General features: G+C 70.7%; 106 protein-coding genes and 9 pseudogenes. 53 read left to right on the plus strand and 62 right to left on the minus strand.

What is annotated here, in order from left to right; translation table 11 throughout:
• Positions 1-95 precede the first annotated feature (95 nt).
• Both CG719_RS05750 and CG719_RS05755 read right to left on the minus strand, forming a co-directional pair.
• Complete coding sequence (locus CG719_RS05750; RefSeq protein WP_234375443.1) at positions 96-890, minus strand: alpha/beta fold hydrolase; 795 nt, start codon at positions 888-890, stop codon at positions 96-98.
• Between the two features lie 228 nt (positions 891-1118).
• Complete coding sequence (locus CG719_RS05755; protein WP_100567393.1) at positions 1119-1961, minus strand: alpha/beta fold hydrolase; 843 nt, start codon at positions 1959-1961, stop codon at positions 1119-1121.
• 538 nt (positions 1962-2499) lie between these two features.
• On the opposite strand from CG719_RS05755, the gene CG719_RS05760 reads away from it, so the two are divergent.
• The 3 genes from CG719_RS05760 to fumC are packed head-to-tail and all read left to right on the plus strand — an operon-like array spanning position 2500 to position 6498.
• The gene (locus CG719_RS05760; protein WP_100567394.1) at positions 2500-3363 is read left to right on the plus strand and encodes an SDR family oxidoreductase; all 864 of its coding nucleotides are present in this window, start codon (positions 2500-2502) and stop codon (positions 3361-3363) included.
• Positions 3364-3382: 19 nt separating this feature from the next.
• On the plus strand, positions 3383-5038 hold the full coding sequence (locus CG719_RS05765; RefSeq protein ID WP_100567395.1) for an NAD-dependent malic enzyme: 1656 nt from the start codon (positions 3383-3385) through the stop codon (positions 5036-5038).
• A gap of 29 nt (positions 5039-5067) precedes the next feature.
• Complete coding sequence (gene fumC / locus CG719_RS05770) at positions 5068-6498, plus strand: class II fumarate hydratase (protein WP_100567603.1); 1431 nt, start codon at positions 5068-5070, stop codon at positions 6496-6498.
• A 163-nt stretch (positions 6499-6661) separates the two neighbouring features.
• Here fumC and CG719_RS05775 read toward each other — a convergent pair whose 3' ends face one another.
• Positions 6662-8098 (minus strand): amidase, encoded by a 1437-nt coding sequence (locus tag CG719_RS05775; RefSeq protein WP_100567396.1) that lies wholly within the window; start codon positions 8096-8098, stop codon positions 6662-6664.
• A gap of 110 nt (positions 8099-8208) precedes the next feature.
• Between CG719_RS05775 and CG719_RS05780 the strand changes: the two genes are divergently transcribed.
• The 3 genes from CG719_RS05780 (at position 8209) to CG719_RS05790 (ending at position 11561) form a co-directional block, all read left to right on the plus strand.
• Positions 8209-9057, plus strand: a complete 849-nt coding sequence (locus tag CG719_RS05780; RefSeq protein WP_199836528.1) for a helix-turn-helix domain-containing protein — start codon at positions 8209-8211, stop codon at positions 9055-9057.
• 105 nt (positions 9058-9162) lie between these two features.
• Positions 9163-9921: a class I SAM-dependent methyltransferase gene (locus CG719_RS05785; RefSeq protein WP_234375445.1), complete on the plus strand. Its 759-nt coding sequence runs from the start codon at positions 9163-9165 to the stop codon at positions 9919-9921.
• A 218-nt stretch (positions 9922-10139) separates the two neighbouring features.
• A complete protein-coding gene (locus CG719_RS05790) occupies positions 10140-11561 on the plus strand; it encodes a DEAD/DEAH box helicase (RefSeq protein WP_100567399.1) in 1422 nt (473 codons plus the stop codon).
• 32 nt (positions 11562-11593) lie between these two features.
• Here the strand turns inward: CG719_RS05790 and CG719_RS05795 are convergent, their stop codons facing one another.
• The 3 genes and pseudogenes from CG719_RS05795 to CG719_RS36220 form a co-directional block, all read right to left on the minus strand.
• Positions 11594-12835 carry a L,D-transpeptidase gene (locus tag CG719_RS05795; RefSeq protein WP_100567604.1) on the minus strand — a complete coding sequence of 414 codons (1242 nt, stop codon included), beginning with the start codon at positions 12833-12835 and terminating at the stop codon, positions 11594-11596.
• Between the two features lie 404 nt (positions 12836-13239).
• A pseudogene (locus tag CG719_RS05805) lies at positions 13240-13926 on the minus strand (ADP-ribosylglycohydrolase family protein); the annotation flags it as partial.
• The gene (locus CG719_RS36220; RefSeq protein WP_234375446.1) at positions 13869-14312 is read right to left on the minus strand and encodes a hypothetical protein; all 444 of its coding nucleotides are present in this window, start codon (positions 14310-14312) and stop codon (positions 13869-13871) included. The gene CG719_RS36220 and the pseudogene CG719_RS05805, both read right to left, overlap by 58 nt.
• Positions 14313-14572: 260 nt before the next feature.
• Between CG719_RS36220 and CG719_RS05810 the strand changes: the two genes are divergently transcribed.
• Positions 14573-14863 (plus strand): hypothetical protein, encoded by a 291-nt coding sequence (locus CG719_RS05810; RefSeq protein ID WP_234375447.1) that lies wholly within the window; start codon positions 14573-14575, stop codon positions 14861-14863.
• 27 nt (positions 14864-14890) lie between these two features.
• Here the strand turns inward: CG719_RS05810 and CG719_RS36225 are convergent.
• Positions 14891-15028: pseudogene (locus CG719_RS36225) on the minus strand (IS481 family transposase); the annotation flags it as partial.
• Positions 14995-15241, minus strand: a pseudogene (locus CG719_RS05815) (hypothetical protein); the annotation flags it as partial. The pseudogenes CG719_RS05815 and CG719_RS36225, both read right to left, overlap by 34 nt.
• Between CG719_RS05815 and CG719_RS35745 the strand changes: the two are divergent.
• The gene (locus CG719_RS35745) at positions 15231-15515 is read left to right on the plus strand and encodes a hypothetical protein (protein ID WP_199836550.1); all 285 of its coding nucleotides are present in this window, start codon (positions 15231-15233) and stop codon (positions 15513-15515) included. The pseudogene CG719_RS05815 and the gene CG719_RS35745 overlap by 11 nt on opposite strands.
• Before the next feature lie 297 nt (positions 15516-15812).
• Here the strand turns inward: CG719_RS35745 and CG719_RS36230 are convergent, their stop codons facing one another.
• The gene (locus CG719_RS36230; RefSeq protein ID WP_100567403.1) at positions 15813-16106 is read right to left on the minus strand and encodes a hypothetical protein; all 294 of its coding nucleotides are present in this window, start codon (positions 16104-16106) and stop codon (positions 15813-15815) included.
• 201 nt (positions 16107-16307) lie between these two features.
• On the opposite strand from CG719_RS36230, the gene CG719_RS05830 reads away from it, so the two are divergent.
• The 5 genes from CG719_RS05830 (at position 16308) to CG719_RS37070 (ending at position 20875) form a co-directional block, all read left to right on the plus strand.
• Entirely contained in the window at positions 16308-16862 is a 555-nt protein-coding gene (locus CG719_RS05830; RefSeq protein ID WP_100567404.1) for a SigE family RNA polymerase sigma factor, read from the plus strand.
• Positions 16855-17451 (plus strand): hypothetical protein, encoded by a 597-nt coding sequence (locus CG719_RS05835; RefSeq protein ID WP_100567405.1) that lies wholly within the window; start codon positions 16855-16857, stop codon positions 17449-17451. The genes CG719_RS05830 and CG719_RS05835 overlap by 8 nt, the downstream gene beginning before the upstream one ends.
• 264 nt (positions 17452-17715) lie before the next feature.
• On the plus strand, positions 17716-18165 hold the full coding sequence (locus CG719_RS05840) for a hypothetical protein (protein WP_234375448.1): 450 nt from the start codon (positions 17716-17718) through the stop codon (positions 18163-18165).
• 1412 nt (positions 18166-19577) lie between these two features.
• Positions 19578-20555 (plus strand): hypothetical protein, encoded by a 978-nt coding sequence (locus CG719_RS35310; RefSeq protein WP_159024825.1) that lies wholly within the window; start codon positions 19578-19580, stop codon positions 20553-20555.
• A gap of 185 nt (positions 20556-20740) precedes the next feature.
• Entirely contained in the window at positions 20741-20875 is a 135-nt protein-coding gene (locus tag CG719_RS37070) for a hypothetical protein (protein WP_267895324.1), read from the plus strand.
• A gap of 243 nt (positions 20876-21118) precedes the next feature.
• On the opposite strand, the pseudogene CG719_RS37320 reads toward CG719_RS37070, so the two are convergent.
• Both CG719_RS37320 and CG719_RS05860 read right to left on the minus strand, forming a co-directional pair.
• Positions 21119-21298, minus strand: a pseudogene (locus CG719_RS37320) (IS630 family transposase); the annotation flags it as partial.
• Between the two features lie 18 nt (positions 21299-21316).
• On the minus strand, positions 21317-22306 hold the full coding sequence (locus CG719_RS05860) for a quinone oxidoreductase family protein (protein WP_100567409.1): 990 nt from the start codon (positions 22304-22306) through the stop codon (positions 21317-21319).
• Between the two features lie 93 nt (positions 22307-22399).
• Here CG719_RS05860 and CG719_RS05865 point away from each other — a divergent pair, with 93 nt between their 5' ends.
• Together CG719_RS05865 and CG719_RS37505 are read left to right on the plus strand one after the other, a co-directional pair.
• Complete coding sequence (locus CG719_RS05865) at positions 22400-23065, plus strand: TetR family transcriptional regulator (RefSeq protein WP_234375449.1); 666 nt, start codon at positions 22400-22402, stop codon at positions 23063-23065.
• A 343-nt stretch (positions 23066-23408) separates the two neighbouring features.
• Positions 23409-23541, plus strand: a pseudogene (locus tag CG719_RS37505) (IS982 family transposase); the annotation flags it as partial.
• Between the two features lie 23 nt (positions 23542-23564).
• Here the strand turns inward: CG719_RS37505 and CG719_RS36235 are convergent.
• The 3 genes and pseudogenes from CG719_RS36235 to CG719_RS35320 all read right to left on the minus strand — a co-directional run.
• Positions 23565-23781, minus strand: a pseudogene (locus CG719_RS36235) (NAD-dependent dehydratase); the annotation flags it as partial.
• A gap of 473 nt (positions 23782-24254) precedes the next feature.
• Positions 24255-25010, minus strand: a pseudogene (locus CG719_RS05880) (ISAs1 family transposase); the annotation flags it as partial.
• Between the two features lie 69 nt (positions 25011-25079).
• On the minus strand, positions 25080-25361 hold the full coding sequence (locus CG719_RS35320; RefSeq protein WP_159024827.1) for a hypothetical protein: 282 nt from the start codon (positions 25359-25361) through the stop codon (positions 25080-25082).
• A gap of 172 nt (positions 25362-25533) precedes the next feature.
• Between CG719_RS35320 and CG719_RS05890 the strand changes: the two genes are divergently transcribed.
• Positions 25534-26142 carry a hypothetical protein gene (locus tag CG719_RS05890; protein ID WP_100567412.1) on the plus strand — a complete coding sequence of 203 codons (609 nt, stop codon included), beginning with the start codon at positions 25534-25536 and terminating at the stop codon, positions 26140-26142.
• Between the two features lie 974 nt (positions 26143-27116).
• On the opposite strand, the gene CG719_RS37075 is transcribed toward CG719_RS05890, so the two are convergent.
• On the minus strand, positions 27117-27443 hold the full coding sequence (locus CG719_RS37075) for a hydantoinase B/oxoprolinase family protein (RefSeq protein WP_267895326.1): 327 nt from the start codon (positions 27441-27443) through the stop codon (positions 27117-27119).
• A gap of 182 nt (positions 27444-27625) precedes the next feature.
• On the opposite strand from CG719_RS37075, the gene CG719_RS05905 reads away from it, so the two are divergent.
• From CG719_RS05905 to CG719_RS05920, 4 genes are all read left to right on the plus strand, one after another.
• Entirely contained in the window at positions 27626-28204 is a 579-nt protein-coding gene (locus CG719_RS05905; protein WP_100567414.1) for a DUF5994 family protein, read from the plus strand.
• Between the two features lie 7 nt (positions 28205-28211).
• Entirely contained in the window at positions 28212-28421 is a 210-nt protein-coding gene (locus tag CG719_RS05910; protein WP_100567415.1) for a hypothetical protein, read from the plus strand.
• A 143-nt stretch (positions 28422-28564) separates the two neighbouring features.
• Positions 28565-28837, plus strand: coding sequence for a hypothetical protein (locus tag CG719_RS05915; protein ID WP_100567416.1), 273 nt, complete (start codon positions 28565-28567; stop codon positions 28835-28837).
• Positions 28834-29178 carry a DUF5994 family protein gene (locus CG719_RS05920; RefSeq protein ID WP_267895334.1) on the plus strand — a complete coding sequence of 115 codons (345 nt, stop codon included), beginning with the start codon at positions 28834-28836 and terminating at the stop codon, positions 29176-29178. The genes CG719_RS05915 and CG719_RS05920 overlap by 4 nt, the downstream gene beginning before the upstream one ends.
• 64 nt (positions 29179-29242) lie before the next feature.
• Here the strand turns inward: CG719_RS05920 and CG719_RS05925 are convergent, their stop codons facing one another.
• From CG719_RS05925 to CG719_RS05930, 3 genes are all read right to left on the minus strand, one after another.
• Positions 29243-30511, minus strand: coding sequence for an ATP-binding protein (locus CG719_RS05925; protein ID WP_100567417.1), 1269 nt, complete (start codon positions 30509-30511; stop codon positions 29243-29245).
• A gap of 79 nt (positions 30512-30590) precedes the next feature.
• The gene (locus tag CG719_RS35325; RefSeq protein ID WP_159024828.1) at positions 30591-30749 is read right to left on the minus strand and encodes a hypothetical protein; all 159 of its coding nucleotides are present in this window, start codon (positions 30747-30749) and stop codon (positions 30591-30593) included.
• Positions 30750-30922: 173 nt separating this feature from the next.
• Complete coding sequence (locus CG719_RS05930) at positions 30923-33160, minus strand: APC family permease (protein WP_199836529.1); 2238 nt, start codon at positions 33158-33160, stop codon at positions 30923-30925.
• Between the two features lie 683 nt (positions 33161-33843).
• On the opposite strand from CG719_RS05930, the gene CG719_RS05935 reads away from it, so the two are divergent.
• Positions 33844-34071 (plus strand): hypothetical protein, encoded by a 228-nt coding sequence (locus tag CG719_RS05935; RefSeq protein ID WP_100567418.1) that lies wholly within the window; start codon positions 33844-33846, stop codon positions 34069-34071.
• Positions 34068-35303, plus strand: coding sequence for an SPFH domain-containing protein (locus CG719_RS05940; protein WP_234375451.1), 1236 nt, complete (start codon positions 34068-34070; stop codon positions 35301-35303). The genes CG719_RS05935 and CG719_RS05940 overlap by 4 nt, the downstream gene beginning before the upstream one ends.
• Positions 35304-35963: 660 nt before the next feature.
• Here CG719_RS05940 and CG719_RS05945 read toward each other — a convergent pair.
• The 7 genes and pseudogenes from CG719_RS05945 to CG719_RS05965 form a co-directional block, all read right to left on the minus strand.
• A pseudogene (locus CG719_RS05945) lies at positions 35964-36512 on the minus strand (GNAT family N-acetyltransferase); the annotation flags it as partial.
• A gap of 123 nt (positions 36513-36635) precedes the next feature.
• Positions 36636-36791 carry a DUF6131 family protein gene (locus CG719_RS35755; protein WP_199836530.1) on the minus strand — a complete coding sequence of 52 codons (156 nt, stop codon included), beginning with the start codon at positions 36789-36791 and terminating at the stop codon, positions 36636-36638.
• 88 nt (positions 36792-36879) lie between these two features.
• Positions 36880-37488 carry an alkaline shock response membrane anchor protein AmaP gene (locus CG719_RS05950; RefSeq protein WP_100567420.1) on the minus strand — a complete coding sequence of 203 codons (609 nt, stop codon included), beginning with the start codon at positions 37486-37488 and terminating at the stop codon, positions 36880-36882.
• 28 nt (positions 37489-37516) lie between these two features.
• Positions 37517-38164: a DUF6286 domain-containing protein gene (locus CG719_RS05955; protein WP_234375453.1), complete on the minus strand. Its 648-nt coding sequence runs from the start codon at positions 38162-38164 to the stop codon at positions 37517-37519.
• Positions 38165-38275: 111 nt separating this feature from the next.
• Positions 38276-38575: an Asp23/Gls24 family envelope stress response protein gene (locus tag CG719_RS05960; protein WP_234375454.1), complete on the minus strand. Its 300-nt coding sequence runs from the start codon at positions 38573-38575 to the stop codon at positions 38276-38278.
• 107 nt (positions 38576-38682) lie between these two features.
• Complete coding sequence (locus CG719_RS35760) at positions 38683-38850, minus strand: hypothetical protein (protein WP_199836531.1); 168 nt, start codon at positions 38848-38850, stop codon at positions 38683-38685.
• Positions 38851-38927: 77 nt separating this feature from the next.
• Positions 38928-39410 carry an Asp23/Gls24 family envelope stress response protein gene (locus CG719_RS05965; RefSeq protein ID WP_100567607.1) on the minus strand — a complete coding sequence of 161 codons (483 nt, stop codon included), beginning with the start codon at positions 39408-39410 and terminating at the stop codon, positions 38928-38930.
• Between the two features lie 155 nt (positions 39411-39565).
• On the opposite strand from CG719_RS05965, the gene CG719_RS05970 reads away from it, so the two are divergent.
• The 4 genes from CG719_RS05970 to CG719_RS05985 all read left to right on the plus strand — a co-directional run bounded on the left by CG719_RS05970 (position 39566) and on the right by CG719_RS05985 (position 41712).
• A complete protein-coding gene (locus CG719_RS05970) occupies positions 39566-40141 on the plus strand; it encodes an RNA polymerase sigma factor (RefSeq protein WP_199836532.1) in 576 nt (191 codons plus the stop codon).
• On the plus strand, positions 40132-40809 hold the full coding sequence (locus CG719_RS05975) for a hypothetical protein (protein WP_100567423.1): 678 nt from the start codon (positions 40132-40134) through the stop codon (positions 40807-40809). The genes CG719_RS05970 and CG719_RS05975 overlap by 10 nt, the downstream gene beginning before the upstream one ends.
• Positions 40809-41189 carry a hypothetical protein gene (locus CG719_RS05980; RefSeq protein ID WP_100567424.1) on the plus strand — a complete coding sequence of 127 codons (381 nt, stop codon included), beginning with the start codon at positions 40809-40811 and terminating at the stop codon, positions 41187-41189. Before CG719_RS05975 ends, CG719_RS05980 begins: the two co-directional genes overlap by 1 nt.
• Before the next feature lie 202 nt (positions 41190-41391).
• A complete protein-coding gene (locus CG719_RS05985) occupies positions 41392-41712 on the plus strand; it encodes a hypothetical protein (protein ID WP_100567425.1) in 321 nt (106 codons plus the stop codon).
• A 23-nt stretch (positions 41713-41735) separates the two neighbouring features.
• Here the strand turns inward: CG719_RS05985 and CG719_RS05990 are convergent, their stop codons facing one another.
• The 7 genes from CG719_RS05990 to xylB all read right to left on the minus strand — a co-directional run bounded on the left by CG719_RS05990 (position 41736) and on the right by xylB (position 50995).
• The gene (locus tag CG719_RS05990; protein WP_324838191.1) at positions 41736-42857 is read right to left on the minus strand and encodes an IS630 family transposase; all 1122 of its coding nucleotides are present in this window, start codon (positions 42855-42857) and stop codon (positions 41736-41738) included.
• A gap of 284 nt (positions 42858-43141) precedes the next feature.
• Positions 43142-43783: a transposase gene (locus tag CG719_RS05995; protein ID WP_234375455.1), complete on the minus strand. Its 642-nt coding sequence runs from the start codon at positions 43781-43783 to the stop codon at positions 43142-43144.
• Between the two features lie 297 nt (positions 43784-44080).
• Positions 44081-45604, minus strand: coding sequence for an acetaldehyde dehydrogenase ExaC (exaC, locus tag CG719_RS06005; protein ID WP_100567427.1), 1524 nt, complete (start codon positions 45602-45604; stop codon positions 44081-44083).
• Positions 45605-45750: 146 nt separating this feature from the next.
• Positions 45751-47043, minus strand: coding sequence for a GAF domain-containing protein (locus CG719_RS06010; RefSeq protein ID WP_234375456.1), 1293 nt, complete (start codon positions 47041-47043; stop codon positions 45751-45753).
• A 48-nt stretch (positions 47044-47091) separates the two neighbouring features.
• Positions 47092-47694, minus strand: coding sequence for an N-acetylmuramoyl-L-alanine amidase (locus tag CG719_RS06015; RefSeq protein WP_100567429.1), 603 nt, complete (start codon positions 47692-47694; stop codon positions 47092-47094).
• 547 nt (positions 47695-48241) lie between these two features.
• Entirely contained in the window at positions 48242-49450 is a 1209-nt protein-coding gene (locus CG719_RS06020) for an ROK family transcriptional regulator (RefSeq protein WP_100567430.1), read from the minus strand.
• A 99-nt stretch (positions 49451-49549) separates the two neighbouring features.
• A complete protein-coding gene (gene xylB / locus CG719_RS06025) occupies positions 49550-50995 on the minus strand; it encodes a xylulokinase (RefSeq protein WP_100567431.1) in 1446 nt (481 codons plus the stop codon).
• Positions 50996-51173: 178 nt separating this feature from the next.
• Between xylB and xylA the strand changes: the two genes are divergently transcribed.
• The gene (xylA, locus tag CG719_RS06030; protein WP_100567432.1) at positions 51174-52340 is read left to right on the plus strand and encodes a xylose isomerase; all 1167 of its coding nucleotides are present in this window, start codon (positions 51174-51176) and stop codon (positions 52338-52340) included.
• Positions 52341-52561: 221 nt separating this feature from the next.
• Complete coding sequence (locus CG719_RS06035) at positions 52562-52744, plus strand: hypothetical protein (protein WP_100567433.1); 183 nt, start codon at positions 52562-52564, stop codon at positions 52742-52744.
• A gap of 162 nt (positions 52745-52906) precedes the next feature.
• On the opposite strand, the gene CG719_RS06040 is transcribed toward CG719_RS06035, so the two are convergent.
• The 3 genes from CG719_RS06040 to CG719_RS06050 form a co-directional block, all read right to left on the minus strand.
• Positions 52907-53785: a hypothetical protein gene (locus tag CG719_RS06040; protein ID WP_100567434.1), complete on the minus strand. Its 879-nt coding sequence runs from the start codon at positions 53783-53785 to the stop codon at positions 52907-52909.
• Between the two features lie 134 nt (positions 53786-53919).
• The gene (locus tag CG719_RS06045; RefSeq protein WP_100567609.1) at positions 53920-54519 is read right to left on the minus strand and encodes a class I SAM-dependent methyltransferase; all 600 of its coding nucleotides are present in this window, start codon (positions 54517-54519) and stop codon (positions 53920-53922) included.
• 174 nt (positions 54520-54693) lie between these two features.
• On the minus strand, positions 54694-55122 hold the full coding sequence (locus CG719_RS06050) for a PPOX class F420-dependent oxidoreductase (protein ID WP_100567610.1): 429 nt from the start codon (positions 55120-55122) through the stop codon (positions 54694-54696).
• A gap of 95 nt (positions 55123-55217) precedes the next feature.
• On the opposite strand from CG719_RS06050, the gene CG719_RS06055 reads away from it, so the two are divergent.
• A complete protein-coding gene (locus tag CG719_RS06055) occupies positions 55218-55634 on the plus strand; it encodes a roadblock/LC7 domain-containing protein (protein WP_100567435.1) in 417 nt (138 codons plus the stop codon).
• A 125-nt stretch (positions 55635-55759) separates the two neighbouring features.
• Positions 55760-56791, plus strand: a complete 1032-nt coding sequence (locus tag CG719_RS06060) for a DUF6397 family protein (protein WP_100567436.1) — start codon at positions 55760-55762, stop codon at positions 56789-56791.
• A gap of 60 nt (positions 56792-56851) precedes the next feature.
• Here CG719_RS06060 and CG719_RS06065 read toward each other — a convergent pair whose 3' ends face one another.
• Positions 56852-57718, minus strand: coding sequence for an acyl-CoA thioesterase (locus CG719_RS06065; protein ID WP_100567437.1), 867 nt, complete (start codon positions 57716-57718; stop codon positions 56852-56854).
• Between the two features lie 40 nt (positions 57719-57758).
• Positions 57759-60272 (minus strand): DEAD/DEAH box helicase, encoded by a 2514-nt coding sequence (locus CG719_RS06070; RefSeq protein WP_199836533.1) that lies wholly within the window; start codon positions 60270-60272, stop codon positions 57759-57761.
• Positions 60273-60417: 145 nt separating this feature from the next.
• Between CG719_RS06070 and CG719_RS06075 the strand changes: the two genes are divergently transcribed.
• Positions 60418-61212: a metal-dependent hydrolase gene (locus CG719_RS06075; RefSeq protein ID WP_100567438.1), complete on the plus strand. Its 795-nt coding sequence runs from the start codon at positions 60418-60420 to the stop codon at positions 61210-61212.
• Between the two features lie 125 nt (positions 61213-61337).
• Here the strand turns inward: CG719_RS06075 and CG719_RS06080 are convergent, their stop codons facing one another.
• From CG719_RS06080 to CG719_RS06095, 4 genes are all read right to left on the minus strand, one after another.
• Positions 61338-61610 carry a type B 50S ribosomal protein L31 gene (locus CG719_RS06080; protein ID WP_100567439.1) on the minus strand — a complete coding sequence of 91 codons (273 nt, stop codon included), beginning with the start codon at positions 61608-61610 and terminating at the stop codon, positions 61338-61340.
• Positions 61611-61660: 50 nt separating this feature from the next.
• The gene (locus CG719_RS06085; RefSeq protein WP_100567440.1) at positions 61661-62131 is read right to left on the minus strand and encodes a DUF5709 domain-containing protein; all 471 of its coding nucleotides are present in this window, start codon (positions 62129-62131) and stop codon (positions 61661-61663) included.
• Between the two features lie 634 nt (positions 62132-62765).
• Positions 62766-64547 (minus strand): ABC transporter ATP-binding protein, encoded by a 1782-nt coding sequence (locus tag CG719_RS06090; RefSeq protein WP_100567441.1) that lies wholly within the window; start codon positions 64545-64547, stop codon positions 62766-62768.
• Complete coding sequence (locus CG719_RS06095; RefSeq protein WP_100567442.1) at positions 64544-66430, minus strand: ABC transporter transmembrane domain-containing protein; 1887 nt, start codon at positions 66428-66430, stop codon at positions 64544-64546. The genes CG719_RS06090 and CG719_RS06095 overlap by 4 nt, the downstream gene beginning before the upstream one ends.
• Positions 66431-66956: 526 nt before the next feature.
• Between CG719_RS06095 and CG719_RS06100 the strand changes: the two genes are divergently transcribed.
• Positions 66957-67511 (plus strand): L,D-transpeptidase family protein, encoded by a 555-nt coding sequence (locus CG719_RS06100; protein WP_376491772.1) that lies wholly within the window; start codon positions 66957-66959, stop codon positions 67509-67511.
• Between the two features lie 183 nt (positions 67512-67694).
• Here the strand turns inward: CG719_RS06100 and CG719_RS06105 are convergent, their stop codons facing one another.
• Positions 67695-68150 (minus strand): MarR family winged helix-turn-helix transcriptional regulator, encoded by a 456-nt coding sequence (locus CG719_RS06105; protein ID WP_100567444.1) that lies wholly within the window; start codon positions 68148-68150, stop codon positions 67695-67697.
• Between the two features lie 117 nt (positions 68151-68267).
• Here CG719_RS06105 and CG719_RS06110 point away from each other — a divergent pair, with 117 nt between their 5' ends.
• Together CG719_RS06110 and mltG are read left to right on the plus strand one after the other, a co-directional pair.
• On the plus strand, positions 68268-70088 hold the full coding sequence (locus CG719_RS06110) for an ABC transporter ATP-binding protein (protein WP_100567445.1): 1821 nt from the start codon (positions 68268-68270) through the stop codon (positions 70086-70088).
• Positions 70089-70131: 43 nt separating this feature from the next.
• On the plus strand, positions 70132-70977 hold the full coding sequence (gene mltG, locus CG719_RS06115; protein WP_100567446.1) for an endolytic transglycosylase MltG: 846 nt from the start codon (positions 70132-70134) through the stop codon (positions 70975-70977).
• Positions 70978-71028: 51 nt separating this feature from the next.
• Here mltG and CG719_RS06120 read toward each other — a convergent pair whose 3' ends face one another.
• Entirely contained in the window at positions 71029-72108 is a 1080-nt protein-coding gene (locus tag CG719_RS06120) for an NAD(P)-binding domain-containing protein (protein ID WP_100567447.1), read from the minus strand.
• 60 nt (positions 72109-72168) lie between these two features.
• On the opposite strand from CG719_RS06120, the gene CG719_RS06125 reads away from it, so the two are divergent.
• Positions 72169-72591, plus strand: coding sequence for a secondary thiamine-phosphate synthase enzyme YjbQ (locus tag CG719_RS06125; protein ID WP_100567612.1), 423 nt, complete (start codon positions 72169-72171; stop codon positions 72589-72591).
• 645 nt (positions 72592-73236) lie between these two features.
• Here the strand turns inward: CG719_RS06125 and CG719_RS06140 are convergent.
• Positions 73237-73677 carry a GtrA family protein gene (locus CG719_RS06140; RefSeq protein WP_234375457.1) on the minus strand — a complete coding sequence of 147 codons (441 nt, stop codon included), beginning with the start codon at positions 73675-73677 and terminating at the stop codon, positions 73237-73239.
• Between the two features lie 449 nt (positions 73678-74126).
• Between CG719_RS06140 and CG719_RS06145 the strand changes: the two genes are divergently transcribed.
• From CG719_RS06145 to CG719_RS37325, 4 genes are all read left to right on the plus strand, one after another.
• Positions 74127-75320, plus strand: coding sequence for a molybdopterin-dependent oxidoreductase (locus CG719_RS06145; protein ID WP_442802710.1), 1194 nt, complete (start codon positions 74127-74129; stop codon positions 75318-75320).
• A gap of 2 nt (positions 75321-75322) precedes the next feature.
• Positions 75323-75826: a hypothetical protein gene (locus CG719_RS06150; RefSeq protein WP_100567450.1), complete on the plus strand. Its 504-nt coding sequence runs from the start codon at positions 75323-75325 to the stop codon at positions 75824-75826.
• A 778-nt stretch (positions 75827-76604) separates the two neighbouring features.
• Positions 76605-76997, plus strand: a complete 393-nt coding sequence (locus tag CG719_RS06160) for a YbhB/YbcL family Raf kinase inhibitor-like protein (RefSeq protein WP_159024829.1) — start codon at positions 76605-76607, stop codon at positions 76995-76997.
• A 195-nt stretch (positions 76998-77192) separates the two neighbouring features.
• Positions 77193-77804 carry a hypothetical protein gene (locus tag CG719_RS37325; RefSeq protein ID WP_234375478.1) on the plus strand — a complete coding sequence of 204 codons (612 nt, stop codon included), beginning with the start codon at positions 77193-77195 and terminating at the stop codon, positions 77802-77804.
• Here the strand turns inward: CG719_RS37325 and CG719_RS35330 are convergent.
• The gene (locus CG719_RS35330; protein WP_159024830.1) at positions 77794-78297 is read right to left on the minus strand and encodes a hypothetical protein; all 504 of its coding nucleotides are present in this window, start codon (positions 78295-78297) and stop codon (positions 77794-77796) included. The two genes, CG719_RS37325 and CG719_RS35330, sit on opposite strands and share 11 nt — an antisense overlap.
• 147 nt (positions 78298-78444) lie before the next feature.
• Here CG719_RS35330 and CG719_RS06180 point away from each other — a divergent pair, with 147 nt between their 5' ends.
• Positions 78445-79497 (plus strand): NAD-dependent epimerase/dehydratase family protein, encoded by a 1053-nt coding sequence (locus tag CG719_RS06180; protein WP_100567452.1) that lies wholly within the window; start codon positions 78445-78447, stop codon positions 79495-79497.
• Between the two features lie 13 nt (positions 79498-79510).
• On the opposite strand, the pseudogene CG719_RS06185 reads toward CG719_RS06180, so the two are convergent.
• Positions 79511-79723: pseudogene (locus CG719_RS06185) on the minus strand (response regulator transcription factor); the annotation flags it as partial.
• A 113-nt stretch (positions 79724-79836) separates the two neighbouring features.
• Here CG719_RS06185 and CG719_RS06190 point away from each other — a divergent pair.
• The 4 genes from CG719_RS06190 (at position 79837) to CG719_RS06205 (ending at position 83550) form a co-directional block, all read left to right on the plus strand.
• Entirely contained in the window at positions 79837-80565 is a 729-nt protein-coding gene (locus tag CG719_RS06190; RefSeq protein ID WP_199836534.1) for a glycosyltransferase family 2 protein, read from the plus strand.
• Positions 80562-81218 carry a TIGR04282 family arsenosugar biosynthesis glycosyltransferase gene (locus CG719_RS06195; RefSeq protein WP_100567454.1) on the plus strand — a complete coding sequence of 219 codons (657 nt, stop codon included), beginning with the start codon at positions 80562-80564 and terminating at the stop codon, positions 81216-81218. Before CG719_RS06190 ends, CG719_RS06195 begins: the two co-directional genes overlap by 4 nt.
• Positions 81215-82087, plus strand: a complete 873-nt coding sequence (locus CG719_RS06200) for a class I SAM-dependent methyltransferase (RefSeq protein WP_100567455.1) — start codon at positions 81215-81217, stop codon at positions 82085-82087. The genes CG719_RS06195 and CG719_RS06200 overlap by 4 nt, the downstream gene beginning before the upstream one ends.
• 62 nt (positions 82088-82149) lie before the next feature.
• Positions 82150-83550, plus strand: coding sequence for a glycosyltransferase 87 family protein (locus CG719_RS06205; protein WP_234375458.1), 1401 nt, complete (start codon positions 82150-82152; stop codon positions 83548-83550).
• A 310-nt stretch (positions 83551-83860) separates the two neighbouring features.
• Here the strand turns inward: CG719_RS06205 and CG719_RS06210 are convergent, their stop codons facing one another.
• From CG719_RS06210 to CG719_RS06245, 8 genes are all read right to left on the minus strand, one after another.
• On the minus strand, positions 83861-85105 hold the full coding sequence (locus CG719_RS06210) for an SWIM zinc finger family protein (RefSeq protein ID WP_100567457.1): 1245 nt from the start codon (positions 85103-85105) through the stop codon (positions 83861-83863).
• Positions 85102-87900 carry a DEAD/DEAH box helicase gene (locus CG719_RS06215; protein WP_100567614.1) on the minus strand — a complete coding sequence of 933 codons (2799 nt, stop codon included), beginning with the start codon at positions 87898-87900 and terminating at the stop codon, positions 85102-85104. The genes CG719_RS06210 and CG719_RS06215 overlap by 4 nt, the downstream gene beginning before the upstream one ends.
• Positions 87901-88062: 162 nt before the next feature.
• Positions 88063-90306: a plasmid pRiA4b ORF-3 family protein gene (locus CG719_RS06220; RefSeq protein WP_159024831.1), complete on the minus strand. Its 2244-nt coding sequence runs from the start codon at positions 90304-90306 to the stop codon at positions 88063-88065.
• A gap of 292 nt (positions 90307-90598) precedes the next feature.
• Positions 90599-92524, minus strand: a complete 1926-nt coding sequence (locus tag CG719_RS06225; protein WP_159024832.1) for a tetratricopeptide repeat protein — start codon at positions 92522-92524, stop codon at positions 90599-90601.
• A gap of 362 nt (positions 92525-92886) precedes the next feature.
• A complete protein-coding gene (locus CG719_RS06230; RefSeq protein WP_100567460.1) occupies positions 92887-93519 on the minus strand; it encodes a hypothetical protein in 633 nt (210 codons plus the stop codon).
• A 163-nt stretch (positions 93520-93682) separates the two neighbouring features.
• Entirely contained in the window at positions 93683-94405 is a 723-nt protein-coding gene (locus CG719_RS06235) for a hypothetical protein (RefSeq protein WP_100567461.1), read from the minus strand.
• A 153-nt stretch (positions 94406-94558) separates the two neighbouring features.
• Positions 94559-95302 (minus strand): class I SAM-dependent DNA methyltransferase, encoded by a 744-nt coding sequence (locus CG719_RS06240; protein ID WP_100567462.1) that lies wholly within the window; start codon positions 95300-95302, stop codon positions 94559-94561.
• 86 nt (positions 95303-95388) lie between these two features.
• Positions 95389-95784 (minus strand): DUF5997 family protein, encoded by a 396-nt coding sequence (locus CG719_RS06245; RefSeq protein ID WP_100567463.1) that lies wholly within the window; start codon positions 95782-95784, stop codon positions 95389-95391.
• Between the two features lie 58 nt (positions 95785-95842).
• Between CG719_RS06245 and CG719_RS06250 the strand changes: the two genes are divergently transcribed.
• Positions 95843-96736, plus strand: a complete 894-nt coding sequence (locus CG719_RS06250) for a LysR substrate-binding domain-containing protein (protein WP_100567464.1) — start codon at positions 95843-95845, stop codon at positions 96734-96736.
• Positions 96737-96841: 105 nt separating this feature from the next.
• Here the strand turns inward: CG719_RS06250 and CG719_RS06255 are convergent, their stop codons facing one another.
• Positions 96842-97318, minus strand: a complete 477-nt coding sequence (locus CG719_RS06255) for an Lrp/AsnC family transcriptional regulator (protein ID WP_100567465.1) — start codon at positions 97316-97318, stop codon at positions 96842-96844.
• Positions 97319-97603: 285 nt separating this feature from the next.
• Here CG719_RS06255 and CG719_RS06260 point away from each other — a divergent pair, with 285 nt between their 5' ends.
• Both CG719_RS06260 and CG719_RS06265 read left to right on the plus strand, forming a co-directional pair.
• Positions 97604-99109, plus strand: coding sequence for an FUSC family protein (locus CG719_RS06260; RefSeq protein WP_100567466.1), 1506 nt, complete (start codon positions 97604-97606; stop codon positions 99107-99109).
• A 116-nt stretch (positions 99110-99225) separates the two neighbouring features.
• A complete protein-coding gene (locus tag CG719_RS06265; RefSeq protein WP_100567615.1) occupies positions 99226-100260 on the plus strand; it encodes a lactonase family protein in 1035 nt (344 codons plus the stop codon).
• 216 nt (positions 100261-100476) lie between these two features.
• Here CG719_RS06265 and CG719_RS06270 read toward each other — a convergent pair whose 3' ends face one another.
• Positions 100477-101400, minus strand: coding sequence for a sirohydrochlorin chelatase (locus CG719_RS06270; protein WP_100567467.1), 924 nt, complete (start codon positions 101398-101400; stop codon positions 100477-100479).
• Positions 101401-101584: 184 nt separating this feature from the next.
• On the minus strand, positions 101585-102571 hold the full coding sequence (locus tag CG719_RS06275; protein ID WP_100567468.1) for an N-acetylglucosamine kinase: 987 nt from the start codon (positions 102569-102571) through the stop codon (positions 101585-101587).
• 157 nt (positions 102572-102728) lie between these two features.
• Here CG719_RS06275 and CG719_RS06280 point away from each other — a divergent pair, with 157 nt between their 5' ends.
• The 4 genes from CG719_RS06280 (at position 102729) to CG719_RS06295 (ending at position 105837) form a co-directional block, all read left to right on the plus strand.
• Positions 102729-103406 carry a uracil-DNA glycosylase gene (locus CG719_RS06280; RefSeq protein WP_100567469.1) on the plus strand — a complete coding sequence of 226 codons (678 nt, stop codon included), beginning with the start codon at positions 102729-102731 and terminating at the stop codon, positions 103404-103406.
• Positions 103407-103577: 171 nt separating this feature from the next.
• Positions 103578-104087 (plus strand): DinB family protein, encoded by a 510-nt coding sequence (locus tag CG719_RS06285; RefSeq protein ID WP_100567470.1) that lies wholly within the window; start codon positions 103578-103580, stop codon positions 104085-104087.
• Between the two features lie 86 nt (positions 104088-104173).
• Positions 104174-105088: an IS982 family transposase gene (locus tag CG719_RS06290; RefSeq protein WP_100567471.1), complete on the plus strand. Its 915-nt coding sequence runs from the start codon at positions 104174-104176 to the stop codon at positions 105086-105088.
• A 200-nt stretch (positions 105089-105288) separates the two neighbouring features.
• Complete coding sequence (locus CG719_RS06295) at positions 105289-105837, plus strand: GNAT family N-acetyltransferase (protein ID WP_100567472.1); 549 nt, start codon at positions 105289-105291, stop codon at positions 105835-105837.
• Between the two features lie 95 nt (positions 105838-105932).
• Here CG719_RS06295 and CG719_RS06300 read toward each other — a convergent pair whose 3' ends face one another.
• Positions 105933-106379, minus strand: a complete 447-nt coding sequence (locus CG719_RS06300; protein ID WP_100567473.1) for a DUF1648 domain-containing protein — start codon at positions 106377-106379, stop codon at positions 105933-105935.
• 96 nt (positions 106380-106475) lie between these two features.
• Positions 106476-107561, minus strand: coding sequence for a WD40/YVTN/BNR-like repeat-containing protein (locus CG719_RS06305; RefSeq protein ID WP_100567616.1), 1086 nt, complete (start codon positions 107559-107561; stop codon positions 106476-106478).
• Between the two features lie 284 nt (positions 107562-107845).
• Between CG719_RS06305 and CG719_RS06310 the strand changes: the two genes are divergently transcribed.
• Positions 107846-108433, plus strand: a complete 588-nt coding sequence (locus tag CG719_RS06310) for an Rv1733c family protein (protein WP_100567474.1) — start codon at positions 107846-107848, stop codon at positions 108431-108433.
• Between the two features lie 213 nt (positions 108434-108646).
• On the opposite strand, the gene CG719_RS06315 is transcribed toward CG719_RS06310, so the two are convergent.
• Positions 108647-110419 (minus strand): acyl-CoA dehydrogenase family protein, encoded by a 1773-nt coding sequence (locus tag CG719_RS06315; RefSeq protein WP_100567475.1) that lies wholly within the window; start codon positions 110417-110419, stop codon positions 108647-108649.
• A 73-nt stretch (positions 110420-110492) separates the two neighbouring features.
• On the opposite strand from CG719_RS06315, the gene CG719_RS06320 reads away from it, so the two are divergent.
• A complete protein-coding gene (locus CG719_RS06320; protein WP_100567476.1) occupies positions 110493-111242 on the plus strand; it encodes a PaaX family transcriptional regulator C-terminal domain-containing protein in 750 nt (249 codons plus the stop codon).
• Positions 111243-111328: 86 nt separating this feature from the next.
• On the opposite strand, the gene CG719_RS06325 is transcribed toward CG719_RS06320, so the two are convergent.
• Positions 111329-112132, minus strand: coding sequence for a pectate lyase (locus CG719_RS06325; protein WP_100567477.1), 804 nt, complete (start codon positions 112130-112132; stop codon positions 111329-111331).
• 80 nt (positions 112133-112212) lie between these two features.
• Positions 112213-113187: a pectate lyase family protein gene (locus CG719_RS06330; protein WP_100567478.1), complete on the minus strand. Its 975-nt coding sequence runs from the start codon at positions 113185-113187 to the stop codon at positions 112213-112215.
• Positions 113188-113214: the final 27 nt, after the last annotated feature.

Below are 113214 nucleotides of genomic sequence, written 5' to 3' on the forward strand. Positions count from 1 at the left end.
GAGGCCGTCATGGTGGAACGCGGAGAGAGCCGGCGAGCAGCTCGTCGGTGACGGCGAAGCCGCCAGCGGCCGGCTGCTCGGCGGCTGCGTCGATGTCAGGAGCCGCCCGCAGCCGCGGTGGCGCCCTGGAGGATCAGGTCGGCCACGGCGTCAGGGCGGGCGATGAGGGACACGTGGCAGGAGTCGATCTCCTGCGTGTGGGAGTGGGCCCGTTTGGCCTCGAAGCGCTCCTGCTGGGGGCTGACGGTCATGTCCTGCCGTCCCACCAGGGCCCAGGACGGAATCTCCTTCCAGGCCGCCACCTTGGCGGTCTCGGAGAACGCGGTCGTGGCCGCCGGGCGCTGCGTGACACCCAGCAGGTTCGCCTGGCTCTCCGGCAGGCAGTTGGCGAAGACCGAGTGGACCTTGTCCCGCTTGAGGTACAGGTCGGTGCCGCTGGCGCCGGCCTTCCGATACGGCACGGAGATCGTGGCGGTGCCCAGGGCGCTGGGGAAGCGGGCGGACAGCGACATACCGCTCTCACCGACGTCGGGCATCAGGGCGTTGATGTAGATCAGGGATTTCACCTGGGGGTTTCCCGCTGCGGCCGTACTGATGACGGCACCGCCGTAGGAGTGACCGGCCAGGACGATCGGGCCTTTGATCGTCTTCAGGAAGGAGGCGATGTACGCGGAATCGCTGTACAGGCCGCGCAGCGGGTTCGCCGGGGCCATCACGGTGTAACCGCGGCGCTGCAGCCGCTCGATCACCCCGTTCCAGCTGGAGCTGTCCGCGAAGGCGCCGTGGATCAGGACGACGGTCGGCTTGTCGGCGTTCGCACCGCCGTTCGCTGCCATCGGGACTGTGGTCAGCGCGGACACGGCGGTGACCGCGCACCCTGCCGTCGCCACGTGCAGCGCTCTGCTTCGGAGCAGTGAGCCGCGTATCGCCGGCACTCTCATGTTGACCTCGCTCTCGATAGGGGCCTACGGCATCTCAGCGTTCACGCGGTAGACCGAACGGGCCAGGCGATGGCATCCAAACGGGGGACTTCGGCGCGGTATTGGAGTGACGTCCCGTTGTTTCGGAGCCGTGGCTGCAACCGCAACCCGCGGCTGTGCGAGGTCGTGCCTGTGCGTCTACTGGTGGCCGGCGCCGCGGGCCGCGCTGAGGATGAGATCGGTGACGGCTTGGGGGTGGGAGATCAGGGACACGTGTGAGGAATCGATCTCCACCGTCTTGCGTGCGTGTGCGCGCTTGGCCTCGTACCGCTCGAGGCTGGGGTTGATGGCCCGGTCCTGTCTGCCGATGAGCACGTAGACGGGCTTGTCACGCCAGGCCGCTTCGGTGAGCTTGTCCGTGAAGGCCGACAGTGCGATCGGGCGCTGTGTCGAGGCCATGACGGACGCCTGCTGCTGGGAGAGGTCCTGGGCGAAGGTGGCGTGGAGTTTGGCGGGCTGGATGTACACGTCTGTGCCCGTGGTGCCGTCGCCGTTGCGGAACGGGACCTGCTTGAAGGCCTTGCTGATCGGGGCTGCCGGGAACTTGCCGGAGAGGCCGGCGAAGGACTCTCCCTTGTCCGGCATGATCGCGTTGACGTACACGAGTGCCTTGACGTTGTCGACGCCGGCGGCCGCCTGTGAGATCACTTCGCCGGCATAGGAGTGTCCGACGAGGACGATTGGCCCTTTGACGGTCTTCAGGAGGCTGTTCAGGTATGTCGAGTCCTGGGGTATGCCGCGCAGCGTGTTGGGCGGGGCGATGACCTGGTAGCCGTCCTGCTGCAGGCGCTGCGCCACCGCGTTCCAGCTGGACCCGTCGGCGAATGCTCCGTGTACCAGCACCACGGTTGGCTTCTGGCCCGTCGGGGCCCCGCCGAGATCGTGTGCGGAGCCGGTCGGCATCACGGTCAGGGCGGAGAGGACCGCGACGCCAAGGGCCAGTCTGCCCTTGCCCGATGTCAGGATTCCGGAGACGGTCATGTGCTTCCACTTCCTCGGCGTGCAAGGTGCGTGTGGCCTGTTCGGAGACTGAGAACGGTGAGGATCGTGCGGAAGGCGTCGGCCATCGCCGCGATTGCCGTGTGAGGTCGGCGACGCGAACCGGGAGGGGGTCTCCGACGCGGAAGTCGCGATGGTCCCCTTTCCGCCGTATGCCGCGGATCAACATCTTCGCGTGTCTCTGCTTGTCGCGCATCCGACGCCGTGCTGGATGATTCGGAATCGGCAAGCGGCGCCCGCCTCGTGTATCGATTTTCCGGGCTGGAATGCGAGTCCGGCCAGGTCGTGGTCGGATCGCGGGTCGGCGGAGTGTGTGGCACCGTGGCATCGAGAGCGGAGCGCAGTCTCCAGGTGGCTCGACTTCAGCGGCCAGTCTGCTGCCGCGAAGGGAACTTATTTCCGCAAAGGCGGCTTTCTGTGGCGTGCCTCGGCCGACTACCCGTGAAATGAATCTGGCGCTCCGGGTTCGATGGTTGGAAAGTTCGATGGTTGGAAAGAAGGGATCGAAGGGAAGATCCACATGGCGAATCGTGAGCTGAAGAAGGTGCTCATCACCGGAGCAGGTACCGGCTTCGGTCATGAAGCCGCCATGCGCTTGGCCGAAAAGGGCTTCGACGTGATTGCCGCGGTTGAGATCTATGCCCAGGTGCAGACGATGAAGCGGCAAGCGGCTGAGCGAGGGTTGAGCCTGCAGGTCGAGAAGCTTGATGTCACCAACGACGGCGATCGTCGCAAGGCTCTCAACTGGGGTGTGGAGATCCTGGTGAACAACGCAGGAGTCGGAGAAGGCGGCTCCACGGTCGACATTCCCGCATCGAACATCCGGCACCAGTTCGAGGTCAACGTCACCGGCCCGCTGCTCCTCACTCAGGGGATCGCCAAGCAGATGGTCGAGCGCGGCGCCGGCAGAATCGTCTGGGTCTCGTCTCGAGAGGGCCTGAACGTCAACCCGTTCACCGGCATCTACTCCGCTTCCAAGCATGCGGTCGAGGCGATCGCCGAAACCATGGCCTACGAGTTGCAGGAGCACAACGTCGAGGTCGCGACGGTCAACCCGGGGCCGTTCCTGACCGGCTTCAACGACCGCATGTTCCAGACCTGGGAGAGCTGGGAGGACGACCCCTCGCAGCGGCTCTTCGACTACTCCAGGCTCGCCTTCCCCCGAGCGCAGTTCGATCCTGAAGCGGTCTATGCGACGTTGACCGCTGTCGCTGCCGGCGAGGTCGACCGTTTTCGCAATCTGGAGCCCGCGTCGATGATCGAAGAGACCAAGCACCTCCAGCAGGTCCCCTGGGAGCGCAAGGTCACGGATGGGCTCGGGACGCGGCATCAGGCCATTCAGCACTCCTACGAGATGCAGCCCGAGACTCTCGTCTCGACCTGATCCCCTTGAGGGAGCATCCATGCCTGTCAAACCGACTGTCCTGCAGGACCGTTACCGAAACCGCGGCACCGCTTACACACTGGAGGAGCGGGCCAGGCTCGGGATCACCGGGCGGCTGCCGGCGGCCGTCGAGACCCTCGAGGACCAGGCCGACCGGGCCTACGGACAGCTCATGCAGAAATCGTCCGATCTGCAAAAGTACATCTACCTCAATGAGATTCACGACCGGAACCAGATCCTGTACTTCAAACTGCTGGCCGACCACCTCGACGAGCTGCTGCCTGTCGTGTACGACCCGACCGTGGGTGACGCGATCCAGCAATGGTCCGTGGACTACCGCGACTCACGCGCGGTGTACCTGTCGATCGACCGTCCCCAGGACGTGAAAGCCTCATTCGAGTCGCTCGCCCTTAGTGCGGACGACGTCGACCTGATCGTTGTCTCGGATGCTCAGGAGATTTTGGGAATCGGGGACTGGGGCGTCAACGGGACGGACATTTCCATCGGAAAGCTCGCTGTTTACACGGCCGCAGCCGGAATCGATCCGAACCGGGTCATCGCGGTGAACCTCGATGTCGGGACAGACAACGAGCAGTTGCTCAACAGCCCGCCCTACCTGGGCAATCGGCATACACGGGTGACGGGTGAGCGGTACGACGACTTCATCGCCCTCTATCTCCGGACCGTGTCCGAGTTGTTCCCGAACGCGCTGCTGCACTTCGAGGACTTCGGGCCGTCGAACGCCCGGCGGATCCTGGTGGAGAACGCGGACAAATACCGGATCTTCAATGACGACATGCAGGGCACCGGGGCGATCGTCATGGCGTCGGTGTTCTCTGCCCTGAAGGTCACCGGGAAGCGCTGGACCGAGCAGCGACTGGTGGTCTTCGGCGCGGGAACCGCCGGTACCGGCATGGCCGACCAGATCCACGCGGCGATGGTGCGTGACGGTGCCACACCCGCACAGGCCAAGAGCGACATCTGGCTCATCGACGTCCACGGCCTCGTGACCGACGACATGGCCGGTCTGCCTGACTATCAGCAGGCGTACGCAAGGCCGAAGTCCGAGGTGAGCGCGTGGGCGGACGGTGAGATCGACCTGTCGACCACCATCAAGCATGTCGAACCCACCATCCTCATCGGCACGTCGACCGTCCACAACGCCTTCACCGAGGACATCGTGCGCGCGCTGGCCGGGGGAGTGGACCGCCCGATCCTCCTGCCGCTGTCCAATCCGACGAGTCGCATCGAGGTCATGCCTTCCGACGCGATGATCTGGTCGGAGGGCAGAGCACTGATGGCCGTCGGCATTCCGGTCGGACCGGTGGAGTACAGCGGCGTCTCGTACGAGATCGGACAGGCCAACAACGCGCTCCTCTACCCCGGACTCGGCCTCGGCACGATCGTTTCGGGTGCCCGGCACGTGACGGACGGCATGCTGCTCGCCGCTGCCGAAGCCGTGGCCGGCCAGGTCGATGTGTCCCGGCCGGGGGCCTCGCTCCTGCCGCCGGTCGCGAACCTGAGGGCGTCCTCGGCCACAGTCGCCGTCTCCGTCGCCCGCGCCGCGGCACGGGACGGTGTCGCGACGAAGACGCACGAAAACCTCGTTCAAGCGGTGCAGGACGCGATGTGGCAGCCGGTCTATCCCATGAGCGATGCGGAGCACGCGAAGTGAGCCGGGGCGGCGAACAGTCGGTCCCCGAGATGCGGGAAGTGCCGATCGGGATCCAGGCCGACGGACAGCGCGAAGAGTTCGACAGCATGGGCACGGTCGAGGTGCCGGCAGACCGCTACTGGGGAGCGCAGACACAACGGTCGCTGATCCACTTCTCCATCGGTGGCGACCGGATGCCCAAGGAGGTCTACCACGCCTACGGCTACGTGAAGAAGGCGGCAGCGCTTGTGAACGCCGCCGCCGACCGGCTGCCCGACTGGAAGAAACAGGCCATCGTGCGGGCCGCGGAGGAAGTCATCGAGGGGGAGCTCGACGAGCACTTTCCCCTCTTCGTCTGGCAGACGGGCTCGGGCACCCAGAGCAACATGAACGTCAACGAAGTCATCTCCAACCGTGCGTCGCAGTTGCTCGGCGGCACGCTCGGGAGCCAGAAGCCGGTGGGCCCGAACGACGACGTCAACATGGGGCAGTCCAGCAACGACAGCTTCCCGTCCGCGATGCACATCGCCGCGGTGCAGGAAATCGATGACCGTCTCCTCCCTCAGGCCCGAGACCTTGCCGCGGTCCTTGAGGCGAAGGCCGGGGAGTGGAACACGGTCGTGAAGATCGGCCGCACGCACCTCGAAGACGCCGTGCCACTGACCGTGGGACAGGAGTGGTCGGGCTACGGCGCCCAAGTGCGCGCCTGCATCGATGAGGTCGAGCACAGCCGCAAGGGGCTACTCGAACTGGCCCTGGGCGGTACCGCCGTCGGAACAGGGCTGAACGCGCCGAAGAACTTCAGCCGTGACGTCGCGGCGCGGATCGCCGAACTGACCGGCAAGCCGTTCGTCACCGCCGAGAACAAGTTCATGGCGCAGGGGTCACTGGACCCCATGGTGCGCGCACACGGAGCACTGCGTGGACTGGCCGTTGCCGTGATGAAGATCGCCAACGACATGCGATGGCTGGCATCAGGCCCCCGCACAGGCTTCGCCGAGCTACTGCTTCCCCAGAACGAACCGGGCTCCTCGATCATGCCCGGCAAAGTCAACCCGACCCAGTGCGAAGCCATCGTCATGATCGCGATCCAGGTGCTCGGCAACGACTCCGCGGTGGCGTTCGCCGGAAGTCAGGGCAACTTCGAACTGAACGCGATGCGCCCGTTGATCATCAACAACTTCCTGCACTCCGCGCGCATCCTTGCCGACGGGATGGAGAAGTTCCGGACGTTCTCCGTCGATGGCACCGAGCTGAACCGAGCGAAAATCGCGCAATACGTGAACGAGAGCCTCATGCTGGTCACTGCGCTGAGCCCCGTCATCGGCTACCAGAACGCTGCACACATCGCCGAGTCCGCGCTCGCCAACAGTCAGACCCTGAAAGAGGCCGCCCTGGCAAGCGGCCACGTCGACGAAAAAACGTTCGACGCCGTTGTCGATCCACTCTCCATGGTCGGTGACGGCGTATCAGGTGCCTGACCTGCGACCGCGGACACAGTACAGCCGCAGGCCCGGCTCGTGCCGGCGATGGGACTCGGACGGACGGGCGGGACCGGCAACTCCGTCGGCCTTCGACGGGCGACGGAGCTGCCTTTGCCGTCCGCCCTGCAGCACGGCAAGGGGCGGCTGCGGTCTCATTCGGTCAGCTGAGGGGCGGGTGGCGATCGTTCCACAGGAGTGCCTGTTCGAGCAGATGGCCCACCTGGAGCAGGAGGTCCTCCCGCCAGGGTGCGGCGACGATCTGGACGCCGACGGGGAGTCCGGTGGCGAGGTCGTGGTGGACGGGCAGGGAGATCGCCGGTTGGCCGGTCACGTTGAACAGCGAGGTGAACACCCCCATCGGGTAGCTGTTCCGCAGGGCCCCCGGCGGATCGTCCTCCGTGCCCGCCCGCCAGGCGCCGATCGGTGGCGGGAGGCAAGCCATCGTGGGCGTGATCAGGAGGTCGAAGCCGGCGATGAAGCCTTCTACGACGCGCCGCGACAACTGCTGAGTCTTCGTCACCGCTTCCGCGTAGGCCCAGGAGTCGGTCGATCGTGCCGCGTCACGCAGGGCGCGGTTGTGGGGCTCGATACGGTGCGGATCCGGGAGCGGGATCCCCGCGCCGCCTACGTTCCACAGCGTCGTGAACGCCCCGACGAACTCGTCCGTCGAGGGCAGCGGAAGGCGGGCGTCGACGATGCGGTGGCCGGCCGATTCGAGTGTGCGCAGCGTGAGGTCCACGGCCGCCGTGCAGGCCGGGTCCACGTCGATGCCCGCGACGGGGGAGTCGGTGAGCACCCCGATGCGCAGTCCGGCCCGCGCGTCCGCCGCCGTCGCGGCGGCGAAGGACTCGCGCGGGGTGGGGGGCGACCACCATGCGGCCGGGTCGTGGCGCACGAGCACGTCGAGGGCGGCCGCGGTGTCCGCGACCGAGCGGGTGATCACGCCGCTGGTGGCAAGGCCCTCCCCGGCGACGGTCGCACGGGCGACCAGACCGCGGGTGGGTTTCAGGCCGACAAGGCCGTTGCACGAGGCCGGGATGCGTATCGAACCGCCGCCGTCCTCGGCGTGCGCGATGGGCGCCATCCCGGCAGCGACGGCGGCGCCCGCACCGCTGGAAGAGCCGCCCGGCGTGCGGTCCGGGTCCCACGGGTTGCGCGAGATGCCCAGGGCCTCGCTCTCGGTGAAGGGCAGCGCCCCGAACTCGGAGGTGGTGGTCTTGCCGAGCAGCACGAACCCCGCGTCCACGAACCGCCGCACGACCGGGTCCGACGCCGCGGCCGGTGTCCGGTCGGCACCGGCGGAGCCGTACGTGGTGGGCCAACCCGCCACATCGAGGAGGTCCTTGACCGGCAGTGGGACGCCGTGGAACGGCGGGAGATCGTCGGGCGAGGCGGCCCGTGCCACCACGTCCGCCGCATCGGCCGCGGCTTTGCGGACGTCGTCGTCGGCCCGGTGGCAGAAGGCGTTCAGCCGGGGGTCGAGCTCGTCCATCCGGCGCAGGTAGCAGTCGGCCACCTCGACCGGGCTCACCTCCTTGCGGCGGACGGCCGCGGCGAGTTCGACGGCCGTGGTGAAGGGGTCGATCGGAGAGGTCATCTCCAGCGGTCCTTTCGGGTCCGGGGCACTGGCCTGGATCGGCAGTGTCGTCGCGGCCACGGGCAGGGGTCTTGGACGAATGTCGCGAAGCCTGTGCGTACTCTGGCCGTATGCGGTCCGCTGAGTCGGCTCCCGGCGCTGCGGCGGTGTGGGACATCGCCACCCCGACGCGGCCCGTTCTGCTGCCAGGAGTCAGCATGGCCGGCTTCCGCGCCCGTACCGCAGACCCCGTCGATCTAAGCGTGGTGCCCTACCCGGCCGTCACGGTGGCGGTCGACCTGGGCGGCGGTCCGCTCGCCGTCGAAGACGGCGGCGGGCGGCACGAGGGGAGCGTCGTCGTCGGGCTCGCGCCCAGCGGCGTGCACGGCCGCGGCCGCGGGATCGAGTGCATGCAACTGCGGCTGTCGCCGCTGGTGGCCCATGCCGCACTGGGCGGCTCCGCGGAGTTGGACGGCACGGTCGTCCCGCTGCGCGACCTGTGGGGTCGTGAGGCCGAGCGCACCCAGGAGCGGTTGCGTCTCGCGGGGTCGTGGCCGGAGCGGTTCGCGATCGCCGAGGCCACGCTGGCCCGACGGGTCGAGGCGGGGCCACGGGTCGACCCGGAGGTCGCGTTCGCCTGGGGGCAGCTCGTGGCGCACCGAGGAGGGGTTCGGGTCGAGCGGCTGGCAGCCGAGGCCGGATGGAGCCGTAAACGGTTGTGGTCCCGATTCCGGTCCCAGATCGGCCTCAACCCGAAGCGCGCCGCGCAACTCGTCCGTTTCGACGATGCCGCCCACCGTCTCGCCACGGGATGCAGCGCCGCGCAGGTGGCCGCGGAGGCCGGCTACGCGGACCAGTCGCACCTCCATCGGGATGTCAGGGCCTTCGCCGGGGTGACGCCCACGGCCGTCGCCGCTGCGCCCTGGCTCGCGGTCGACGGAACGGCGTGGGCCGCCCCCGCGTACCTCACCAAGGCGTGACGCGGCACCAGTGTCCAGGGAGTTGCGGCACCGGACGCCGTCGACGACCGCGAAGGGGAACATTTCTTCAAGACGTGGGACGCCCGTGCCAGTGACACTGCGGCCATGAAAACCACGGCGAGCAGCATGTTCAGGAACGCGAAAGACGACAGACTGGCCCGGCCTCCGCGCCCCCGGTACGGCGTGGACGCCCCGTCCTTCCCCGCGTTGCTCGGCGCTGCGGGGACGGCCTGCTGCCTGGCCTCCGGGCGGTGGCGGCGAGGACGGACCGCCACGGCGACCGCGGGTGCGGTGCTGCTCGCCGGCACCGGCGTCTATCTGCACACCACGCTGCGCGGCAAGGTGGGCATCTGGGAGCGCGAATTGGATCGCGCCGGCCTGAAGGGCGACGAGCTCCTGCTGGACCTCGGCTGCGGTCGTGGCACGGTGCTGATCGCGGCGGCCGGGCGGCTGCCCGACGGACGCGCCGTCGGCGCGGACCTCTGGTCCGGAACGGACCAGAGCGGCAACCGTCCCGAGACCACCCTCGCGAACGCCGCCGCGGCCGGAGTGGCGGACCGGGTGGACGTGCACACGGCCGACATGACCGCGCTTCCCTTCGCGGACGACTCCTTCGACGTGGTGACCAGCGCGCTGGCGATCCACAATATTTCGTCGTCCGAAGGCCAGCGCCGCGCGCTGGACGAGGCCATGCGGGTGCTGCGTCCGGGCGGGCAACTATTCATCGCCGACTTCTGGTTCGCGGCCCGGAAGTACGCCGCACACCTCGGCCGGGGCAGCACTCTGCGCCCACTGGGGCCGGGCTACTGGTACGGAGGACCCTGGCTCGCCGTCACGCTGCTGCGCGCTGTGAAGGAGCGCTGAAGCGTCTCGCAGACGGCCGTCACTCCGTCCGCACAGGCAGGTCCGGCTGTCGTTCCTCGGCCGGGCGGCGCGACCACGGGAGACGCGGGCGGCGTTCGACGTGCTAACGTTGCGCGTTTGCAGTGTCGCTGTGCCGGTGCTCCGTTCGGTGTCTCCGGCTGGTGGCCGCGTCCCTGCCGCGCCTTCCTCGGTACGGTCCCTTCGGAGGAAGGCTCTCTGTGAGCGAATCAGCACGTGCCGATGTCCGGCAGCAGGACGATGTGTCCGAGGCGGAGGGCGCCACTTCGGCAGTGCCCACGGCGGCGTCCTTCGCGCAGCTGGGATTGCCGGCCGAGATTCTGCGGGCGCTCGATGAGCACGGTGTGACTGTGCCCTTCCCCATCCAGGCGGCGGCGCTGCCGAACGCGCTCGCGGGACGGGACGTCCTGGGCCGGGGCCGCACAGGATCCGGCAAGACGCTCGCCTTCGGCCTGGGGATGCTCGCCCGGACGGCCGGGCGGCGCGCGCAGCCGAAAGAGCCGCTGGCGCTGGTACTGGTGCCCACCAGGGAGCTGGCGCAGCAGGTCGGTGAGGAGCTCACCCCGTACGCCGAGGCGCTGCGGCTGCGGCTCGCGACCGTGGTGGGCGGAGTGTCCATCGGACGGCAGGCCGCCGAGCTGCGGGACGGCGCCGAGGTCGTCGTCGCCACGCCCGGCCGGCTGCACGACCTCATCGAGCGCAAGGGCTGCCGACTGGGACGGGTGCGTATCGCGATCCTGGACGAGGCCGACCAGATGTGTGACATGGGGTTCCTGCCGCAGGTCACCGAGATCCTGGACCAGGTGCGTCCCGACGGGCAGCGGATGCTGTTCTCCGCCACCCTCGACCGCGACGTCGACCAGTTGGTGCAGCACTACCTGCGGAACCCCGCCGTCCACTCCGTGGACCCTTCGTCCAGCGCGGTCTCCGCGATCGAGCACCACGTCCTCATCGTGCACGGCCCGGACCGGTACGCCGTGACCACGGAGATCGCCGCCCGGGACGGCCGCGTCCTGCTGTTCCTGGACACCAAGCACGGCGTCGACCAGATCACGAGGCATCTGCGGGCCAACGGCGTGGCCGCCGCCGCCCTGCACAGCGGGAAGTCCCAGCCGCAGCGCACCCGGACCCTGGCCCAGTTCAAGAACGGGCAGGTCACCGCGCTGGTGGCGACGAACGTCGCCGCACGCGGCCTGCACGTCGACGACCTCGACCTCGTGGTCAACGTCGACCCGGCCACCGACCCGAAGGACTATCTGCACCGCGCGGGCCGCACGGCCCGGGCCGGCCGCTCCGGCACCGTCGTGACACTCGTCCTGTCAGGACAGCGCCGCGAGACGAGCCAGGTCATGGCGGACGCCGACGTCGCCCCCAAGGTCACCAAAGTGCGGTCCGGGGAGGCGGAGCTGAGCCGGATCACCGGCGCCAAGGCCCCCTCCGGAAAGCCTCTCGACGGCGGGCCGGCCGTACCGGGCCCCAAGAACCACAACGCCCCGTTCCGCGGCCTGGGCAGCACCAAGGACGCGACGGGCGGTTCCGGCGGCAGGCCGTCCCGCAAGAGCAGCGAGGCCCGCAAGCTCGCGGAGGCCCGGAAGGCGGCCCGGGTGCGGCGCGGCGGCTGAGACCGAGAGGTCGAGGTGTGGTCGAGGTGGCGTCAGCTGGTCGTGCTGCCCGCGACCCACTGGCTCCACGGCATGTTCCAGTCGCCGAGGCCGTTGTCCGGGGCCAGCACGCTCGTGTCATCGGAGTTCTTGACGATCACGACGTCACCGATCATCGAGTTGTCGAAGAACCACGCGGCCGGCTGCTCGCCGTCGCTGCCGCCCTTGACGTCCTTGAGGCCCACGCAGCCGTGACTGGTGTTGACCTTGCCGAAGATCGAGTCGGCACCCCAGTAGTTGCCGTGGATGAAGGTGCCCGAGGCCGACAGGCGCATGGCGTGCGGTACGTCCGCGATGTCGTACGCCGGCTTGCCGTCCTTCTTCGTGAGGCCGACGGTCGCACCGTTCATGCGGATCTGCTTGAACTTCTCTGAGATGACCATCTGACCGTTGTACGTCGGGTGATCGGGGCTGCCGGACGAGATCGGGATGGTCCTGATCGTCTTGCCGTCCCGTACGACGGTCATCTGCTTCGTCCTGGCGTCCACGGTGCTGATCTGGCTCCGGCCGATCTTGAATGTGATCGTCTTCTGGACGCCGTGGTGTTTGAGCTTGACGGTGACGGTGGAGCCGGGCTTCCAGTAGTTCCTGGGGCGGAAGTCCAGACGGTCGTTGTTGAACCAGTGACCGACGACTTGCTGGCCGCTGCTGGAGCTGACCTGGATCTTCGACTGTACGGCGGCCTTGTTGCTGATCGCCTTGTCGAAGTTGACTGACACCGGCATGCCCACGCCGACGGTCGAGCCGTCCTCGGGAGAGAGATGCCCGATGAAGCCGTTGGCCGGGGAGACCGTGGTGATCGTGGCGTTTCCGGTGGTGGAGCGCCCCTTGGCGTCCTCGGCATCTGCGGCGACCTGATACTTGGTGGCCCGCTCCAGCCTGCCGTTCGGCGTCCAGGACGTGCCGTCCGCGGACAGGGTGCCCGGGATCTCGGCGCCGGTCGCGACGGAGGTCATGGTGACCTTGGTGAGCTTGCCATCGCTGACGGTGACCTTGACGGGGTCGCTGATCCCGACGCGGTGGGCACCCTGTGCAGGCGTGATCTTCACTCGGGCTTCGGAAGCATCCTGGGCGACCGCCTGATCCTCCCGCGTCTGCGATTTCGGGTGATCCCCGGCGGCGTTGCCGCTGGTGGCAGCGTTACTGGTACCGCCGAGGGCCGTGAGTGCGAGCACGCCGCCGAGTACGCCGGCCGTGGCGACCTGTCCGGTGCGTCGTTTACGTGCGGTGATCAAGCGCTTCTCCCATGTCACTGTTCTTCGAATCCCTGGAGCTGGTTGTCCGAGGAGTGCAACTAGCTTTACAACTACATATGCGCATTCATCCGTCCCGAAATGGGCAAATTGTGGCGAAGGCCACGCGTCGTCGAGCGCGTCGCCGAGGCCCTGCTCGACGTTGAGCACGACGGGTCCTGGTACGAGGGCTGGGGCGAGCGGCCACCCAACGGGGCGACAGCACTGGACACGGCGCGGCGTCCCCCCGTCTCCGGCCGGTGGGGCACGGGGGTCGCCGTCGCGACGGGTGGCTGCTGAGTGTTCATGGAACGTGACTTCGAGCCCGAGTGCCTGGGGTTCGTCGCGGACGAGGTGGCCGCAGGAGGGGCAGGGGTGGCTGTCGGCCACCGTGGCGGTGCGGTGTTTCAGGACTGGCGTCCCTGTAGCCAATCGGGCAGGGTCTCTGTGCGGTGGCGCCAGGGGGCGGGGATGCCTTCGGTGCCGACGCGGGAGGCGACGATGCCGCCGACGATCGCGCAGGTGGTGTCGACGTCTCCACCGGCCGAGGCAGTGGCCCACAGGGCAGCCGCGTAATCGGTCAGGTTCCGGGCGGCGCACCAGAGGGTGAAGGGGACCGTGTCGACGGCGCTGACCTGGCGTCCGTTGCCGAGGCTATGGGCGGCGAGTTCGACGTAAGGCTGCTCCAGGAGCGTACGGGCCTCGACGATGCCGTTGCGTACCCGGCCGGCCGGGACAAGGTCCAAGACGGTGGCGAGCAGGTCCGTGCCGGTCACGGGTTCGGTGCGGCGGTACGCGGCGCGGCTGGCGGCGACGGCGACCGCGACGGCCCCGGCGACGGCCTCGGGGTGGGTGTGGGTCACCTCGGCGGACATGGCGGCCTGCCGGGCCGCGCGTTCCGGGTCGCCTGGGAAGCGGGCGCCGAGCGGGGCGACGCGCATCGCCGCCCCGTTGCCCCAGGAGCCCTGCCCGTCGAACAGTCCGGCCGCGAGTTCGCGCCAGTTGCCGCCCTGGCGGACCAGGCGCAGCAGGCGGTTCATCGCGGGACCGTAGCCGCGGTCGAAGTCGTGCCGTTCGGCGAAGGAACGGGCGAGTTCCCCGACCGGAGGAGCTGTGGCGCGGTCTTCCAACGCAGTACGGCATGCCACCCGGACTCGCGCTCCTGCAGGGTTTCCTGGGCGCGGTCCTGGGCCCAGGACTCGACCCACGCGTGGCAGCGGTCGACGGCGATCAGCCAGACCTCGTACTCGTCGCTGGTCGCGCCCAGCACGCTCTCGCCGTCCAGCGACATGGCGGCGAACTCAGGCCGCCCGCGGCGCCGGCCGAGCACCCCGGCCAGGTCCCACTGCTCGGCAAGGCCTACACGCGTCCAGTGACCGCACCAGTGGGACCGGCAGCCGTGCTCGACGACGTTGATCAGGAGCTCATCGTTGTCGTCGATCACGCCGTGTTCGACGACCAGGCGATGCCACTGACCCACGCGAGCGGCGTACTGGCGAGACGCCTGATCGCGCCCTGCCCACACCGGCCTGAACAGGGACCGAAACCACCCCACCAGCACGCTTTGAAGCCTCATCGACAGGCATCCGCCGGCAGCGCGACAATGCCCCGACACCGCACCTCTGCTGAGGGACAGCTTCACGGGGCGCCTGGGCTGAGCCGGCGCGCCGCGAACGCCCCGCTGACGCAGGTGAGTTGCCGATTTCATGGACGTGCCCCCGACTGTTTATGATCTTGGTCATGACTGTGCAGAACCTTGACAAAAACCCTTCCCGTAAGCAGAGACTTCAGGAGAGGCAGCGCCGTCAGCTGGCGGTGGTCGACACCGTGGACAAGGCCGAGGCCAAGGTCCGCAAGGCAGAGGTCGAACTGGCCGTGGCGGTTACTGAGGCAGTGCAGGTCTTCGGCGACGAAGAGTCCGCGTCCGAGGGACTCGACATGCCGGTCGAAACCATCCGGCGCTTCCTTGGCATGGGACGGGACGAAGCGGCCAGGGGCGACAACGTCGCCGAGGTCGATAACGCTTCCTGAGCCCGGCGTTCGTGGCGAGCCATGGTGCGAGACCGGTGTCGACGAGTCGGTGTACGGCTGGTGCCGGTTGACCCACTTCGACGCCGTTGCCCGGGAAATCCCCATCTCTTCGGCTACATGCGCGACCGGACGAGTACGATCTCGTTGAACCGGTGGATCACGTCCCGGACGGTGTCCTCGTCGGCCTGCACCAACTGGGTGGCGACCACCGGCACCCGGTTCCCGCCGCCCGAGGCCAGCAGCATCATCGCGCGCTGGCACCGAACCCAACTGGTCTGCCCCGGGCGCACGATGTGCTGCAGCCGCTGACCCCTCCCGGTCGGTCAACCTCCGCACACGGACGAGTGGTTCACCTGAGGTCCGCCCGTTGTTCGGCACCGACAACAACTCGGCGGCCAAGCCTTCCGAACGGGGCATGCGGATCGGCTGCCAGCAGTACAACTTCCGTTTCCTCGCCTACCGCATGGCCCTGGGCCTGGACGATGTGATCCGCGGCGGCGACACCGCGCTGCTACGGCTCGGGGAACCGGCCTCGCCTGTTCCCGAGTCTGTCTCCGCCCTGCTGCTGGAGCACATCGCGAACCGCGACAACATGAACAATGCCACCAACCCGGCATCCGGTCGGCTCTTCCCCAGCCGTCGGACGGGGTAGCCGTTCCGCCCGGACCACCTGTCCGCGCTCCTGAGCGAGACGGGTCCCGGCCGCACCCACCGCGGCGCCGCCCTCCGGCAGCAACTCCTCAAGTTGCCTGCGCCCGTCGTCGCGGATGCTCTTTGCCTATCACGACAACACCACCACCCGGCTTCTCAAGGAGACTGGCGGGACATGGAGCCGATACCCCCCCCGGTGACCACAACACCGTGACCGAGAGAGATGGACAAGGGACTCGGCCTCACCCTGCCAGTGTCTGTGCCATGCCCACACTCACCCCGCCGGACGGCGCCCGAGTCAGATCCCGGGTCCGTAACCAGGGTCCGGATGCTGGCGAGGGGTCCACCACTCGGTGAGCCCCCATATCCCGAGCGTGAGTGCGGCCACAGCTGAGAGCACCGCAGCCCAGGGACGGTGCACCCATCGCGTGGTCAGCGCCCAAGCGAAGAGTGGGACCAGAGCGCCGCCGAGCACGATGAGCGGCAGATCGACGAAGAGCACACTCAGATCACGGGCATGGCCCTCGAAGCCTCCGTCGATACTGAACGCGGCCCGCGATGCCCAGACAACCAGCGCGGTCGTCGCGCCCAGGGCGGCGAGGAGGCATCCGGCGCCAGTTGGTTACGCGAGCTCACCAGTCGCGCGATTGAGGGAACTGGCGATGCTGGATGGCTGTACCGGCTGGGGTGGATCAGGCAGGGTCGTGCATCGAGTTGTCTGTCTGGCCGTCGTCCAGGATCACGGGGAAACTCCATTGGAGCCGCGCAGCCACCGTTCAGCGTGAGAAGGGGTATGCGACCACCACCACAGAATGTGCCGGGGCGCGGTGTGGACGAGCGTGATTTTGACGCCTTCTACACCGCGAGCGTCGGTCGGCTCGTCGGCCAGTTGTACGCGATGACAGGTGACCTGGCTGAGTCTCAGGACGTGGTGCAGGAGGCCTTCGCCCGGGCCTGGGAACGCTGGGCCGAGTTGGACCTGAACGGTGCCCCCGAAGCGTGGGTGCGCACGGTGGCCTGGCGGCTGGCGGTCAGCCGGTGGCGGCGGGCGCGCACCGCGCTGGCCTTCGCCCGGCGGCAGGGTCCGCCCGCCGCCGTACCGCCGCCGGAACCACACCACGTGCTGCTGGTCCAGGCACTGCGGCGGATCCCCGAGGCGCAGCGGCGGGCCGTGGTGCTGCATCATCTGTGTGATCTGCCGGTGGAGCAGGTGGCTGCCGAGACCGGTTGCCCCGTCGGCACGGTCAAGGCGCACCTGAGCCGCGGACGGGCGGCGCTGGCACGTCTGCTGGCCGATACGGACCTAGAGCTGCGGACGACCCGGCTGCCGGAGGTGAGGCATGGCTGACAGGACGGAACTGGAGCGGTGTCTGGAGCGAAACCTGGCCGGGCTCGCCGAGTCGGGCCGGCAGCAGGTGATGCCGCTTGCCGCGCACCGGGTGCGGGCCCGTGGTGAGCAGCGTATGCGCCGCCGACGGGCGGCTGTGGCGTTCGGCGGCGCGCTGCTGGCCGCCGCTGTGGTGGTGGGCGGTCTGTCGCTGTTCCGAGCCGCCCGGGTGCCGGAGCCGGCCGCGATCGCCCCGGCGCCGACCGTTTCAGGCTTCGTGCCGCCGTCGCCCGCACACGGCGAGGAGTACGCCAGTGAACTGGGCTACGTGTACGGCGCGGTGGCGCAGGGCGACATGGTGCGGGTCACCGTCGAGCAGCTCCGTACCGTCAGGGGGACCGCGGTGCCCACGGGTGTGGTGCACACGCTGACCCTGCCGCGGTGGACGCTGGTGGAAGCACGGCGGCTCTCCGGCGGGTCCCCTGCGGATATGCAGTTGGACCAGTTGGTGAGCCGACTGGCTGCCGGGCCGCGGTGGGTGTTCGCGATCGACTACAACAGCGAGGGCCGGGTGGAGTCCTTGCGGGAGGCCGACCGGCCCGCCGAGTGAGGCCGTCGCCGCATTCGCGGCATCGAGGTGCAACCCAGAGCCGGGCCAGGGCGTAGAGCTCATGTATCCCGACTGCATCTGATCCGATGGGACCTTGCCATGCTCACTTCTCGCCGCCGAACCGGCGCCCTTCCCCTGACCGCTCTCGCCTTGACCGCTCTTGCCCTGACCGCGTGCACCGGCAAGGCAGGCGAAGGGCAGGCGGAGGTTCCTGCCCCGGCAACATCGGTGACGGCTTCAGCGTCGGCGTCCGGACACGCCGCCGTGCCGACCCCGCTCACCACGAAGGTCCCGGCTACTGCGACGACCCCACCCACCGCGACAACCGCGCCCGGCGACGACACCGCCCCGGCCGGCACGACACGCTGGGCCGGTACCAAGCAGTTCATGCAGATACGCGAGGGCTGGATCAGCGGCGGACGGACCTACCTGTCAGTGCGGACGGCCCGGAAGGTGGCCGTCACAGACCCGCACGAGGCGTGGCTGATCATCCCCGGTGAAGGGCCCTACACCACGGTGCTCATGGCCACGGACGCCCGGGTGCTGCTATCGGTCCCGCTGGGCGACAACTCCGCCCCCTACCCCTACTCCCAGACCGAGTTCGTCAACCGGCTGATGGCCGAGCCGAGCTCCTCCCGCTCGGGGCTGGGGTACGACCTCAGCTTCGACGGGAAGGGCCAGGTGACCAGATTGCAGTCGCTGTACACCTCCTGAGTGAGGCGGGGCGCCTGGCCGAGCCGCTGCCCGGGGGCATGTGCGGCGGCTGGCGGGGCCGGCCACGCGGTCACAGCTGGTGGCCTACGGCTGGCGCAAGGACATCACCGTCCATGAACTCCTGGATCCGCTGCCCGCCCTGGTCACCGCGGACCCGGCCCGGGGGCGGGCGCGGGTGGCGCGAATCCAGCCATTGTGCGAACGCCTTGTCCTTCACACCGAGGGCAAGGAGACCAACGCTGCCCGCCCGCGGTGGTGGAACGTCCTGGCCGGGGCAGACCCCGCGGCCCTTGCCGATCTCGCAGCCACCGGCTTGCTCAGCGACTGCAACGGCCCGAACACCATCCTCCACGCGCGCCCGAGAAGACCTCTGGCGCGCGTGGAACGGCACCGCCGATCCGGTCGTGGCAACCGTGCTCCGCATCACCTTGGACACCCCGCTCCTCCAAGCCGACGCCGCACTTCTGGACCGGCTCGCCCGGACAATCGGCCCCTCCACGCCCGACGGCGTTCCACAACTGCTGCGCATCGCACTGAGCAGGGCCGACGAGCGGCAAGCGAACCGCGACTCCTCCAGCGACGGGACCAGGCTGGCCGACGCGCAGCTTGTCGCGGAACTCAACGCCGTCGCCGAACGCGTCGGCGCCCCGCAGCTCACGCGCCTGCCCGAACCATCGGTCACCGACGAGTCCCAGCCCCGCCGCAGCGCACCCATCCCCGCGCAGTCGGCCACGGCCCCGACCTCACCTGCCGACCCGTCGCCCGCGCCCTCCGAACCGGTCGGCCTGATCCGAGTACTCCGCGCATGGCACCTGAGCCCGTACGAGGCCGGCGCACCACAACACACCCTCGAACAGATGAGAGACCTCGTCGGCGACGGCCTGCTCAACCTCGCCACCCGAGGACAGACCGACGAGGCCGACCTGGGTACGCACCCGTGGACAAGGCGGATGGCTGAACTTCGGAGGCGAGACAGCCCTCGACGCCCTTCGTACGGCTGCGCAACTCGATCGCACCCTCACCCACCGCGTCATCACCGAAGAGGCCGAAGCAGCGGTGAGCGCCGGCCGGTACGGGACCCACGGCATCGCCCAGGCACTGATCTTCGCCTTCGCCCAGCAAGCCTTCGGCCTGCCCCCGAACGACTCCCTCGGCCTGGCCTTCGCCCTCTGGGACGAAGCCGCAACGGTCATCGAGAGCAGAGCACCACGCGTCCACGACAGCGAGGACCCCAGCACCCCTACCGCGCCCCCGACAACGACAACGGAACCCCCGTACCCGGCGATCTCGACCACGCCTTCGCGACCGCGGCACTGGCCGCAGTCGCACACGCGGACCGGGAAGGCGAACGCCGAGCGATGGTTGCGACGCGATCTCTGGCCACACTGCGCCCCGAAGCCACGGCACCTGCCATGGCCCTCGCACTGGAGCAACTCTCCGATCCGGCGTCCCTGATGTGGCTGCTGTGCCTCCTCCAGAAACAGGGGCCGCAAGCCCAACCTGTCGTGGACCACTGCCAGGACGTGCTCGAGGCACTGGCCCGAGGACCGCTGCTCACCGTCCGCGCCCTCGCCCGCCGGCTGCTCACCGATGCGGCCAGCGTGTCGATGGGAGCGTCGCACCCGGCCGGGCTGACCCCGGCGGGCCGCCTGTGGACCTCCGCCGCGCAGGGAGACAGCCCGAGAGACCCCGTCGTGACGGGGATGGGGGCAGAGGTGGCTGGCGCGCGGCTGAATGAAGCCGAGCAACTGCAGCCCGGGCTGATCCGAGCGGTCCTCGCCAGGGTTCGCCGCGAGGTTGACACTGAACACACCATCGAGAGGAACAAGGCCCAGTCCCGCGCCAACCTCAGCGCCGACGAGGGCGAGCTGCCGGACGCCTACCTCGCCATCGAGGAGACCATCGAAGAGGCGATTCAAACGGTGGCGTCGGGTAGCCGCGCGCACAGGCTCTCGCAGGGCCTGGGCCTGAGCGATCCGGCAGCTTGGGAGGACCAGCTGGCCACCGTACTGACAGACGGCCCCCGCATTCCGCTGGCCTTCGAAGAGGCACGCCGGCCACGCCCCGACCTTCCTCTGCCACCCGGCCCGGACGACCCGGCCAGCCAGGACACTCCGCTGATCGGAACAACCGCCGAGACCATCTCCACACGGCCACTGACGCAAGCCGCCGCCCTCACCGGACAAGACCCTCCCGGGCTGGCACATCCTCGCTTCCGCGGAGGAACGCAAGTTCCTGTCACCGCACACCCGGACGACCGGCCTGACCGTCGTGAGCTTCTCAGGCCCGGAAGTGACGGATTACGGGAACCAGGACAGCGGCGCCACCCCCTTCTCGGACGGAGACATCGAGGAGTGGACCCGACCGCCGGGGCAGCACCCCGCCGCTGATGCCCCGCCGGGGATCCCGCTCCTCGGCCTCGACCGCGCCATGACCGCCGCCGCAGACGCCGACCAAGGCCTGGGGTCTGCCCGGCTTCGCACTGACACCCGCCACGTGGCTGCCTGCCGCGCTGCGCCTGACACCCGGAGCCCTGCTGACACTGGAGGACGACCGCGGTCCGGCCCTGCGGCTCATGTGCTGGCGCACCGAGTACGAGCGGAGCGCCTACCGCCTGCCGTGGCCGCGGACGACCGGCTGCGCCGTCGTGATCCGCCCCGACCTGCTGGACATCCTGGCCGAGCGGGGATCCGCACCGATCGTCACCTGAGATGTCGTCATGCGGCTGGAAGCGGACTGAAGAAGAGCAGACGGGACACCGTGGTCGGAAGGAACGGCACCCGGTACCAGGCAACGAGTACGACCCGTCCGACGCCAGGGCCCGCACACGACATGTGCGGGCCCTGGCGTCGGGTGTGCTTGGGATCAGGCGGCGGGCTCTGCCTCGGCGGGTTTGGGCGCGAGGGGTCGCAGCAGGGCCTGCGGAAGAAGAAGTAGAGGACCGGGACCACCGTAGAGGGCCCAGATCACGACAGAACTCCAGGAAGCTCGTCCGGTTCTTCCTCGGCTTGATGTGGCCGTAGAGCTTGTCTTTGCCCAGGTCGTAGGCGGCGAACAGGTGCCGGAGCCCGTGCGGGCGAGTGTAGGTCGCCCGTCGGCGGGGGCGGGGCTCGCGGTCGGGGTCCTTGTGACGGCGCTCAATGCCTACCAATTAGGTCGGCTCGGCTGGTGTCAAGGCGATGCGTCCGTTGAGGGAACGGCTTGTCATCCGCTCGTGGGCGGTGACCGCCTGACTGAACGGGAGCACGTCGACCTCGGTCCGGCCGAGTCCGGCGGCGACGACTTGGACGGCCGCTTCGAGTGCGGGCTTCACGGTGTCCGGGTGCGTGGGCAGGTAGGCGCCGGCGTTGAAGCCCATGACCGCGACGCTTTTGAACCAGAGCCGGCTGGTCTCGACCGAGTGGCCCCAGTCCCCACTCGCGTTGCCGGAGGCGATGAGCCGGCCGCCGGAGCGCATCACATCGAGTCTTCTGTCGCGCAGCTCTCCGCCGACGGGGTCGATGACGACGTCGAAGAGTTCCTCGCCGACCGCTGCCAGCTCGGCCGAGTCGATGATCTCGTCATACGGGAGCTTCGTGGCCGCGGCGGCCTGGAGCTTGCTTGCGCGGACCGTGCCGACCACCCGACCGGCCCCCAACTGCTTGGCCATGCCGGGAAACGCCGCGGAGAAGCCGCCGAGCGCCCCATGGATCAGGACGCTCTCGCCCTCGGCCAGTTGGGCCACGCGCGTCAGCGCGACGTGGGCCATCGCGGCATTCGGCACGACCGATACCGCGAGAGCGGGATCGATGTCGTAGCCCTCAAGGGACACGGCGAGAGCCGCACGTCCGATGAAGACGGAGGCGTAACCGCCGGTGCCGCCGTTGGACATCGAGACGACTCTCTCACCGACCGTGAATCCGGTGACCCCCTCGCCGAGAGCGCGCACCGTTCCGGTGACTTCGAGACCGGGGACGAAGGGCGGCTGCGGCATCCCCGGCTGGTCCTTGAAGCGGCCCTCGCGGAAGAACAGATCGATCAGGCCGACGGCGGCGTGGGTGACGTCGATGGCGATCTCGCCCGGGCCTGGCGTGGGATCGGGCAGCTCCACCACTTCGAGAACGCTCGGATCTCCGTACCGGATGGCTTGCACAGCCTTCATGGCGTTCCTCTCACAGACTTAGCGCACCTCGTGATGCGTTATGTTCCGACGGTAGCACGCGTAACGCAACACGCCATGCGTTACCGTTGTGGGGTGCGGGAGAGGGCGAGATCGACGGAGGACAAGGCGCAGCGTTCCAAGGACCTGCTCGACGCCGCGGAGGAGCTCGCGCTCGAACTCGGTGGAGTGCGGTTCGTGACCGTCGCGGGGGTGACCGAGCGCGCCGGCCTTCACCGCACCGGCGTGCGGCGCTACTACGCGAGCAAGGAAGAGCTGCTGCTGGAACTCGCGGAGCGCGGCTGGACCCGCTGGTGCGACACGATCAGCTCGCGACTCTCGGCACAGACCGGCCTCGGTCCGTCCGATGTGTCGAGCCTGCTGGCCGAGACGATCGCATCACTGCCCGTGTTCTGCGACCTCCTCACCCACGCCACGATGAGCCTGGAGGGTGACGTGGACATCGAGCGCGCCCGCCGCTACAAGACTCAGGCGTTCGCGGCGCACGACCGGATCGTCGAGGCGCTGGACCGCGCGAGCGTGATGTCGCACGGCCAGTTGCAGGCGCTGGTCGGCGCGACGCTCCCGCTGGCCGGCGGGCTCTGGCAGGCCGCCCATCCCACGCCGGTCCTCGCCGAGCTGTATGAGCAGGTTCCCGCATGGGGGCATCTCGCGCTCGATTTCCCGGCCCATCTCACACTGCTGCTGCGCGCGATGGCCGCAGGACTCATCGAGACGCTGCCCGTCTCCGAGACCGGCTGAGTGTGACAGCCGGACCTGCTGCCGGTTCCGATACGTTGAGGGAGTCGCGGCCTCCGTCGACTCTGGCGGACGGCTGACGGGACGTCGGGTGCACTGTCACGGGAAACCTGTGCGCTCATGACGAACCCGGCGAGCTTCACGGGGAACGGAACTCGTCCCCCTTCACCTGAACTTGACCTGTCCCCGCCACCGCCCGCTGACCCACGCCGCGCTCGCCAACGGCTGCGGAGACTGGCTCGTCTCACGTCACGGCGTGGCCCGCGCACTCGTGGCCGGTCAGCGCCCTGACCTCCGACCTGACCAGAACGAGCGAGATAAAGTAAACGTCCCGGGAAACATGACAAAACAGCAGGGTGGGCGGATCCTCGACGGTGTCGCGATCCGGGTCGCTCAGCGCATCTTCGCGGTGGTCGCAGCGATCAGGCACAACCCATTGGACCGGCACACCGGTCCCACGGTCGCTCATCGCCCACGACCGCTGGCAGACCGACGCTCGCGCCTATGCCCCGCGCATCCCGGCCCGCGCGAACTCCGTCATGCCTTCCTCGAAACCGACCTCCGGCTTCCAGCCCGGCCCGCAGCCGCGACGAGTCCGCGGTGATGTGCCGTACGTCCCCGAGCCGGTACTCGCCGGTGACGACCGGCTCGGGGCCGCCGTACGCGGCGGCCGGCGCCCGTGCCATCGCGCCGACGGTGTGCGGTTCGCCGCTGCCGGTGAGAAGGAGGCGACACCGGCGTACGGGGTGTCGCGTGGCGTCCTCGCCCACGAGACCGGGCAGGAGGCCGTCCCCGCACACGGGAAACCAACGCGGAACAGACGCATCTGACTACACCGAAGCCCTGAGTCCCCCTCCGCCCCAGGGCTTCGGCGTAGTTTGCTGTCGTCCGTTTTGATCATGTGAGGCCGAGAAGGGCAAGGGGCCGGGTTTGGTCTCGGGCTGCCCGTCGGAGGCCGGAGGCGATGTCGCGGGCGCCGGTCGGGCGGAGAGCTCCGATCGCGAGGTTTCTGCAGGTGGCCATCGCTCTGGGGGTGTTTCCGGTCCGCAGCTGGGAGGCGTCCTCGGCGAAGGTGACGTCCCTGACGTGGTGCAGGGCTTCGACGGTCCAGTGCCCTCGGATTCAGTCGGGCGAGCTGAACCGGGCCGGCCTGCTCGGCGGTGAGGCTGGTGACCGCGTAGACGGTCTTGAGGCTGATCTTCCCGGTCTTGCGGTGGACGCGGCGGCGGACGATCTGGACGGCCTGGCGGGCGCCGGGGAAGAGCGGGTTGTTGACCGTGCACACCTTCAGCCGGCGGATCTCCTGGCGGCCGTGACCGGTCGCACGGGTCCTGTCCTGCAGTGGGGTCTGCGTCCAGGGAAGGGACTTGAGCTGCCGACGGAGCTTCTTCGTGTTGCGCTTGGCGATCACGATGCAGTGGGCCTGCCGGTCGAGCAGGTGGACGGCGTGGTCATGCTGGGTGTGCATCGCGTCGCTGGTGACGACTGTGCCGGCCAGATCCGCGAGGGTGTCGAGCAGAGGCCGGAAGCGGGTGATCTCTTTGGTCTTCTCACCGACGTCCATCTGGGCCAGGACCAGTGCGTTCACGTGGTCGCAGGCGGCCAGGAGGTGGATCTTCCGTCCCTTCGCGCGGGCCGCACCCCGCAGCGACTTCCCGTCGACCGCGAGCCCTCGCAGCCCTTGTCCCCTGGTCTGCCGGTCCGCGAGCCAGGCTCCGACCGCCCGGTCCAGGGCGTCCGCGTCGATTGCCAGGAGCGTCACGAGAGGGTGCCGTACTCCCCGCGGATCCCGCGGGTCCGGGACCTGTGCGAGGCGTTCCAGCAGATCCGGAAGATCGCTCCCGGACACTTCCGGATGCGGTCTGAGCTGATCAAAGGCAGGGGAGATCAGAGATGATGCGTCGGCAGGCACGGGCAGTCCAAGGTCACAGAGCGTAGAGAACTCCATGATCGCGGACGTCCCTGCCTGCTGTGTACCGAGCCCCGCCCAACATGACGAGACGTCAGCAACCGGGCGTCAGCCGACTACGCCGAAGTCCTGAACGAAGAGGGTGCGGTAGTACGCGACTTCCGGTTCGCGCTCCATCCAGATGCTGCCGGTGGGGTCTCCGTTGTTGCGTTGTCGGACCATCCGGTTGATTTCCGCTGCGCTCTTCGAGATGCACGACGAATGGATCGCCTTACCTCGCCGCCAGCTCCCCGAAGGCGATATGGGTGATATCTGCCGTAAACTCTCTTTTGGTTCCTCCGTGCTACCCAACGCACCGAAATGCAACCGCCAGTTGATCCCCAACGCCATGACGAGGGACACTGCCTGGCGGATGCGTGTTCCCGACCGAGTGGCACTCGCTTCGGTATCCTCCCGTGCAGGTCATCAGGGGCCATTTACCCAAAGATTACTGGGCAGTTGACCTCAGGGTTTCGTGGTAGCGTCTTTGTTCCGAGGGACAGTGCAACCTGAAAGGGAAATCGTGAACACGGAGAAGATCGCCGCTCGCCGCCTCTCGCTGGAAGAGGTGACGAAGCTCGGCGTGAAGGACAGGCTCTTCGTTTCCGCCGACACGGCAGAACTCAAGCTTCCCGACTGCTATGTCCCTGCTTTTCTGACCAAGTCCGGTGAGGATTTCGAGGGCGGCTCGATTACGGCGAGAACCGTATTCCAGGAAGAGGTCTCCTGCCTTCCCGACGACGAGAATGAAGCCGGAATCTACTTGGCCGACGAGAACGGCTCGGTGACCATCGAGGTCCTCCAGTCCGCCGGTGTCGTGCTGGACCTGGCACTTTTCGTCCCTGGTGGAGACAAGGGGGCCCTCACGGCCCTTTACGCTGCGGCTCGGCAGGCGTTCGGCGCCGACATCGTGCAGATCTGGCGCCAGGGCCTCAAGGAGGTTCCCGACGTGAAGGTCGACATCTTCGAGGAGCAGATTCCCCGGGGGCGCAAGGGGGGCGACAGCCCCAAGCGTGACCGTCGCGCGATCGACACCTACCCCACCCGTGCGGACTTCATCGAGTTCTCCGCGGGGTGGAAGCCGGTCGTTGAGGTTCACAGGCCGATTGTTGACAACACCCCGACCATCTGAGGCGGCGTTACCTCTCGGTCTCGCCCTGAGGGAACGCCGAGAACGCATGCGCCGGACCCGGTCGACCCCTTAGCGGCCCAGGAAGGCGTCGGAAAACAACTCACGAACGCCGAACGCCGTTCAACTCGATGGCCTCGCGAGACAGCCCTCAGGGCTTCGGCGTAGTCGAGTGACGTCCACTTCGTGCTCAGGCGAGGCCGAGGAGCGTGAGGGGTCGGCGGGCGTCACGCGCATTGCGGTGATGGCCGGAGGCGATGTTCTTCGCGCCGTTCAGTCGCAGGGTGCCGACCGCGAGGTTGCGTCAGGTCGCCATAGCGCGGGGTGGGCTGTCGGTCCGCCACCGCGCACGCGGTCAGGTCGAGGACGACGGCCAGCGCGTGCCGCACTCCTCGTAGCCGGATCATCTGCTATCAGCCCGAACGCCCAGCCCAGCCGCTCATCCCATGCACGAGCGTCGTCCGCATCTGCACCTGTCTCTTCAGCCACGCAGGGGTCATCTCCCGGCACCGTCGGCCGGCTCCGCCCGACGGTGCGCGGAGACGCAGGCCACCGAGGCGCAATGGACATGAGACAGGAACCGTCCGCTCGCGCTCCCTTCACCGCAAGTGGTCGCGAAACGGACGCCCGCCGACTACGTCGAAGCCCTGCTGCTCAGGTGTGCGCCGAGAAGGGCGCCTGACGGGTATATGCCCTGGTCAGGCGCCCTTTTTCTGTGCCTAGAAGAAGCCGAGCTTCTTCGGCGAGTACGACACCAAAAGGTTCTTCGTCCGCTGGTGGTACACGCTCACCGTCGCCTCTGACCTGCGGCAGAGGATGGAATCGTCTGGTGCTGAGCCGAGTTGGTCCGCGCCTGGTCCGGATCTTGGTCCGTGATCTGTGGTGTTGGCGTGCGAGTCCTGCGGTACGACATGGCACAGGTTGTAGAGACCGTCCAGAAGTGTCCAGCCGGTCCAGACTGTGAGCAAAGTTGCAGCTCAGGGCTGCGTAGTCCCGGGGGCCCGCGCCGTCCGTGAGACGTGTCTGAGACGACGAAGCTTCGCCCGGATGTCGAGGCCCACCCCGTCCGGAAGGCGCGACGCCGTGAGGATCATCTCGATTACGTCCTCACGCAGTTCACCGCCGTCGACCAGTTTGACGGCCGGGATGCGCAGCCCCTCCTGCCACACCTCGGTGGCCTTGGGCGACCACGAGGCGAAGGCCAGCTCGCGTCCGCTGCGTACTGGCCCGCTTGGTCGACGTTGCCCGACGCCCGCGACTCGACAGGCATCGGCGGCCTTCCGGCGAGGTTGGCCACCGTTCACTGGGGCGGGCGCGACCGTCGAAGGCGAGAAAATACCTGGTCATGCGCACATTCTTGAGCCAGAGAGCGGAGTAGAGTGACAAGGCCGGGAGTTCCTCGCACACGGATTCCCATGCGGGTGTCGTTCCCGGTGATCAATAACGCCGGGCTGTCGCAGACGAGCCCGGGGGGCAGGTCCGCGCCATGACTGTGATCATCGACCGTACGATGTCGAGTGAGCGCCCACCCTCGCCGCCGGCCCGCCTGTCCCTGACACCGGCAAGCCGGGCTCCGGGCTGGCTGGACGGCGCGTGGTGGCCCCGCTCGCGTGACCTTACCCGTGAGCTGCCGCCCCTGGCAGCCGCACTGGACAGCTTGTGGGGCCGGATCACGCGGGTCACGGTGAACCCGGCGCACTGGCCCGTCATCCCGCGCAAGGTGCCCGTCGCAGGGCACACCGTGCGCGTGGGATGGTTCACCGACGAGCAGGATCCGCACAAACTGATCCTCCTTTCCTACACCGTCGGCCGCTGGGACCTGTTGGTGATTCCGCCGGAAACCGGTGCGGCTTCCGCCGCCCGGCTGCTGGCTGCCGCGGCTACCGTGGGCGGCCTTCGTACTCCCGGCGAGCTGATGGCGGACGAGGTCGCGACCGGCGACGGTATCGACGCCCGAAGCCGGGAAGAAACGTGGGAGAACGATGGCGGGGCAGCGCCACCGTCGCCCCTGGCCCGGCACGTGGGCCGGGCGAGGCGTCCGTCCTCCTCCGGCCGGGGGAGGTGAGAGTGCCATGACCGTCATCGCCGTGGCTGTGTTGCTCCTTGTGATCGCCGTCGGAGTCGCTCTGATCCACCGGCTCAACGCTCAGCACAACGAACGGATCACTGCTTTCCGCTACAGCGATGCCCTGCCGGGGATCGGCCGCCGGACCCGGAGGCACCGCCGGCCGGCGGCAGACGGGACCGCCGACACGCCTCGACACGACGGAGAACGCGGATGACATCGGCCTTGGCCCGACTGGGGGCGGTGGGTGTGACGCCGACGCGTCACACCCACCGACACGCCGCCTCGCGCTCAGTCTGTTTCGCTGCCGCCGAGGCCACACCGCGCACACCGGCAGGTAGTGGAAGAGGACGGAACGTCATGGCGACACTGCGCGAGCGGAAGACGCACCGCGAGAAGGTCATGCGGGCTCTGTACCAAGCCACCGTGGGCAATCGCCTCCTGGGTGTCGACGGGGCGAAGCTCCGCAACGACCTCGGTATCCCTGAGCAGGATCTTGCTGCCGCCTGTACGTATTTGGCGGGCGAAGGCTGGGTCGTCGTCGACTGGGCGAGGGGCAATACACCCGCGATGGTCACGCTGACGCACCAGGGAATCCAACAGATGGAGACAGAAGAGGAAGAGCGCGGCTGAGTCGGTTCCGAGCTTCCCTTCCTTCGCTGATCACTGTGTTGGCCGAGCATCTCGGATTTGTCACCCGTTTTGGTCTGGACGCCGGTGTCTGGGAGGGACTGCCGACCCGGCTGCTGGTCGACGACCGAGTCGTGCATATCGACTCCTTACCGGTCGGTGACGACACCGTCCTCAGCACCCGAGGCGATCGGGACCATTTCTCCCTCGCTGGTGGTCCCACCGGACACGCCGCCCGACGCGGCACGCGCCGGATGGCCAGGGCCCTCCGGGCCGACAGCGTCGCCGGGCCCGAACAGATCCTCATCGACACCGCCAGCGACACGCCGCATCCGCCGACCTGACACCTCGTTGCCACATACACGCACGAGGGCGTCACCCAGGGGGCGAACGTCACCTGCCGCGGCACTAGATGCGGGCGAACCTCTCCGTCTGGTGGGCGAACTCCTGTGCCATGGCGGTGCTGACCGTGGGCTTGGTGTCGCGGATCGTGTCCAGGTAGTCGGCAGTGGTGGGAGCGGTCCGGGTTCCGGTGTCGAAGGTGCGCTCGAACTGGGCCTGGGAGACGGTGCGCGCCGCGTGGGCGATGTCGGCGGGGGTGAATCCCTCGCTGGCGGACGCTAGTGCCGCGCTGTCGGCGTCCGCGCCCGCTCGGGCCAGGTAGCTTTCCCACAAGGCCGTCCTGGCGGTGTGGTCGGGAGGGCCGATCGGTAGCACGTAGTCGAAGCGGCCGTGCCGCAGGAACGCGGAGTCGAGCGTGGTCACGTTGTTCGTGGCGCAGACGAGCAGCCGCCCGTCCTGACTTCGGAACCGGACGATCGCCTTGAGCAGTTCGTTCACGACGCCGACCGCGGTCGCGTCCGCGCCGCCGCGTTCACCGGCGACCTCCTCGACCTCGTCGATGAAGACCAGGACGTGCTCAAGCCGGGCGATCTCGTCGAAGCGCCGGTTCAGCCCGGTCGCCAGGCCGTACTCGGCGGCCAGACGTGCGGGGAACAGTTCGAGGAAGGGCCATGTCAGGCGGCTGGCGATCGCGTGCGCGAAGGTGCTTTTGCCGGTCCCGGGCGGACCGAACAGCATCACCGCTCGCGGCGGCTCCACTCCGTGCTGGGCGGCCAGTCCGGGATGGGCCAGCGGCAGGACCAGGCGCCGCTCGATGAGCTGTTTCTCCCGCTGCATGCCCGCGACCTTCTGCCAAAGTCCCCCGGGCGGCAGCTCCGCTCCGAGCGAGGACAGCGTGCCGGCCGACCGCGGGGTCACCGGCCCGCGCTTTTCGAAGTAGACCAGCCCCGAGCGGGCAGCGAAGTCGCAGTTCCGCAGAGCGGCGGCACCCGTCTCACCCTCCGGCAGGACGGCGTGCACCGCTCGGACACCGTCGGCGAAGAGCCGTTGCTCGAGGGCCGTGATGAGGGCACTGCCGAGCCCGCGCTGCCGCCAGCCGGGCGCCATGCAGATGCGCAGAATCCAAGCCCGGTCGCCCTCCACCCTGCTCACCGCGGCGCCGATCAGCACGTCGTCCGCCGTGGCCACCACGGCCGGGTGGAGGGCCTGGAGGGCCGTCACGGCGTCCGAGAGCGGGAAGAGAGGCGGCTCTTCGGTCGTGCCGCTCTGCGCATCGACGCGGACCACCGCCTCGAGGTCGTCCTGGGAGTAGTCCCTGACACGCCAACCCGTCATGATCAGCTCCGCGTGTTCGGTCGTACTCCCATCATCCGCCGCTGCCCGACGTACGCGCACGGTCGGCTCGAATCCCCGGTCAACCGGTGCCGCGCCACTCGACCGGCGGGAGCGTCGCAAGGGAGCGGACCACCGCCCGGACCTCCTGCGCCGTACGTTCGACTTCGTTCTCCTCGATCAGTCCGTCGGTGAGGCACATGATCCGGTCTCCGCGGCCGAGGGCCACTTCGGAGGTCACGAGGCCGAATCAGCGAAGCGGTCCGAAGTTGTGACGGTTCCCAATCCCAGGCCGTGATCCTCTTCCAACTTGGTTGGCGAGTCGGCCAGTTGGCCTGGGGGGACGGGTGACAGCCGGGACCTCTTGACGGGCTGCTGAGACACGTAAGGGATTTTCGGGTCCGTGCAGGAGCGCTACACGTGGAAGGGCACGGTGGTGATGACGATTTTGGGGAGGGATCGCAGGGCGCGGCGCAGGCGTGGGGCGGTGCGGCTGTGGAGGAGTTGGTGGCGCCGGTGCCGGGTGATGATCTCGGGGAGGATCACCGTGAGGGTGAGGTCGGGGTGCTGCCGGTGCAGGGCCTCGATGTAGTGGACGAGAGGTGCCACGGTCGCCCGGTAGGGGGAGACCACGATCTCCAGCGGGAGGTGGTCGCCCCACAACGTCCAGTAGGCGCGTACCCGTTCGGCTTCCTGAGGGGTGAGGCTGATGTGGAGGGCGAGCACGGGCTGGCGGAGAGAGGCCGCGTAGGCGAGGGCCCGCATCCCCGCGAGGTCGAGCGTCGCGAGGGCGACGACGGTGAGGTGGCGGATCTCCCCGGGCAGTTCCTCGTTCTCCCCGTTCGTCTCCGGCCGCGCCGCGTGCCGTCGCGGGGCGGGGGCCGCGTACGGCACGGCGGGCTCCGTACCCGGCCCCACGGGGGTGTGCGCGGGCAGTTCGACGGTGTGCGGGCGCAGGCGCAGGCGTGCCCGGACGGTGGCGTAGTGGTGCCGGATCCGCAGCGTCACGAGCAGGAACAGTCCGACGGCGACGATCGCCACCCACGCACCCGACGTGAACTTGCTGATGCCCGCGGTGACGAAGACGACGGCCGACAGGAGGCCGCCCAGGGCGTTCAGGAGCAGGCTCTTGCGCCAGTGCCGGTCGCGCAGCCGCCACCAGTGCACGACCATGCCTGCCTGGGAAAGTGTGAAGGCGAGGAAGACACCGACCGCGTACAACGGGATCAGGGCCGCCGTCTGCCCGTCGAACGCCACGTAGACCAGGGTGGCGGCCACCGAGAGCAGGATGATTCCGTTGCTGTAGGCCAGCCGGTCGCCCAGCCGCATGAAGACCCGGGGCGCGTAGTCGTCGCGGGCCAGGAGGGACAGGACGCGGGGGAAGTCGTTGTACGCCGTGTTCGCGGCGAGGAGGAGGACGGCCGCGGTGGCGGCCTGGACGAAGACGTACATCCACCCGGAGCCGAAGCCGAGGTGGGCCAGTTGGGAGAGCACCGTCTCCCGGGTACTGGGCACCACGCCGGCGAGATGGGTCAGGACGACGATGCCGGCGAACATGGCGATGAGCAGTCCCACCATCCAGGTGAGCGTCGTACGGGCCTGGCGCCACTCCACGGGCTGGAACGCCGGTACCGCGTTGGAGATGGCCTCGATACCGGTCATCGCCGTGGCGCCGGACGAGAACGCCCGCATGATCAGGAAGAGTCCCGCGCTCTCGGTGACCGTGACCGCCGGGGCGGGACGCGGCCGGAAGTCCTGACCTGCCGCGTGGACGAGTCCCGAGACGATGAGGGCGAACATGGCGATGATGAAGGCGTAGGTGGGGGCGGCGAAGAGGGCGCCCGCCTGCCGGATGCCACGCAGGTTTCCGGCGAGGAGAACCACGATCACCCCGACGCCGATGGGCACGGTGTCGGGGGCCAGTGACGGGATCGCCGAGGTGATGGCCGCCACGCCCGAGGCGATCGACACCGCGACGGTGAGGACGTAGTCGGTCATCAGTCCCGCCGCGGCCACCAGACCGGCCACCTGTCCGAGGTTGTCGCCGGCCACGATGTACGAGCCGCCGCCATGCGGGTAGGCGCGGATGGTCTGACGGTACGACAGCCCGACCGCCAGCATGAGGAACACGATCGCGCCGGAGACCGGGAACGAGTACGCCAGTCCGGCCGTTCCCGCGAGCACGAGGACCGCGAGCATGGCCTCGGGCCCGTAGGCGACCGAGGAGAGCGCGTCGGCCGACAGCACGGGCAGAGCCACGAGCTTGCGCATCCGCTCGGACACCAGGGCGGAACTCCTCAGCGGCACCCCCAGGACGAGTCGCCGCGCCCACTCCTCGGCACGACCCAGCCGACCACTGGGCGGTTCCTCTGTGTCGACCTGCTCGCCCGGCGAAGACGCCCCCAAGGGCGAAAGGGGAACCAGGCGCCCGAACCGGGCCGGCCGGAGCTGTGCCGCCGGGGGGAACGCGCCCAGGTCGGGGTCGACGGGCAGGGCGCGACGCCAAGTCTCGGGAGACGCCGACACCTGGCCCCAGGCACGGCCCACCCGGCGCAGGACGCGCAGCTGTTCCTCGTCCAGTTCGGCCAGTTGCGCGGCAGGTCCGGGCGGCCCCGTTGACTCCCCGCCTCGACTACCGTGTGTATCCGTCACGCCGCGCAGTGTGGTTGATCAGCGCTCCTCAAGCGGTGATGACATGCCGGTCCGTCGTGTGCGACTGTCTCCGTCGAGGTGAATCCGCGGCACGTGCCGCGGCGCGGGAGTGCTGCTCCCGCGCCCGCAGCCCTGCCTTCCACGACCTGCGTTCAAAGGGGTGGGCCGTGTGGCGTGTCGTTTTCTGGGGCGGTGGTGCCGGACAGGGCCATGGCCGCCCCTTTCGGAGCGACCCGCCAGTTTTCCCCGGCGAAAGGGGCCGGCCGTCCCACGGGTGGCCCCTTTCGCCGGTAGTACGCTGGAAACATCGAGGGCATTCCGCACGTCAGTGCCATGTTGGCGTGGTCGTCGTGGAACAAGAGGCAGGGTGCCCGCACGTAGCGCCCGGATGAAGGTTTGCGCCATGAACGACCTTTTCCATACGCCCGCATCCCGTGGAAACAACCGGGCGCTGTGCATGGGAGACGGCCGTACCACCGCCTGATCTGGGCCTTGGTGCCACGCTGCACGGACAAGCGACGACCGGACGGCGTGTAGTGGCGTCAAGCGGGAGATCCGGTCCGTGAACCACGGTTGCTGACCGCCGTACAGGACGCGTACGACATCTTGGGAGTACGAGGGCGGTGCGGGCCCTGACCTGCAACGCGAAGCCGTAGGGACGGCCGGGCCGCAGGAGGGACCGGATGACCGACCGAGAAGACGACGAAGACCAGAGCCCTGTGGGGGCGATCGGCCGGGTGACCGTGTCCATCCCTCCGGACGGGCCGGGGGAAGTGCTCGTGGCGGTACGCGGCGGGACCGAGGCATTCGCCGCGTGGTCGCGGCATCCCATACCCAAGCATGAGCGCGTCATTGTCGTGGACCGCACCTCGGCCCGCTCCGTGGTCGTGGAGCAATTTCCCGACCCGTGAATCACGTTTCCGGTGAATCACGACCCCGACAGGAGAATTCCATGCTTTTCTGGCACGTTCCCGCCCCCGACCAGGCAATGCTTATTTCCGGGTCGAAACGCCGGGTGGAGGACACGCAATTCCGGATCGTCACCGGACACGGAAGCTTCGTCTTCCCCGTCAAACAGAAGGCCCGCTTGCTGTCCCTCGCGCTGCGCGAGGCCGAGATCACCGAGGACTGCGTGACCCAGCAGGGCATTCGCCTCAGGGCCCGCGCCGTCGCAGTGTTCAAAGTGGGTGACGACCCCGCGTCCATAGCCAACGCGGCCCGCCGTTTCCTGGCGGAACAGAACGCCATGGAGGAACTCGTGGGCCGGATCTTCGCCGGACACCTGCGCTCCATCATCGGCGGGCTGACGGTCGAACAGATCATCCGCGAACGTGATCGCGTCGCGCAGGAGGTCAAGGAAGCGAGCCACACCGAGATGGAGAAGCTGGGCATCGTCGTCGACGCCTTGCAGATACAGGAGATCGAGGACGTCTCCGGGTACATCGACAACCTGGCCGCCCCGCACGCCGCCGCCGTCGCCAGTCAGGCACGCATCGCGCAGGCCAAGGCCGACCAGGAAGCCGCCGAACGCGAACAGCAGGCCGCGGCGCTGAAAGCCGAGTACGAACGGGACACCGCCATCAAGCGTGCGGGCTTCCTCGCCGAGACCGAGCAGTCCAACGCCCGCGCCGCGCAAGCCGGCCCGCTCGCCCAGGCGAGGGCCACCCAGGAGGTCACAGAGGAGCAGACCGCCCTGGCCCGGCGCCAGGCAGAACTAGCTGCGCAGCGGCTGGAAGCGGAGGTGCGGCGCCCCGCCGACGCGGAGGCCTACCGTCAGCGCACCCTCGCCGAAGCCCACCGCGATCAGGCCAAGTTCGAAGCGGACGGCGCCGCCTACACCGAGCGGACCATCGCGCAGGCACAGGCCGACGCCAACAACGCCCGCGCCGCCTCTCTCAGGGACGGAAACCAGGAACTGATCGCGGCCAACCGTGTCGTGGAAAACCTGCCCGCCCTCGCAGACGCTGCGGCACGCGGTCTCTCGGGCGCCACCCTCACCGTCCTGAACGGCGCGACGGGGGTCAGCGAGGTGGCATCGGGGATCGTCGGCCAGGGAATGGCGATCCTCGACGCGCTCAAGAGGTCGACGACGATGCCACCCGGCGTGAACGGAGACCGGCCTCGGCCCACCGAAAAGGCATGAACGGCACAACCCCACGGCAGCGTGCGCGAAGGTCGCCCAACACCGACCGAACCGGACCACAGCCGCGTGCGTCACCGAGCTGTGCGAGTTTCTCCTTCAAGCGGGCGATCTGCGCCTCGCGCCGCTCCGCCGCGGCGGTGCGCTCGGCGAGTCCCTCCTGGAGCTTTGCGGTGCTTTCCGCCTGGTCGATGAGGCGAAGGGCTTGCTCCCGCCGACGGTGGAGGCCGTCGCGGGCGGCGAGGAACGGCGATACCGAGGGCGAAGTTGCCTTCGTCCAACGCGGGGCAGCCCGCTCCTCAAGAATCGCCCCACCTCTTCGGCCTGCAGTTTGAGCGCGGCCAGTCACTCGTCCAGGTCCTCGATGTAGTTGGTGATCTCTTTGAGACGGGCCTTGGCCGCCCGGATCGCGGCCGCAACATTCACGCGGTTGCCCTCGGCCTGGCTGCCGAGGTCCGCCGCCCCTAGGGTCGGTGCTCCGTCAGCGTCGGTCAGGTCGTGACTGCGCTGCCCGCCCGCGGCGGCCGGGGGGCAGACGCTTCAGGCGGGCCGGGCAGGCCTAACGCTCAGGGTCGAAGAGCTGCTGGGCCTCGCCCAGCAGGCCGAGCTTGAGTAGATCGTCCGCGTACTGCGTTCGCAGCGGCATCAAGCCGACGGCCCGGTCTACCTGACCGGGCCTTCATTTTCTCCTGGCTGTTCGTCAGGCATGTCCAGGATGGCCTCTCGGGTGTACCGAGGGCTCCCCGGGGGTGTGGCCACCCTAGGGGCCATGAGTTCGGTGAGGAGCCTGCTCAGGTCATCCGTGGACAGCGCCAGGCCCAGGGTCTGCACGATGCGCAGAGCGCAGTCCCGGATGGACTGAGCATCCTTCTCGGGCGCCGCCGTGCTCCTGACCTCGTCACACACTCGGCTGAACTGCTCAGCGCTGATCGTTGCCCGACTTACTTGCGCCATGGTGCGCTCCTCCTGGAAGAGCGGGCCGCTCCACCCGCTCTTCCAGAAAGCGCTGAGCACACGCCAACGGCAACCGGAGAGAGTCGGATCTCGAGCCCATTCCACCGCGGCAGCGACAGCTTCTCGGCCCAGGCCCCGCCCCCACCACTCCGGTAGAAACGTGTACCAGACCTCCGTGCCGCCTCGGGCCGAGTCCGGCTCGATTGTGACCATTCCGACGAGCTGTTCGGTGCTCGGTGCGGTGGAACGTCCGAAGCCTGGTGCTGCAGGATGTCGCGTTCTGTGAGGGGGTGGCGCGCGCGTCGGAGGTGCGGGGGAGCAGCGGTGGGTGTCCGGCGTCGGACCAGGACAGGTTTCAGCCCGGACCGCCGCGGACGGGGTTCACCAGTAGTGGCGTCGTCCTGCGACGGCGTGCCCCATTGCGCCGAGGACCCACAGGATGGCTCCGACGACCGCCAGGATGATCCCGATGGTCCACAGGATGGATATCCCGGTGACGAAGCCGACGACGAGCAGAATGATGCCCAGGATGATCACGATTTCTCCCTTGGAGAGTAGTGCCGGTTCCCCCTGTGGACCGCGAAAGACCACAAGGGCGTGGACACGGGAATGGTTCGTCTCCTCCTTACTCAGCGCGGTGTGGTTTGTGGCGGGCGACCTGTAGGCGGACCTCGGTGGGCATGTCAGGGAAGCCAGTGGACCGGTGGGCGGTTCGGAGCGGGCCTTCGCAGAGGGCATCGAGGACCGCGCCGGGTGCCCTCTGAGGGGTGAGGGTGAGCCTGACACGGGTGCGGGGATCGGCAGGCCGGCCAGTGATGCGTACGGCCGCATGCTCAACCCCCGGCAGGGCACCGGCTTCGGCGGCGATCGCGTCGCTGAGCGCTCGGTCGCGCAGTTCGACGCCTTCGTGCGGGAGTGTGCCGCCGACGGACAGCGCTCCGGGGCGGCGTCGGCGCAGTTGGGCGAGCAGCCACCCCAGGGCGAGCAGGGCGACGAGGGCGAGGGCGGCGATGACGGCGGGCCACCACCACCAGCCCTGGCTGCTCCAGCGAGCCCGGTCGGCGGAACCGAGCAGGACGTCGTCCGGGGTGGTCAGGGGCCAGCCGACAGGCGGGACCAGATTGTGTCGCCGGTAGACGTCGAACCCGGCGAAGAGGATCAGCAGGCCGCCGCCGAGCAGGATCAGTCCGGCGAGGGCCAGGAGGCTGCGGTTGAGTACGGGTCGCGGCGTCATGGTGTGGCTCCGGGTCTGGGTTCTCCGGTCAGTTGGTGCGTTGCCGCACCCGTACGACGATGCGGGGAGGGCGGGCGAGGGCGTGCCGGTCGCGCTCCTCGTCGAGGACGGCGGTGAGGTCGTCCTTCACCTGTTGAGGGTCGCGGAAGCGGACGTCCGCGCGGGCTTTGACGCGGCGGCGGCGTACACGGATGCGAGCCTTGCTGACCCCGGCTACTCGCATGGCGGCGTCGCGCAGCAGAGCGGCGGTGCCATCGCGGTCCAGGAAGGCGCGCAGCCCGGGCGCGGGGGAGCGCAGGGGCAGCCAGTGGCGTAGGCCGGGGGTGAGGGCCAGGACGATCAGCCAGACGCCGACGGCGGCGGCCACGGCGGCTCCCGTGAGCATCCACACGTCGTCCACGGGGCGGGTGGCCAGTGCGTCGGTCAGGTGCCGTCGCCAGGCTGCCGCGGGGCGTCCCGCCCGTACGGCGACGACGTCGACCAGCGCCGCGACCGCCGCCACGAGGATCACCGAGGCGACCAGCGCGGCCGGAATGCGGCGCGCGGACCACGGGCGATGGGTCCGGTGCCCTCTGTCGCGTTCGTCGGCCGCCGGGTTCGGCGGGGGCGTGTGGTGTTCGGGTGGACCGGGCTCTGCGGGCTCCCTCGACTCCTCGGGCTCCTTTGTCAGCGGCACCGCTGCACGGCGCGGGGGTGGCGCGGAGTCACGGGCGGGAGGGGCCGGGTCGGGTGTCATTCCGGTCCTCCTTCCTGCGTGGTGGGCCGGCGGTGCGGGTCGGGTGGCTGCTCACAGGACCCGCCCCCGGTTCGCGCCGGAGGCCACCAGACGTCGGACGGTGAGGGTGACCTCTCCCACCCGCAAGCCGGTCAGCTCAGCCACCCGTTCGGCGACGTCCTGCTGGATCCGCTTGCAGACATGGGGGATGTCGGTGGGGTAGGGCAGCTCTATGGTCAGGTGCAGGCGCACCGATCCGCTCCGGACTTCGGCGGAGGCGCTGGGTGCCGCCGATCCGCTCGGGTCGGGCGGGAGGGCGACGCGCCGGGACTGGGCCGTGCGTGCGGCCTGGGTGGCGATGCGGGCAACCACCCTGTCCTGGATGACGGTGGCACCCCGCTCGGCCGGAGGCGGCAGGCCTGCGGCCCGCGCCGATGAGCCGGATCCTTCGCCGGGAGGTGGGGAGCCGGGCCGGGTCCTCACCGCCGCCTCCGTGCACGGAGGTCGAGGTCGCCCTGCGCGACGAGACCGACGATCAGCCCCGCCGCCCCCAGGACCAGAACCAGCAGAAATGCCCAGAAGCCGCCGAAGTAACCGGCGAAGCCCAGGGCCATTCCGGCCGCGAGGCCCGTGGTCGCTGTGTTCATGATGCACTCACCCGTCTCGCGAGCGTCATCCGCGTGATCAGCCGCTTATGCCGGGACGCGGCGGTGGTCACGGCGGATCACCTCACGCGGCCCTCGTTCGGTTCGGACTCTTCCTCCTCGTCGGGAAGGTGGACGTCGTCGACGACGATGTTCACCTCGACGACCTCCAGGCCCGTCATCCGCTCCACCGCGCTGATCACGTTGGTGCGCACGTAGCCCGCGACGTCGACGATGGAGACGCCGTACTCGACGACGACGTCCAGGTCCACGGCGGCCTGCCGCTCGCCGACCTCGACCTTCACCCCTTGTGTGACGCTGCCGCCTCCGCCGGGGACGCGCTCCCGCATGGCGCCGAAGGCACGGGCCATGCCCGCCCCGAGGTTGTGGATGCCCGGTACCTCGCGGGCGGCCATGCCCGCGATCTTTGCAACCACGCCGTCCGCGATGGTGGTCTTCCCCCGTGTCTCGGCCGGAGCTCCGGCTCCGGTACGGCCCTTCAGCGCGCTCACGCCCGCGTCGGGTCGGCGGTCCGCCCCGACGCTGGTGATGTTGTCCGTCATGGCGGTCGCCTCGATCGGTCGGTCGGACACCGGCGTGGTGCCCGTCGAAAGGTTGGACATGCGGGGCGGCGGACTTCTCACAGGCTTTCGATGTGACGTGCATCACATTCAGGGAGGTGGGTACGCGTTCGTGCTGAACCAGGAGCAGGAGCGGCATGATCGAACGGACCGGTTCTTCACCTCTGGGAGGCGACCTGCCGGATGGGCTGCTGGCTGTGTGGGCTGCCGAGGGGGACGAGGACGCCTTCGCTCTTCTCGTCCGGCGGCACAGCCGTCCTCTGCTCGGCCTGGCCTGCTGCATGCTCGGTAACGCCCAGGACGCTGAGGAGGCCGTTCAGGACGCCTTTGTCAGCGCCTGGCGGCGACTGCCGGAATACCGCCACGATGCGGAGTTCCCCACCTGGATGTACCGCATCACCGTCAACCGTTGCCTGAACTCGCGACGCCACCGACCGCCACCCCTTCCACTGGACGCCGTCGCCGAACCCGCGACGGGCGACGAGTGGAGTTCGCCCGCCCGAGCCGCGGAGGAGGACGCAGAGACGGCCGCCCTGACGTGCGCGCTCGGCGAGCTGGACGCCGGACAGCGTGTCTGCTGGATCCTGCGGGAGCTGCAGGGCCTGCCCTACAAGGAGATCGCTGTCGTGACACAGACCAGTGAGCAAACGGTGCGCGGCAGACTGTACAGGGCACGCCGGTCCCTGATGGAGGCGATGGCCCCATGGCGCTAGACGACCCGCACGCGCAGCCTTCCGAACCGCCCGGAGACGACGGGCCTCCCGACCACCCGGCCATCGATGACGCGGCTCCGCTCGCAGGTGACGAGGTACTGACCTGCGGCCGCCTGCTCAGCCAGGTCTGGGAACAGGCACAGGACGCGACGCCGACTGCGGATCCGCACACCATGTCATGTCCCCAGTGCCGCGAGGCCGTCGAGGGGCTGGCCAGGCTGAACGCGGCCACGCGGGCGCTGCGTGCCAAGGACCCTCCCGGCCTCCAGGCACTGGTTGACCGCGTCATGAGCATCGTCAGGGCCGAGGTCCGGTTGGGACGGTTGCTGCCACTGGCCGACACGATGCTGGATCTGCTGATCGCCGAGAGCGCCGCGGCGAAAGTGCTGCGGCATGCTGCGGATACGGTCCCCGGGGCGAGGGCCGTATCCTGCCGGCTCGTGCCCGCAGGTGGCACCGGCGTGCAGGTGACCATGACCCTGGCCGCCGCCCTCGACCGTCCGCTGCCCGACAGGGTTGATCAAGTGCGCGGGTCGATCATCGATGCCGCCGTACAAGCCCTGGGGATGGACGTGACGGCCGTCGACATCATCGTGGTCGACGTACTGGAGCCGCCCTTGCCCCTCGGCCCTGCGGGCTCCGGCCAGACCACAGGCGGTGGTGTCTGATGGCTGCCACCGGAACGCCGCCTCCCCTCGGCGTCGCGGCCGCAGCGGCTCTCGCGGTTCCCGGCGTGGCCGGCCTGCAACCCCGCCTCGCCCACCGCCTCGCGGCAGCGGCCTCGCCCGCCTGGCCGGAGACAGCAGCTCAACATGCCCCCGAGGCAGGTGTCCGCATCGACCGGGTGCCCGACGGCTCGGGATGGCACATCGAGGTGCGCTGCGTCCTGACCGAAGGCCACAGAGTGGTGGACACTGCCCGGGATGTCCACGACCAGGTACGGGCCGCTGTCCTCTCCTACCTCGCCGCACACGACGCCCCGGTAGCGGTCACTGTGACGGTCACGGTCACGGTCACCCGCATCGCCGCCCGGGACCACACAGTCTGAGCGCCGCACGCGACGGCCGGCGACGAGGCCAGACCGCTGCGTCTAGTGCTGTGACCGCATAGGTTCGCCGGGTTGGTGGGGGCTTTTTGTAGGATCACGGCTCCAGGGCGGAGAGGGCAGGACGTTGGAAAGACCGCGGATACGCCTCGGCAGCGATGATGCTTGGCTGGAGCTGGCTCATGAAGGCGGGGATGACTGGCGGGTGACCGCCGATTGGTGCTCGTGGCTGAGAGCTGACTTCACCGCCTACCTCACCATCGGGGAGATCGAGGACTTCGCTGCCCGGGTGCTCTCCCATCTGCGCACTCCGTCGAGCCGCCGCTTCTCAGCGGCGGTGACTCCCGGCCGCAACAATCCGCTGACGCTGAAGGCCGAGCCTGTCCAGGGTGGCCACGCCTTCTTCGTGCGCCTGACTCCCAACGGGGACGACGGCGCCTGTCACTTGCAGATGGAAATCGACCCGATCGATGCCACCGAGCTTCGTGAAATGTTTGATGCATTGCACGCGTCCGTGGTGCTCTGACTGCGGAGATCGTGCTGCTCTCGTCAGGCTGCGGCTTTGAGCGGTCGTCCGCCCCATCGGATGCCCTTCTCGCTTCGGATACGGGCTCGTTCCTTGCGTTCGGCGGCCAGGACGTCGCGGTGGCGGGCGTTGGCGTTGCGCCGGCGCAGGCAGGCGTGCAGGGCCCGGGTCTGGACCACGTGGTTGGGGTGGTTTGAGTTGGCGATGGTGAACTGCCGCAGCGGTCCGAAGTGGGCCTCGATGGGGTTCGCCCACGAGGCGTAGGTCGGGGTGAAGCACAGCTCGACCTTGTTCTTCTTCGCCCGGCGGCGGATGTCGGTGCCCTTGTGGGCGGACAGGTTGTCCAGGATCACGTAGATGGGGGCGCCGTCGGGCCGGGCTGCGCGGATTGACTTCGGCGCGGCCAGCGTGTTGGCGGCCCCCTTTCTGCGGCGGTTGACGCCCCACAGGCGGTCGTCGCCGACCGAGTAGCAGTCGTGGAAGTACCGCACCCCATGGGTGCGGTGGTAGGGGGCCGGCAGCCGGTCGGGGCGATTGCGGGCGGCCCAGCCGGAGCCGGCGGTGGGCCTGATCCCGAGCGGTCCGAACTCGTCGAACGCGAAGACCCGGTCCGGGAAGCGGTCCAGGACCTCCTCGATCCGGTCGAGCTTGGCGTCGCGTTCGGGGTCGGGGGACTCCTTCCACGTCTTGGTTCGCTGGAAGGTGATGCCGCGGCGGGCGAGCAGGCCGCGTAACGCCTCGCGGCCGATGAGGGTCATCCGGCCGTGCACTTTCCGCAGGTAGGCGGCGAGCTTGCGCAGGGACCAGCGGGTGAAGGGCTGGCCGAGCTTGGTCGGGCGGGTGGTGGCCGTCGCCGCGACGAAGTCTTCCTCGTCAGGGCTGAGTCGGCGGGGACGGCCTCCCGCCCATCGAGGGTCCAGGCAGGCCAGGCCGATCTCGTTGAACCGGTGGATCACGTCCCGCACCGTGTCCTCGTCGGCCTGGACCAGCTTCGCGATCACCGGCACCCGGTTCCCGCCGGCCGAGGCCAGCAGCATCATCGCCCGCCGGTAGCGCACCGAGCTGGTGCTGCCCCGGCGCACGATCTGCTGCAGCTTCTGCCCCTCCTGGTCGGTCAGTCTGCGCACACGGACAGGCTCGGCCACCGCACCTCCAGCAGTCGGATCGGACGTCACCGCACATCCAACCGCCACGACCATCAACCCGGCGAACCTATGCGGTCACAGCACTAGGCCCAATGCCGGTGATTTAGGTTGTTTTCCGGCTGGTTGAAGTGGCTCTGGTTGGCCCGACCAGCCGGATCGTCGGGGTGTCTGGCCGTGGTGGGCTGTGGTGCTCGGCTCGTTTGAGGGCCCAGTTGGACATCTTGCGTTTGATCACGCGGGGGTTGGAGCGCAACCGCCGTGCGGGCAGCAGTCGTTCGGTGATCTCACGCAGGCTCTGGGTGATGGACCGGGCCAGTCGTGAGGGGGGAAAGTGCCGCCTGCCCGGTGACGTGCCGGCGGACGACGCGAAGAGTGCGGGTGAAGGAGATCCGGTCGGGATCGTGGCCGGCCTTGAGGGCGGCCTGGTGCATCAGGTCCCGCAGCGCGTGGTCCAGGGTGTTCCCGATCTCCCACCGCTGGGCATAGAGGGCGGCAAGCTCCTCGGCCGGTGCCTGGTCGGGGTCGAGGAGGGTGGTGATCAGCCGGTAGACGGTGCCGTCACCACCACGTGGGCCGAGAGTGTACTCGATCACCCGCACCCGCTCGGGGTCCGCGCGCCGATAGTTGTCCCGCGCGGCGACGATCTCCGACAGGTAGGAGCCGTCGGCGAGGGTTTCCAGGACCGGCAGCACCACGACGCTGCGGACCCGCCACAGCAGATCCGCGCCGCCCGCTTTCGCGGCCCGCCACAGGTCGAGGCCGCAAAAGCCCCGGTCGGCGCGGCCGAGCGAGGAGTCGAGGAGGACGGGGCCGCCGAACGGCGCCAGGCGCTGAACCGGCTGTGCCGCTGGTATCTGCGCCGCACCGACGAAGCCCTGCAGTCCTGCTACCCGGATTTCCTGCGAGCGTTCCAGCTCGACCCCCACGTGCCAGGGCCTGAGATCGACCCCGGGCAGCAGCCCAGGCGTGGCTGTGTGCCGAACAGGCCAACCTTGTTGCCCTGGTCGTCCGCGCCGCCGACGAGAAACATGGACTCGCGGCGGTCATGAGCGGGCGGCTCGTAGGGTGATGTCCTTCAGCGCCGTTTGGTCCGCGACTGGTCCGGGAGAGACTCCCCTGGATGTCGGACAGTAGCACGAAGACCCTAGTTGATTACAGAGTGTAGTTGTTGTTTCTGGTTGCCTGGAGGGCAACGATGCCCTCCAGGCAACCGACTTCAGGCTCTAGAAGAACCCAAGCTTCTGAGGGCTGTAAGAACAAAGAATGTTCTTCGTCTGCTGGTAGTGGTCCAGCATCATCTTGTGCGTCTCGCGGCCGATTCCGGACTGCTTGTAGCCGCCGAAGGCGGAGTGCGCGGGGTAGGCGTGGTAGCAGTTGGTCCAGACGCGGCCCGCCTGGATGGCGCGGCCCGCGCGGTAGGCGGTGCCCGTGTCCCGGGTCCACACACCCGCGCCGAGGCCGTACAGCGTGTCGTTCGCGATCTTGATCGCGTCGTCGAAGTCGTCGAAGGACGTCACCGAGACCACCGGCCCGAAGATCTCCTCCTGGAAGATCCGCATCCGGTTGTCGCCCTCGAAGATGGTCGGCTGTACGTAGTAGCCGCCCTTCAACTCACCCTCGTGCTCGATGCGTTCCCCGCCGGTCAGGACACGCGCGCCCTCCTGCCGCCCGATGTCCAGGTAGGAGAGGATCTTCTCCAGCTGGTCGTTCGAGGCCTGAGCCCCGATCATGGTCTCCGTGTCGAGGGGGTGGCCCGTCGTGATGAGCTTCGTGCGGGCGACCGCCGCCTCGACGAACTCGGCGTAGTGACCGCGCTGGATCAGCGCCCGGGACGGGCAGGTGCACACCTCGCCCTGGTTGAGCGCGAACATCGTGAAGCCCTCGAGCGCCTTGTCGCGGAAGTCGTCGTCCGCCGCCGAGACGTCGTCGAAGAAGATGTTCGGCGACTTGCCGCCGAGCTCCAGCGTGACCGGCTTGATGTTCTCGGCGGCGTACTGCATGATCAGCCGCCCCGTCGTCGTCTCGCCCGTGAACGCCACCTTCGCCACTCGCGGGCTGGAGGCGAGCGGCTTGCCCGCCTCCACACCGAAGCCGTTGACGATGTTCAGCACCCCGGGCGGCAGCAGGTCGGAGACGAGGCTCAGCCAGTAGTGGATCGAGGCAGGGGTCTGTTCGGCGGGCTTGAGCACCACCGCGTTGCCCGCGGCGAGCGCGGGCGCCAGCTTCCAGGTCGCCATGAGGATCGGGAAGTTCCACGGGATGATCTGCGCGACCACCCCGAGCGGCTCGTGGAAGTGGTACGCCACCGTGTCGTTGTCGATCTCCCCGAGCGACCCCTCCTGCGCCCTGATCGCGCCCGCGAAGTAGCGGAAGTGGTCGATGGCCAGCGGGATGTCGGCCGCCAGCGTCTCGCGGACCGGCTTGCCGTTCTCCCAGCTCTCGGCGACCGCCAGGGATTCGAGGTTGGCCTCCATGCGGTCGGCGATCTTCAGCAGGATGTCGGAGCGTTCGGTCACGGAGGCGCGCCCCCAGCCCGGGGCGGCCGCGTGCGCCGCGTCCAGCGCCCGCTCGACGTCCTCCGCCGTTCCGCGCGCGACCTCCGTGAAAGGCTGCCCGTTCACCGGCGAGGGGTTCTCGAAGTACTGTCCGCGGGCCGGCGGCACGTACTCGCCGCCGATGAAGTGGTCGTAGCGCGCCTGGTAGGAGACGATCGCGCCCTCGGTGCCGGGCGCCGCGTAACGGGTCATTCTGGTCTGCCTCCCTCAGCAGCGCTGCCCGCCGTTGGGCAGCTCTCGGCGCGAGGCTAGACAGGCCGACGTTGCAAGGACGTTGCGGAACGGGCCACCGATGCGCGTTGGCGGGCCTGAAGCGGTCAGCAGGGTACCGGACCGTGTCAGCCGGGCGGCGCCGCCAACTCCGCCTCGAGCGCGGCGAGCCGGGCCCGGGCCGTCGCGGTCGGCAGCACGGCGACGAGGGCCCGCCACACGTCCAGGTCGTCCTCGCCCCACGGCGCGTGCACCCAGTCGGCCAGCAGGTCGGGGTCGCGACAGGCGATCAGCGAGCTCCGCATTCCGTCGGCGAGACGCTGCCGCAGCCGCACCACCGCCGGAGCCTGTGAGCCGGGCAGCAGTGGACCGGAGTAGGCCACGGCGGCCGCCACGACCGCCCCTGTCTCCAACCGGTGCTGGACGGCGGCCGCGTCCGAGCCGACCGGAACGGTCAGCCGGTACGGTCGCGAGGCGAGCACCCCCGCACCGAGCACCTTACGCAGCCGGGCCAGTTCGGCCCGCAGCGTCACCGGCGTCACCGACTCGTCCTCGTACAGCGCGCACAGCAACTGGTCCCCGGTCAGACCCTCCGGATGACGGGCCAGCAGCACCATGATCTCGCTGTGCCGGCGGCTCAGCCGAACACCGCGACCGCCGACCACCAGCCGGGCCTCGTCCCGGCCGAGGGCGGTCAACTCGGCCGCGCCGGCGGCGGGCCGGCGCGGGGCGAGCAGCGCCAGCTCGGACTCGGCTGCCCGCGCCACCGCCCGCACGAAACCGAGGCTGTGCGGGTGCGCGAGCCCGTGCCCACCGGTGATGTCCACCGCGCCTAGCACCTGTCCGGTGCGCGGATCGTGCACCGGGGCCGCCGCGCACGTCCAGGGCTGGACGCGCCGGATGAAGTGCTCGGCCGCGAACACCTGCACCGGGCGGTCCAGCGCGACCGCCGTGCCCGGCGCGTTCGTCCCGACCGCGGTCTCCGACCAGCGCGCGCCAGGCACGAAGTTCATCCGGTCCGCCTTGCGCCGCGTCCCCGGATGCCCCTCCACCCACAGCAGCCTGCCGTGCGCGTCGCACACCGCGAGCAGATGCTCCCCGTCGGTGGCGTACGTGCCCAGCAGCTCCCGGAACAGGGGCATCACCAGCGCCAGCGGATGCTCCGCCCGGTAGGTGCCGAGGTCACTGTCGCCGAGTTCCACGCTGGCGGTGCCGTCCGGCCCGACACCCGCCCGGGCGGAACGCCGCCACGAGTCGGCCACCACCGGACGCACCGGGCGCGGCACGGTGCCCACCGCGGTGAACGTCTCGTGCGCCCGGCGCAGGACGCGAACACGCTCGGAAGGGTCGGCTCCCGGTTCCAGGGCCACCCACGGATCGGTCAATGCGGCCTCCCTGGACGGCGATGCGGCTGTGGACATCGTCACTCCCGGTGCGCGCCCGGACAACCTTTTCGCCCGGGCTCTCCGTCAAGCGAAGTTCACGAGTCTGATGTAGCGCACCCAGTCCCAGTCGGGCCCGGGATCGGTATGGTCCGTGCCCGGTACCTCAAAGTGCCCGATGATGTGCGCGCGGTCCTTGGGGATGCGGTATCGGTCGCAGATCGCCGCGGTGAGCCTGGCCGACTCCTCGTAGAGGGCGTTGGTGAAGTAGGCGGGCTTGTCCACCCAGCCCTCGTGCTCGATGCCGATGCTGCGGGTGTTGTAGTCCCAGTTCCCGGCGTGCCAGGCGACGTCCGACTCGCGGACGCACTGCGCGACGTGTCCGTCGGCGGACCGGACGACATAGTGCGCGGACACCTCCTTCTTCGGATTCTGGAAGATCGCCAGGGTGCTGGCGTACGTCTCCTGGGTGACGTGGATGACCACCCGGTCCACCGAGTAGCTCGTGGGCCGGCTGGACGCCGTGCAGTTGGAGCTGCTCGCAGGCTGCCACTCGGCCTCCGGGTAGTCGACTGCCTGGGGCCGCGCGTCGACCCGCGTGGGGGGAAGTAAGGCGTAGGGGACGACGGCCAGGGCGGCACCCTTGAGCAGGTGGCGTCGGCTGGGGAGGAGTGGTCGTGCCCGGTCCATGGGTGGTGGCCTTTCTGTGTGGGGGAGTAGTGGTGCCGGTGTCTCGGGGAGGGGCGGGAGGCCGCTAAACCGTCCATGAGGAGGTACGTGGTTCGGTCGGTGGGTGAGGAGTTCGTGCGGTCCGCGGCGAGTCTCGCTCACCGACGGCCGCTCCTCGTGGAGCGTGGCCACGCACGCGGCGTCGGTGTCACACGGATCGGTCAACGGGGACTCGGAGGCCCGGGTGGCCGACCGGCGGCTGACCGACCGAACGGCGGTCAGGCGCGAGTCACTTCACCGGGTTGAGCCGGGGTATTCGGAACGCGTCAACCGCGCGACGTGCCGAGCCGGTGGACCTGACGTGCCTGTCCGGGACTGCTGGTGTTTCCCCCGTCATGAGAACCCCTTCGACACCCGAGATCCGCCGGCGATCCGACTCGACGACGGCACCTCGCGTGAATCACGGTACGGGGCTCGCGGGTTGGGCAGAAGAGCCTGTCGGGGCTCGGTGGACTCCTGCGGAATTGTGGAAAACTCCGCCACTCGATCGGGTGAAGTGAGCCTGAGATCAGGCGCGTTCGCCCACTGCCGTCGGGTCGTCGAGGACGGACCGCACCACCGCGTGCGCGGCTCCCAGCAGCGGTCCCTCGGGGCCCAGTCGGGACACCGACACCGGACAGACGGCCCCCGCGGTCCGGCTAGCCAACTCCGCCTCCAGGGAAGGCAGGAGCCACGGCGCGAGTGAGGACAGGGCGCCGCCCAGCACGACGCTCCGGGGGTCGAGCAGGTTGACGGCCCCGATCAGCGCGACGCCCAGTGCCCTGCCGGCATCCCGCAGGGCCCGCCGTACTTCCTCGTCGCCCGCGGCGGCGCGGGTCGCCAGCAGCCCGACCCGCCCTTCGCCCGGCTCCAGGCCGGCCGCCCGCAGCACGGCTTCCTCTCCCGCGTACTGCTCCAGGCAGCCGCGCCCGCCGCACGGGCACGCGGGCCCCTCCGGCTCCACCGGCACATGCCCCAGCTCGCCCGCGAAACCGCGCGTCCCGCGCAGCAGCTGCCCGTCGACCACCACGGCGGCACCAATGCCGATCTCCGCCGACACATGCAGGAAGTCACGCGGCGTGTCCTCGCCGAGCCAGAGTTCCGCGAGTCCGCCGAAGTTCGCCTCGTTGTCCACCGTCAGGGGCAGCCCGGGCGGCAGCAGGGCGCCGAGGTCGGTGTCGTTCCAGTCGAGGTTGGGGGCACGCACGACCGTACGACCGTCCCGTGCGACCAGTCCCGGCACCGCGACCGAGAGTCCCGCGGCCCACAGGTCCTGCCGCTCCGCCTCGGCGACGACCTGGCGTATCAGCGCGGTGAGTTCGCTCGCCACCGGTTCGGGGGAGCGGCCCCGGTTCGTTCCACGGCGTACCGCCCGCGCCCGCACCTGGCCGCGCAGGTCGACCACGCAGGCCGCGAGGTGGTCGACCCCGACCTCCGCGCCGACCCCGGCGGGGCCGTGCCCGCTGACGGCCAGCGCCGAACCGGGGCGGCCCACCCGGCCGGGCCGCTCGGGTCCCAGCTCTTCCAGAAGTCCGGTCCGGACGAGTTCGTCGACGAGGGTCGACACCGCGGCACGGGTCAGTCCGATGCGTGAGGCGACCGCCGCCCGCGACAGCGGCCCCTCGGCGCGGACGGTGTGCATGACCCGGGCGAGGTTGCGACGGCGCATGCCCTGCTGGGTGTCGGGCAGCGTGCGCCCCGGACCGGCGGAGTGGGTCTCGTGCAGCGGTGCGGTCATGCCTCCGTCGTCCTCGGTGTCTTCCTTGGTCGGTGTCCGCCGGCGCTCTGCGTCGAACGGTGCGGTGCGGGCGGACGGCCGTCCGCCCGCCGGTGTCCGTCAGGGGGTCCGCGTCCCGCGCTCCAGCAGCGGTGCCGCATCGGAGAGTACCCCGGAGATCCTGTTCAAGGTCGCCTCGTCGCGCTCCACCGCCTCGAGCACCGGGCCGTCGGCCGTGCGCCAGCGGCGGGCGACCGCGGCCGGATCCTCGCCGGTGAGCAGCCCTGCGGCCTGGGCGGCGGCGCCCAGCGCGACCAGCTCTCGGGCCTCGGGGATCTGCACCGGCCGCCCGGACAGGCGCCGCACGGTCTGCTGCCAGGCCGTGCCCCGGGCGCCGCCGCCGATCAGCAGCAGCGGGGTGGTGCGGTCGGCGTCCTGGTCCAGCACCAGGTCCAGCGCGCCGAGCAGGGCGTGCACGGCGCCGTCGTAGGCGGCCTGCAGCAACTGTCCGGGCGTGGTGTCGTGGCGCAGCCCGTGCAGCAGCCCGGACGCGTTCGGCAGGTTCGGGGTGCGTTCGCCGTCCAGGTAGGGGAGCAGCGTGACGGACGTACCGGGTTCCACGGCCTCGCGGTCCCGGCCGAGCAGAGCGGCGACCCGGTCGACGGCGAGCGTGCAGTTGAGGGTGCAGGCGAGCGGGAGCCAGTCACCGCGCGCGTCGGCGAAACCGGCCACCGTGCCCGTCGGGTCGGCCGACCGGTGGCGGGACACCGCGTACACCGTGCCGGAGGTGCCGAGACTCAATACCGGTGTGCCCGGCCGCAGCCCGAGGCCCAGTGCGGCGGCAGCGTTGTCACCGGTGCCGGCCGCCACCAGTGTGCCCTTGGAGAACGGCAGGTCATGGCTGTCGCGCACGGTCCCCGCCACCTCGCCCGGACGCACCACCCGGGGCAGCAGCGCCGGATCGAGCCCCACATGGGCCAGGGTCTCCTCGTCGTACGCCTCGGTCGTGGACGCCCACCAGCCCGTACCCGAGGCGTCCCCCCGATCCGTCGTGCCCTCGCCCGTCAGGTGCTGCGTGAGGTAGTCGTGCGGCAGGCGCACCGCCGCCGTCGACCGCGCCGCCTCCGGCTCGTGCTCGGCGAGCCAGGCCCACTTCGTGACCGTGAAGGAGGCCCCCGGCACGCTGCCCGTGCGCTCCGCCCAGGCCTTGGGGCCGCCCAGTTCCTCGACGAGACGGCGGGCCTGCGGCGCCGAGCGCACGTCGTTCCACAGCAGGGCTGGCCGCACCGGAACGCCCTGCGGGTCCAGGGTCACGAGTCCGTGCTGCTGGCCGGCGATCGACACGGCGGCCGCCTCGTGGGCCGCCTCCCCGCACTGCTGGAGCGCCGCGCACAGGGCGTCCCACCACTGGCGCGGGTCGCTCTCGCGGCCGTCGCCGGACGAGACGGTGTGCGGCGCCTGCCCGCTCGCCACGACCTGTCCGGTGGCCGCGTCGACGACGAGCACCTTGGTGGACTGCGTGGACGAGTCCACACCGACGACGAGCGGACCCTCGGCTGCTGACATCGGCTCTCCCTCTTTCCGCGGCTCGCGGGATCTGACCTGCAGTTCTTTTGGTGTACACGGCCCGGCGACGCGGGTGCCGACCCGGTCGTGGCCCTTGTTCCCTTCCCAGGGACGCGTCGGCATACTAATTTGTAAATCGCCATGACGAAATAGTCGCAAGCGAGCAAGGAGCCGCGGCATGAGCTACCAGCCCACCCCCGAGGACAGGTTCACCTTCGGCCTGTGGACCGTCGGCTGGCAGGGACGGGACCCGTTCGGCGACGCCACGCGCCGCGCCCTCGACCCGGTCGAGACGGTGCAGCGCCTGGCCGAACTCGGCGCACACGGCGTGACCTTCCACGACGACGACCTGATCCCCTTCGGCGCCTCCGACACCGAGCGCGAGTCGCACATCAAGCGCTTCCGGCAGGCGCTCGACGCAACCGGCATGACCGTGCCGATGGCCACCACGAACCTCTTCACCCACCCGGTCTTCAAGGACGGCGCGTTCACGGCCAACGACCGCGACGTGCGCCGCTACGCGCTACGCAAGACGATCCGCAACATCGACCTGGCCGTCGAACTCGGCGCGAAGACGTACGTGGCCTGGGGTGGCCGCGAGGGCGCCGAGTCCGGCGCGGCCAAGGACGTGCGGGCCGCGCTGGACCGCATGAAGGAGGCGTTCGACCTCCTCGGCGAGTACGTCACCTCCCAGGGCTACGACATCCGCTTCGCCATCGAGCCCAAGCCGAACGAGCCGCGCGGCGACATCCTGCTCCCGACCGTCGGCCACGCGCTCGCGTTCATCGAGCGCTTGGAGCGCCCGGAGCTGTACGGCGTCAACCCCGAGGTCGGCCACGAGCAGATGGCCGGGCTCAACTTCCCGCACGGCATCGCCCAGGCGCTGTGGGCGGACAAACTCTTCCACATCGACCTCAACGGCCAGTCCGGCATCAAGTACGACCAGGACCTGCGCTTCGGCGCCGGTGACCTGCGCGCCGCCTTCTGGCTGGTCGACCTGCTGGAGAGCGCCGGCTACGAGGGCCCGCGCCACTTCGACTTCAAGCCGCCGCGGACCGAGGACCTGGACGGCGTGTGGGCCTCGGCCGCCGGCTGCATGCGCAACTACCTCATCCTCAAGGAGCGTTCGGCCGCCTTCCGGGCCGACCCGGAGGTCCAGGAGGCCCTGCGCGCTTCCCGGCTCGACGAGCTGGCGCAGCCCACGGCGGCGGACGGCCTGGAGGCGCTGCTCGCGGACCGCTCGGCCTTCGAGGACTTCGACGCCGAGGCGGCCGCGGCTCGCGGGATGGCCTTCGAGCGGCTCGACCAGCTCGCGATGGACCACCTGCTGGGGGCACGCGGCTGACACGGGGACGTCCGGCATCTGGGCACACATGCGCGTGTGTGTGCCCAGGGTGGTCCTGGGAACGCAGCGGCCCAGGTCTCGCGCGGGGCCGAGGAGGGCGTTCCCGGCGCGACCAGTAGGGGTGCGTCTCAGGGGCGTCTCAGGGTCGAGGTCAGGAACCGCCGGGGGCGCGGACCCGTTCTCACAGCAGAGAGCGGCAGTGGCCGCGAAGGAGGCGACAGATGTCGAAGAACGCGAAGATCGCCGCAGGAGGAGTGGCGGTCGGGCTCATTCTGCTGATCTGGCTGCCCTGGTGGGTCGCCGTCCTGATAGTGCTCGGAGTCCCGGCCGCCGCATACCTCGCCCTGGACCCCTCGCAGCGGCGCCGGCTGCGCCGCGTCACCCGCAAGGAGCTCGGCCGCTGAAGTGCTCCCGTCCCCGCGCGCTCCTGCCAGGGGCGCAGGAGCCGGCCACATCGCCGTTCGCGGGCCTGCCGACGATCCGGTCCGTGGGCGTCCGGCCATCGAACTCAACCCACGCCATCAGCGCGTCGGACTCCGGCGGTCGGCCCCTCTGAGATCAGGAGCTCAGAGGGGGCGTACTGCCAGCTTGTCGAGGGCTTCCAGCAGGCCCGGCAGCTCCGGCCCACGACCGATCGGCAGGACTTCGCCGGGCTCGTCGTCGAGGAGCACGAAGGCGATGTCGTCGGTGCGGGCCACCATCGACCAGCCCGGACCGTCGGCCCGCAGGGTACGCGCGTCGCCGGGCGCGAAGGACGACCGGACCCGGCCCAGCGGCGGAGGCGCGTCCACGTACGCGCGTGCCTCCGCCAGCGCGCGCCGGATGCCGCTGTGGCTCGGAGAAGGCTTGCCACCCGCTGCGTCCGCCGGTCCGCCGTTTTCGTGGGCCGACGCGCTCGGCGGACCGTCGCCTTTCCCGGCGCGGGCGCTGTCCGCCGGAGCGAGGAACTCCGCGTCGTCGAGCTGCTCGCGCCACACCGCCCACTGCAGCGCGATCTCGTCGGCGCCCAGACGACGCTGGGCCGGTCCCCAGGCACCGCTGTCGGGCGGGGACAGCGCGGTCCCGCCGGAGGACTCCGGGTCCGGGTCGTGCGGCGCGGGCACGCCGGGAGCCGCCACGGCGAGGGTCAGGGGCCAGCCCGGCAGGGCGGCGACGACGCTGCGCTCGTCGGGAGACAGGTCGTACTCCATTCCGCAGTCCCAGGACGCGACGGCCACGGCGACCAGCGACACGTCGTCGACGGCGACCGTCCACCGCGCCCCGTCGCCGTCCTGACCGAGCACCAGGCCGTACCCGTCGGCGAGCGGTGCGAGGCCGAGGGCCGCACAGGCCTCCGGGTAGTCGTCCCCCAGGACGCTGGGAAACTGCGCGGGCGTCAGCAGTACCGCCGTGAGCACATACAGAGCGTCGTCCGCGGTGGCGACCTCCTCTTCCGTCCCGGCCATCCCAGCCTCCCCATCGGTTCGCCCAACGGCGCGCACCCTAGTGCGAGGGGAAGGCCCTTGTCACGACTCCCGTGCACACTCGGACCTGCGGTCCCTCACCCGGAGACCGTGGGGCCGGCGCGGTCGGTCGGCGGTCAGTCCTCGCGTGCGGCCAGGGCCAGGAAACGGGCGTCCTCGTCGACATAGGACGTCAAGTGCCATCCCGAACCGGAGAGCAGCGGGCGGAGGTTGGGTTCCGCACGCAGGTCGTCCGGCGTGATCCGCCGGCCCTGACGCGCGGCGAGCGCCGCACGGCCGATCGGATGGAAGAGCGCCAGCGTGCCGCCGGGGCGTACGACGCGCCGCAACTCGCGGAGGTTCTCCGCTGGGCGAGGCAGGTGAGCGATGAGGCCCGCGGCGAACACGGCGTCGAACGACCCCGACACGAGTGGCAGCGCGCCCGCATCGGCGAGCAGCAGCAGTCCTTCCCGGTCCCGCCCGGCCCTTACGGCGGCCTCCAGCATGGCCCACGTCAGATCGGCGCCGACGACGACGCCCGAAGCGCCCACGGCCGCGCGCAGCGGAGGCATGGCGCGCCCGGTGCCGCAGCCCGCGTCGAGGACGCGGTCGCCCTCGCGCAGCCCGAGCTCGGCGACCGCGGCCGCATAGGCGGGGCCGTCGTCCGGGAACCGGTTGTCCCAGTCGGCGGCGCGGGCGGTGAAGAACTCCTGGACGTGTGTGTGGTCGTCGCTCATGTTCCGCATGATCCCCCACCGGGGCGGACGGATGCCGGGTAGGCGGATCCCCGTCCGGCTGGTCGCGTGCGCCGGGCGGATCGCAGGGACGCACCACCCGGCTCCTCGACGTCACGTGCCGAAGGCGACCGGCCGCGTACGGACCGACGGGCGGGAGCCCGCCGGTGGTGGGGGTCAGTCCGCGAGATCCTTCACCGCCACCACCTTGTCGACCCTGACCCGGACCAGGAGTTCGCCCGGCACGCCGTTGCGGGCTCCGAACTCCTCGCCGCGATCCTCGCCCGTGTATCGGCTGCCGATGCGGGTGGCCCACTGGCGGAGTTCGTCGAGGTCCTCCGAGAGCCGGGCGCGGCCCTGCAGCACCACGAACGTGAACGGCGGCCGTTCGTCGTCCACGCACAGGGCGACCCGGTCGTCACGGGCCAGATTTCGCCCCTTCACGGTCTCCTTGCCGGTGTTGAACACCACGTCGTCGCCGTCGAGCAGGAACCAGATCGGCGCGACATGAGGGCTCCCATCGGCCCGTACGGTCGACAGCTTGCCGGTGCGGGTGCCGTAAGAGACGAAAGCCCGCCATTCCTCGTCGGTCATCTTTTGTGCCATGGTGCCCATCCTCCTTGCCGGGACAGTGGCGGTGGGGAAGGCTGGCGGCAGATCCTCCGGTCTGGGGGGAAGAGATCACACGGGGAGACCGCATCATGGCGCAGAACCAGACACTGAGCTGGCTGCTCGACGATCTGACCCAACGCGTGGAGCACGTACACCACGCCTTAGTACTGTCCACCGACGGACTGGTGACGGGAACGAGCACGGGGCTCCGACGCGAGGACGCGGAGCATCTCGCGGCCGTCTCGTCCGGCCTGCACAGCCTGGCCAAGGGCTCGGGACGCCACTTCGGCGCGGGCGGGGTGCGCCAGACGATGGTCGAGTTCGACGACGCGGTGCTGTTCGTCACCGCCGCCGGCGCGGGCAGTTGCCTGTGCGTCCTCAGCGGAGCGGAGGTCGACATCGGTCAAATCGCCTACGAGATGACCCTGCTCGTCAACCGGGTCGGCGAGCACCTCGACGTCGTGGACGCCCGTCGGCCTGAACGGCCGTCGTCGACAGACCTCTGACCTGCCCTTTCGCTGTTCCCTCGCGGAGTTATCCACAGGCTCGTGCCGTCGATCCCGTCACCGGCTACCGTTTTCGCAGGTGATCGCAAACGGCGCGATCCCGACACTCCACGGGGGAGACCAGTATGTCCGGCAACACTGTCACGCGTGAGGTCACGTCAACCGCTCGGCCGGCTGCCACCACGGGCCGAGCGCCCTTCTCGCAGAGCCGGGCGGCTCGCGAACTGAGCCTCAAACGCAGCGAGTTCGACCTGGCCGTGCACCTCGGCCACATCCGCACCCGTGCCGCTGAGGAAGGAATCGGCCGGCAGGTCGACCGCTCTGAGGTCGAGCGGCTGCGCGGGGAGGAGGGCTTTCCGGAGGCGCTGCGGAAGAGGGTGGCGACCGTGGGGACCAGGGAGGGCTCGGCGATCATGGAGGTGACCGCTGCCCGGTTCACTCGTCTGGCCAGGCTGGGCCTCCTGATTCCGGTGGCCTTCCACCTCAACCGCTACCGGGCCGTGGTCTGGCGGTACCTGGCGGACGAACTGTGCGAGTTCGCCGCCGACGCGAAGAACGCCCCGCTGCTGAGTCGGCCCCTGCCGGAGGCGCTGCGGGGCCAGTTGGACACCGGCCTGGACCTGCGCCCCCGCAACTGGCGCGGACGGTACTTGGGCTTCCTGCTGGGTCAGGCCGGAGACCACTGGGAGCGGGCGGGCGCCCTGGCCGTGCTGCTCGACCCGGTCCAGATCTCCGAGATCGTCACGGACCCCTACGAGCGCTCCCATCTGAGCCGCTTCCGGCCACCACCACCCGCCCATGGCACACCCGGCTCGCCGGCCGCCCACCTCACCGAGCGGATCACGACGGCGCAGGACCCCGACGAGATCGGCCTGCTCCGAGCGGACCTGGAGCGGACGGTGCGGGAGGCGCGCATCCAGCGGCCCGCGCCCCGCCCGGCCTCACGACACCCCGACCCGCATCCGCACCAAGACGACTCACACCGGCATCCGGACACGCACCGACATCGGGACGCACACCGGCACGCGGACGCACACCCGCGCTCGGCACGGCACCGGTGTCCGCCCGCGCCCGAGCACTGCGAACGACACCGTCCAGGCGAGCTCTCCCGACCGGCGCGCGGCCTGCTGGGCAGGCTCTTCCACAGAGCCACCTGAGCCGCACCCGCCGGCCCTGACCGCCCGACGGACCACTGCGGGGAGGGTCCTCGTGTCCGCCTACACCGCGCGGAACAGGCCTTCCTGGACGACCGACACGAGCAGGCGCCCCTGAAGGTCGAAGATGCGCCCGCGGGCCAGACCGCGCCCGCCCGTCGCGATCGGCGACTCCTGGTCGTACAGGAACCACTCGTCCGCACGGAACGGCCGGTGGAACCACATGGCGTGGTCCAGTGATGCCATGTCGAAGCCGCGCGGCCCCCAGAGCGGCTCGACCGGGATGCGCACCGCATCCAGCAAGGTCATGTCGCTGGCGTAGGTCAGCGCGCAGGTGTGCACGAGCGGGTCGTCACCGAGCGGTCCCACCGCGCGCATCCACACGGCGCTGCGCGGTTCGGCCTCCTTGACGTCCTCGGTGCTCCAGCGCAGCCGGTCCACGTACCGGATGTCGAACGGCTGCCGCCGTGCCATGCGCTCCAACTGCTCCGGCAGTGTGCCCAGATGCTCCCGGATCTCGTCCGCGACCGTCGGCAGGGACTCCGGCTCCGGGATCTCGCGCCCCGCCGGCATCTGGTGCTCGAAGCTCCCTTGTTCAGGCTTGTGGAAGGAGGCGGTCAGATTGAAGATCGTCCGGCCCTGCTGTACGGCGGTGACCCGGCGGGTGGTGAAGGACCGCCCGTCCCGTACCCGCTCCACCTGGTACACGATCGGCACACCCGGCCGGCCCGGGCGCAGGAAGTACGCGTGCAGCGAGTGGACCGGCCGTTCCCCGTCCGTCGTGCGTCCGGCGGCGACCAGCGCCTGGCCGGCCACCTGGCCGCCGAAGACCCTCTGGAGGGACTCCTGCGGACTGCGACCGCGGAAGATGTTGACTTCTATCTGCTCCAGGTCGAGCAGGTCGACGAGCCTTTCGGCCGGGTTCGTCATGGGTGGGAGACTCCTGAGTTCAGAACGGGTCGACGTCGGCTCACAGCTGACCGACGTCGGTCACACGGACGACCGCGCGGCCCTCGGCGTCGGACGCGGCGAGATCGACTTCGGCGCTGATGCCCCAGTCGTGGTCGCCGGCGGGGTCGTCGAAGATCTGCCGCACCCGCCACAGCCCGTTCTGCGGATCCTCCTTGATCACCAGCAGCTTGGGTCCGCGGGCGTCGGGACCGGTACCGAGGTCGTCGTACTCGTCCCAGTACTTGTCCATCGCCTCGCCCCACGTCTCGGCGTCCCACCCGGACTCGCCGTCCATTTCGCCCAGCTCCCCGACCTGGTCGAGGGCGGCGAGTTCGGCGCGGCGGAACATGGCGTTGCGGACCAGGACTCGGAACGCGCGCGCGTTGGAGGTGACCGGCTTGACCTGGTCGGCCTTCTCCTGGGCCTCCTCCGCGGTCATCACCTCCGGGTTGGCCAGCTGCTCCCACTCGTCCAGGAGACTGGAGTCGACCTGGCGCACCATCTCGCCGAGCCAGGCGATCAGATCCTGGAGGTCCTCGGACTTCAGGTCGTCCGGGACGGTGTGCTCCAGGGCCTTGAACGCGCTGGCCAGGTAGCGCAGCACAATGCCCTCGGTGCGCGCCAGCTCGTAGAAGGAGACCAACTCCGTGAAGGACATGGCCCGTTCGTACATGTCGCGGATCACGGACTTCGGCGACAGCGGGTGGTCGCCCACCCACGGATGGCTCTTGCGGTAGGTGTTGTACGCGTGGAAGAGCAGTTCCTCCAGCGGCTTGGGGTACGTGATCTCCTGGAGACGCTCCATGCGCTCCTCGTACTCGACACCGTCCGCCTTCATCGCGGCCACGGCCTCGCCACGCGCCTTGTTCTGCTGGGCGGCGAGGATCTGCCGCGGGTCGTCCAGCGTGGACTCCACGACGGACACCATGTCCAGCGCGTAGGACGGCGATTCGGGGTCCAGCAGCTCGAACGCGGCCAGCGCGAAGGTGGACAGCGGCTGGTTGAGCGCGAAGTCCTGCTGGAGGTCGACGGTCAGCCGGACGATGCGGCCCTCGGCGTCCGGCCGGTCGAGCTTCTCCACGATGCCGCCGTCCAGCAGCGAGCGGTAGATGGCGATCGCCCGTCGGATGTGCCTCAGTTGCTGCTTGCGCGGCTCGTGGTTGTCCTCCAGCAGGCGCCGCATCGCCTCGAATGCATTGCCGGGCCGTGCGATCACCGACAGCAGCATCGTGTGTGTCACGCGGAAGCGGGAGGTCAACGGCTCGGGCTCCGAGGCGATGAGTTTGTCGAAGGTGCTGTCCGCCCAGCCGACGAAGCCCTCCGGTGCCTTCTTGCGGACGACCTTGCGGCGCTTCTTCGGGTCGTCGCCCGCCTTGGCGAGGGCCTTCTCGTTCTCGATGACGTGCTCGGGGGCCTGCGCGCAGACGAAGCCCGCGGTGTCGTAGCCCGCGCGGCCGGCCCGGCCGGCGATCTGGTGGAACTCACGGGCGCGCAGCGTGCGTACCCGGCTGCCGTCGTACTTGGTCAGCGCGGTGAACAGCACCGTACGGATCGGCACATTGACGCCCACGCCGAGCGTGTCCGTGCCGCAGATCACCTTCAGCAGACCGGCCTGCGCCAGCTTCTCCACCAGACGCCGGTACTTGGGCAGCATGCCGGCGTGGTGGACGCCGATGCCGTGCCGGACGTAGCGGGAGAGGTTGCGGCCGAACTTGGTGGTGAAGCGGAAGTTGCCGATCAGCTCGGCGATCTGCTCCTTCTCCTCGCGCGAGCACATGTTGATGCTCATCAGCGCCTGTGCCCGCTCCACGGCCTGCGCCTGGGTGAAGTGGACGATGTACACCGGTGCCTGGCGCGTCTGCAGCAGGTCGGTGAGCGTCTCGGTCAGCGGTGTGCGCCGGTACTCGTAGGACAGGGGGACCGGGCGGGTCGCCGAGCGGACCACCGCGGTGGGGCGCCCGGTGCGGCGGGTGAGGTCCTTCTCGAAGAAGGAGACGTCGCCGAGCGTGGCCGACATCAGGACGAACTGCGCCTGCGGCAGTTCCAGCAGCGGAATCTGCCAGGCCCAGCCCCGGTCGGGCTCCGCGTAGAAGTGGAACTCGTCCATGACGACCTGGCCGACGTCGGCGTCCTTGCCGTCGCGCAGGGCGATCGACGCGAGGACCTCCGCCGTGCAGCAGATGACGGGTGCGTCGGCGTTCACGGAGGCGTCGCCGGTGAGCATGCCGACGTTCTCGGTGCCGAACATTTTGCACAGTTCGAAGAACTTCTCCGACACCAGCGCTTTGATCGGTGCCGTATAGAAGGTGACCTCGTCCCGGGCCAGCGCGGCGAAGTGAGCGCCGGCGGCGATCATGCTCTTGCCGGACCCGGTGGGCGTCGACACGATCACGTTGGCTCCGGAGACCGCCTCGATCAGCGCCTCCTCCTGGTGGGGGTAGAGCGTAAGACCGCGCTCCTGCGCCCAGGATTCGAAGGCCTCGTACAGGGCGTCGGGGTCGGCGGTCGGCGGGAGCTGATCGATGAGGGTCACGCCCCCATCTTGCCTGGCACCCCGGCCGAGACGGGAATCGGATGCCCGACCGAAGATCACGAACGCTACGCTGTGTCGCCGGCAGTACATCGGCACACCAGGTCAACTGGACAGCGGCGCAAGAGGAATGGGGCGGGCAACGGCCATGATGGGACCAGCACACTCACTGTCGGGAGCGGCGGCCTGGCTCGGCGTCGGAGCGGCGGTCTCGGCGGCGGGGCACCCGATGCCCTGGCCGGTCCTGCTGGTCGGTGCGCTGATCTGCGCGGGGGCCGCGCTCGCCCCGGACCTGGACCACAAGGCCGCCACCATCTCGCGGGCCTTCGGACCTGTCTCGCACGCGTTGTGCGAGATCGTCGACAAGCTGTCCTACACCGTCTACAAGGCGACGCGGATGAAGGGAGACCCGCGCCGATCCGGCGGGCACCGTACGCTGACGCACACCTGGCTGTGGGCGGTGCTGATCGGGGCGGGCACCTCCGTGCTGGCGATCACCGGGGGCCGCTGGGCGGTGCTGGGCATTCTCTTCGTGCACATGGTGCTGGCCATCGAGGGTCTGCTGTGGCGGGCGGCCCGCGGCTCGAGCAGCGCGGTCCTGGTCTGGCTGCTGGCCGGGACCAGTGCCTGGATCCTGGCGGACATCCTCGACCAGCCCGGCAACGGCTCGGACTGGCTGTTCACCGCTCCCGGCCAGGAGTACCTGTGGCTGGGCCTGCCGATCGTGCTGGGAGCGCTGATGCACGACCTCGGGGACGCGCTGACCGTCTCCGGGTGCCCCATCCTGTGGCCGATACCCATAGGCCGCAGGCGCTGGTACCCCATCGGGCCGCCGAAGGCGATGCGGTTCCGGGCCGGCGACTGGGTCGAGCTCAAGGTGCTGATGCCGGCGTTCATGGTGATCGGTGGACTGGGCTGCGTGGTCGCGCTGAACATCAACTGAGGCACACGCTCAGCGGGGCTCGAGGCGGACGGCGTGCGGTGGTCCCGCCGGGGCCCCGGTCCCGTCCGTCCCGCTCGTCCGGTCCGGCCCCCGGCCGGGGAGGCCGTCCTGCCTCCCGTGGCCGGTCAGGCGCCTCCGTCGCCTCCGGGAGCCTGACCGCCGCTGTAGCGCCGCTCGAACCGGGCGATCCGGCCCTCCGAGTCCACCGTGCGGGCCTTGCCGGTGTAGAAGGGGTGGCTCTCCGAGGAGATCTCCACGTCCACGACCGGGTAGGTCGCGCCGTCGTCCCATTCGATGGTCTGCTCACTGCTCGCGGTGGACCGGGTGAGGAAGGCGTACCCGGCGGCGCGGTCCCGGAAGACGACGGGGTGGTAGTCGGGGTGCTTGTCCTGCTGCATGAATGCTCCTCGTGCGGCGGGGAGAGGGTGACGGCACGCGGGCGGCCGGGTCAGTCCTGAGGGGTTTCCTCGTCGACGACGTGCATCGCGGCCTCCTCGGCGGAGGCGGCCGCGCCGTCGATGCCCACGTCGGTGGCGACCAGGGCGCTCTCGTCGTCCTCGTGCGCTCCCTCGTCGGGGGCGACGAGACGGCCGGAGCGGGCGGTACCGACCTCGTTGTCCAGGAGTTCCCCGTCGGTGTCCTCGCAATCGCCCATGTCGTCGCCGTCCCAGGCGGCCGGTTCGGGCACTTCCTCGGAGAGACGCTGGTCCAGGGTTTCGCCCTGGTGGCGCTCCTCGGCGGTCACGCCGGTGTGCTCCACGGCCCACGGCCGCTCCGGCGGCGACCAGCCACGGTCCAAGGGGTCGTCGACACCGTCGTTCATCAGCGTGTCCTCCGGGTCGAGCACTCCCGTGTCCTCCCTGACCTCGGAGTCGTCGGGCTGGTAGACGTCGTCTCCCCATCCGTCGGCGCTGTCCACGGGTACCTCCAGGTGGTGGGGACGGGCCCGTTCTCTCCGCGGCCGATGTACGGCCGCCGGTGCACGGGGCGCAGCAGGCACCGGCACGAACCGAACGGTTCCCGGGTGCTCCCCGAGCCGTTTCCGCTTTCCAGCCTTCCACCGCTGTTCGGCACCGCGCAACGGCACCGGCCGCGCAGCCCGGCCGACGCCCTGTCCACCGCCGGTCCCGTCCCGACCCCGCCCCGGCCGTGGGGCCTGGCACCGCGCCGGTCACCGGGGCGCGGCCGGCACCGGCGACCTCACCGGTCCTGGCGAGTGCGTTCGTCACCGCGCCGGTCACCGCGACGGAGCCGGATCCCCGACCCCGCCTGTCACCCTGCCGGCCGCTGCTTCCACCGCCGCTCAGGTCACCGGGCTGGAGCCGGCCGCTCCGTCTGCGCCGGACCCGCCGGCCACACCGGTCACCGCGGTGGAACCGGTCCCGTCGGCCGCGCTCGAGCTCGCGCCCCTCACCGCGCCCGTCCCCACTCCGTTCACCGCATCCGCCACCGCGAACGACACGGACCGTGCGCCGCATGCCGTGCGGTGGTGCGGCTCGCGGTCCGTGTCATGGGCGGAACGCCGGGCCCCAGGGGGTGGAGCCTTCGTGCGGTCACCCGTGCCAGGAGCGCCACAGCGCCGCGTAGGCGCCGTTCGCCGAGACGAGTTCGTCGTGGCTGCCCAGCTCGCTGATGCGGCCGTTCTCGACCACGGCGATGACGTCGGCGTCGTGGGCCGTGTGGAGCCGGTGGGCGATCGCGACGACCGTGCGGCCGTCCAGGACGCGGGCCAGGGACCGCTCCAGGTGCCGGGCCGCACGTGGGTCGAGCAGCGAGGTCGCCTCGTCCAGGACCAGCGTGTGCGGATCGGCCAGGACCAGCCGGGCGAGGGCGATCTGCTGGGCCTGGGCCGGGGTGAGGGCAAGACCCCCGGAGCCGACCTCGGTGTCCAGACCGTCGTCGAGGGCACGGGCCCAGCCGTCCGCGTCGACCGCGCCCAGCGCCGCCCACAGCTCGGCGTCGACGGCGTCCGTGCGGGCGAGCAGCAGGTTGTCGCGCAGGGAGCCCACGAAGACGTGGTGCTCCTGGTTGACGAGGGCGACATGGGAGCGGACGCGCTCGGCGGGCATCCGGGAGAGTTCGGCGCCGCCGAGCGCGACCCGGCCGTCCCGGGGCGCGTAGATCCCGGCGAGCAGGCGGCCCAGCGTGGACTTCCCGGCGCCGGACGGGCCGACCAGGGCCAGCCGCGTGCCCGGGGCGACCTTCAGGGAGACCTCGCGCAGTACGTCGACGCCCTCCCGGTAGCCGAAGTGCACCCGGTCCGCGTCGACGTCACGGCCGGCGGGGGCCAGGGAGTCGTCCCCGGCGTCCGGCTCGATGTCGCGCACCCCGACGAGCCGGGCCAGCGACACCTGCGCCACCTGCAACTCGTCGTACCAGCGCAGGATCAGCCCCACCGGGTCGACGAGCATTTGCGCGATGAGGGCGCCCGTCGTCAGCTGGCCGACCCCGATCCAGCCCCGCAGGACGAACACGCCACCGACCATGAGCACCGAGGCGAGCACGGTGACGTGGGTGACGTTGATGACCGGGAAGAGCACCGACCGCAGCCAGAGCGTGTAGCGTTCCCACGCGGTCCACTGGGTGATCCGGAGTTCCGACAGGGCGACGCGGCGTTCGCCGAGGCGGTGTGCCTCCACGGTGCGCCCGGCGTCGACGGTCTCGGTGAGCGCGGCGGCCACGGCGGCGTAGCCCGCGGCCTCCGAGCGGTAGGCGGACGGCGCCCGCCGGAAGTACCAGCGGCAGCCGACCACCAGCAGCGGCACGGCCAGCAGCACGGCCGCGCCGAGCGGTGGTGCGGTCACGATCAGACCGCCCAGCAGCAGCGCCACCCATACGACCCCGATCGCCAGTTGCGGCACGGCCTCCCGCATCGCGTTGGCGAGCCGGTCGATGTCGGTGGTGATGCGGGAGAGCAGATCGCCGGTGCCCGCCCGTTCCAGCACGCCCGGCGGCAGGCCCACCGACCGGACGAGGAAGTCCTCGCGCAGGTCGGCCAGCATCCGCTCGCCGAGCATCGCCCCGCGCAGCCGCACTTCCCGTACGAACGCCGCCTGGACGAGCAACGCGAGGACGAACAGCGCTGCGGTCAGGGGAAGATGCAGTTCGCGGGTGCGGTCCGACACCCCTTCCACCAGACCGCCCAGCAGCCAGGGACCGGCCATGGAGGCCACCACGGCAGCGGTGTTGACGGTGATGAGCAGGACGAAGTCACGCCGGTGCCGGCGCAGCAGTTCGGTCACATAGGACCGTACGGTCGAGGCGGAGCCGACGGGCAGAGTGTCGGCCGTCGTCGGGGCCGCCGGGTCGTAGGCGGGGGGCGCCATGCCGATCACGCCGTCTCCTCCATCTCATCCATCTCTTCCAGGGCCTCTTCAGTGGCTTCCCGCGGGGCGGCCTCGTCGTCGCGCGGCGCGTCGTCCGGCCGGCGTTCCGGTGCGGCCCGCAGTCTGCCGCCGTCGTCGAGCAGGCCGTGCGCGGCGCGTTCCTCGTCGGTCTCCCGGGTCACCGCCGCGCGGTACCGGGGCTCGGTGTGCAGCAGGTCCCGGTGCACACCGACCGCGGCGACCGTGCCCTCGTGGACGAGCACCACCCGGTCGGCGTGGTCCAGGAGGAGGGGCGAGGAGGTGAACACCACCGTGGTGCGTCCGGTCCGCAGGTCACGCAGGCCCTGGGCGATCCGCGCCTCGGTGTGGGAGTCGACGGCGGAGGTCGGTTCGTCCAGGACGAGCACCTCCGGGTCGGTGATCAGTGACCGGGCCAGAGCCAGGCGCTGGCGCTGGCCGCCGGAGAGGGACCGGCCGCGCTCGGTGATCCGGACGTCCATCGGGTCCTCGGCGGCCGGCGACGACTGCGCGAGCGCGTCCAGCACGTCGTCGCACTGGGCGGCGGTGAGTGCCTCCCGGGCGGTGACCTTCCCCGAGGCGGGCACGTCGAGCAGCGCGCGCAGCGATCCGGACAGCAGTACGGGGTCCTTGTCCTGGACCAGGACGGCGGTGCGCGCGGAGCCGAGCGGCAACTCGTCCAGCGGTATGCCACCGAGCCGCGCCGAGGTGCCCGGCTCGGTGGGGTGGCCGCCGAGCCGTTCCGCCAAGCGGCCTGCCGAGTCCGGGTCGCCGCAGACCACGGCGGTGAGCTGTCCGGCCGGTGCCCGAAGGCCGGTCGCCGGGTCGTGCAGATCACCTGACGGCACGAAGGGTGCCCGTGTCCCGGTCCCGTCGGTGGCCCGTTCCAGGGACAGCACTCGGGCGGCCCGGGTGGCCGAGGGGCGGGAGAAGGAGTACGCCATGGCGATCTCGACGAAGTGCCGGAGCGGATAGGTGAGGACCATGACGGAGCTGTAGACGGTGACGAGTTCGCCCACGCTGATCCGGCCCGCGCGGGCCAGATGGACGCCGTAGCAGACGACCCCGATCAGCAGCAGGCCCGGCAGCAGGACCTGGATCGCGGCGATCAGGGACCACATGCGGGCACTGCGGACGGCGGCGTGCCGCACCTCCTGTGAGGCGCGCCGGTAGCGGTCGAGGAACAGCTCCTCCCCGCCGATGCCGCGCAGCACCCGCAGTCCGGCGACGGTGTCCGAGGCCAGTTCGGTGGCGCGGCCCGCCTTCTCCCGCTGGACATCGGCGCGCCGGGTCGCGCGGGGCAGCAGCGGCAGCACCGCGAGAGCCAGCGCGGGCAGCCCCACGGCGACGACCACGCCCAGTGCGGGCTGGTAGACGAGCAGGGCGATACAGACCAGCACGATGGTGAGGGCCGCCGCGGTGAACCGGGACACGGCCTCCACGAACCAGCCGATCTTCTCGACGTCGGCCGTGGAGACGGCGACCACCTCGCCGGCGGCCACCCGCCGGGTCAGTCCGGAGCCCAGCCCGGCGGCCTTGCGGGCGAGCAGTTGCTGGACGCGGGCGGCGGCGGTGATCCAGTTGGTGACCGCCGCGCGGTGCAGGTAGGTGTCGCCGAGCGCGTTGCCGGCACACGCCACCGCCAGCAGTCCGCCGGCGAGGGCCAGCCCGGCACCCGAACGGTCGACGACCGCCTGGACGGCGAGGCCGACGCAGAACGGCAGGGAGGAGACGGAGGCGAAGTGCAGCAGCCCCCATGCCAGTGCCTTCAGCTGACCGCCCAGCTGGTTCCGGCCCAGCCACCACAGGAGTCGGGGACCCGAGCGTGCGTCAGGAACCCCTGGATCGGGATACGGAAGGTCTTGGATCTGCATGACGTCCCAGTGGCTCGTGTCAGTGGCGGAGCGCTGCCCCCAGGGCGGCGGGCGAGCCGTGACAGCCTGGCGTCGCGAAGCGGTCGAGAGCAAGCGGTTTTCCGTACGGGGGTTCGGGATTGGCCGTTTCGCTGCCGACGCCTCGGATGCCCGGGATGGGTCGTTTCGCTGCCGAGATCTCGGATGTCCGGAACTGCCGTGCTTCGGCCTTCGCGCCAAGGGTCTCTGACCAGGAGTTGAAGAGTGCAATGCCCTAACAGTAAGGAGATAAGGCTATTTGGACCAATCTCGACTAGATCACGTCGTGCCTCCTGGTCAAGATGAGGACATGCAGACTCGCGGTGCAAGGCGTGCGATGGTCGCTGCGGCGACCTGTGGTTTCTTTCTGGCGGCGGTGGCCGCGTGCGGCGGAACGCCGGACCAGGTCCACCATTACGGCGACATACCCAGACCGGGCGGCCCGACAGGGACCGCCCGGCCCAGCCCGCCTGTGGTGCAGTCCCGGGTTCCGGGGATCGGGGACCGCATGTGGCAGCGGATACCCGTCGGCGCACGGCAGATAGTGGCGGTCTTCGGCGACGACAAGACCTCCCCCGACTCCACGCTCGTGCTCTACGAGAAGCATGGCGCCAAGTGGGAGCCGCAGATGAGTTGGCCGGCCCACAACGGCAAGCGCGGCTGGGCGATCGAGCACCGGGAGAACGACGAGCGCAGCCCGGTCGGAGTGTTCACCCTCTCCGACGCCGGCGGTGTCCTCGACGACCCGGGCACCCGGCTTCCGTACACGCAGGACGAGGATGCCTTCATCTCCCCCTTCTACTGGGAGGAAGCGCACTGGCATGACTTCGACTACGTCATCGCCATCGACTACAACCGTCTGCGTGGCACCCGCCCGGACGATCCGACCCGTCCGCTGGGCCAGAGCAAGGGTGGCGGCATATGGCTGCACCTGGACCACGGTGACGGCACGCTGGGCTGCGTGAGTGTTCCGGAGTCCGCGATGGAGTACCTGCTCCGCAGGCTCGATCCGAAGGACAAGCCCGTCATCGTCATGGGGGACAAGGCCAATCTGCGGCTGTAGCCGCCGCATCGGCCGTGCGGTAGGCGAAGGGACGCGTGTGCTCCAGCCCGCGCCGTGCGCGCAAGCCGCCCCGCACTCTCTCCCGCGTCGACCCATTGTGCTCGCACCGGTGTCAACGCGCCGGGCTCGCCCCGGCGTTGGCGCAGCGCATGCGGACCGGCGCCGACGTGCCGAAGGTACGGTTCAGCAGCCGCGCCCCTGGGCGGGCACCGTGCCCACCAGCGTATCCAGCAGTCCACCGAGCGTCTCGCGCTGCTCGCCCGTCAGGGGCGCCAGGATCTCCTCCGCCGCGGCCCGGCGGGCGCGGTGCAGCTCTCGCAGGGCCGTGCGCCCGTCGTCGGTGAGTTCGATGCGGATGACCCGGCGATTGGCCGGATCGGGGGCCCGGCGCACCTTGCCGTTCGCTTCGAGGCCGTCCACCAGTGTGGTCACCGCTCGGGGCACGACCTCCAGCGACTTGGCGAGATCCGCCATGCGGGGCGGCTCGCCGAAGTGCGCCAGCGTACGCAGCAGCCGCGACTGGGCCGGCGTGATGCCGAGGGCGCGCTCTTCGAGGTGCCGCTTCTGGATGCGGTGCAGCCGGCGGGTGAGCCGCAGCAGTTGGTCGGCGAGGAGACCGTCGGCGTCGGGGGAGGTCATGCGGGAACAATATCAGGACCTCGTTCATTGTGAGTATAGGTAACAGTGAGCTAGGCTCGGATGTCCACCGCCAGGTCGCACCAGCGGTCCGGCACCCACTCACACCCGTAGGAGCCCATGCATCCCGACCATCAACCCCTCTGGACCCCACCGGCCGACGCCAGGGAGCAGCCGCGGCAGGTCCGCAGGATCCTGCGCCTCTTCCGCCCCTACCGGGGCCGTCTGGCGATCGTGGGCCTGCTGGTGGGAGCCGCCTCGCTGGTCTCCGTCGCCACGCCCTTCCTGCTGAAGGAGATCCTCGACGTCGCGATCCCGCAGGGCCGCACCGGCCTGCTGAGCCTGCTAGCGCTCGGCATGATCCTCAGCGCCGTCCTCACGAGCGTCTTCGGCGTGCTGCAGACGCTGATCTCCACGACCGTCGGCCAGCGCGTCATGCACGATCTGCGCACCGCCGTCTACGGGCGGCTCCAGCGCATGTCCCTGGCCTTCTTCACCCGGACCCGCACCGGCGAGGTGCAGTCCCGCATCGCCAACGACATCGGCGGCATGCAGGCCACCGTCACGTCCACTGCCACCTCGCTGGTCTCCAATGTCACCAGCGTCGTCGCCACGATCGTCGCGATGGTCGCCCTCGACTGGCGGCTCACGGTCGTCTCACTGCTGCTGCTCCCGGTGTTCGTGTGGATCAGCCGCCGCGTCGGCAACGAGCGCAAGAAGATCACCACTCAGCGGCAGAAGCAGATGGCCGCGATCGCCGCCACGGTCACCGAATCCCTCTCCGTCAGCGGCATCCTGCTCGGTCGCACGATGGGCCGCTCGGCCTCGCTGACCGAGTCCTTCGCCGCGGAGTCGGAAGGCCTGGTCGACCTCGAGGTGAGGTCGAACATGGCCGGGCGCTGGCGCATGGCCGTCATCACGATCGTCATGGCCGCCCTGCCCGCCGTCATCTACTGGACCGCGGGTGTCGCCCTCCAGTTCGGCGGACCGCAGGTGTCCATCGGTACGATCGTCGCCTTCGTCTCGCTCCAGCAGGGCCTGTTCCGGCCGACCGTCAGCCTGCTGTCCACCGGCGTGCAGATCCAGACCTCCCTCGCGCTGTTCCAGCGCATCTTCGAGTACCTGGACCTGCCGATCGACATCACCGAGCGCGAGCGGCCGGTCCACCTCGACCAGGTGAAGGGCGAGGTGCGCTTCGAGGACGTCGACTTCCGCTACGACGACAAGAGCGGCCCGATCCTGGAGGGCATCGACGTCACCGTGCCCGCGGGCAGCAGCCTCGCGATCGTCGGCCCGACCGGCGCCGGCAAGTCCACGCTCGGCTACCTGGTGCCCCGGCTGTACGACGTCACGGGCGGACGCGTCACCATCGACGGCGTCGACGTGCGCGACCTCGACTTCGACACCCTCGCCCGCGCGGTCGGAGTCGTCTCCCAGGAGACGTACCTCTTCCACGCCTCGGTCGCCGAGAACCTGCGCTTCGCCAAGCCGGGCGCCACCGACGAGGAACTGCGTGCGGCGGCGCGGGCGGCGCAGATCCATGACCACATCGCGGCCCTGCCCGACGGCTACGGCACGGTCGTCGGCGAGCGCGGCCACCGCTTCTCCGGCGGTGAGAAGCAACGCCTGGCCATCGCCCGGACCATCCTGCGCGACCCGCCGGTCCTCATCCTCGACGAGGCCACCAGCGCCCTGGACACCCGTACGGAGGCCGCCGTGCAAGAGGCCATCGACGCCCTGTCCGCCAACCGGACGACCCTGACCATCGCGCACCGTCTGTCCACCGTCCGCGGCGCCGACCAGATCGTGGTCCTCGACTCCGGGCGGCCCGCCGAACGCGGCACGCACCAGGAGCTGCTGGAGCTCGACGGACGCTACGCCGCCCTGGTCCGCCGGGACGCACAACTGGAGCCGGCAACGCAACTGGAGCCGACAAGCTGACGATATGCCGGGTTTGCGGTCCTTTGGGGGTTACCGTGCCCGCATGCAGAGGAACACTCCGTCACGGAGAACGACCCGACTGACACGCCGGGGACGTCTGGTCCTGGTCCTGACCGGGTCCGCACTGGCCGGCACCGCCGTGGCGGTGCCGCTGCTGACGCTCCACCACGACGACACCCCGGCACGCCCCCGCACGCTGGTGATCCCCGAGGGCTGGCGGTCCGGCCAGGTCTACGCAGCCATCGACAAGGCCCTCGCCCTGGCCCCCGGCACCACGAAGCAGTCGATCCCCGGCGCCCACCTGGACCTGCCGAGCTCCGCCGAGGGCAACCCGGAGGGCTACCTCTTCCCGGCGACGTATCCCCTGGACGAGAAGAGCACCCCGCAGTCCCTGCTGTCCTACATGGTCGACACCGCGAACAAGAGGTTCAACACGGCTCCGGTCGCCGCCGGGCCTCAGCGCAACTCCATGAACCTGTACCAAGCGATCACCATCGCGAGCATCGTCCAGGCCGAGGCCGCCTCGAAGGCCGACATGAACAAGGTGGCCCGCGTCGTCTTCAACCGGCTGGAGCGCGGTATGCCGCTGCAGATGGACTCCACCCTCAACTACGCCCTCAACCGCAGCACGGTCCGGATGACCACGGAGGACACCCGGCTGGACAGCCCCTACAACTCCTACCAGCGCATGGGGCTGCCGCCGACGCCCATCGACAATCCGGGCGAGGAGGCCATGCGCGCCGTGGCCAACCCCGCCCAGGGCGACTGGCTGTACTTCGTCACCGTCAAGCCGGGCGACACGCGCTTCACCGCCGACTACTCCGAGCACCAGCGCAATGTGGCGGAGTTCAACGCCCGCCTGAGGGGCGCTCCGCAGTCCGCGAAGTGAGCCGTGCCCGGCCGCGGCGGACGCCGCTCACGCCGCGGGGGCTCGCACGGGTCACGCCGCGGCGGCCGGCTCCTCCTCCAGCAGGCGCCTGATGTCCCGGACAGCGGCGCGGCCGGCCCGGTTGGCGCCGATCGTGCTGGCCGAAGGGCCGTAGCCGACCAGATGGATCCGGGGATCGGCGACCGCCCGGGTGCCGTCCACCCGGATGCCGCCACCCGGTTCGCGCAGCCCGAGCGGTGTCAGATGGCGCAGCGAGGCCCGGAACCCGGTCGCCCAGAGGATGACGTCGGCTGTCACCTGCTGCCCGTCCGCCCACCACACCCCGTCGGGGGTGATCCGGTCGAACATCGGCCGCCGGTCCAGGACGCCGTCCTTCAGCCCCTGCCGGACGGCGTCGTTCAGCGGAAGTCCCGTCACCGAGACGACACTCCTGGGCGGCAGCCCCTGCCGCACCCGCTCCTCGACCAGGGCCACCGCCGCACGCCCCGCGTCCTCGTCGAACGGGCCGTCGCGGAAGACCGGCGGCCGTCGGGTCACCCAGGTCGTGGCGGCCGCGTACGGGGCGATCTCCAGCAGGTGCTGGGTGCCGGACGCGCCGCCGCCCACCACGACCACGCGCTGTCCGGTGAACTCCTCGGGGCCGGCGTACTGCGCGGTGTGCAACTGCCGCCCGCGGAAGGTCTCCTGACCCGGGTACCGCGGCCAGAACGGTTGGTCCCAGGTTCCGGTCGCGTTGATGAGCGCCCGCGTCGCCCAGGTGCCGTCGGAGGTCTCGACGAGCAGCCGCCCGCCGGGTCCCTCCCTGACCGCGGTGACCTCCACGGGCCGCCGAACGCGCAGGTCGAAGGCGCGTTCGTAGTCGGCGAAGTACGCGGCGACGACCTCCGACGACGGTCGCGCGGGATCGGCGCCGGTCAGCTCCATCCCCGGCAGCGCGTGCATACCGTGCACCTTGCCGTACGTCAGCGACGGCCACCGGAACTGCCAGGCACCGCCCGGACCCGCGGGGCGGTCGAGGACGACGAAGTCGCGGTCCGGCTCGAAGCCGGTGCGCCGCAGGTGATAGGCGCTGGACAGACCCGCCTGACCGGCGCCCACGACGACCACGTCGACCTCACGAAGGGTGTTCACGTTCCTCCCAACCGCGCCGGATGCGCCGCTCTTCCCCGGGGATCGAGGAGGATGGAGGACATGTCACCTGCCTTCACCACCCGAGTGCTGAACGTGGCCTCCGGTTCCCGGGAGACGGTCGTCGACCTCACCCGTGACTGCGAGGCCTTCCTCCAGGAGACCGCGGCCGGCCGGGACGGCCTGCTGAACCTGTTCGTGCCGCACGCCACCGCCGGCATCGCGATCATCGAGACCGGCTCGGGCAGCGACGACGACCTCCTCACCGCCCTGCACACCCTGCTGCCCGCCGACGACCGCTGGCAGCACCGCCACGGCAGCCCCGGCCACGGCCGCGACCACGTCCTGCCCGCCATCGTGCCGCCCCACGCGACCGTCCCGGTCCTCGGCGGCCGCCTGGAACTGGGCACATGGCAGTCGGTGTGCCTGGTGGACACGAACAGGGACAATCCCAACCGTCAGGTGCGGCTGAGCTTCCTGGGGTGACCAAGATCATTCTGGGGGTGGCCGTGACTGCCGCCGCGTCTGTCGGGGCCATCGGCTGGGAGGTGTCGGGCGCCACCGACCCGATGACCCGGCCGAAACTGGGCCCTTGGCTTCGCGTAGGGGTCCGTACGACGGGTTGGTGGCTGCAGCCGTGGATCGGCTCGGCCGCAACGTCGTGGACTGCCTCAACACCGGCTACTCGTCACCTACGGCCATGACGGTCCGTGGGATCTGGATGACCAGGTCGACGAGAACCGCTTCACCATGGAGGCCTGGGGCGCGTAGACGGAACTGCGGGCCTCATGCCGACACCGGAACAAACCCCTGGATCAGATCGAACCCGTACACCACTTCCCTGGACGCAACCGGGAACGGCCGACGGCTCGTGGTCCGTATGGTATGCGCTGCTTGTCGGGGCCTTCGTGGCCATGGGTGGCCGACGGAAGTGGCTCGCCGTCGCGGGCGCGGTGCTGTGGGTCGTGGACGCACTGCGGTGGCATGGCGTCCAGGCCTCTGCGTACGGGCTGGCTCCCGCGACGGTGCTCGCCGGTGCACTCCGTCCCGGCGCGGGCGCGTGGCGGCGGGGACCGGCGGCGGGACGGTGTGTGAGGGCAGGCCCGTCGGCCGCATCGGGAGCGAGGGGGATCATCGGCGGCGTCTGAAGACGACCATCCGAAGGACGGTGAAGCGCACCACGGTCACCAGGGCGAAGCCCGGTGCGAGCACCAGGGTCTCCGCCGCTGGTGAGGCGGCGGGCCGGTAGTGGCGGAAGAGCAGGACGGCGCCCGAGGTGACCAGGTACGCCAGGACGAACAGGCCACCCGCGGCCAGATGCGCCTGGGGGGCCGGGACCGCGGACCCGCGAAAGGTCAGCCGGCGATTGGCCTCCGTGTTGAGGACGGTGACGACAAGAAGGGAGGCGAAGTTGGCCAGGACGGGCGGCGACCAGTGGCGCAGAACCCAGTACAGCAAGGCCTGGGCCACCGTGGAGGCGACACCGATCACGACGAACCAGAACACTTCCCTGGTCAGCACGGTGCGGCCGGGCCGGTCGGAGGCGTTGCGGCGTGCCTTGAGGCGTCGCACCCCACCATCATGAGGCCACCGTGCGAACGTCGAGCCGCGCGGAGCGCCGGTTCAACCGTTCGGCTGGCGGCGGACACCCGCATGCACGCCAGACGGGGAAAGCCGACCCGATCTGTGCCAGTTTGTAGCTGCCGACTTAACGGGCACCGATGGCGCGGTGGGGTTCGATCCACCCCTTTGAGGGTCGGCCTGGACAGAGGAGGCAGCCGATGGGCAGTGGCGAACGGCCGCCGGCCCCGGGCTCCGGCGGGCCGCAGCGCCCGAGATCGGACGAGGGTCATACGCAGGGGTGCCTCAAGCGCGTTCGCGCTGCCGCGGCGGCGCGGGCCGCCAAGGGGACCGCTCGTACCCGGGCCCTCGTGCGGCGGGTCGAGCAGACTCCTCCGCCCCCGGGACCGTTCCGTCCCGGCTTCTGGCGCAGTCCCCTCCGCGGGCCCTGGCTGACGTCCGTGTTCGGACTGGTGCTGCTGATCGGCATCCCGCTGCTCTTCGTCACCGGGATGCTCTCCTACGCCTCCTACAACCCGGGACTTGGCCGTATCAATGACCAGACCCCGGGCAAGGGTCTGCTGGGCTTCTACCTCTTCGCCTGGCCCACCCATCCGTACTGGCTGTACCGGCTGACCCAGGGCGTGCACGTGACGCTCGGCGTGGTCCTCGTGCCCGTACTGCTGGCCAAGTTGTGGTCAGTGATCCCGAAGCTGTTCGAGTGGCTGCCGGTCCGCTCCGTCGCCCACGGACTGGAGCGGTTGTCCCTGCTCATGCTGGTCGGCGGGGTGATCTTCGAATTCGTCACCGGCATCATCAACATCCAGCTCTTCTACGTTTTCCCCGGCTCCTTCTACACCCTGCACTTCTACGGCGCCTGGGTGTTCATCGCCGCCTTCGTCGTCCACGTGTGCCTCAGACTCGGCCGGATGACCCGCGCCCTGCGCTCCCGCAGCCTGGCAGCCGAACTGCGCACCGACCTCGCCAACACACGGCCCGAGCCCCCCGACCCCGACGGCCTGGTTGCGACCGCTCCCGCGCCGCCGACGATGACCCGGCGCGGCGCGCTCGCCATGGTGGGGGGCGGATCGCTGCTCCTCCTCGTGGTCACCGCAGGACAGAGCATCGGCGGCTGGCTGCGGAGCACCGCCCTTCTCGCGCCGCACAACCGTACTCCGGGCAGCGGCCCGAACGGCTTCCAGATCAACAAGACGGCAGCTTCCGTCGGCGTCACTCCCGCGCACGTCGGCCCCGGCTGGCGGCTGGAGATCCACGGCCCCGGTCCGACGATCGTCCTCACCCGCGCACAGCTTCTCGCGATGCCCCAGCATGCCGCCGCACTGCCGATCGCCTGCGTGGAAGGGTGGTCCACCCCCAACCAGCAGTGGAGCGGCCTTCGGCTGACCGACCTCGCCGCCCTGGCGGGCCTCCCCGCCGCCGCAAGCGTCCTGGTGGAATCCGTCCAACCGCCCGGCCCCTACACCTCGGTGGTCCTGCGGGGCAACCAGATCCACGACCCTCGATCGCTGCTCGCCCTGCGCGTCAACGGCGCGGACCTCTCGCTCGACCACGGCTACCCGGCCCGCGTCATCGTCCCGGCCAACCCCGGCGTGAACAACACCAAGTGGGTGCACCGGCTCACCTTCAGGACGTGACCATGGCACGCTTCGTCCGCTGGTACGGCTCCGGCCCCCTCCACCTTCTCGTCCTGATCGCCTCGTTCGCGATCACCGGCTACGCCATGGTGCGCCTGTTCGCCGTCCGCCCGCTCGAGGTCGCGATCTGGTTCGTCGGCGCGGCGATCCTCCATGACTTGATCCTGCTGCCCCTGTACTCGCTCGCCGACCAGTCGGCCCACGCTGTCCTGCGGCATCGCGCGACCCGCATGCCACAACCACCGTGGATCAACTACCTCCGCGTACCGACCTTTCTCTCCGGTGTGCTCCTGCTCGTCTGGTTCCCCCTCATCTTCGCCTTGTCGACCCCCTACCCGGGTGCCACCCGGTTGTCCATGGACGTCTACCTGGGCCGGTGGCTGGCCATCACCGCCGTGCTCTTCGCCGCCTCCGCCGTGGCCTTCGCTCTCAAGCTCCGCCGCGTCCGGCGGGCCGCCCGCGCCGACGAGGAACGACCCGCACCAGGTCGCGACGCTGCACCGTGACGACCGACGAGGACGGGGCGTCCTGCGCCGGGGGAGCCCCCTACGCACTCGCCCTGCGAACCCGCCACGGACCGGTGTATCCAAGCTTGGGAAACGGGCGCCGGATCCGGATGCCTGTGCATCGCTGGTACACGCAGCCCACCCTGGCCGACGAATCCGTACTCAATCGCTGTGTCGGCCCCGTTCTCGACATCGGCTGCGGACCTGGCCGGCTGTGCGCGGCACTCCTGAGTCGATGTGGCGCCCCGCGCGGTGGCCCATACCATCGCTCTCGGCGGAATCGCACTGTGCCGATCGGTGTTCGACCGGCTACCGGCCGAGGCGGCTGGCAGACCGTCCTGCTCATTGACACCCCCACATCGATATCGGCGGTGACCCGCATGCCCTGCTGTACCGCTGTATCCAGCTCACCGCCCCGAACGCCGTCCAGGCAACGGCTGAACGAGCGAACCTGACAGCCCTTCAATCTGCTCCGACCAACTGATCAGCACCTGCCGCACAGCGGGGCAACCTCACGTCACGCAGCTGCAAGCCGGTACGGGCGGTCAGGTGCGTCCGCCTGGCATACGGTTCCAGCATGAAGCGTCGATTCCTTGTCCCAGACGCGATTGCCGCGGCCGCGCTGCTGACGACCGCCGCGTGCTCGTCTTCCTCCGGGCACACCCAAGCAACGTCAGCCCCGTCCACCGCGGTCTCCCGGGCGACGGCGGTACCTACAGGTCCCTTCACCCTCGGCAGAGGCCAGGGTTTCGACGCGACAGGCGCGTTCCTCCCCCTGATGACCTGTGACAGCCCCCACGACTACTCCCCGGGGCTTACGTTCGAGAACGTCCCCGCCGGTACCGCCGAACTCGCTCTGTCCATGGTCGACCTGGAGAACCAGAAGATCCACTGGCTGCAGGTCGGCCTTCCCGCGACAGCGTCGGGAACGCAGGCGCACACCCTGACGCCCGGTGCCCGGGAACTCCTGAACGACTTCGGCGAGGCGACGTACGACGGCCCCTGCCCGCCCGCCGGTCACACGCACGAGTACCAGCTGACGCTGTACGCGCTCCGCAACCCCCTGCCGGCGTCCTTCGGCCAGAACACCTCGCCGAGCCAGACCCTAAAGGAACTAGGGAGTCAGGCCGTCGCCACCGCGGTGCTGGTCGCCCCCTACTCGCGGCACTGACGCAGCGGAGCCGCCAGGCCGGGGGCAGCCCGGGCGTGCTCGATCATCGTCGCCGCCCCGGCGCTGCACGTCGAACTCGGCCGTCACAGCCGTACCCGGTTCACCACCCCGGACCTGGTCGCCTACGCCGAGAGCTTCGGCGCCCGCGGCTACGCGGTCGAGGCCGACCAGCTGCTGCCCGCGCTGCGCCGCGCCTTGGACGACGACGCCGTCTCCGTCATTGCCCGCCCCGTCTACTACTCCGAGAGCCTGCGCCTGACCGGCAAACCGGGCGGTCTGCGCGGGCCGTTCCGATCGCCCTCGCCTCCGACGCCAGGGGCCGGACCACATCCCTCTTGCCGGAGCGCTCCGGCACTCCCGGTCGGCGTCTCCCTGCTGCTGGACGTGCGCGACCCGCCGGGTGTCCTGGTCTGGCTGGGCGGGGCGGTGGTACTGCACGACGCACTGATCGCCCCGCTGGTGCTGCTCATCGGGTGGGTGCTGGTCCGTGGCGGGGTGCGTGGGACGGTCCGCGGGGCACTGCTGGTGGCGGGCGCTCTGACGGCGGTCGCCCTGCCGGTGCTCCTTCGCCCGGGGAAGCCCGCCAACTCCTCGGTCCTGCCGCTGGACTACCCGGGCAACTGGCTGCTCACGATGGTGGCGGTGGCGATGGTCACGGCCCTCCGGCCGGCCGCGCGGAGAACCCGCCGCAGCCGACAGCGGCCACCTTCGCAAGGCCCCGTCCACGCTCTGGCGTCGGGCCGTCTCACGGGTGTCTTACGCACCTGCGGAAGTGGCCGTGTCGGGCTGGGCGGGCTCATGCGGTAGCGCCCTGCGAACCCTTCGGACGACGACACTCGCCGTGGTGGGGACGCATCCGTACTGTCCGACGGCGGCGCCGGCCGCTCACTGGGCCGGTGTGCACGTCGTCCTGCTGCCGGTCCTCCTCCTGGTCCTTGGACTGCTGGTGCCGCTTGTGGGGCAGGCCGGGCCGCGACGCCGAAGGTGCCCTGACCGTACTTGCCTGGGCGGGCTGCTTCTGCAGCGCCGTCTGCTGCACCGGGCTGGACCCGGTGGCGGGCATCTCCGCCGGGACGGCCGCGGGCGGCCATGTGCACGGGGTGGTGGGGCGGTTGTTTGCGGCCGGCGACAGGATGGGCCGGGCAGGGGTGTACGCGCTGACGGTCGCCGCCCTCGCCACCTGTGCCGTTCTTCTACGGCGGCACGGTCTGCGGGCGCCGCCCGGTGCCGCCGTGGTGTCGGCGGCGTGCTGGTCGTTCGTCGACAGCCACATGCTCTGGCCGCGGGGCGTGTCGATCATGCTCGGCTTCGCCGTGGGTCACGGCTTGCCGGCGCCGGCTGCCTCACAACCCGACGACGCCCGGTCTGCGGCGGGAGGGCTTACGAACCCCTGACGTTCCGGCGCCGTACGGTCGCCGGGAGGGTCCGTGGCCGTACGGTCGGTGGCATGTTGATCCTGGTCACCGGAGGCGCGGGCTTCATCGGCTCGCACGTCGTCACCGCCCTCACCGGCGCCGGGCACGGCGTGCGCGTGCTCGATGCGCTGTTGCCCGCCGCGCACCGCACGTCCCCGCCCATCCCCGACGGGGTGGACTGGAAGCACGCGGACGTGCGCGACGCGGCGGCTGTGGCCGAGGCCCTCCAGGGTGTGGACGTCGTCTGTCATCAGGCGGCGATGGTCGGGCTCGGCAAGGACTTCGGCGACGCTCCAGCGTACGTGGGCTGCAACGACCTGGGCACTGCGGTGCTGCTGGCCGGCATGGCCGAGGCCGGGGTGCGTCGTCTGGTGCTGGCGAGTTCGATGGTGGTCTACGGAGAGGGCCGCTACGAGTGCCCGTCGCACGGCGTCGTACGGCCGGGGCCGCGCAAGGTGGCAGACCTCGAAGCGGGCCGCTTCGATCCGTCCTGCCCGAGGTGCGGTGAGCCGCTCGCCCCCGGCCTGGTGGCCGAGGACGCCCCGCTTGATCCACGCAACGTCTACGCCGCCACCAAGCTCGCGCAAGAGCACCTGGCCTGCGCGTGGGCGCGCGCCGTCGGCGGGCGGGTGGCCGCGCTGCGCTATCACAACGTGTACGGGCCCGGGATGCCGCGTGACACCCCGTACGCGGGCGTCGCGTCACTGTTCCGGTCCGCGCTGGAGCGCGGTGAGGCACCGCGCGTGTTCGAGGACGGCGGCCAGCGGCGGGACTTCGTCCATGTACGGGACGTGTCCGGGGCCAACCTCGCGGCCCTGGACGGTCTGCCCGGTCTGCCGGAGGGGACCGCGCGGGCGTACAACGTCGGCAGCGGTGAGCCGCACACAGTGGGGGAGACGGCCGCCGTCCTGGCCGAGGCGCGCGGCGGGCGGGCGCCGGTGGTCACGGGCGAGTACCGGCTCGGCGACGTCCGCCACATCACCGCCTCGTCACGCAGTCTGCGAGACGAACTGGACTGGAAGCCGCGGGTCGCCTTCGTGGACGGAATGACGGAGTTCGCGACGGCCCCGCTGCGAGCCGGCTGAACGTCTCCCATCGGCCGGCCCCGCGGATGCGGCGGCAGACCTCAAGCCCGTCCATGCCGGGCAGCATCGGGTCCAGCACCACAAGGTCGGGTGGCTCGGCGGCGGCGCCCGCCACGGCGGCGGGTCCGTCGCCGGCCACGTCGACGGCGAAGCCCGCCCGGTCCAGGTAGCCGGCGACGACCTCGGAGACGGTGGGGTCGTCGTCCACGACGAGTACGCGTTTCACGCCACCGAGTCTCGCACCGGCTTTCGGCCGTCGGCGGGAGCGGCGGTGGACGTCAGCGATCCGTAAGATCACTGAATCCTTTTTGTCCGTTCTCTCCCCCTAGGGTGAGTGGGGTGATCGAGACATCCCCCTCTACGCCTGCTCCTGTGGACGTGGTGCTGCCCTGCCTCGACGAGGCCGAGGCCCTGCCGTGGGTGCTGGACCGCGTCCCCTCGGGCTGGCGCGCGATCGTCGTCGACAACGGCTCCACCGATGGCTCGGCGGACATCGCCCGCGCCCTCGGGGCGCATGTGGTCCACGAGCCGCACCGCGGCTTCGGCGCCGCCTGCCACGCGGGCCTTGCCGCCGCCACGGCCGACGTCGTCTGCTTCTGCGACTGCGACGCCTCCCTCGACCCGGCGCTTCTCCCCGCCGTCGCCGGGCCCGTTCTCGACGGCTCCGCCGACCTCGTACTGGGCCGCCGCAGGCCCGTCACGCGCCGTGCCTGGCCCCTGCATGCCCGCCTGGCCAATGTGGAGCTGGCACGCCTGATCCGCCGGCGCACCGGACTGCGGCTGCACGACCTGGGCCCGATGCGCGCCGCCCGCCGCGAGTCCCTGCTCGCCCTGGGCCTGACCGACCGGCGCTCCGGCTACCCACTGCAGATGGTGGTCCGCGCCGCCGACGCGGGCTGGCGGGTGGAGGAGACGGATGTGCCGTACCGGCCCCGCACGGGCCGCTCGAAGGTCACCGGCACCTGGCGTGGTACCTGGCAGGCCGTACGGGACATGCGCGCCGTCCTCGCCGAGCGTCCCGCCGCCGACCCGGTGTCCGCGGTGACCACCCGGGGAACCGGGCGATGAGCGCCCGGCTCCCGGTCACAGGGCCGGCCACGCTGCTGGTCATCGCCAAGGAACCCGTGCCGGGGCGGGTCAAGACGCGGCTCATCCCGCCCTACACGCCCCAGGAGGCGGCCGCTCTGGCCGAGGCCGCCCTCGCCGACACCCTGCACACGGTGCTCAAGGTCCCCGCCCGGCGCCGCGTCCTCGTTCTCGACGGTGCTCCCGGTCCCTGGTTGCCGCCCGGCTTCGACATCGTGCCCCAAGAGACCGGCGGCCTGGACGAGCGGATCGCGGCCGCCTTCGGCCACTGCGACCACGGACCGGCCCTCCTGATCGGCATGGACACCCCCCAACTGACCACGGACCTTCTCGGGGACATCGGATGCGAGGGCCACGACGCCTGGTTCGGGCCGGCCGCGGACGGTGGGTTCTGGGCGCTGGGTTTCGCCGACCCGGCGCGCGCCGCGGCTCTCGTACGGGGCGTGCCGATGTCCACCGACCGCACCGGGTCGACGCAGCGGTGCCGACTCGTCGAGGCGGGGCTGAGCGTGAGCGACCTGCCGGAGCTGCGCGATGTGGACACCGCCACCGACGCCGTCGCGGTCGCCGCTTGCTGCCCGCCCGGCTCGCGTTTCGCCGCCACGGTGAACTCGTACGCGGAGGCCGGTCGGTGAGCGGCAGGGCGAGCGGTACGGACCCTGCCCTCACCGAGTGGACGACGCAGACCGCGGCCCGACAGCATCCGCAGACCGTGGCGGCGTGGCCTGCCCGGCTCCCTGCGCAGTCGTATCCCTCGGATCGGCCTGGTGCGGCGGAACCGGGCGAGGCGTGGACGGACCACCCCTACGCCGACGCCCTGCGCACCGGACGCGGCCCGCTCTTCCTGCGCCGCCTGTCGCCACCGGCCCATGCCGACGGCGCCGGAGGAGAAGGGGAACTGCTGCGGCTGGACGTAGAGCGCTGGTGCGCTGCCCCCGACGCCGCCGACACCGGCGTTCTGCACCGTTGCACCGGCCCCGTTCTCGACGTCGGCTGTGGGCCGGGACGTCTGGTGGCGGCGCTGGCTGCCGGGGGCGTGCGGGCGCTCGGCGTGGACGTCAGCCCGTCCGCGGTGGCCCGTACCCGACAGCGCGGGGGTGCCGCCGTGCGCCGGTCCGTGTTCGACCGCCTGCCGGGGGAAGGCCGCTGGGGCACCGTCTTGTTGATGGACGGCAACGCCGGCATCGGCGGCGACCCGGTCGCCCTCCTGGTCCGCCTCCGCGCCGTGGTCCCGCCCGGCGGGCGCCTGCTCGCGGAGGCCGCTCCGCACGACGTGGACGAGCGCCTCACCGTCCGGGTCGAGGACGCCCACGGCCGGCACGGCCGCCCCTTCCCCTGGGCCCGCGTCGGCACCACCGCCCTGCTGCGTGCAGCCGAGGCCGCGGGTTGGATCCTGACCGGCCGGTGGACGGCCGAGGGCCGCCCGTTCGTGGAACTGCACCGCCCGCAGCCGGGGCGTCACGGCGGGCACGCCACGGCTGCGGGAAGGCCCGAACGCCCATGAGTGACACCGCCGCCTCGCAGCATCGATCTCCCGAGCCGACGCCCGGTCAGCCTGCCGCACCCATGAACCACCCCTCGGCCCGTATCAGCATCATCGTCACCGCGGTCCTCCTGGCCGCACTCACCGCCGTCGTCTTCGACACTGTTCGCGCGGGCGACACCCAGAGCAACCCCGGCCGGCTGCTGACCGGATACGCCGTCGCCTGGGCGCTGTTCGCCGCCGCGGTGTGGGCCGTGCGCAAGGCCCCGGTGCGAGCCGCGACCGGACTGGTCCTGGCCGGTGCGGCCGCCGTGGCGCTGGCCGCGCTCGCCGCACCGCCCCGCACCAGCAACGACATGTACCGCTACGCCTGGGACGGCCGTGTCCAAGCCGCCGGGATCTCCCCGTACGCCCACCCGCCCGCCGCACCCGAACTCGCCAAGCTGCGCGACCAGTGGCTGTTCCCCACCAAAGGCTCCTGCCAGGCCTGGGGACTGACCCGTACGGACAGCGGTCTGTGCGTCCGCATCAACCGCCCCACCGTCCCCACCATCTACCCGCCCGTCGCCGAGGGCTGGTTCTTCGCCGTCCACGTCCTCTCACCACCTGACAGCCGCCACAAGCCACTCCAAGCAGGCGGCGCCGTCCTGGCGTTCGGCACCACCGTCGCCCTGCTCACCGTGGGCCGCCGACGCGGCGCCCCGCGCCGGGCCCCGGCCCGCACCGCCCTGTGGGGGTGGTGTCCGGCCGTCCCGTTCGAAGCGGTCAACAACGCCCACATCGACACCCTCGGCGTCCTGCTCACCGTGCTCGCCCTCGGCACCGCCACCGCCGGGGCCCGCCGCGGCGCACTCCTCGGCGCCGCGATCGCCGTGAAACTGCTGCCGGTTCTGGCCTTGCCCGGCGCTCTGTCCGGGCAACGCAGCCCGGCGCGAGTGCTGCGCGTGGTGTCAGCTGTGCTCGCCGTAGTCGTGCTTGTCTACCTGCCCTACGTCATCGCCTCCGGCGCGGGCGTCCTGGGCTACCTGCCGGGCTACCTCCAGGAGGAGGGCTACGAACCCGGGGACGTGCACCGTTTCGCCCTGCTGCGGCTGCTGCTGCCGGACGCCGCCGCAGAAGTGACCGTCATCGTGCTGCTCGCACTGACGGCCCTCTACGTGTGGTGGCGCGGCGACCCGGCCCGCCCCTGGCGCGGTGCCCTTCTACTGACCGGCACGGCCTTGCTGCTGGTCTCACCCAACTACCCCTGGTACTCACTGATCGTCGTCGGTCTCGCCGCCCTCGACGGCCGCTGGGAGTGGCTGACCGTCACCGTCGCCGGCACCGTCCTCTACCTCGGCGGCCGACCGCTGCCCGGCTTCCCCCTCCAGGCGTGGGCGTACGGCACGGCCGCCGTGTGCGTCGCGCTCGGCGCCTGCCTGCGCGCCGCTCCGGCACGGCACCTTCTGGACCGACGCCGCGGCCGGCGCCGGCCCCGCACCTGACGCGGATCGAGGACGCCTACCGGGGCCCCGGAGCCGCCCGCCGCGGACACACAGCGCCGACTCGGCGTCGACGACCCGGCCCACCGGCCACCGTGGTACGGCGCGTGGGGCGCAGATTCGGGCCGCCGATCTTGTCCGGCACCACGGCATCAGCGCTGTCGTTCCTTGGCTGAATTCGAGGCAGCCACGACAGTACGGCCGATGTCCGGCCGCACCAAGTGAACCGGTGAGGGACAACGCCGGGTGACGGAGAAGTTGGTGGACGTGAACTTGTGGGCTGAGGCGGCGGTTCACGGGTCTGTCGTATGTATCACCTCTCGCTCCGCTGCCAGACGGAGGTGAGCGCCGTGACGGGGTTGGGGTCGGCCGGCGCTGCCGGCCACCAGTCGCCGTCGTCATGCCGGAGGTAGGGATACCAGCGGGTGTCGGGGCCCAGGCGCAGCTGGATGCGGTGGTCGGTGAGGGTGAGGCGGTTGCGCCAGGCCCTGAGGGTGACCGGGGTGGTGGTCATGTCGGTGAGGGCCTCGGTCAGGGCGGTGCGGCCGGCTGACATCGTCGCCGGGTCGGGGGTGTGAGGGTGTTCGGCGACGGTGAGGCCGGTTGGGCCGCCGTACCGCCAGGCGCGGGTGAGGCGGGCGAACGCGGTCGGTTTGGCACCGGTGTTCTGGATGAGGTGGTGGAACCACTCGGGTCCGCAGTTGCTCGCGGCGATGCGTGCCGCGTCCTCGTGCTGGTTCAGACGCAGGCTGGTGGTGTCGCCCGTGAGCAGCCGGGCGGCGCGTGCGGCAGTGTCCGCCATCAGGCGTTCGAGGTCCGTGGCAGACAGGCCGGTGCCGGGTGGCGGGGCGGCGGGCAGTGCGGCGGTGTGGGGGACCGGTTCGGGGAGTTCGGGAAGGGACGGAGTGTGTTCGGCCAGGGCGGCCCAGGCCGCGTAGGCGTCGGCGGCCGGGAGGCCGGCTGGGGCCGGTGGGGTGGACGTCGCCTGGGTGGCCGTACGGCGGGCGCGCAACTGGGCGAGGACTTCCTCGCGGCCGCGGCCGCGCAGGGCGAACACCACGAAGGGGTCGGCGTCGATGGTGGCGGCGATGGCGTAGCAGAGCGCGGCGGCGTGTTTGCAGGGGTAGCCCCAGTCGGGGCAGGAGCATTCGGGGTCGAGTTCGGTGGGCTGCGGGAGCAGTGGGACGCCGGCGTGGCGGGCGTCGTCGACGAGTTCGGCGGGCATCTCGCCGTCGAGGAGTGCGGCGAGATGCCCGGCCCGGGCAGCGATGGTGTCGAGGAGGGTGTCCCACTGAGCGTCGGTGAGGACGGGCAGGTGGACGGCGGAGCGGTAGGGGCGGGGCCTGCTGCCCTGGACGGCGGCTTCGACCTGGCCGGGGGCGATGGTGACGGGGCCGACCATGCCCTGGCGGGCGTATGTGCGTCCGCGGGACAGGCGCCCCGAGTCCAGGGTGGAGTCCTCCAGGGCCGTCACCCATGCCTGGCCCCACCAGGTCGCGGCGAAGGCCCGCCTGCCGCGGGCGGGCACGCGGCGCGGGCTGGGGACCGAGGGGCTCATGACTGCCTCCCCAGGGCGACGAGTTCAGCGAGATCGGCGTCGGACAGTTCGGTCAGAGCGGCCTCACCGGAGCCGACCACGGCGTCGGCGAGCGCGCGCTTGGATTCGAGAAGCTTCGCCACCTTGTCCTCCACGGTCCCCTCCGCAAGGAGTTTGTGGACCTGTACGGGCTTGTCCTGGCCGATGCGGTAGGCACGGTCGGTGGCCTGGTCCTCGACGGCCGGGTTCCACCAGCGGTCGTAGTGCACGACATGGGTGGCCCGTGTGAGGTTGAGGCCGGTGCCCGCGGCCTTCAGGGAGAGCAGGAACACCGGCACCTCGCCGCGCTGGAAGCGGTCCACCATCTCCTCGCGCGCGGTGACGGGGGTGCCGCCGTGCAGGAAGAGGGTGGGGACGCCTCGTTCGGCGAGATGCTTCTCCAGGAGGGTCGCCATCTGTTTGTACTGGGTGAAGACCAGCACCGACTCGCCTTCGGCGGTGATGGTGTCGATCAGTTCGTCGAGCAGCTCCAGTTTGCCGGAGCGGCCGTGCAACGGTGTGGACTGGCGCAGGCTGTGCTCTTTCAGGAACTGGGCGGGGTGGTTGCAGATCTGCTTGAGCGCGGTGAGGAGCTTCAGGATCAGGCCGCGGCGGGCGATGCCCTCGGCTTCGGCGATCTTCGCCATGGTTTCGCGGACGACCGCCTCGTACAGGCTTGCCTGCTCGGCGGTCAGCGGCACGACGCGGTCGGTCTCGGTCTTGGCGGGCAGTTCGGGCGCGATGCCCGGGTCGGACTTCCTGCGGCGCAGCAGGAACGGGCGGACGAGCCGGGACAGCCGTTCGGCGGCCTGCGGGTCCTCGCCCGACTCGATCGCGCGGGCGTGCCGGTCGCGGAAGGCGGTGAGCGGGCCGAGGAGTCCGGGGGTGGTCCAGTCGAGGAGCGCCCACAGCTCGGAGAGGTTGTTCTCCACGGGGGTGCCGGTGAGGGCGACGCGGGCGCGGGCGGGCAGGGCGCGCAGTTCGCGGGCGGTGACGGCGTAGGGGTTCTTGATGTGCTGGGCCTCGTCGGCGGCGATCAGCGACCAGGTGTTCTCGGTGAGGGTCTCCCGGTCGCGGCGCAGGACGCCGTAGGTGACCAGGACGATCTCGTCGTCGGCGAGGTCCTTCAGGTGGCGGTCGCCGCCGTGGTAGCGGCGCACGGGGGTGGACGGTGCGAACCTGGCTGCCTCGCGCTGCCAGTTGCCGAGCAGTGAGGTGGGGCAGACGACGAGCGTGGGGCCCGCGGTGGCGGGTTGGGTTTGGCGGTGCAGGTGCAGAGCGAGCAGGGTGATGGTCTTGCCCAGGCCCATGTCGTCGGCGAGGCAGCCGCCGAGGCCGAGTTCGCACATCTCTGCCAGCCAGGCGAGGCCCCGCTTCTGGTAGTCGCGCAAGGCGGCTTTGAGTGCGGCGGGCTGGGCGGCGGGGGTGCGGGATTCGGGGTCGCGGATGCGGGCGACGAGGTCGGCGAGCGCCCCGACCGGTGCGCAGCGAAGAGTCTCCCCGTCCCGCTCCACCTCGCCGGTCAGCGCGGCGCCCAGTGCCTCGATGGGCGTGAGCGGTGCCATCCGGCGGCGCCTGGCGCGGGCGACCAGCTTCGGGTCGGCGACCACCCACTGGTCGCGCAGCCGGACGAGGGGGCGGCGCGCCTCGGCGAGGGCGTCCATCTCGGCCTCGGTGAGCGGGTCGTTGCCCAGCGAGAGCTGCCAGCGGAAGTCGAGGAGGGTGTCGGCGTCGAGCATGCCGGCCGCGCTGGAGCCAGGCGCGGTGCGTTGCCCGATCTCCGCGGTCGCGGTGAGTGCCTTGACCAGCTCGCGGGGCCAGTGCACGTCGACACCGGCCCCGCGCAGTGACTCTGTGGCGTCGCCCAGCAGGTCGAGGGCCTCGTCGTCGGTCAGCCGCAGCTGCTCCGGAGCCGCGTCCTTCAGCAGCCGGTCGAGCGGTGGCCAGACGCGGGCGCCACGGCGTAGCGCGAGCAGCGTCTCGGTCTCGGCGCGCGGGCCGAGCAGCCGCTCCACTTCGGCTGGTTCGTTCCACAGCTGTGCGGCCTCCATGACAAGGGCCGGATCCGCCGCGGTGTGCAACTGCGGGACGGCCCGGAACTGCCGACGTCGCCCCTCGGGTACGTCGACCCGCAGCGAGACCCTGACATCGGCGGTGAACGCGGCGGCAGTCTCCTCGGCCCACTCACGCAGGGCGGGCACGGCACGCGTCTCACGCCAGGCGTACGGCAAGGCGCCCATGGCGAGCGGAGCGGCCGGGGTACGGACCAGTTCGTCGGCGACCGCGTCGCAGAACCGGCGTACCAGCGCGGCCGGTTCGGCGATCCTCAGCGGGACCGGGCCCGGCTCGGGCAGGCAGTGGGCGTGGGGCGGGAAGGCGGAGGCGAGGGCGTCGAGAGTCTGACGCTGGGCGGCGGTGAAGGGGCCCGCCTGCCAGGTGTCGTAGCCGGCGGGGGTGAGGGCCGGGTGAAGGCGGCCGTCGGCGAGCAGCCGCAGCGCGAAGCGGGAGGCGGCCTGCCAGGCGGCGGCGGACGGATGCGGCGGCTGTGCACCGGACAGCACGTCAACGGCCAGGGCGACGGGCAGCGCGTAACCCTCCACCCTCCGCCGTCCGACCGAGCGGCCGTGCGGGAGTACCAGTTCCGCTGCCTCGGCCTCGACGCCCACGGGCGCCAGGCCGTCGGCGGCGGTCGCCCCGGCGGGCTGCCAGAGCAACAGACGGCCGAGGCGGGCAGGCTCGCCGGGGAGGAACACCGTCGCCCAGCCGCCGTCGAGCAGACTCCGGGCCCAGGCGGCCGACTCCGGTGCGGCCAACGGCGGCACGCTTCTCGTGTCCGTGCCCTGCTCCCGTACGAGGACTCGTGCCACTCTCTTTCGCCTCACCGTCGTCCAAGCGGTCTTCGCCGCGCCTTCGTCCACCAGCAGGTTCCGCCCCTGCTGTCACTGGCGGGAGTGGGCCTTGTTCGCCGCGGTACGCATGCGTTTGGCCAGCCGCCTGTCGACTCCGCGCAGGCCCTCTCCCAGTTCGGCGAGCACTTGGGCGGTGGCCGGGTGTTCCACTCGCCACAGCTCGTCCACTCGCTGTTCCAGCGCCTCCGGTCCCGTGTTCCAGTTTTCCAGGAAGCCGCGGACCAACTCCTCGCTCTCCCCAGCACCGGCGAGCGGCGACAGTCCGTCGATGAGCAGCCACAATCCGGCTTCCTCCGCCCGCGCCGGGTCCACGTGCGCTTCTGCCCCGGGGTGTGCGCCCAGGGTCGCGGTGGCCACCTGGCGGCACCCCTCGACGTCGGAGTCCGCTGCCTTGCGCAGCACGCGCAGTGCGCGGGGGTCGTCGAGGTCGCCCAGCACCAGTTGGGCCATGGCTCGCTTCGCCGCGGCCTCGGGGCCGTCTCCCGCGCAGGCGTCGAGCAGCCCTACCGCGGCATCCGCCGCAGAGCGGTGTTCCAGCCACCCTTCGACCTCCCGGCGCATCTCCTCGGCCGAGTAGCCCAGGAGCCCTTGGAGCAGAGCGGCGGCGTCCGCCTCGGCGTACTCACCGAGCAGCGGCGCGGGCACACCGCACTCCATCAGGTGGGCGCGTAGCCCGTAGCGGCCGAGCGGGGTGAGTCGCATGCGGTCCCCGCGCCGGTCGTCCCACGACCGGTCCGACGCCGCCGACGAGGTTCCCGATCCGCCGCCCAGCTCCTGTCCGCCCATGGCGTTCAGGAGCGTGCGCAGAGCCAACTCCGGCGAAGCGTCGCCGTCACCGGGCTCGTACTCCACCGCGCCCAAGAGGGCGAGACCGTCCCCGAGCTCCCGGAAGGACGCCGCGAACAGCGCCTGGAAGAGTTCGAACTCCGGCCCGTTCGCGCCCACCTCACGGGACTTCGCACGCAGGTCGCCGGCATCCACCCAGGTGTCGTCCGGAGCGTCGTACAGCAACCCGACCAGTGAGCCGGCGATCTCGGCCGTCAGCTCGCCCAGCTCACCGTGCCACCCGTCCAGCACCCCCGTCTCACCGATCTCCTCCAGCAGATCGCCCATTGTGGTGGCCCAGAACTCCAGAAGGTCCTCGTCGGCGAAGTCAGTTGTCGCGCCGCCCCGCGCGCGGCCTCCGCCGATCGTGATCATCCCGCCGTCCACGGCGAGCCACCACGGATCATCGAGAACGGCCGCGTCCTTGGCGCTGCGCAGCGATTTCAGCGCACGAGCCCGCGCGACGGCATCGGCATACGGCGAGTCGTCGCCGGCCAGCTTCCACAGCTGGAGCTCCTCGACGGCCTCACGGGCAAGCACAGGCCGCAGCACCCGGCCGGCGGTGACCTGCCGTCCCTCGCGGCACCAGGCGGCGAGCCGCAGCGCCGCGTCGAAGAGCGGAGCAACTCGCACGGCAGCGAGAAGCTCCTCCCGCGGAGCCAGGGTCACCGGGCGCAGCACAGGCACATCCCCGTCCGGTGCGCCGACTCCGACATCGAACGGATCGCCCGCCCGGCACTGCCCGCAGGTGCACAACGCCACGTCCTCGGCGGTCAGCCGACGGACACCGCCGCGCCCGGCCCGCTCACCGTTCGGCAGCTCCGCCGCGCCGAACACCGTGTCCGGCGTCAACTGGGCCAGCCGCGCGGTGATCCCGTCCCGGTCGAAGGCCGCCGGATCGTAACCCGCCACCCGCAGCTCGGCGACAAGCTCACCGTACGGGCCATCCCCGGCCCCGTCCGCGGTGTCGAGGCATTCCAGCACCTCGGCCAGCCCCCACACGCCGCCGATGTCCTCGGCCGGGACATCGGCGCGACGCCCGCCGACGCAGCGCACCGTCCGCTCCGCGCCGACCGGACACGGCAGAGTCCTCTCCAGCGTGATCCCGTGCTCCCAGTCCTCGCCGAAGTCGTAGACGTAACGCAGCCGTGCCCCCTCCGCGGCCAGCACGTCGCCGAGCGCGGTGGCGGCCTCGTCGCCGACGCCGTGACCGACGTCGGGAGCGATGTCGATGAGTCGGGCCGCATCGCCGTACTCCCGGCCGAACTCGTCGGTGAAAAGGTGCAGATGGCCACCATGCCATCCGAAGGCGACCTGGATGGCGTCGTGCAACGTCCCGAGCGAGGTGTCGGACGGCAGTACCAGGCGCCGCCACAGGGGTGGTCTCGTGCCGTGCAGCACGATCTTCAGCTGGAGATCGGACGGGGCCGTCTTCCCGTCTCGCCGCATCTGCTGCTCCCACCGTATCGGGACCACTCGAACGGCCCCATCATGGTGCTGTCGGTGGGCCCAGCCCAAACCCGGTTGTGGCGGCCACCGTCCATCTGGGCACATTTGGCCTCGACGCCGCCCGCAGCGGATATCCTGCTCCCTCAGGATCTTCGCGGGCAGCGCAGGCGCTCGGGAGCCCACGGCCCCGCCGGCCACAGTCCTCGACATGTGCAGACGCAGCGTGACTGCTCAACGGGGAGCGGGCGGTGATCGAGGCCGACAGCGCAGGCGACCTGTTCACCTCCTCCTGCTATTGGAAATCAGCCTCGGCACTCGCAGCCATTACCTGCGCTTGCCACGAGCCGGACCGCTCGGCCAGGTCTGCCAGACGCTGAACGCTGCCTTCCCATGCCGCACGGTATGCATCATCGTGGGTGGTAAGGCGCCGGTATGCCCCGGCCGCCACGAAGCAGGCTCCCGCGGCAGCCGCCGGGTCAGGCTCGTACGCACCTGCCGTTTCGACCAGTTGTTCCTCGATCGCGCACATCCACGCTGCGAGAGACTCCAACTGACCGACCGTCACACCCTCCAGCTCCAGCGCGAAGGACGCCCAGCGCAGGCACTCCGCGAGGTCCCCTCGTACGTTCAGGTACAGGTCGCACAGCCGGAACACGGCATCGGGGTGGCCGGCCCCCGCGGCACGGGTCAACCACACGACAGCGGCTTCGACGTCGTGCCGCCCCCAGTGGAGCAGCCCGAGGTGGTACGCGGCGTGGACCTCACCTGACGCGGCGGTCGCTTCGGTTCGGTGGGTGCTCGCCGCATCGGGCCCCGACGTCCGCGTGACCCCCTGTCCCGGCGTGCCCAAACGTTCGGCGGCACGCTCCAACAACTGCTCCCCTTCCTCGACTTGCCCTTCACCCATGAGCAGCAACCCCAGATAGAAGGTTCCATCCGCACTGCCCGCGTCGGCTGCCTTGCGCCACCATCGCTTCGCCCCTGTTTGATCGCCGGTTTCGTGGCAGCGGAAGCCGACGTGCACGGCCGCCTGTATGTCACCCGCCTCGGCGGCCCGTGTGAACAGTTCCTCGGCCTCGAGCAGTCTGCCCTGCCGTTCGTAGAGGACCGCGAGGTTGTGATCTGCGTTCGGAGCGCCCTGCTTGCCGGCGAGCCGCCACAGTGCCTCGGCCTGTGCCTCGTCCCCTCGCTGCGACATCAGGACGCCAAGACCCACAGCCGCCGCCCAGTCACCGACGTCCATCGCCCGGCGGTACCAGTGCTCGGCTGTGTCGATATCGCCGCGCAGCAGGGCGAGCATGCCGAGGTTGTTGTACGCGGCGGGGACACGGCGGGCTGCAGCCTTCTCGTACCAGAGCACCGCACCGTCGTGGTCTCCTCGGTCCTGTGACAGCCTTCCCAGCAGATAGGCGGCCTGCCCGCTGCCTGCCTCAGCCGCCGCCCGGTAGGCCTCGGCGGCACCCTGAAGGTCTCCGGCACGCGCCAGGCCGGCGGCGCGCCGGATGGCCTCTGCGGCGTCGGGCGGCTCCCGGTCCGGGTCAGGCCGCGACGGCATCGACATCAATCCCTCGCCGTCCTGCGAGGTGTGGCCGGTCAGGTCGAAGAACCGCTCCGCCGTCGATTCGGCGGCCCGCTGTCTGTCCGGGTCCCCTGGGTCGTAGTGGTCGGGGTAGAGCTTGTGCACGGGCTGGGGCACCGGTGCGGCGTGAGGGCTGAAGAGTGAGAAGCCCGTAGAGGCGGTGACCGTGAGTTCCCACCAGGGCCGCCAGATGTGCCCCGCACAATCGATCTCCGCCGTCAGCCGCCACCGCACCCACCGCCCGTCCTGCGTCACGGGTGCGCAGGTGAGGGTGGCACTCCCACCTGGGGCGACGGTCAGCGGCAGAACGGGATCCGCGCCGAGTTCCGCCAGCTCGGTGACGGGTGAGCGGTCCAGGAAGATCGCGACATCGGGACTGAGCAGGCGCCGGTATGCCCGGACCGCGCGCTGGGCGGACTCCAGCAGGTCGGAGCTCATGGCTATGTCAGGCATCCGCGACCGGGCTAACGAGGAGCCGTCGGCCAGCAGGGGCAGACGGTCCGTCACCTCCGCCCGCAGTGACCGCAGAACGATCTCGTCTTCCCCCGTGGCGGTCAGGGAGACAAGCAGGTTGTGCCCGGTAAGCGGGATGTTGACCGCCTCGGAGTTACCCAGCAGCCCCGGCGAGGCGATGTGCATGAGCTGACTGTGCACGGCTGCCCGCACCACGAACGGGGTGTCGTCCGGCAGCCCTTGTACGGGTACGGGGCGGATGGGGCGTGTCATGTCGTAGACGGCCTTTACCGAGCCGGGATCCCGTTCGGGTGCGCCCTCCGTTTCCGGGAGTTCCTTCGCCCGGCGGACGGGGTCCGTCGCCGGGCCGGCTCGCCGCTGCCGGTGTCGCACCATCGCCACGAGCGCGGAAAGAGCTGATACGGCGGTCACCGAGAGGTAGGGCCCCCATGCGTGCACCCCCGTTGCGGCGAGGACGGCGCCGCCGACCACTGCGGGCAGTGCCGCGCCCAGGACGACAGTGCCGGCACGGCGCCAGGCCTTGGCCATCAGACACCGCCCAGCTGACGTCCGGCAGTACGGAACGCGTGACCCTGGAGGTCGACGCGGGTACTGCCCCGGCGGCCCGCGGACGTCCAGTCCAACCACAGCACCCACTGCACGAGGGCGCGCTCGGTGCTGACGAGGAGGTCGAAGATCTCGGACTCGTCCGCGGCGATTCGGTAAGGGAAGTCGCTTTCGCCCAAGGCGCGCACCTCCGGCGGGTCGGCGTCGAGGGAAGCCTCGAAATGCCGCACCGGAACTTCGGCCGCGTGTCTGGTGAGATTCCCCGGGAACTCTTCGCGGGACAGGACCTCCGCACGCACTCCCATCAGCACCACGGCCGAAGGCCCCATCGAGGTCACGACGATCCGGACAGTATGCCCGGCGGCCGGGACGTCGACGACGCGGTCGCCGAGGTCGAGTGTGACGTAGTCGTGGTTCCTGATCTCTGCGGTGACGGCGAGTGGGGGACTCTCTGTCAGCTCCCTCCTGGCCCTACGCCGGGCCAGGGTGCCCTGGAGATGTCTGGGTGCTTCCTGACTGAGGTACGCGGCCGCGGCAGCCGCTGACACACCGGCCCCCCAGGCCAGCGTCTGCCCCGGTTGCCACAGCAGCGCGAGGCCTGCGACCGTGGCCACTCCTCCGCCGGCCCCGCCCCACACAAGGACGCGACGTCGCCTGTCGGCTCTCGGCATATGTCCCCCGTTTCACCCACCGGACCCGCCGGCCTCCGGCTCGCTCCGTTCCGGGCCCCATGTCCTGAATCGACCATATGGTCAACTACCCCGCCGGCAAGCCCGGTTACCGCATGCGCGCCAACCGCTCTCCCGTCTCATCGACAACACCGCACATCTGCCAACCCGGCTGGATCCGCTTCGCCGGCGGCGGGACGGCAACTACCTCGCGGTCGACATGGACCCCGCCCGCAACGGGCTGCCCGGTCAGGTCATCGCCTCGGGCCGCGACTACGACGAAGGGCCCGTGTACGTCGCCGACTCCCTCACCTCTCTGCTCCAAGAGCACCTGGAACTGCTGGAGAAGGGGTCCTACGAGGGGTACGCCGACTACATATCCCCGCGTCGGCCCGGCTGCGACAGCGGCACACAGCAGATCATCGGCGCCATCCCCGAAGAGGTCCCGCCCACCCTCCAGGCCATCCACGTCAACGACGCCACCGGCATCGTCGACCTCGGCCCGCTGACCGCCGCCCCCGGTTTGCGCCGCGTGCACCTCAACCGCTGCACCACCGCCGACCTGACGCCCCTGCGCGGCCTGCCGGTCGAGTCGCTCCGCGTCGCCCTCACCGGCGGTGACCTCAGCCCGCTGGCGGGCCACCCCCACCTTGCGTCGCTCGACCTGAAGACCACCGCCCCGGTCGACCTCACGCCGCTGCGTAGCGTCCCCCACCTGCACGGTCTCGACCTCACGGGCGCCGGGACAACCGACCTGACCGTCCTCGCCGACCTCGCGGACCTTCGCTATCTCAGCCTCGGCCGGCAGCAGTGGGCTGCGCCGCTCGACCACGGCAAGGTTCCGCCGCGCTGGCCGCCGTCGGCCTTGTCGGGGACGACGTCACCTTCGACGACGCCATCCCCTTGGCCTCGCGTGTCGGCCTGGACACCGGCGACGTTCTCCGCGTCGCCGGCAGTCTCTGAGGAGTACAGGAGGCGGCACGGCTCAAGCCGGCTTGCGCCAGACGGAGATGTGCTTCGCGGAGTCGTCGGTGAACGGCGTCCCGTCCCAGTCGCCGACGCGCCGGTCCAGTTCGAGCCCCGCGATCCGCGCCATCAGGTCGAGTTCCGCCGGCCACGCGTACCGGTGCCGGGAGTCGGTGCGGCGGTAGGGGCCATCGTCCTCGCCGTCACGGCTGAAGTGGTGCGAGACGAGGATCTGCTCGACGAGGTCGAAGGTGTCGAAGCCGAGATGCCGGTCGGAGACGTCGAACGGCACCGCGACCTGCCCCGGCGGCAGGAACCGCAGCGGCGGCACGCCCAGCTCGATGACGAACCGGCCGCCGGGCGCCAGATGGCGCGCGGCGTTGCGGAAGCACTCGACCTGCTCGTCCTGGGTGAGCAGGTTCGTGATCGTGTTGTAGACGAGGTAGACCAGGGTGAACTCGCCGGGGACGGTGGTCGTGGCCATGTCCCCGAGGGCGACCGGGAGCCTGTCCTCGTCGATCTTGCGCCGCAGGACCGCCGCCATGTGCTCGGACAGTTCGATGCCCACCACGGGCACTCCGCGTTCCCGGAGCGGGACGCCGACGCGTCCGGTCCCGATGGCGAACTCCAACGCCCGCCCGTCACCGGCGAGTTCGGAGAGGAAGTCGAGAGTCGGTCCGAGGAAGGAGGCCGAGGACCTCTCGGCCTCCCCGGCGTCGTAGCGTTCGGCGGTTTCGCGGCTCCACAGTTCGCTGCTCGTCACGGGCGGTCACTTTGCCGGGCGGGGCGGGAGGCTGTCCACGCATTTTTCCAGCCACCGGCTCCGTGGGCAGATCAGTAACCTGGCGGTTACTCCGTGTCCTGCTCGGCGCGTTCCGCGTCGCGCTGCTTCAGGCGTGCCGTCTCCTTGCGCACCTCGGCCTGCGTGGCGCGCTCCTTCTCCAGCCACTCGGGCTGCTCCTGCTTCAGCTCCTCGATCTGCTCGGTGGTCAGCGCCTCGGTGACCCCGCCGCGCGCGAGACCGGAGATGGAGACACCCAGCTTGGCCGCGACCACCGGACGCGGGTGGGGGCCGTCGCGTCGCAGGTCCCGCAGCCACTCGGGCGGATCGGCCTGGAGCTCGTTGAGCTCGGCACGCGAGACGACGCCCTCCTGGAACTCGGCGGGCGTGGCGGGGAGGTACACACCCAGCTTCTTCGCCGCGGTGGCGGGCTTCATCGTCTGGGCGGTCTGGTGCGACTTCATGGTGTCCAGACTATCGACCGCGGACGGGAGGGCCGACCACGCCGGGTAACCTGGCGGCGTGACCGGCTCGGATGCATCTGCCTCGTTCCGGCTCGCGTACGTCCCCGGGGCGACGCCCGCCAAGTGGGCGCGCATCTGGAACGAGCGCCTGCCCGACGTCCCCCTCGCCCTCCTCCAGGTTCCGGCCGCCGAGGTCGCCGACGTGCTGCGCGGCGGCGCGGCGGACGCGGGGCTCGTACGCCTGCCCGTGGACCGTACGTACTTCAGCGCGATCCCCCTGTACACCGAGACCACGGTGGTGATCGTCCCCAAGGACCATCTCGTGACGGCCGTGGACGAGGTGTCCGTGGCGGACCTGGCCGACGAGGTCGTCCTCCACCCGCTCGACGATGTCCTCGGCTGGGAACGGCCGCCCGGCGAGGAGGCCTTCGAGCGTCCCGCCACCACGGCCGACGCCGTCGAACTGGTGGCGGCCGGAGTGGGGCTGCTCGTCGTCCCCCAGTCGCTGGCCCGCCTCCACCACCGCAGGGACCTCACCTACCGGCCGGTCGCCGACGCCCCGCAGTCGGGCATCGCGCTGTGCTGGCCGGAGGAGGCGCACACCGACCTGGTGGAGCACTTCATCGGGATCGTGCGCGGCCGGACCGTGAACAGCACCCGGGGCCGCGCCCAGGCCCCGTCCGAGGAGCAGCCGGGGCGCAAGGACCGGCGTGCGGAGGCGGCGGATACCCGCCGCAAGCCCGCCACCAGCGGAAAGACCGGCGGAAAAGCTGGGGGAACGACCGGCGGAAAGGCGGGCGGCCGTACGGGCCAGGCCGCGGGCCGCTCCGGCAGGACGACCGGCCGTGCGGACGGCCCCGCGGCCCGCAACCGGCGCGGCGGCTCGGGTGGCTCCGGCGGCTCGGGCGGCGGCAGGAGCGGCGGGCGGGGCAGGCCGGGCCGCGGGGCGTAGCCGCCCCCTGCGTCACTGGCCCCGTGCCGTCGCCCCCCTGTGTCACAGCCTCCCTGGTCAGTCACCCCACAGGGGCAGCCACAGCCCTTGAGTCTCGCCCCCGCATCACGCCCGCACGCCGCGGCCGATCGACTCCACCAGCGGCAGCAGCCGGAACGGGACCCGCTCGCGCAACGCCACCTCCGTACGGGTGCGCACCACGCCCGGCAGGCTGATGAGCTTCTGGACGACGTCCTCCAGGTGGGCGTTGTCGCGCGCCACGACACGGGTGAGCAGGTCGCCTCCGCCGGTGATGGAGAACGCCTCGACGATCTCCGGTACGGCGGCCAGCGCCTCCCCGACATCGTCCAGATGGCCCTGGGTGACCTCGATGTGCACGAACGCCAGGACCGGGTGGCCGAGCGCGACGGGGGAGAGGGCGGGACCCGTACCGGTGATCACGCCGTCCCGTTCGAGGCGGTCGAGGCGGGCCTGGAGGGTGCCCCGCGCGACACCCAGGATGCGGGCGCACTCGCGCACGCTGGTGCGCGGCTGCTCCAGAAGCAGCCGCAGAATGCGGGTGTCGAGTTCGTCCACGGCCATGGCGACGGGGGTCTCCTCCCAGATCGGTGATCGACGCCGACTGTACCAATGGCTCACTGGAAAGCCTTCTGAGTGGACCAGTGTCCGTGGTCCATTGGCTCGCTGCCAGCGCGTTGATGATGTGTCCGAATGTGCCAATGGCTCAGTGATGCCGGGTTCGTTTGAGCCAGGGGCGCCGGGGATGCTCTCATGGACACGTCGACGGCGCTGCGGATCCCCGCGGCGCCTTTCTCATGCCGGTGTCGCACCGGCGTTCCGGGTGTCTTCCACAGGGGGCGGTAAGCAGTGCTGAAGAGGGTGTTCGTGGCTCCGGACCCGGGGCGGACACGGCTGCGTTTCGCCGCCAGGGCCGTCCTCGGCATCGGCCTGGCGGTCGCCGTCTGCGGGCTGGCCGGACACTCGCTGCCGGGTGCCGTCACCGGCGGGCTCGCCGCGCTGCTCGCCCTGTTCACCGTCACCGACCCCACGGTGCGCGGACAGCTCGTCACCACCGTGCTGCTGCCGGTCGCCGGCCTGCCCGTGCTCGCCGTCGCGGCCGCGCTCCACGACCACCCGATGGCACGCGACCTCGCCTTCCTCGCCGTGGTCGGCGCGGGCGTGTACGCGCGCCGCTGGGGGCCGCGCGGCCACAGCCTCGGCGTGTTCGCGTTCATGACCTTCTTCGTGGCGCAGTTCCTGCACACCAGGCCCGGGCAACTGGCGGAGGTGTCCGCCGCCGTCCTGCTGTCCGTGCTCACCGCGGCGGTCGTGCGCTTCGGCGTGTGGTGCTACGAGCGCCGGCTGCCCGCCGCGGCCGCTCCCGCCGGCCTGGGCGGCCGCGGACTGGACCGGGTGTCCACCCGGCAGGCCGTGCAGGCGACCGCGGGCGCCTGCTTCGCGCTCGTCGTGGGCCAGCTGGTGTCCGGGGACCGCTGGTACTGGGCCGTCGGCGCCACCTGGTGGGTGTTCGTGAACACCGCCTCGCGCGGCGAGACCCTGGTCCGCGGCTTCCGCCGGGTCCTCGGCACGGTGCTGGGCATCGGCCTGGCCGCCCTGGTCGTCGTCCCGCTGCACGGGGCCGCGCTCCCCACCGCCGTCCTGGTCGCCGTCTGCGTCTTCGGCATCTTCTACACGGCCGCCGTGTCCTACACCTGGATGATGCTCTGGGTCACGGTGCTCGCCACGGCGCTCTACGGCCTGCTCGGCGTCCTCGTGCCCGGGCTGCTCGCCCTGCGGCTCGGGGAGACGGCCGTCGGCGCGCTCGGTGCCTGGCTGGCCGTGCTCTTCGTGCTGCCCGTCACCACCCACGCCGTCACGGACGCCTGGATCCAGCGGGCCCTGCGCTGTGTCCACGCGTGCACGGCCGAGGCCGCGGCCCGGCTGGCCGGCACCATCGGCGCCGACCCGGCACCTCGCGTCGCCGAACTGGAGCAGCTGCTCGGCCGGGTGCGGCTCTCCGTCGCCCCGCTCGTGCACCCGCTGAACCCGATGCGCGGCCGCCGGCGGCGCGCCCGGCAGGTGCTCGCCCTGCTCGACGACTGCGCTCGCGAGATCCGCGGCCTCGTCGCCGTCGCCGCCGATCCGGAGGCCTCCCACGACGAGCGGCTGGCCGCCGCGTGCCGCCGCGTGGAGAGCGCGGTGGAGGCCCTCATCGACGACGACGCCCGCACCGTTCCGCGGGCCGCCCCCGCCCATCCCCGGCCGACGGCCGCGGAAGCCGCCCTCACCCATCTCCACGCCCTGGAACACGCTCTGGCGGAACTGGCCACGCCGCTGCGGGCGCCGTCGGGCTCGCCGATGGTGGGTGCGTGACGCCGACGGCACCGTGACGCCAACGGCACGAGGCGGGCCACACCGCGACTTGGTCTAGACCGAACGGGGGTGACTGCTACCGTCGCTCGGACGGGACGACCGAGAGGGGACCAGTGGTGGCACACGGCGGTAGGCGGCGGGCGTTCATCGGGTCGTTCACGGCGGCGGGAGGCCCAGGGGTCGTCACCGCGGCGGTGTCCGAGGACGGCGGGGGGCTGACCGTGCTCAGCGGCGTCGACGGCGTCCTCGACCCCTCGTACCTGGCCCTGTCCAGCGACGGCGGCACGCTCTACGCGGTGAGCGAGACGGCCGAGGGCGCCGTGGCGGCCTACCGCGTGAAGGGCGAGACGGTCGAGCTGACCGGGTCACCGGTGAGCGTCGGAGGCAGTGGCCCCACCCACCTGAGCCTGCTCGACGGGCACGTCCTGACGGCCAACTACGGTTCCGGCAGCGTCAGCACCGTTCCCGTCCGCGCCGACGGGCGCCTGGCCCCGGCCGCCTCGGACGTGCTGCGGCACACCGGCTCGGGCCCGCACGAGCGCCGCCAGCGCGGTCCGCACGCCCACCAGGTGCAGCCGGACCCGAGCGGCCGCTGGGCCGTCAGTGTGGACCTCGGCACCGACTCGGTCCGGGTGTGCACGCTGGCGGACGGGCGGCTCGTCGTGCACCGGGAGGTCGCATTGTGGCCCGGCTCCGGGCCCCGTCACATGGCGTTCCACCCGGACGGCGGGTACGCCTATGTCGTCAACGAACTGAGACCCACCGTCACGGTCTGCCGCTGGGACGCCGCCGAGGGCTCGCTCAAGCCCCTGACCGAGAACCCGGTCCTGCCGGACGCCCCGGCCCACGACGCCTATCCCTCGGGCATCGTGGTGGCGCCGGACGGCCGGTTCCTGTGGACCGCGACGCGCGGCGAGGACGTCCTGTCCGTGTTCGCGGTCGAGGCGGACGGGGAGCGGCTGCGGCTGGTCGGGTGCGTACCGTGCGGCGGCCATTGGCCCCGGGCGCTGACCTTCTCCGACGGCTTCCTGTACGTCGCCAACGAGCGCTCCGGGGACGTGACCTGGTTCGCCGTGGACGAGGAGACGGGGCTGCCCGCGAGGGCCGGGAAGGTCGCGGTGGCGGCGGCGTCCTGCGTGGTCTTCGGCTGAACGCCCATACGCCCGCACGGCCGCCGGCACGACACGAGCGACCTGAACGATCCGGACGACGCGAACAACACAGGCGGCACCGACGGCCCGAATGACACGGGACGACCCTGGACGAACCTGAGGGCCCGGCCGGTGGCGCGGTCGGCAGGGCGAAGGGCCCGCCCCTCGGATGGCGAGGAGCGGGCCCCAGGACGTACGGGGTGAAGGCTGCGAGGGTCAGTGGGCCGGTGCGCCCTGCGGCTGCTGCGGGGCGATGCCCAGGGCCGTCGTGTAGGCGGCCAGGGCGAGCTTGCCGATCGCCGGGTACGGGCCGAGCGCCTCGGCGGCGGCACAGCCTGCCTCCTCGGCGGCGGCCTGGACCAGCTCGGCGTCGATCTCCGGGCCGATCAGGTACGGCGCCAGGGCGAGCTGCTGGGAGCCCGAGGTCCGCAGCTGCTCGGCGACGGAGGCGATCGAGCCGTCCTGGTCGAGAGCGGCCGCCATCACCGGCACGGCGAGGCGGGCGGCGAGCAGCATGCCGGTGATCCCGGCCGCCTGCACGGCCTCGTCGCCGCCGACCGAGGCCAGGATGATTCCGTCCGCCGCGGTCGCCACGGTGAACAGGCGGGCGCGGTCGGCGCGGGCCAGGCCCGCCTCCGACAGCCGGACGTGCAGCGCCTCGGCGAGCAGAGGGTGGGGGCCGAGCACGTCGGTCAGCTCGGCGGCGACCCGGCTGTCCATGACGGCCTGACGGATCCGGCGCAGCAGCGCGTTGTCCGGACCGGCCAGCAGCGGCACCACGACCGCGACGGGACCGTCGGGCTCCTTGACGTCCGCGCCGGCGGCGACGGCCTGCTCGTAACGGGCGGTCCGCTCCTCGGCCGCGCGGGTGAGCACGGACTGCACGGTCGGGTGGTCGGCGTCGTCACCGTCGAGGTAGCCGATCCGGGCGTCGAGGCCGGGCAGCTCGGAACGGGCGATGCTCACGACCTCCTCGGCGAGGCCCCGCGTGGCGTCGCCAGGGGTCCCCGGCACCGCGAGGACGAGAGCGGGTGCGCCCTCGGGCGCCGCCAGCGGCTCGGGGCGGCGGTGCCGTCCCGGCTGGCGGGGGCGCGGCATTCGTACTGGTAGGCCGGGCGCGGGCCCAGTGGGGGAGCTCATGGCGCCGCATGTTACTAACTTCTGAGGTTCCCCTGTTCGGGGAGGGTGCAGGTGAGCGGTATCCGTCCGGTTTTGTCTGATGGGTTACGTAACGATGCGTGGCGTGGTCCGGCCGTCTCGGGCCGGATCCGGCAATTCGCGCCACCTATTGGGGCATTTGTCCGGCAGGTGTGGACGTGGGGGATCAATCCCCTTGTGGGGGAGGCGTGTACAGCAACTTCTCATCAGCCGGAAGGGCGAGGACGTCCCTGGCCAGGTCGGTCGCGATGCGCACGCAGCCGTGCATCGGGTCGCCCTCGGCGCGCACCTGCCGTGCGTGCGGGAGCCGCTCGGAGAGTTCCTTCTCCAGCGGTACGAGGAGTGGGTCGCCCAGCTTGAACAGGCCGCCGGTCAGGGCGAGCAGCGGCTCTCCCGAGCGCGGGCAGACGGCCGCGGCGGACTCGGTCATGTGCCGGGCCGCCGCGCGCAGCACACCGGCCGCGACGGGGTCGTCGGCCGCAGCCGCCACCTCGGGTGCGAAGGAGGCCAGGACGGCGGCCCGGTCGGAGCGCGGGTAGAGCCTGCCGGGCAGTTCCGCCATCGGTCCGAACGCCTCCTCGGCGCGGGCCAGCAGCCGCGCCGAGCCACCGTCCCGCCCGTCGTGGGCGCGCAGCGCGGCCTCCAGGCCCGCGCGTCCGATCCACGCTCCGCTGCCGCAGTCGCCGAGCAGATGCCCCCAGCCGTCCGCCCGCCGCCAGCCTTTGAGATCGGTACCGATCGCGATCAGACCGGTCCCGGCGGCGACGACCGCGCCGGGGTGGGGCCCCAGGGCGCCGGTGTAGGCGGTGACCGCGTCGGCGACCAGCGCGACCCTGCGTACGCCGAGGTGCCGTGCCAGCGCTCCGGGCAGTTCGGCGCGCAGCGCGTCGCCCAGGGTGGCGAGCCCGGCTGCCCCCAGTACGGCCGTCTCCAGCCGCCCCACGCCGGCCTCGGTGGCCAACGCCCGTGCCATGGGCACCAGTTGCTCCATGAGATGCCCGGGGTCGATGCCCCGCGCGCCGGTGCGCACCGGCTCACCGGACTCCCCTCGGGCCAGCGGTCCGCGTCCAGGCACACCGACGACGGCCCGGAGTCCGGAGCCGCCCGAGTCCACGGCGAGGAATCCGGCCGAGTGAGGGAGCGGTTTGGGCACTGGCGGCACCGGGCTCCTTCCCCCTGGAGGCCGGCCGCGCGATCCGCCCGGCCGGCTCGATGGCCTTGGTCGAGGAGGAACACTAGCGCCCGCGGAGGCCCGCACGGGACGGTCCGAGGGCAGGTGTTGTCGGTGTGGGCCGCTAGAGTGACACGGCGTGGCACCACGACCGTTGCATGAACTAGTAGAGGCCGGCTGGGCGAAGGCCCTGGAACCGGTGGCCGGACGTATCGCGGGCATGGGCGACTTCCTGCGCGCCGAGGTCGCGGCCGGCCGGACGTATCTCCCGGCGGGAGCGAACGTCTTGCGGGCGTTCCAGCAACCCTTCGACGACGTGAGAGTCCTGATCGTCGGTCAGGATCCCTATCCGACGCCGGGAATGGCGATCGGCCTGAGCTTCGCGGTCGCGCCGGAGGTGCGGTCGCTGCCGGGCAGCCTGGAGAACATCTACCGGGAGCTGAACTCGGACCTCGGCCTGCCCAGGCCCTCCAACGGCGATCTGACCCCGTGGACCCGGCAGGGCGTACTGCTGCTCAACAGGGCGCTCACCACGGCCCCGCGCAAGCCGGGCGCGCACCGGGGCAAGGGCTGGGAGGAGGTGACCGAGCAGGCCATCCGCGCCCTCGTCGCGCGGGAGCGGCCGCTGGTGTCGATCCTGTGGGGGCGGGACGCGCGCAATCTGCGTCCGCTGCTCGGCGAGTATCCGGCGATCGAGTCGGCGCACCCCTCGCCCATGTCCGCGGACCGGGGCTTCTTCGGCTCACGCCCGTTCAGCCGGGCCAACGACCTCCTTCAGCGCCAGGGGGCCGAGCCGGTGGACTGGCGGCTTCCCTAGATGATCGATTCCAAGGGGTAGTTGCGGCTGCGGGGTCCAATGAGCCTTTCCGGTTCCTGTGTTCGGCGATCTCCGTGGGAACAACCAGGTCCGGTTGACGGCCCTCCTCTGGGACAGTCGACGGGAGTAGATACTGGCCCTCAACGCAGGCACGGACGAGGAGCACAACCAGTGACCAGCGACAACCGCATAGGACCGCCCAGTTTTGGCAGCGAACGCGACATGCTGCGGGCTTTCCTCGACTACAACCGCGCCACCCTCGCCATGAAGTGCGAAGGGCTCACCGACGAGGAGCTGCGACAGCAGTCGATGCCGCCGTCCACGCTTTCGCTGCTCGGTCTGGTGCGGCACATGGCGGAGGTGGAGCGTGCCTGGTTCCGTCGAGTGTTCGAGGACCACGACGCGCCCATGGTCTGGTCCGACAAGATCGACTTCCAGGCGGCGTACGACGCGAGTGCGTCGACCAGAGACGAGGCGTTCGTAGCCTGGGAGGCCGAGGTGGAGACCTCGCGCCGTATCGAGCGGGAGGCCAAGTCCCTGGACCAGGCCGGGTATCAGCCACGATGGGGCGAGGAGGTATCGCTGCGGATGGTGATGGTGCACGTGCTCCTGGAGTACGGCCGCCACAACGGGCACGCGGACTTTCTGCGTGAAGGTGTCGACGGGACCGTGGGCGCCTGATTCCGCAGGGGCCACCTGTCTCCACCTGCTGAGCCGTTCCAGAGAATCACCCGCGGGGTTGGAAGGAGGGAGTCCAACGTCATTGTGTGAAGACAGAGTTGGACTCCCTCGCCACCGCACTCTATGTGAAGACCGACGACCTGCTGAAGGACTCACCGCACCTGGCGCCCTGGCGTCCGTCGGTCGGGATCGCCGCGCAACTGACCGATGCCGAGCTGGTCACGCTCGCGATGATGCAGGCCATGCTGGGCTTCACCTCCGAGGCCAAGTGGCTTCGCCACGCCCGCGCCCACCTGCGGCACCTCTTCCCCTACCTGCCCCAGCAGCCCGGCTACAACAAGCGCCTACGCAAGGCCACCGAGCTGCTGCGGCGGGTGACCCGGCTGCTGGCAACCGACACCTCTGTATGGAGTGATGACGTGTGGATCGTGGACTCCACGCCGGTGGAGTGCGGACGCTCCCGCGAGACCGTCAAGCGCTCCGACCTGGCCGGATGGGCCGAGTACGGCTACTGCGCCAGCCACAGCCGCTTCTTCTGGGGCCTGCGCCTGCACCTGGTGTGCACCCTGCAGGGCCTGCCCATCGCCTTCGCCCTGACCGGGGCCAAGGCCGACGAACGCGAGACCCTGCTGGACCTGCTCGCCGCCGAACCGGAACTGGTCGCCGCCCGGGCCGGGCAGACGCTGATCGGCGACAAGCACTACTTCGGCCGCGCCTTCGAGCACCAGTTGGCCGAGCAGGACATCCGGCTGCTGCGGCCGGCCCGCAAGGACGAGCCGGAGCGGGCCGGGGCACCCCTGTTCAAGCCGTTGCGGCAGGTCATCGAGTCGGTCAACGAGACCTTCAAGGGCCAGCTTGACCTCGAACAGCACCGAGGCCGCACACCGGGCGGTGTCATCGCCCGCGTCATGCAGCGCATCCTCGCGCTGACGGCCGCGATCTGGCACAACGACCACACCAGCCAGCCCGTACTACGCTCACTGACCGCCTACGACCACTGACCTCTTGGAATCGATCATCCTAGGGGCTTTCGTTCGGGTCACCGGGCGGACCAGCAGTCGGCCGTCTCCCCGATCTGGCGGGTCTTCGTACTGGCTCCGCACGGCACCGGGCTGCGGAGTCAACGGAAGTCAAAAGTTCCTGGTCAAGCTGGACAGGGAAGTACCCGCCGGTCTCCTGAGTGATCGATTAGGGTTACCCGATGTTCGAAGGAAAGCTGGTAAGACTGCGCGCGCTGGCCTCCGAAGACGCTGAGCACCATCTCCGGTGGCGCAATGACCCAGAGGTGGTGCGCTGGGCCACAGGTGGTGACCCGTGTTTCGGTCCCGTCACAGCGGAAGCGATCGGGCTGAGCTTCGACACCATGCTGCGGCTGAGCCCGAGGGAGTCGGCTGTGTTCACGGTCGAGGACCTGGCGGGCGGGAAGGTGATAGGCATGGCCGACTACCGGGACCTCGACCCGTACGCCGGAGTGGCCACGCTGGGAGTCACCATCGGCGAGCGGGAGTTCTGGGGCCGCGGCCACGGCAGTGACGCGTTGCGGCTGCTCGTGGACCACCTGTTCGGCGCCTACTGCTTGAGCCGGCTGGAGCTGGACACCTGGAGCGGCAACGAGCGCGCCATGCGTGCCTTCACCAGGCTGGGCTTCCGTGAGGAAGGCCGCCGCCGGTCGGCTGTGCTGGTGGAGGGGGAGCGCTACGACCGCGTGCTCTTTGGAATGCTGCGCGAAGAGTGGGCGAACCCCGCGTGACGCCGTAAATGTCCTTTCACCCGGATCCTGGCCGCCAACCTCGACGTGGAACGACGGCGTGGGTCCAGCGCGACCGGGCGCTGCGGACGTGGAGTTCACCGCGACTCCCGGGCGGTGGCGGCGCGGGAGAGCAGGTGGCCCAGCCCCCCGGCTGCGGCCGTCACGGCCGCGGCGATCAGCCAATGGGCGGCAGTGGGGAATTCGGCCTCGGTGTACTGGTCGTGGCCCGCGTGGGCCAGCAGGGAAGTGAGCGAGAAGGCGCAGGTGAACCCGGCGGTGGCCCAGGCGAGGGTGAACACGCCGGGGAGTACGCCCCGTCCGGACCGGACAGGCAGGCAGGCCGCCATGAAGGCGACTGCTTCCATCGCGAACACACCCTCGCTCAGGCCCAGCAGCCCCAACGGTGAGGTGGTGGTGCCGTCGGCGTTGCCCTTGAAGTCCCAGTGAACGGCCACGGGGTCGGGCAGCGAGGAACGAACGAAGGCGAAGACCATCGCATGGACGGCCGCGCCGACGGCGAACGGAAGCAACATCAGCGCCATGCGGCGTAACGGAACTGCGGACCTGGCCGCTGGGGAATCCATGGGTGCGTTCATGATCCAACCTCTCGCTGTCGTTCGCACCACGACAGGGATCACTCAACCGATCACCGCCGCCCGCACGCAGAGCACGTCGGGCAGGTGCGAGGTCAGTTGCCGCCAGCTGTCGCCGTCGTCCGCCGACGCGTACACCTCGCCGTTGCGATTGCCGAAGTAGACGCCGGCCGGGTCCGCGTCGTCGGTGCACAGCGCGTCGCGCAGCACCGTGCCGTAATGGTCCTCCGAAGGCAGTCCCGCCGCGAGCGGCTCCCAGCTCCGGCCCGCGTCCGCGGTGCGGAACACACGGCAGCGGCGGCCGGCGGGCACCCGGTCCGCGTCCGCGTTGATGGGGAAGACGTACGCGGTGCCGCCGCGGTGCGGGTGGGCGGCCGCGGTGAAGCCGAACGTCGACGGCAGGCCCTCGCCGATGTCCGTCCAGTGCGCCCCTTTGTCGTCGCTGCGGTACACGCCCCAGTGGTTCTGCAAGTAGAGCCGGTCGAGGTTCTCCGCGTCCTGCGTGACCTTGTGCACGCACTGGCCGAACTCCGGGTTCGGATCCGGCAGGAACACGGCGGACACCCCGGAGTTGGACGGCGCCCAGTTCGCTCCGCCGTCGGCCGTGCGGAACACTCCGGCGGTCGACACGGCGACGGTGACCGCCCGCGGATCGCGCCGGTCCGTCACCACGGTGTGCAGGCCCTCACCGCCGCCGCCCGGTACCCACTTCGACCGTGTGGGGTGCTCCCACAGCGGGCGGACCAGCTCGAAGCTCTCGCCGCGGTCCTCGGAGCGGTACAGCGCCGCCGGTTCCGTGCCCGCGTAGACCACGTCGGGCTCGGCGGCGGCCGGGTGCAGTTGCCACACCCGCTCCAGGGAGGCGCCGGTGTCCTTGGGGAACCGCACGGCGGGGCGGGCCGGTTCGGTCCAGGAGCGGCCGAGGTCGTCGGAGTGGAACACCGACGGGCCCCAGTGGGCGCTGTCCCCGCCGGCCAGCAGCCGCGGGACGGGGCCGCGGACGTCGATGGCGACCGAGTAGACAGCCTGGGCGTTGAAGTGGGGACTCTCGTCGAATTCCCAGACGCCGTTCCGCCGCCGCCCGATGAACAGGCCCTTTCGCGTGCCCACGGTGAGCAGTACCTCGGTCATGCCGATCACCTCCGCGAGGTCTTCGTCCGGACCTCTTTGTCCTGGACACCGGCCAGTCTGCACCCCGCCACTGACAGTCCTCACCGCATCGGCGTCGTCGCAGGTCACAGCGGCATGGCTGGGATACGGGGCCCGGTCGCGCCCACTGCGGGAGCCTGGGGCGGCCGGGCTCCGGCACCCATGGGAGGGCCGGGGCGGGGAACTCGGCGTGAGCATCGGGGGGCCCTTCACCGTATGGGAGGGCGGTCCGGCAGGTCCGTGTGCTCGTGAGGAGGATGCCGTCGATGGCGTTCTGTGGTCCGAAGGTGCGGCTGTGGCGGTGGCGCCGCAATCCGCTCAAACGCCGCGCCGACACGGTGGAGGCGTGGGTCGTGCTCGGCACCTGGGTGCTCGGCGTTCTCGTCGGGGTGCTCGCGGGATGGACGGCGGCCCGGGGCGCGGAGCAGGCCACGGCCCAGGAACCCCTCGCGCGGACGTCCACGGTCGCGCGGGTCACCGAGCGGGCGCCCGGCACGTCGCCCGGGACCGACGAGGACACCGGCTCGAAACTGCGGGTGTGGGGAAAGGTGCGCTGGACCGCCCCGGACGGCACCGAGCGCACCGGCTGGGCCCGGGTGCGGCCCGGCAGCGCCGCCGGTACCCCGGTCACCGTGTGGATCGATTCCCGGGGGCGGCTGGTGACGGAGCCGGCCACGCCTGCCCAGGCCCGCGCGCGGGCCGTGATGGCCGGCGGCCTGGTGGGACTGGGCGCCGCCTCCGTTCCTCTCGCCATCGGCCACGTCGTGCGCGCCGGACTGGAACGCCGCCGCCTGGCCCAGTGGGACACCGAGTGGGCCCGCTTCGGCCCCCTGTGGAGCCGCAACGTCGGGTGACGGCCCTCGCCGGACGGCGCCGCGGACGGGCCGGGGAGAGCCGGAAGGCGCCGCCGGGGCGGGCGTAGGAGACGGCGGGGTTGCGGTGCCGGTACGAGCGGGCGCGGGTACCAGAAGGAACAGGTCCCCGGTACCCGGGACGCTGTGACCGGAAGGAGCAGGGTCCCGGTAACTGGGACGCTGTGACCGAAGACGGCACGCCGCCCGTGCCGCCTACCCCGGAAGCGCCCGTTCCAGAATGGCGTCGACGTCCGCGCTGTCCGGCAGCGTGCCGAAGGAGTGGCCCCAGTCGCCGCCCAGACGGGTCGCGCAGAAGGCGTCGGCGACGGCGGGTGGGGCATGCCGGACGAGCAGGGAAGCCTGCAGGGTCAGGGCCATGAGCTCGACCAGGCGGCGGGCGCCGGCCGGGGACGCCTCGCCCAGACCTGCCCTGAGCCGGGCCACGGCCGCGTCCAGGCGGGCGTCGGCGCCCCGGGCCAGGTCGAGTTCGGTGAACAGCGCCTCCGCGGTGCCGGGCTCCCGGCCGAGCGCCCGCAGGACGTCCAGGGCGTTGACGTTGCCCGAGCCCTCCCAGATCGACAGCAGCGGCGCCTCCCGGTAGTGCCGGGGCATCCCGGACTCCTCGACGTAACCGTTGCCGCCCAGGCACTCCAGAGCCTCCGCGGTGAAGGCGGGCCCCCGCTTGGTGACCCAGAACTTGCCGACCGCGGTCGCGATCCTCCGGAACGCGGCCTCGCCGCCCCTGCCGCCCGCGCCCACCGTCCGGTCGGCCGCACCGGCCAGCCGCAGCGTGAGCGTCGTCGCCGCCTCCGACTCCAGCGCCAGGTCGGCCAGCACGTTCCGCATGAGCGGCTGGTCGATGAGCAGCGCACCGAAGGCGCGGCGGTGCCGGACGTGGTGGCCCGCCTCGACCAGGGTCTTGCGCATGAGCGCCGCCGACATCATCACGCAGTCCAGGCGCGTGCAGTTGACCATCTCGATGATGGTCTTGACGCCCCGCCCCTCCGGCCCGACCAGCCAGGCCACCGTCCCGTCGAACTCCGGCTCGGAGGAGGCGTTGGACCGGTTGCCCAGTTTGTCCTTGAGTCTCTGGATGCGGAAGGTGTTGCGACTGCCGTCGGGCAGCACGCGCGGCACCAGGAAGCAGGACAGCCCGCCGGGAGCCTGGGCGAGCACCAGGAAGACGTCGCACATGGGCGCCGACGTGAACCACTTGTGCCCGCGCAGGGTGTACACGCCGGGTTCAGCGGTCGGCGTGGCCGCCGTGGTGTTCGTCCGTACGTCCGAGCCGCCCTGCTTCTCGGTCATCCCCATGCCCGCCAGCAGGCCCTGCTTCTCGGCCGGTACCCGCAGTCCGGGCTCGTACACCCGGGCGGTCAGCAGCGGCTCGTACACGGCCGCCAGCTCCGGCTGGGCGCGCAGGGCGGGTACGGCGGCGTACGTCATCGACGTCGGACAGCCATGACCGGCGTCCGTGTGCCCCCACACCAGACCACCGGCGCTGCGGGCCACATGCGCGCCGGGCCGGTCGTCCGCCCAGGGCGCGCCGGCCAGGCCCTCGGCGACCGCCGTCCGCATCAGGTGGTGCCAGGCGGGGTGGAAGTCGACCTCGTCGACCCGGTTGCCGTAACGGTCGTGGGTGCGCAGTACGGGCTCGTGCCGGTTGGCCTGCTCGGCCCACTCCTGAGCCTCGACGCTCCCGGCCAGCGCCCCGAGCCGCCGCAGGTCCGCCTCGGCCCACCCCGCGCCCTCCCGGCTCAGGCCCTCCAGCAGTGCCGCGTCTTTGGCCGCGTCGTAGGGCGCCAGGGGAGGCGCCTGGTTGGTGACGGTGTGCGTGGCGCCCTGCCCGAGCGGCAGGGGCAGCGGTCCGGACGGCGCCCCCGCGTCCGACCGCGCCTGCCGCTCCTGTCCGGCCCGCCGTGCTTGTCGTTCCTGCTCCTGCTGCTCCTGCTGCTCCTGCTGCTCCTGCGCGAGTGTCGAGGCCATACGGTCCATGTTGCACTCTGTCTGCGGTCGCAGCAAGAGTGCAACATGTCGAAGGTCCGTACAGTACGGGACCATGAACGCCTCCCAGGGGCCCGCTGAGGCCGGGCTGCGCCCGCTGTCCGCACGGTCGGTCGTCCTGAGCCTGCTCCTTGGTACGCACCCGCCCGAACTGCCGGTCAAGGACCTCGTACGGGCGGTCGAACCCTTCGGGATCGGCGGATCGACCCTGCGCGCGGCCCTGAGCCGGATGGTCGCCGCCGGGGACCTGCGACGGTCCGACACCGTCTACGGTCTCAGCGACCGGCTGCTGGAACGCCAGCGGCGCCAGGACGCGGCCGTGCACCCCGAGACGCGCCCCTGGGACGGGGAGTGGGAGATGGTCGTCGTGACGGCGACCGGCCGCGAGCCCGCTGAACGCGCCGAGCTGCGGGCCCGGTTGGCTGCTCTCCGGCTCGCCGAACTCCGCGAGGGCGTCTGGCTGCGCCCCGCCAACCTGCTCCGCCCCTGGCCCGGTGAACTGTCCCCGGCCGTCCGGCGTTTCACCGCCCGGCCCGAGGAGCCCGCCGCCGATCTGGCCGCGCGCCTGTGGCCGGTCGACGACTGGGCGGCGACGGCCCGCGCGCTGCTCGCCCTGGTCGCACGCACGGACCGGCCCGCCGACCGGTTCACCGCCCTCGCGGCCGTCGTACGGCACCTGCTGGCCGACCCCGTGCTGCCCGCGCCCCTGCTGCCCGCGCACTGGCCGGGCCCGGCGCTGCGCACCGCCTACACCGACTGCCGACGGGAGTTGACCGAGGAGATGCTCGGACACGCGAGGCGGTGAACGAGAGGCGGCGGTGACGCACGGCGGCGGTCGTGCGCGGCGCCTGAGGGCACACCGCGCACGACCACCCCCTCACCGCGTCGGGCTCACTTGTAAGTGATGTCGGACGCCGCGTACTTGCAGTAGGTGCCGTCGGCGTCCGTGCCGCCCTTGGTCGGCTCGGCGCCCGTGTTGTTCCCCGTGTACTTCTGGCAGGGGATGATCTTCTTGCCGGAGTCCCCGATGATGGTGATCTTCTTCAGCGAGACGCTGTCCCCGTAGTTGGTGTTGATGCCGGCGATCCGGCCGCCCTTGTAGGTGGCCTCGATCGTGTTGAGGTTGATGGTCCGCTTGTACTGCGTCTTGCAGTTGCCGCAACTGCGCACGAAGGTGCCGAAGTTCTGCACCGCGAAGTTCGACACGTTCAGCGTGCCGGCGCCGTTGAACTGGAAGACCTTGTCAGTGGCCTCCTTCGCGCCGCCGCCGGAGACGGTGTAGACGTTGGAGGACGCGGAGCCCAGGAACGTCGCGGCGTCCTCGCCGACGTCCTCCCACCAGACGTTCTGCAGCGTGCAACTGCCGAGGCAGTGGATGCCGTCGGCGGCGGGGGAGCCGATGATGACGTTCTTCAGGACCGCACCGGCGGCCAGTTCCAGGATCGGCTTCTGGTTCTCCTCCTGGCCTCCGGTGCCCAGGGCCCCGCTGCCGTACAGGCGCTTCATCCCGTAGTCCTTGGTGCCGGACACCGAGATGGTGGAGGTCACCGCCTGACTGCCGTTGGCGGTGGGCCAGGTGGCGGCGCTCGCCGAGGGCGCTCCTTGCGTCAGGAGCATGGCAACCGAGAGTCCGAGTGCGGCCAGGCCTCCGGTCACCGCGCGCCGTCGCGGGCGCAGTCGTGCTGCGGGGGTCATGTCCTTGTTCCTTCCGTGCGGTCGGGTGATGGCCGTGCTGTTGGGCGACGCCGTGTCGTCGGGGTTGTGGCGGGCGGCGGTCAGATCTTCCCGGTGCCCGCGCCCGCGGTCACCGACGAGGCGACGCCGGAGGCGGCCTCGGCCGAGTAGCTGTACGGCGGGCTGGTGAAGGTGCCGGTCTGCGACACCTCGGTCGAGGCGCCGCCGAGGTCGTTGCCCCGCAGGTTGGCGTAACCGTCCTGCTTGCTGTCCCGGTTGGTGGTGACGGCGACCGACGTGCTGCGGAAGACGTTGTTCTCGACCAGCATCTGGGCGCCCATGCGCGAGTGCACGGCGGTCTCGGCGCCCACGACGTAGTTGTCGTAGAAGTGCCCCGTGCCGAAACGCAAACTCGGAATGCGGGAGTTGACGTTGTTGAACCAGTTGTGGTGGTACGTCACCCGCAGATGCCCGGTGTCCTCGCTCGCGTTGCTGTCGCTGTGGCCGACCAGCGAGCCCTTGTAGTGGTCCTTGAAGGTGTTCCAGGACACCGTGACGTAGTCGGAGGCGTGCGAGATGTCGACCAGGCCGTCGTAGTAGTCCTTGCCGTGGTCGCGGTCGGAGGACAGGGAGTTGTGATCGATCCACACCTTGGTCGAGCCCTGGACCGTGATGGCGTCCGTCCCGACCGCCTTGCTGATCTGGAGGTTGCGGACGACGACGTTGCTGACGTTCTTCAGCCGCAGCCCGCCGCCGGTGAACCCGGACGCCGAACCGACGCCCAGCACCGTGGTGTTGGAGCCGACGTCGACCTGACCGCTCAGTGTGATGAGGCCGTTCACCTTGATCACCTTGGCGGTGTTGCCGGTCACGGCCGACTTGAAGGCGCTGAGCGTCGAGACGGTCACCGCCGAGGCGCCGCCGCCGCCGGTCGTGCCGGCGCCGAAACCGACCGGTGAGCTCTCGGCGGCCACGGCCTGCTGCGGCAGGGCGAGCACCACGAGGGTGGCGGCCGCGGCGACGATCGCAGCCGGCGCCGACCTGGGCGCGAGGGGACGTGAGGGGCGAGTACGCATACGGATGCTGTCCCTTCGAAGGACTGG

The organism is Streptomyces sp. CB01373 (assembly GCF_002803075.1).
GTDB lineage: Bacteria > Actinomycetota > Actinomycetes > Streptomycetales > Streptomycetaceae > Streptomyces.

Excerpts from the sequence above, each read along its gene's own strand:
- CG719_RS05755 (WP_100567393.1), bottom strand. The coding sequence starts at position 1,961 with ATGACCGTCTCCGGAATCCTGACATCGGGCAAGGGCAGACTGGCCCTT.
- CG719_RS05760 (WP_100567394.1), top strand. The coding sequence starts at position 2,500 with ATGGCGAATCGTGAGCTGAAGAAGGTGCTCATCACCGGAGCAGGTACC.
- CG719_RS05765 (WP_100567395.1), top strand. The coding sequence starts at position 3,383 with ATGCCTGTCAAACCGACTGTCCTGCAGGACCGTTACCGAAACCGCGGC.
- fumC (WP_100567603.1), top strand. The coding sequence starts at position 5,068 with ATGCGGGAAGTGCCGATCGGGATCCAGGCCGACGGACAGCGCGAAGAG.
- CG719_RS05775 (WP_100567396.1), bottom strand. The coding sequence starts at position 8,098 with ATGACCTCTCCGATCGACCCCTTCACCACGGCCGTCGAACTCGCCGCG.
- CG719_RS05780 (WP_199836528.1), top strand. The coding sequence starts at position 8,209 with ATGCGGTCCGCTGAGTCGGCTCCCGGCGCTGCGGCGGTGTGGGACATC.
- CG719_RS05785 (WP_234375445.1), top strand. The coding sequence starts at position 9,163 with ATGAAAACCACGGCGAGCAGCATGTTCAGGAACGCGAAAGACGACAGA.
- CG719_RS05810 (WP_234375447.1), top strand. The coding sequence starts at position 14,573 with ATGACTGTGCAGAACCTTGACAAAAACCCTTCCCGTAAGCAGAGACTT.
- CG719_RS05830 (WP_100567404.1), top strand. The coding sequence starts at position 16,308 with ATGCGACCACCACCACAGAATGTGCCGGGGCGCGGTGTGGACGAGCGT.
- CG719_RS05835 (WP_100567405.1), top strand. The coding sequence starts at position 16,855 with ATGGCTGACAGGACGGAACTGGAGCGGTGTCTGGAGCGAAACCTGGCC.
- CG719_RS35310 (WP_159024825.1), top strand. The coding sequence starts at position 19,578 with ATGGCCCTCGCACTGGAGCAACTCTCCGATCCGGCGTCCCTGATGTGG.
- CG719_RS37070 (WP_267895324.1), top strand. The coding sequence starts at position 20,741 with ATGTGCTGGCGCACCGAGTACGAGCGGAGCGCCTACCGCCTGCCGTGG.
- CG719_RS05860 (WP_100567409.1), bottom strand. The coding sequence starts at position 22,306 with ATGAAGGCTGTGCAAGCCATCCGGTACGGAGATCCGAGCGTTCTCGAA.
- CG719_RS35320 (WP_159024827.1), bottom strand. The coding sequence starts at position 25,361 with ATGGCGTTGGGGATCAACTGGCGGTTGCATTTCGGTGCGTTGGGTAGC.
- CG719_RS05905 (WP_100567414.1), top strand. The coding sequence starts at position 27,626 with ATGACTGTGATCATCGACCGTACGATGTCGAGTGAGCGCCCACCCTCG.
- CG719_RS05910 (WP_100567415.1), top strand. The coding sequence starts at position 28,212 with ATGACCGTCATCGCCGTGGCTGTGTTGCTCCTTGTGATCGCCGTCGGA.
- CG719_RS05915 (WP_100567416.1), top strand. The coding sequence starts at position 28,565 with ATGGCGACACTGCGCGAGCGGAAGACGCACCGCGAGAAGGTCATGCGG.
- CG719_RS05925 (WP_100567417.1), bottom strand. The coding sequence starts at position 30,511 with ATGACGGGTTGGCGTGTCAGGGACTACTCCCAGGACGACCTCGAGGCG.
- CG719_RS05935 (WP_100567418.1), top strand. The coding sequence starts at position 33,844 with ATGACCGACCGAGAAGACGACGAAGACCAGAGCCCTGTGGGGGCGATC.
- CG719_RS05950 (WP_100567420.1), bottom strand. The coding sequence starts at position 37,488 with ATGACGCCGCGACCCGTACTCAACCGCAGCCTCCTGGCCCTCGCCGGA.
- CG719_RS35760 (WP_199836531.1), bottom strand. The coding sequence starts at position 38,850 with ATGAACACAGCGACCACGGGCCTCGCGGCCGGAATGGCCCTGGGCTTC.
- CG719_RS05965 (WP_100567607.1), bottom strand. The coding sequence starts at position 39,410 with ATGACGGACAACATCACCAGCGTCGGGGCGGACCGCCGACCCGACGCG.
- CG719_RS05970 (WP_199836532.1), top strand. The coding sequence starts at position 39,566 with ATGATCGAACGGACCGGTTCTTCACCTCTGGGAGGCGACCTGCCGGAT.
- CG719_RS05975 (WP_100567423.1), top strand. The coding sequence starts at position 40,132 with ATGGCGCTAGACGACCCGCACGCGCAGCCTTCCGAACCGCCCGGAGAC.
- CG719_RS05980 (WP_100567424.1), top strand. The coding sequence starts at position 40,809 with ATGGCTGCCACCGGAACGCCGCCTCCCCTCGGCGTCGCGGCCGCAGCG.
- exaC (WP_100567427.1), bottom strand. The coding sequence starts at position 45,604 with ATGACCCGTTACGCGGCGCCCGGCACCGAGGGCGCGATCGTCTCCTAC.
- CG719_RS06010 (WP_234375456.1), bottom strand. The coding sequence starts at position 47,043 with ATGTCCACAGCCGCATCGCCGTCCAGGGAGGCCGCATTGACCGATCCG.
- CG719_RS06015 (WP_100567429.1), bottom strand. The coding sequence starts at position 47,694 with ATGGACCGGGCACGACCACTCCTCCCCAGCCGACGCCACCTGCTCAAG.
- CG719_RS06020 (WP_100567430.1), bottom strand. The coding sequence starts at position 49,450 with ATGACCGCACCGCTGCACGAGACCCACTCCGCCGGTCCGGGGCGCACG.
- xylB (WP_100567431.1), bottom strand. The coding sequence starts at position 50,995 with ATGTCAGCAGCCGAGGGTCCGCTCGTCGTCGGTGTGGACTCGTCCACG.
- xylA (WP_100567432.1), top strand. The coding sequence starts at position 51,174 with ATGAGCTACCAGCCCACCCCCGAGGACAGGTTCACCTTCGGCCTGTGG.
- CG719_RS06035 (WP_100567433.1), top strand. The coding sequence starts at position 52,562 with ATGTCGAAGAACGCGAAGATCGCCGCAGGAGGAGTGGCGGTCGGGCTC.
- CG719_RS06040 (WP_100567434.1), bottom strand. The coding sequence starts at position 53,785 with ATGGCCGGGACGGAAGAGGAGGTCGCCACCGCGGACGACGCTCTGTAT.
- CG719_RS06045 (WP_100567609.1), bottom strand. The coding sequence starts at position 54,519 with ATGAGCGACGACCACACACACGTCCAGGAGTTCTTCACCGCCCGCGCC.
- CG719_RS06050 (WP_100567610.1), bottom strand. The coding sequence starts at position 55,122 with ATGGCACAAAAGATGACCGACGAGGAATGGCGGGCTTTCGTCTCTTAC.
- CG719_RS06055 (WP_100567435.1), top strand. The coding sequence starts at position 55,218 with ATGGCGCAGAACCAGACACTGAGCTGGCTGCTCGACGATCTGACCCAA.
- CG719_RS06060 (WP_100567436.1), top strand. The coding sequence starts at position 55,760 with ATGTCCGGCAACACTGTCACGCGTGAGGTCACGTCAACCGCTCGGCCG.
- CG719_RS06065 (WP_100567437.1), bottom strand. The coding sequence starts at position 57,718 with ATGACGAACCCGGCCGAAAGGCTCGTCGACCTGCTCGACCTGGAGCAG.
- CG719_RS06075 (WP_100567438.1), top strand. The coding sequence starts at position 60,418 with ATGATGGGACCAGCACACTCACTGTCGGGAGCGGCGGCCTGGCTCGGC.
- CG719_RS06080 (WP_100567439.1), bottom strand. The coding sequence starts at position 61,610 with ATGCAGCAGGACAAGCACCCCGACTACCACCCCGTCGTCTTCCGGGAC.
- CG719_RS06095 (WP_100567442.1), bottom strand. The coding sequence starts at position 66,430 with ATGCAGATCCAAGACCTTCCGTATCCCGATCCAGGGGTTCCTGACGCA.
- CG719_RS06100 (WP_376491772.1), top strand. The coding sequence starts at position 66,957 with ATGTGGCAGCGGATACCCGTCGGCGCACGGCAGATAGTGGCGGTCTTC.
- CG719_RS06105 (WP_100567444.1), bottom strand. The coding sequence starts at position 68,150 with ATGACCTCCCCCGACGCCGACGGTCTCCTCGCCGACCAACTGCTGCGG.
- CG719_RS06110 (WP_100567445.1), top strand. The coding sequence starts at position 68,268 with ATGCATCCCGACCATCAACCCCTCTGGACCCCACCGGCCGACGCCAGG.
- mltG (WP_100567446.1), top strand. The coding sequence starts at position 70,132 with ATGCAGAGGAACACTCCGTCACGGAGAACGACCCGACTGACACGCCGG.
- CG719_RS06125 (WP_100567612.1), top strand. The coding sequence starts at position 72,169 with ATGTCACCTGCCTTCACCACCCGAGTGCTGAACGTGGCCTCCGGTTCC.
- CG719_RS06150 (WP_100567450.1), top strand. The coding sequence starts at position 75,323 with ATGGCACGCTTCGTCCGCTGGTACGGCTCCGGCCCCCTCCACCTTCTC.
- CG719_RS06160 (WP_159024829.1), top strand. The coding sequence starts at position 76,605 with ATGACCTGTGACAGCCCCCACGACTACTCCCCGGGGCTTACGTTCGAG.
- CG719_RS35330 (WP_159024830.1), bottom strand. The coding sequence starts at position 78,297 with ATGATCGACACGCCCCGCGGCCAGAGCATGTGGCTGTCGACGAACGAC.
- CG719_RS06180 (WP_100567452.1), top strand. The coding sequence starts at position 78,445 with ATGTTGATCCTGGTCACCGGAGGCGCGGGCTTCATCGGCTCGCACGTC.
- CG719_RS06195 (WP_100567454.1), top strand. The coding sequence starts at position 80,562 with ATGAGCGCCCGGCTCCCGGTCACAGGGCCGGCCACGCTGCTGGTCATC.
- CG719_RS06205 (WP_234375458.1), top strand. The coding sequence starts at position 82,150 with ATGAACCACCCCTCGGCCCGTATCAGCATCATCGTCACCGCGGTCCTC.
- CG719_RS06210 (WP_100567457.1), bottom strand. The coding sequence starts at position 85,105 with ATGAGCCCCTCGGTCCCCAGCCCGCGCCGCGTGCCCGCCCGCGGCAGG.
- CG719_RS06220 (WP_159024831.1), bottom strand. The coding sequence starts at position 90,306 with ATGCGGCGAGACGGGAAGACGGCCCCGTCCGATCTCCAGCTGAAGATC.
- CG719_RS06225 (WP_159024832.1), bottom strand. The coding sequence starts at position 92,524 with ATGCACATCGCCTCGCCGGGGCTGCTGGGTAACTCCGAGGCGGTCAAC.
- CG719_RS06245 (WP_100567463.1), bottom strand. The coding sequence starts at position 95,784 with ATGAAGTCGCACCAGACCGCCCAGACGATGAAGCCCGCCACCGCGGCG.
- CG719_RS06255 (WP_100567465.1), bottom strand. The coding sequence starts at position 97,318 with ATGGCCGTGGACGAACTCGACACCCGCATTCTGCGGCTGCTTCTGGAG.
- CG719_RS06270 (WP_100567467.1), bottom strand. The coding sequence starts at position 101,400 with ATGAGCTCCCCCACTGGGCCCGCGCCCGGCCTACCAGTACGAATGCCG.
- CG719_RS06295 (WP_100567472.1), top strand. The coding sequence starts at position 105,289 with ATGTTCGAAGGAAAGCTGGTAAGACTGCGCGCGCTGGCCTCCGAAGAC.
- CG719_RS06300 (WP_100567473.1), bottom strand. The coding sequence starts at position 106,379 with ATGGCGCTGATGTTGCTTCCGTTCGCCGTCGGCGCGGCCGTCCATGCG.
- CG719_RS06305 (WP_100567616.1), bottom strand. The coding sequence starts at position 107,561 with ATGACCGAGGTACTGCTCACCGTGGGCACGCGAAAGGGCCTGTTCATC.
- CG719_RS06310 (WP_100567474.1), top strand. The coding sequence starts at position 107,846 with ATGGCGTTCTGTGGTCCGAAGGTGCGGCTGTGGCGGTGGCGCCGCAAT.
- CG719_RS06315 (WP_100567475.1), bottom strand. The coding sequence starts at position 110,419 with ATGGCCTCGACACTCGCGCAGGAGCAGCAGGAGCAGCAGGAGCAGCAG.
- CG719_RS06320 (WP_100567476.1), top strand. The coding sequence starts at position 110,493 with ATGAACGCCTCCCAGGGGCCCGCTGAGGCCGGGCTGCGCCCGCTGTCC.
- CG719_RS06325 (WP_100567477.1), bottom strand. The coding sequence starts at position 112,132 with ATGACCCCCGCAGCACGACTGCGCCCGCGACGGCGCGCGGTGACCGGA.
- CG719_RS06330 (WP_100567478.1), bottom strand. The coding sequence starts at position 113,187 with ATGCGTACTCGCCCCTCACGTCCCCTCGCGCCCAGGTCGGCGCCGGCT.